At 37.2% G+C, this 115,343-nt stretch carries 125 protein-coding genes (1 of these 125 running past the window's edge); 4 read left to right on the forward strand and 121 right to left on the reverse strand.

Annotated elements, in window-relative coordinates:
* Positions 1-2 precede the first annotated feature (2 nt).
* The 82 genes from LJD61_RS00005 to dprA all read right to left on the reverse strand — a co-directional run bounded on the left by LJD61_RS00005 (position 3) and on the right by dprA (position 77,139).
* The gene (locus tag LJD61_RS00005; protein ID WP_255225449.1) at positions 3-458 is read right to left on the reverse strand and encodes a regulatory protein RecX; all 456 of its coding nucleotides are present in this window, start codon (positions 456-458) and stop codon (positions 3-5) included.
* A gap of 67 nt (positions 459-525) precedes the next feature.
* Entirely contained in the window at positions 526-1,566 is a 1,041-nt protein-coding gene (gene recA / locus LJD61_RS00010; RefSeq protein ID WP_255225450.1) for a recombinase RecA, read from the reverse strand.
* Between the two features lie 159 nt (positions 1,567-1,725).
* Complete coding sequence (locus tag LJD61_RS00015) at positions 1,726-2,970, reverse strand: competence/damage-inducible protein A (protein WP_255225451.1); 1,245 nt, start codon at positions 2,968-2,970, stop codon at positions 1,726-1,728.
* A 12-nt stretch (positions 2,971-2,982) separates the two neighbouring features.
* On the reverse strand, positions 2,983-3,525 hold the full coding sequence (pgsA, locus tag LJD61_RS00020) for a CDP-diacylglycerol--glycerol-3-phosphate 3-phosphatidyltransferase (protein WP_255225452.1): 543 nt from the start codon (positions 3,523-3,525) through the stop codon (positions 2,983-2,985).
* Complete coding sequence (rimO, locus tag LJD61_RS00025; protein WP_255225453.1) at positions 3,509-4,840, reverse strand: 30S ribosomal protein S12 methylthiotransferase RimO; 1,332 nt, start codon at positions 4,838-4,840, stop codon at positions 3,509-3,511. The genes pgsA and rimO overlap by 17 nt, the downstream gene beginning before the upstream one ends.
* A gap of 495 nt (positions 4,841-5,335) precedes the next feature.
* The gene (locus LJD61_RS00030; RefSeq protein WP_255225454.1) at positions 5,336-7,543 is read right to left on the reverse strand and encodes an FtsK/SpoIIIE family DNA translocase; all 2,208 of its coding nucleotides are present in this window, start codon (positions 7,541-7,543) and stop codon (positions 5,336-5,338) included.
* Between the two features lie 98 nt (positions 7,544-7,641).
* On the reverse strand, positions 7,642-8,346 hold the full coding sequence (locus LJD61_RS00035; protein ID WP_255225455.1) for a ClpP family protease: 705 nt from the start codon (positions 8,344-8,346) through the stop codon (positions 7,642-7,644).
* A 111-nt stretch (positions 8,347-8,457) separates the two neighbouring features.
* Entirely contained in the window at positions 8,458-9,687 is a 1,230-nt protein-coding gene (gene dapG, locus LJD61_RS00040) for an aspartate kinase (RefSeq protein WP_255225456.1), read from the reverse strand.
* A gap of 19 nt (positions 9,688-9,706) precedes the next feature.
* Positions 9,707-10,297 carry a dipicolinate synthase subunit B gene (locus LJD61_RS00045; RefSeq protein WP_255225457.1) on the reverse strand — a complete coding sequence of 197 codons (591 nt, stop codon included), beginning with the start codon at positions 10,295-10,297 and terminating at the stop codon, positions 9,707-9,709.
* Positions 10,298-10,333: 36 nt separating this feature from the next.
* On the reverse strand, positions 10,334-11,194 hold the full coding sequence (locus tag LJD61_RS00050) for a dipicolinate synthase subunit DpsA (RefSeq protein WP_255225458.1): 861 nt from the start codon (positions 11,192-11,194) through the stop codon (positions 10,334-10,336).
* A 337-nt stretch (positions 11,195-11,531) separates the two neighbouring features.
* Positions 11,532-11,987 carry an IS200/IS605 family transposase gene (tnpA, locus tag LJD61_RS00055; protein ID WP_255225459.1) on the reverse strand — a complete coding sequence of 152 codons (456 nt, stop codon included), beginning with the start codon at positions 11,985-11,987 and terminating at the stop codon, positions 11,532-11,534.
* Between the two features lie 208 nt (positions 11,988-12,195).
* Entirely contained in the window at positions 12,196-12,444 is a 249-nt protein-coding gene (locus LJD61_RS00060) for a YlmC/YmxH family sporulation protein (protein WP_255225460.1), read from the reverse strand.
* An 80-nt stretch (positions 12,445-12,524) separates the two neighbouring features.
* A complete protein-coding gene (gene dut, locus LJD61_RS00065) occupies positions 12,525-12,980 on the reverse strand; it encodes a dUTP diphosphatase (RefSeq protein ID WP_255225461.1) in 456 nt (151 codons plus the stop codon).
* Between the two features lie 4 nt (positions 12,981-12,984).
* Complete coding sequence (locus tag LJD61_RS00070) at positions 12,985-14,235, reverse strand: M16 family metallopeptidase (RefSeq protein ID WP_255225462.1); 1,251 nt, start codon at positions 14,233-14,235, stop codon at positions 12,985-12,987.
* 135 nt (positions 14,236-14,370) lie between these two features.
* Positions 14,371-15,072 (reverse strand): polysaccharide deacetylase family protein, encoded by a 702-nt coding sequence (locus tag LJD61_RS00075; protein WP_255225463.1) that lies wholly within the window; start codon positions 15,070-15,072, stop codon positions 14,371-14,373.
* A 93-nt stretch (positions 15,073-15,165) separates the two neighbouring features.
* The gene (locus LJD61_RS00080; protein ID WP_255225464.1) at positions 15,166-17,292 is read right to left on the reverse strand and encodes a polyribonucleotide nucleotidyltransferase; all 2,127 of its coding nucleotides are present in this window, start codon (positions 17,290-17,292) and stop codon (positions 15,166-15,168) included.
* Positions 17,293-17,394: 102 nt separating this feature from the next.
* Positions 17,395-17,664 carry a 30S ribosomal protein S15 gene (gene rpsO / locus LJD61_RS00085; RefSeq protein ID WP_255225465.1) on the reverse strand — a complete coding sequence of 90 codons (270 nt, stop codon included), beginning with the start codon at positions 17,662-17,664 and terminating at the stop codon, positions 17,395-17,397.
* A gap of 131 nt (positions 17,665-17,795) precedes the next feature.
* Positions 17,796-18,707, reverse strand: coding sequence for a bifunctional riboflavin kinase/FAD synthetase (locus LJD61_RS00090; protein WP_255225466.1), 912 nt, complete (start codon positions 18,705-18,707; stop codon positions 17,796-17,798).
* A 16-nt stretch (positions 18,708-18,723) separates the two neighbouring features.
* Positions 18,724-19,635 carry a tRNA pseudouridine(55) synthase TruB gene (truB, locus tag LJD61_RS00095; protein WP_255225467.1) on the reverse strand — a complete coding sequence of 304 codons (912 nt, stop codon included), beginning with the start codon at positions 19,633-19,635 and terminating at the stop codon, positions 18,724-18,726.
* Between the two features lie 2 nt (positions 19,636-19,637).
* Positions 19,638-20,597, reverse strand: a complete 960-nt coding sequence (locus LJD61_RS00100; RefSeq protein WP_255225468.1) for a DHH family phosphoesterase — start codon at positions 20,595-20,597, stop codon at positions 19,638-19,640.
* A gap of 2 nt (positions 20,598-20,599) precedes the next feature.
* Positions 20,600-20,953: a 30S ribosome-binding factor RbfA gene (gene rbfA / locus LJD61_RS00105; RefSeq protein WP_255225986.1), complete on the reverse strand. Its 354-nt coding sequence runs from the start codon at positions 20,951-20,953 to the stop codon at positions 20,600-20,602.
* Between the two features lie 26 nt (positions 20,954-20,979).
* Positions 20,980-23,169 (reverse strand): translation initiation factor IF-2, encoded by a 2,190-nt coding sequence (gene infB / locus LJD61_RS00110; RefSeq protein WP_255225469.1) that lies wholly within the window; start codon positions 23,167-23,169, stop codon positions 20,980-20,982.
* A gap of 26 nt (positions 23,170-23,195) precedes the next feature.
* On the reverse strand, positions 23,196-23,507 hold the full coding sequence (locus LJD61_RS00115; protein WP_255225470.1) for a L7Ae/L30e/S12e/Gadd45 family ribosomal protein: 312 nt from the start codon (positions 23,505-23,507) through the stop codon (positions 23,196-23,198).
* Entirely contained in the window at positions 23,494-23,769 is a 276-nt protein-coding gene (gene rnpM, locus LJD61_RS00120) for an RNase P modulator RnpM (RefSeq protein ID WP_255225471.1), read from the reverse strand. Before rnpM ends, LJD61_RS00115 begins: the two co-directional genes overlap by 14 nt.
* Positions 23,770-23,799: 30 nt before the next feature.
* Entirely contained in the window at positions 23,800-24,843 is a 1,044-nt protein-coding gene (gene nusA, locus LJD61_RS00125) for a transcription termination factor NusA (RefSeq protein WP_255225472.1), read from the reverse strand.
* A 12-nt stretch (positions 24,844-24,855) separates the two neighbouring features.
* A complete protein-coding gene (locus LJD61_RS00130) occupies positions 24,856-25,275 on the reverse strand; it encodes a ribosome maturation factor RimP (RefSeq protein WP_408614655.1) in 420 nt (139 codons plus the stop codon).
* 198 nt (positions 25,276-25,473) lie between these two features.
* Complete coding sequence (locus tag LJD61_RS00135) at positions 25,474-29,718, reverse strand: PolC-type DNA polymerase III (protein WP_255225474.1); 4,245 nt, start codon at positions 29,716-29,718, stop codon at positions 25,474-25,476.
* Between the two features lie 31 nt (positions 29,719-29,749).
* Positions 29,750-30,388, reverse strand: coding sequence for a glycosyltransferase family 2 protein (locus tag LJD61_RS00140; RefSeq protein WP_255225475.1), 639 nt, complete (start codon positions 30,386-30,388; stop codon positions 29,750-29,752).
* A gap of 28 nt (positions 30,389-30,416) precedes the next feature.
* Complete coding sequence (gene rseP, locus LJD61_RS00145; RefSeq protein ID WP_255225476.1) at positions 30,417-31,427, reverse strand: RIP metalloprotease RseP; 1,011 nt, start codon at positions 31,425-31,427, stop codon at positions 30,417-30,419.
* Positions 31,428-31,432: 5 nt separating this feature from the next.
* Complete coding sequence (locus LJD61_RS00150; RefSeq protein WP_255225477.1) at positions 31,433-32,590, reverse strand: 1-deoxy-D-xylulose-5-phosphate reductoisomerase; 1,158 nt, start codon at positions 32,588-32,590, stop codon at positions 31,433-31,435.
* Between the two features lie 9 nt (positions 32,591-32,599).
* Positions 32,600-33,406 carry a phosphatidate cytidylyltransferase gene (locus LJD61_RS00155; RefSeq protein ID WP_255225478.1) on the reverse strand — a complete coding sequence of 269 codons (807 nt, stop codon included), beginning with the start codon at positions 33,404-33,406 and terminating at the stop codon, positions 32,600-32,602.
* A gap of 12 nt (positions 33,407-33,418) precedes the next feature.
* A complete protein-coding gene (locus LJD61_RS00160) occupies positions 33,419-34,141 on the reverse strand; it encodes an isoprenyl transferase (RefSeq protein WP_255225479.1) in 723 nt (240 codons plus the stop codon).
* 84 nt (positions 34,142-34,225) lie between these two features.
* Positions 34,226-34,426: a hypothetical protein gene (locus LJD61_RS00165; protein WP_255225480.1), complete on the reverse strand. Its 201-nt coding sequence runs from the start codon at positions 34,424-34,426 to the stop codon at positions 34,226-34,228.
* Positions 34,427-34,432: 6 nt separating this feature from the next.
* Positions 34,433-34,990: a ribosome recycling factor gene (frr, locus tag LJD61_RS00170; RefSeq protein ID WP_255225481.1), complete on the reverse strand. Its 558-nt coding sequence runs from the start codon at positions 34,988-34,990 to the stop codon at positions 34,433-34,435.
* Between the two features lie 3 nt (positions 34,991-34,993).
* Complete coding sequence (gene pyrH / locus LJD61_RS00175) at positions 34,994-35,707, reverse strand: UMP kinase (RefSeq protein WP_255225482.1); 714 nt, start codon at positions 35,705-35,707, stop codon at positions 34,994-34,996.
* A 105-nt stretch (positions 35,708-35,812) separates the two neighbouring features.
* Positions 35,813-36,724, reverse strand: coding sequence for a translation elongation factor Ts (tsf, locus tag LJD61_RS00180; RefSeq protein WP_255225483.1), 912 nt, complete (start codon positions 36,722-36,724; stop codon positions 35,813-35,815).
* Between the two features lie 79 nt (positions 36,725-36,803).
* On the reverse strand, positions 36,804-37,502 hold the full coding sequence (gene rpsB / locus LJD61_RS00185; protein ID WP_255225484.1) for a 30S ribosomal protein S2: 699 nt from the start codon (positions 37,500-37,502) through the stop codon (positions 36,804-36,806).
* Between the two features lie 232 nt (positions 37,503-37,734).
* On the reverse strand, positions 37,735-38,196 hold the full coding sequence (locus LJD61_RS00190) for a hypothetical protein (protein ID WP_255225485.1): 462 nt from the start codon (positions 38,194-38,196) through the stop codon (positions 37,735-37,737).
* Positions 38,183-38,653 (reverse strand): DUF6115 domain-containing protein, encoded by a 471-nt coding sequence (locus LJD61_RS00195; protein WP_255225486.1) that lies wholly within the window; start codon positions 38,651-38,653, stop codon positions 38,183-38,185. Before LJD61_RS00195 ends, LJD61_RS00190 begins: the two co-directional genes overlap by 14 nt.
* Positions 38,654-38,668: 15 nt before the next feature.
* Complete coding sequence (locus LJD61_RS00200) at positions 38,669-38,971, reverse strand: hypothetical protein (protein ID WP_255225487.1); 303 nt, start codon at positions 38,969-38,971, stop codon at positions 38,669-38,671.
* A gap of 12 nt (positions 38,972-38,983) precedes the next feature.
* On the reverse strand, positions 38,984-40,657 hold the full coding sequence (locus LJD61_RS00205; protein WP_255225488.1) for a DUF342 domain-containing protein: 1,674 nt from the start codon (positions 40,655-40,657) through the stop codon (positions 38,984-38,986).
* A gap of 63 nt (positions 40,658-40,720) precedes the next feature.
* Complete coding sequence (locus LJD61_RS00210) at positions 40,721-41,467, reverse strand: sigma-70 family RNA polymerase sigma factor (protein ID WP_255225489.1); 747 nt, start codon at positions 41,465-41,467, stop codon at positions 40,721-40,723.
* A 25-nt stretch (positions 41,468-41,492) separates the two neighbouring features.
* Positions 41,493-41,828, reverse strand: coding sequence for a hypothetical protein (locus LJD61_RS00215; protein WP_255225490.1), 336 nt, complete (start codon positions 41,826-41,828; stop codon positions 41,493-41,495).
* Between the two features lie 12 nt (positions 41,829-41,840).
* The gene (locus LJD61_RS00220; protein ID WP_255225491.1) at positions 41,841-42,326 is read right to left on the reverse strand and encodes a chemotaxis protein CheD; all 486 of its coding nucleotides are present in this window, start codon (positions 42,324-42,326) and stop codon (positions 41,841-41,843) included.
* Between the two features lies 1 nt (position 42,327).
* Positions 42,328-42,942, reverse strand: coding sequence for a chemotaxis protein CheC (locus tag LJD61_RS00225; protein WP_255225492.1), 615 nt, complete (start codon positions 42,940-42,942; stop codon positions 42,328-42,330).
* Between the two features lie 24 nt (positions 42,943-42,966).
* Positions 42,967-43,401, reverse strand: coding sequence for a chemotaxis protein CheW (locus tag LJD61_RS00230; RefSeq protein WP_255225493.1), 435 nt, complete (start codon positions 43,399-43,401; stop codon positions 42,967-42,969).
* A 12-nt stretch (positions 43,402-43,413) separates the two neighbouring features.
* On the reverse strand, positions 43,414-45,417 hold the full coding sequence (locus LJD61_RS00235) for a chemotaxis protein CheA (protein WP_255225494.1): 2,004 nt from the start codon (positions 45,415-45,417) through the stop codon (positions 43,414-43,416).
* Positions 45,418-45,491: 74 nt separating this feature from the next.
* Complete coding sequence (locus LJD61_RS00240; RefSeq protein WP_255225495.1) at positions 45,492-46,169, reverse strand: flagellar brake protein; 678 nt, start codon at positions 46,167-46,169, stop codon at positions 45,492-45,494.
* Between the two features lie 11 nt (positions 46,170-46,180).
* Entirely contained in the window at positions 46,181-47,107 is a 927-nt protein-coding gene (locus tag LJD61_RS00245; RefSeq protein WP_255225496.1) for a MinD/ParA family protein, read from the reverse strand.
* A complete protein-coding gene (flhF, locus tag LJD61_RS00250; protein ID WP_255225497.1) occupies positions 47,088-48,287 on the reverse strand; it encodes a flagellar biosynthesis protein FlhF in 1,200 nt (399 codons plus the stop codon). Before flhF ends, LJD61_RS00245 begins: the two co-directional genes overlap by 20 nt.
* Positions 48,287-50,317 carry a flagellar biosynthesis protein FlhA gene (gene flhA / locus LJD61_RS00255; protein ID WP_255225498.1) on the reverse strand — a complete coding sequence of 677 codons (2,031 nt, stop codon included), beginning with the start codon at positions 50,315-50,317 and terminating at the stop codon, positions 48,287-48,289. The genes flhF and flhA overlap by 1 nt, the downstream gene beginning before the upstream one ends.
* 13 nt (positions 50,318-50,330) lie before the next feature.
* Positions 50,331-51,416, reverse strand: coding sequence for a flagellar biosynthesis protein FlhB (gene flhB / locus LJD61_RS00260; RefSeq protein WP_255225499.1), 1,086 nt, complete (start codon positions 51,414-51,416; stop codon positions 50,331-50,333).
* Positions 51,417-51,421: 5 nt separating this feature from the next.
* Positions 51,422-52,207: a flagellar biosynthetic protein FliR gene (gene fliR, locus LJD61_RS00265; protein ID WP_255225500.1), complete on the reverse strand. Its 786-nt coding sequence runs from the start codon at positions 52,205-52,207 to the stop codon at positions 51,422-51,424.
* Positions 52,208-52,211: 4 nt separating this feature from the next.
* Positions 52,212-52,481: a flagellar biosynthesis protein FliQ gene (fliQ, locus tag LJD61_RS00270; protein WP_255225501.1), complete on the reverse strand. Its 270-nt coding sequence runs from the start codon at positions 52,479-52,481 to the stop codon at positions 52,212-52,214.
* Positions 52,482-52,497: 16 nt separating this feature from the next.
* Complete coding sequence (fliP, locus tag LJD61_RS00275; protein WP_255225502.1) at positions 52,498-53,256, reverse strand: flagellar type III secretion system pore protein FliP; 759 nt, start codon at positions 53,254-53,256, stop codon at positions 52,498-52,500.
* Entirely contained in the window at positions 53,249-53,689 is a 441-nt protein-coding gene (locus tag LJD61_RS00280; RefSeq protein WP_333783028.1) for a flagellar biosynthetic protein FliO, read from the reverse strand. Before LJD61_RS00280 ends, fliP begins: the two co-directional genes overlap by 8 nt.
* 4 nt (positions 53,690-53,693) lie before the next feature.
* On the reverse strand, positions 53,694-54,056 hold the full coding sequence (locus tag LJD61_RS00285) for a response regulator (protein ID WP_255225503.1): 363 nt from the start codon (positions 54,054-54,056) through the stop codon (positions 53,694-53,696).
* Between the two features lie 33 nt (positions 54,057-54,089).
* Positions 54,090-55,175, reverse strand: a complete 1,086-nt coding sequence (gene fliY / locus LJD61_RS00290) for a flagellar motor switch phosphatase FliY (protein WP_255225504.1) — start codon at positions 55,173-55,175, stop codon at positions 54,090-54,092.
* On the reverse strand, positions 55,168-56,163 hold the full coding sequence (gene fliM, locus LJD61_RS00295) for a flagellar motor switch protein FliM (protein ID WP_255225505.1): 996 nt from the start codon (positions 56,161-56,163) through the stop codon (positions 55,168-55,170). The genes fliY and fliM overlap by 8 nt, the downstream gene beginning before the upstream one ends.
* Before the next feature lie 16 nt (positions 56,164-56,179).
* Positions 56,180-56,611, reverse strand: coding sequence for a flagellar basal body-associated FliL family protein (locus LJD61_RS00300; protein ID WP_255225506.1), 432 nt, complete (start codon positions 56,609-56,611; stop codon positions 56,180-56,182).
* A gap of 18 nt (positions 56,612-56,629) precedes the next feature.
* Positions 56,630-57,352, reverse strand: coding sequence for an OmpA family protein (locus LJD61_RS00305; protein ID WP_255225507.1), 723 nt, complete (start codon positions 57,350-57,352; stop codon positions 56,630-56,632).
* Between the two features lie 3 nt (positions 57,353-57,355).
* Positions 57,356-58,147, reverse strand: a complete 792-nt coding sequence (locus LJD61_RS00310) for a motility protein A (RefSeq protein WP_255225508.1) — start codon at positions 58,145-58,147, stop codon at positions 57,356-57,358.
* A gap of 22 nt (positions 58,148-58,169) precedes the next feature.
* Complete coding sequence (locus LJD61_RS00315) at positions 58,170-58,376, reverse strand: flagellar FlbD family protein (protein WP_255225509.1); 207 nt, start codon at positions 58,374-58,376, stop codon at positions 58,170-58,172.
* A 54-nt stretch (positions 58,377-58,430) separates the two neighbouring features.
* On the reverse strand, positions 58,431-59,870 hold the full coding sequence (locus LJD61_RS00320) for a flagellar hook protein FlgE (protein WP_255225510.1): 1,440 nt from the start codon (positions 59,868-59,870) through the stop codon (positions 58,431-58,433).
* An 81-nt stretch (positions 59,871-59,951) separates the two neighbouring features.
* Positions 59,952-60,344, reverse strand: a complete 393-nt coding sequence (locus LJD61_RS00325; RefSeq protein WP_255225511.1) for a TIGR02530 family flagellar biosynthesis protein — start codon at positions 60,342-60,344, stop codon at positions 59,952-59,954.
* A gap of 20 nt (positions 60,345-60,364) precedes the next feature.
* Entirely contained in the window at positions 60,365-60,967 is a 603-nt protein-coding gene (locus tag LJD61_RS00330; protein ID WP_255225512.1) for a flagellar hook capping FlgD N-terminal domain-containing protein, read from the reverse strand.
* Positions 60,968-60,979: 12 nt separating this feature from the next.
* A complete protein-coding gene (locus LJD61_RS00335) occupies positions 60,980-62,392 on the reverse strand; it encodes a flagellar hook-length control protein FliK (protein WP_255225513.1) in 1,413 nt (470 codons plus the stop codon).
* 29 nt (positions 62,393-62,421) lie between these two features.
* A complete protein-coding gene (locus LJD61_RS00340) occupies positions 62,422-63,051 on the reverse strand; it encodes a MotE family protein (RefSeq protein WP_255225514.1) in 630 nt (209 codons plus the stop codon).
* 13 nt (positions 63,052-63,064) lie between these two features.
* Positions 63,065-63,499, reverse strand: coding sequence for a flagellar FliJ family protein (locus LJD61_RS00345; RefSeq protein ID WP_255225515.1), 435 nt, complete (start codon positions 63,497-63,499; stop codon positions 63,065-63,067).
* 15 nt (positions 63,500-63,514) lie between these two features.
* Positions 63,515-64,828 (reverse strand): flagellar protein export ATPase FliI, encoded by a 1,314-nt coding sequence (gene fliI, locus LJD61_RS00350; RefSeq protein WP_255225988.1) that lies wholly within the window; start codon positions 64,826-64,828, stop codon positions 63,515-63,517.
* 2 nt (positions 64,829-64,830) lie between these two features.
* Positions 64,831-65,577 (reverse strand): FliH/SctL family protein, encoded by a 747-nt coding sequence (locus LJD61_RS00355; protein WP_255225516.1) that lies wholly within the window; start codon positions 65,575-65,577, stop codon positions 64,831-64,833.
* Positions 65,570-66,586, reverse strand: a complete 1,017-nt coding sequence (gene fliG, locus LJD61_RS00360; RefSeq protein ID WP_255225517.1) for a flagellar motor switch protein FliG — start codon at positions 66,584-66,586, stop codon at positions 65,570-65,572. The genes LJD61_RS00355 and fliG overlap by 8 nt, the downstream gene beginning before the upstream one ends.
* A gap of 10 nt (positions 66,587-66,596) precedes the next feature.
* Positions 66,597-68,168 carry a flagellar basal-body MS-ring/collar protein FliF gene (gene fliF / locus LJD61_RS00365; protein ID WP_255225518.1) on the reverse strand — a complete coding sequence of 524 codons (1,572 nt, stop codon included), beginning with the start codon at positions 68,166-68,168 and terminating at the stop codon, positions 66,597-66,599.
* A 19-nt stretch (positions 68,169-68,187) separates the two neighbouring features.
* A complete protein-coding gene (gene fliE, locus LJD61_RS00370) occupies positions 68,188-68,481 on the reverse strand; it encodes a flagellar hook-basal body complex protein FliE (RefSeq protein ID WP_255225519.1) in 294 nt (97 codons plus the stop codon).
* Between the two features lie 15 nt (positions 68,482-68,496).
* On the reverse strand, positions 68,497-68,940 hold the full coding sequence (flgC, locus tag LJD61_RS00375; protein WP_255225520.1) for a flagellar basal body rod protein FlgC: 444 nt from the start codon (positions 68,938-68,940) through the stop codon (positions 68,497-68,499).
* Between the two features lie 5 nt (positions 68,941-68,945).
* Positions 68,946-69,353, reverse strand: coding sequence for a flagellar basal body rod protein FlgB (flgB, locus tag LJD61_RS00380; protein WP_255225521.1), 408 nt, complete (start codon positions 69,351-69,353; stop codon positions 68,946-68,948).
* A 395-nt stretch (positions 69,354-69,748) separates the two neighbouring features.
* The gene (gene codY, locus LJD61_RS00385) at positions 69,749-70,525 is read right to left on the reverse strand and encodes a GTP-sensing pleiotropic transcriptional regulator CodY (RefSeq protein ID WP_255225522.1); all 777 of its coding nucleotides are present in this window, start codon (positions 70,523-70,525) and stop codon (positions 69,749-69,751) included.
* A 19-nt stretch (positions 70,526-70,544) separates the two neighbouring features.
* Positions 70,545-71,936 carry an ATP-dependent protease ATPase subunit HslU gene (hslU, locus tag LJD61_RS00390; protein ID WP_255225523.1) on the reverse strand — a complete coding sequence of 464 codons (1,392 nt, stop codon included), beginning with the start codon at positions 71,934-71,936 and terminating at the stop codon, positions 70,545-70,547.
* Between the two features lie 10 nt (positions 71,937-71,946).
* On the reverse strand, positions 71,947-72,477 hold the full coding sequence (gene hslV, locus LJD61_RS00395) for an ATP-dependent protease subunit HslV (protein WP_303740610.1): 531 nt from the start codon (positions 72,475-72,477) through the stop codon (positions 71,947-71,949).
* Between the two features lie 105 nt (positions 72,478-72,582).
* The gene (gene trmFO, locus LJD61_RS00400; protein ID WP_255225990.1) at positions 72,583-73,890 is read right to left on the reverse strand and encodes a methylenetetrahydrofolate--tRNA-(uracil(54)-C(5))-methyltransferase (FADH(2)-oxidizing) TrmFO; all 1,308 of its coding nucleotides are present in this window, start codon (positions 73,888-73,890) and stop codon (positions 72,583-72,585) included.
* A gap of 2 nt (positions 73,891-73,892) precedes the next feature.
* On the reverse strand, positions 73,893-75,983 hold the full coding sequence (topA, locus tag LJD61_RS00405) for a type I DNA topoisomerase (RefSeq protein ID WP_255225524.1): 2,091 nt from the start codon (positions 75,981-75,983) through the stop codon (positions 73,893-73,895).
* Positions 75,984-76,062: 79 nt separating this feature from the next.
* Entirely contained in the window at positions 76,063-77,139 is a 1,077-nt protein-coding gene (gene dprA, locus LJD61_RS00410) for a DNA-processing protein DprA (RefSeq protein ID WP_255225525.1), read from the reverse strand.
* A 188-nt stretch (positions 77,140-77,327) separates the two neighbouring features.
* On the opposite strand from dprA, the gene LJD61_RS00415 reads away from it, so the two are divergent.
* Positions 77,328-78,857 carry a YifB family Mg chelatase-like AAA ATPase gene (locus LJD61_RS00415; RefSeq protein ID WP_255225526.1) on the forward strand — a complete coding sequence of 510 codons (1,530 nt, stop codon included), beginning with the start codon at positions 77,328-77,330 and terminating at the stop codon, positions 78,855-78,857.
* A 7-nt stretch (positions 78,858-78,864) separates the two neighbouring features.
* Here LJD61_RS00415 and LJD61_RS00420 read toward each other — a convergent pair whose 3' ends face one another.
* The 29 genes from LJD61_RS00420 to LJD61_RS00560 form a co-directional block, all read right to left on the reverse strand.
* Complete coding sequence (locus LJD61_RS00420) at positions 78,865-79,428, reverse strand: class I SAM-dependent methyltransferase (RefSeq protein WP_255225527.1); 564 nt, start codon at positions 79,426-79,428, stop codon at positions 78,865-78,867.
* A gap of 29 nt (positions 79,429-79,457) precedes the next feature.
* The gene (locus LJD61_RS00425) at positions 79,458-79,841 is read right to left on the reverse strand and encodes a YraN family protein (protein ID WP_255225528.1); all 384 of its coding nucleotides are present in this window, start codon (positions 79,839-79,841) and stop codon (positions 79,458-79,460) included.
* Positions 79,834-80,118, reverse strand: a complete 285-nt coding sequence (locus tag LJD61_RS00430; RefSeq protein ID WP_255225529.1) for an EscU/YscU/HrcU family type III secretion system export apparatus switch protein — start codon at positions 80,116-80,118, stop codon at positions 79,834-79,836. The genes LJD61_RS00425 and LJD61_RS00430 overlap by 8 nt, the downstream gene beginning before the upstream one ends.
* A gap of 1 nt (position 80,119) precedes the next feature.
* Positions 80,120-81,577: a hypothetical protein gene (locus tag LJD61_RS00435; RefSeq protein ID WP_255225530.1), complete on the reverse strand. Its 1,458-nt coding sequence runs from the start codon at positions 81,575-81,577 to the stop codon at positions 80,120-80,122.
* 11 nt (positions 81,578-81,588) lie between these two features.
* A complete protein-coding gene (locus LJD61_RS00440; protein WP_255225531.1) occupies positions 81,589-82,227 on the reverse strand; it encodes a ribonuclease HII in 639 nt (212 codons plus the stop codon).
* A gap of 9 nt (positions 82,228-82,236) precedes the next feature.
* Positions 82,237-83,094, reverse strand: a complete 858-nt coding sequence (gene ylqF / locus LJD61_RS00445) for a ribosome biogenesis GTPase YlqF (RefSeq protein ID WP_255225532.1) — start codon at positions 83,092-83,094, stop codon at positions 82,237-82,239.
* A gap of 344 nt (positions 83,095-83,438) precedes the next feature.
* The gene (gene rplS / locus LJD61_RS00450) at positions 83,439-83,780 is read right to left on the reverse strand and encodes a 50S ribosomal protein L19 (protein ID WP_255225533.1); all 342 of its coding nucleotides are present in this window, start codon (positions 83,778-83,780) and stop codon (positions 83,439-83,441) included.
* Positions 83,781-83,888: 108 nt separating this feature from the next.
* The gene (trmD, locus tag LJD61_RS00455; protein ID WP_255225534.1) at positions 83,889-84,626 is read right to left on the reverse strand and encodes a tRNA (guanosine(37)-N1)-methyltransferase TrmD; all 738 of its coding nucleotides are present in this window, start codon (positions 84,624-84,626) and stop codon (positions 83,889-83,891) included.
* A complete protein-coding gene (rimM, locus tag LJD61_RS00460; RefSeq protein WP_255225535.1) occupies positions 84,627-85,130 on the reverse strand; it encodes a ribosome maturation factor RimM in 504 nt (167 codons plus the stop codon).
* A gap of 50 nt (positions 85,131-85,180) precedes the next feature.
* Positions 85,181-85,408 (reverse strand): KH domain-containing protein, encoded by a 228-nt coding sequence (locus tag LJD61_RS00465; protein ID WP_255225536.1) that lies wholly within the window; start codon positions 85,406-85,408, stop codon positions 85,181-85,183.
* Positions 85,409-85,429: 21 nt separating this feature from the next.
* Positions 85,430-85,675: a 30S ribosomal protein S16 gene (rpsP, locus tag LJD61_RS00470; protein WP_255225537.1), complete on the reverse strand. Its 246-nt coding sequence runs from the start codon at positions 85,673-85,675 to the stop codon at positions 85,430-85,432.
* A 58-nt stretch (positions 85,676-85,733) separates the two neighbouring features.
* Positions 85,734-87,074 (reverse strand): signal recognition particle protein, encoded by a 1,341-nt coding sequence (ffh, locus tag LJD61_RS00475; RefSeq protein WP_255225538.1) that lies wholly within the window; start codon positions 87,072-87,074, stop codon positions 85,734-85,736.
* Positions 87,075-87,093: 19 nt separating this feature from the next.
* Positions 87,094-87,450, reverse strand: coding sequence for a YlxM family DNA-binding protein (gene ylxM, locus LJD61_RS00480; RefSeq protein WP_255225539.1), 357 nt, complete (start codon positions 87,448-87,450; stop codon positions 87,094-87,096).
* A gap of 83 nt (positions 87,451-87,533) precedes the next feature.
* Complete coding sequence (ftsY, locus tag LJD61_RS00485) at positions 87,534-88,667, reverse strand: signal recognition particle-docking protein FtsY (RefSeq protein WP_255225540.1); 1,134 nt, start codon at positions 88,665-88,667, stop codon at positions 87,534-87,536.
* Between the two features lie 23 nt (positions 88,668-88,690).
* The gene (gene smc / locus LJD61_RS00490; RefSeq protein ID WP_255225541.1) at positions 88,691-92,254 is read right to left on the reverse strand and encodes a chromosome segregation protein SMC; all 3,564 of its coding nucleotides are present in this window, start codon (positions 92,252-92,254) and stop codon (positions 88,691-88,693) included.
* A gap of 240 nt (positions 92,255-92,494) precedes the next feature.
* The gene (locus LJD61_RS00495) at positions 92,495-92,755 is read right to left on the reverse strand and encodes a stage V sporulation protein S (RefSeq protein WP_073026275.1); all 261 of its coding nucleotides are present in this window, start codon (positions 92,753-92,755) and stop codon (positions 92,495-92,497) included.
* Between the two features lie 76 nt (positions 92,756-92,831).
* Positions 92,832-93,908, reverse strand: coding sequence for an elongator complex protein 3 (locus tag LJD61_RS00500; protein WP_255225542.1), 1,077 nt, complete (start codon positions 93,906-93,908; stop codon positions 92,832-92,834).
* On the reverse strand, positions 93,901-94,611 hold the full coding sequence (gene rnc / locus LJD61_RS00505; RefSeq protein ID WP_255225543.1) for a ribonuclease III: 711 nt from the start codon (positions 94,609-94,611) through the stop codon (positions 93,901-93,903). The genes LJD61_RS00500 and rnc overlap by 8 nt, the downstream gene beginning before the upstream one ends.
* A gap of 59 nt (positions 94,612-94,670) precedes the next feature.
* On the reverse strand, positions 94,671-95,912 hold the full coding sequence (gene fabF / locus LJD61_RS00510) for a beta-ketoacyl-ACP synthase II (protein WP_255225544.1): 1,242 nt from the start codon (positions 95,910-95,912) through the stop codon (positions 94,671-94,673).
* Between the two features lie 54 nt (positions 95,913-95,966).
* The gene (gene acpP / locus LJD61_RS00515; RefSeq protein ID WP_255225545.1) at positions 95,967-96,194 is read right to left on the reverse strand and encodes an acyl carrier protein; all 228 of its coding nucleotides are present in this window, start codon (positions 96,192-96,194) and stop codon (positions 95,967-95,969) included.
* Between the two features lie 38 nt (positions 96,195-96,232).
* Complete coding sequence (gene fabG, locus LJD61_RS00520; RefSeq protein WP_255225546.1) at positions 96,233-96,976, reverse strand: 3-oxoacyl-[acyl-carrier-protein] reductase; 744 nt, start codon at positions 96,974-96,976, stop codon at positions 96,233-96,235.
* Positions 96,967-97,914 (reverse strand): ACP S-malonyltransferase, encoded by a 948-nt coding sequence (gene fabD / locus LJD61_RS00525; protein ID WP_408614658.1) that lies wholly within the window; start codon positions 97,912-97,914, stop codon positions 96,967-96,969. Before fabD ends, fabG begins: the two co-directional genes overlap by 10 nt.
* Positions 97,910-98,869: an enoyl-[acyl-carrier-protein] reductase FabK gene (fabK, locus tag LJD61_RS00530; RefSeq protein WP_255225548.1), complete on the reverse strand. Its 960-nt coding sequence runs from the start codon at positions 98,867-98,869 to the stop codon at positions 97,910-97,912. The genes fabD and fabK overlap by 5 nt, the downstream gene beginning before the upstream one ends.
* A 16-nt stretch (positions 98,870-98,885) precedes the next feature.
* A complete protein-coding gene (locus tag LJD61_RS00535) occupies positions 98,886-99,887 on the reverse strand; it encodes a beta-ketoacyl-ACP synthase III (RefSeq protein WP_408614496.1) in 1,002 nt (333 codons plus the stop codon).
* Positions 99,874-100,881 (reverse strand): phosphate acyltransferase PlsX, encoded by a 1,008-nt coding sequence (gene plsX / locus LJD61_RS00540; RefSeq protein WP_255225550.1) that lies wholly within the window; start codon positions 100,879-100,881, stop codon positions 99,874-99,876. Before plsX ends, LJD61_RS00535 begins: the two co-directional genes overlap by 14 nt.
* Before the next feature lie 3 nt (positions 100,882-100,884).
* Entirely contained in the window at positions 100,885-101,454 is a 570-nt protein-coding gene (gene fapR, locus LJD61_RS00545; RefSeq protein WP_255225551.1) for a transcription factor FapR, read from the reverse strand.
* Positions 101,455-101,578: 124 nt separating this feature from the next.
* Positions 101,579-101,761, reverse strand: coding sequence for a 50S ribosomal protein L32 (gene rpmF, locus LJD61_RS00550; RefSeq protein ID WP_255225552.1), 183 nt, complete (start codon positions 101,759-101,761; stop codon positions 101,579-101,581).
* Positions 101,762-101,774: 13 nt separating this feature from the next.
* Positions 101,775-102,281: a YceD family protein gene (locus tag LJD61_RS00555; protein ID WP_255225553.1), complete on the reverse strand. Its 507-nt coding sequence runs from the start codon at positions 102,279-102,281 to the stop codon at positions 101,775-101,777.
* A gap of 235 nt (positions 102,282-102,516) precedes the next feature.
* Complete coding sequence (locus LJD61_RS00560) at positions 102,517-103,713, reverse strand: acetate/propionate family kinase (RefSeq protein WP_255225554.1); 1,197 nt, start codon at positions 103,711-103,713, stop codon at positions 102,517-102,519.
* Between the two features lie 159 nt (positions 103,714-103,872).
* Between LJD61_RS00560 and LJD61_RS00565 the strand changes: the two genes are divergently transcribed.
* Positions 103,873-105,099, forward strand: coding sequence for a nucleotidyltransferase (locus tag LJD61_RS00565; protein WP_255225555.1), 1,227 nt, complete (start codon positions 103,873-103,875; stop codon positions 105,097-105,099).
* Here LJD61_RS00565 and LJD61_RS00570 read toward each other — a convergent pair.
* On the reverse strand, positions 105,063-105,872 hold the full coding sequence (locus LJD61_RS00570; RefSeq protein ID WP_255225556.1) for a patatin-like phospholipase family protein: 810 nt from the start codon (positions 105,870-105,872) through the stop codon (positions 105,063-105,065). The genes LJD61_RS00565 and LJD61_RS00570 overlap by 37 nt on opposite strands.
* Positions 105,873-105,969: 97 nt before the next feature.
* On the opposite strand from LJD61_RS00570, the gene ylbJ reads away from it, so the two are divergent.
* Positions 105,970-107,166: a sporulation integral membrane protein YlbJ gene (gene ylbJ, locus LJD61_RS00575; RefSeq protein WP_255225557.1), complete on the forward strand. Its 1,197-nt coding sequence runs from the start codon at positions 105,970-105,972 to the stop codon at positions 107,164-107,166.
* Positions 107,167-107,181: 15 nt separating this feature from the next.
* Here ylbJ and LJD61_RS00580 read toward each other — a convergent pair whose 3' ends face one another.
* The 6 genes from LJD61_RS00580 to LJD61_RS00605 form a co-directional block, all read right to left on the reverse strand.
* Positions 107,182-107,718: an SPFH domain-containing protein gene (locus tag LJD61_RS00580; RefSeq protein WP_255225558.1), complete on the reverse strand. Its 537-nt coding sequence runs from the start codon at positions 107,716-107,718 to the stop codon at positions 107,182-107,184.
* A gap of 15 nt (positions 107,719-107,733) precedes the next feature.
* A complete protein-coding gene (gene coaD, locus LJD61_RS00585; RefSeq protein ID WP_255225559.1) occupies positions 107,734-108,207 on the reverse strand; it encodes a pantetheine-phosphate adenylyltransferase in 474 nt (157 codons plus the stop codon).
* A 5-nt stretch (positions 108,208-108,212) separates the two neighbouring features.
* Positions 108,213-108,779, reverse strand: a complete 567-nt coding sequence (gene rsmD, locus LJD61_RS00590; RefSeq protein ID WP_255225560.1) for a 16S rRNA (guanine(966)-N(2))-methyltransferase RsmD — start codon at positions 108,777-108,779, stop codon at positions 108,213-108,215.
* Between the two features lie 326 nt (positions 108,780-109,105).
* Positions 109,106-111,172, reverse strand: a complete 2,067-nt coding sequence (gene recG / locus LJD61_RS00595; RefSeq protein WP_255225561.1) for an ATP-dependent DNA helicase RecG — start codon at positions 111,170-111,172, stop codon at positions 109,106-109,108.
* Between the two features lie 79 nt (positions 111,173-111,251).
* The gene (locus LJD61_RS00600; RefSeq protein WP_255225991.1) at positions 111,252-112,829 is read right to left on the reverse strand and encodes a DAK2 domain-containing protein; all 1,578 of its coding nucleotides are present in this window, start codon (positions 112,827-112,829) and stop codon (positions 111,252-111,254) included.
* A gap of 70 nt (positions 112,830-112,899) precedes the next feature.
* Entirely contained in the window at positions 112,900-113,250 is a 351-nt protein-coding gene (locus LJD61_RS00605) for an Asp23/Gls24 family envelope stress response protein (protein ID WP_255225562.1), read from the reverse strand.
* A 190-nt stretch (positions 113,251-113,440) separates the two neighbouring features.
* Here LJD61_RS00605 and rpmB point away from each other — a divergent pair, with 190 nt between their 5' ends.
* Positions 113,441-113,632: a 50S ribosomal protein L28 gene (gene rpmB / locus LJD61_RS00610; protein WP_255225563.1), complete on the forward strand. Its 192-nt coding sequence runs from the start codon at positions 113,441-113,443 to the stop codon at positions 113,630-113,632.
* A gap of 122 nt (positions 113,633-113,754) precedes the next feature.
* On the opposite strand, the gene LJD61_RS00615 is transcribed toward rpmB, so the two are convergent.
* From LJD61_RS00615 to rpe, 3 genes are all read right to left on the reverse strand, one after another.
* Positions 113,755-113,904, reverse strand: a complete 150-nt coding sequence (locus tag LJD61_RS00615) for a hypothetical protein (protein ID WP_255225564.1) — start codon at positions 113,902-113,904, stop codon at positions 113,755-113,757.
* Between the two features lie 239 nt (positions 113,905-114,143).
* Positions 114,144-114,776: a thiamine diphosphokinase gene (locus tag LJD61_RS00620; RefSeq protein WP_255225565.1), complete on the reverse strand. Its 633-nt coding sequence runs from the start codon at positions 114,774-114,776 to the stop codon at positions 114,144-114,146.
* Positions 114,776-115,343: the 3' portion of a ribulose-phosphate 3-epimerase gene (gene rpe / locus LJD61_RS00625; protein WP_255225566.1), read on the reverse strand. The gene runs 92 nt beyond the window's last position; 568 of the gene's 660 nt are visible here — the last part of the coding sequence; the start codon falls outside the window, past its right edge — the gene reads right to left on this strand; it ends in the stop codon at positions 114,776-114,778. Before rpe ends, LJD61_RS00620 begins: the two co-directional genes overlap by 1 nt.

Below are 115,343 nucleotides of genomic sequence, written 5' to 3' on the forward strand. Positions count from 1 at the left end.
ATTTAGTCTTCATGTAACAATTCAGCGATCACCTTATTACAAGTATCGGCACTATATCCTTTGCCTGCGAGATATGAAAAAAGCTTAACCTTATTTGCTTTTGAGTCGCCTTTTAATGATTTAAGCTTTTTTTGTGCAGAGGCCAAAGCGGTATCGTAATCATTTATAGATATCTCACCAAATATATGATCCAAAAGCTCTTTATCCAATCCTTTTTGTATTAATTTGTAGTACATGGATTTCTTGCTCATCCCAGGTTGGCTTGACTTGTCTTTAATCCATCTTTCTGCATATTTCACATCATTAATGTACCCATAATCTTTTAACTTACTTATGATTTCATTGATTACATCGTCTGAATAATTTTTTTGTTTTAATTTTTGCACTATTTGGTGCGAAGTCCTATCTCCGATCGATAGGAGTCTTATACAGTAATTATAGGCTTTGTTAAAGTCCATGATATTCCTCCGCAAAAATAAATTATTAGCGCATTGGCTTTCCCATATGCGCTAATATAATATTTGTTTAATCTTCTGTTGTTGCAGGTTCATCTTCTGAAGAAGATACTTTAATCTTTGTCAATCCCAAGTTATTGGCCTCTCTGACTTTTGCTTCGATTTCTCCAGTAACTTCCGGATTATCCTTCAGATATTGCCTAGCATTTTCCCTGCCTTGGCCGAGTCTGATGTCACCGTAAGAGTACCAAGCGCCGCTTTTCTGAATTATATCATTGTTAACTGCCACATCCAAAATGCTGCCCTCCTTTGAAATGCCTTCTCCATACATGATATCAAATTCTGCTTGTCTAAAGGGAGGTGCAACCTTATTCTTTACCACCTTTACCCGGGTTCTGCTGCCTACCATGTCATTACCCTGTTTGATCGTTTCAACCCTTCTCACATCCATCCTAACAGAGGCATAAAATTTCAGAGCTTTTCCACCGGGTGTAGTTTCCGGGTTTCCAAACATTACTCCAACCTTTTCTCTCAGCTGGTTAATAAAAATTGCCGTTGTCTTGGACTTGTTAATAGCGCCGGCTAATTTTCTTAAAGCCTGTGACATCAATCTGGCCTGCAGACCTACATGTGCATCACCCATATCACCATCAATTTCAGCTTTAGGTACCAATGCGGCAACCGAATCTATTACTACTACATCGATAGCACCGCTTCTAACCAAAGTTTCGCAAATTTCTAAAGCTTGCTCACCTGTATCAGGCTGTGATACTATCAGATTATCTATATCCACACCAAGTTTTTTTGCATAAATAGGATCCAGTGCGTGTTCTGCATCAATAAAGGCCGCATCACCGCCATTCTTTTGGGCTTCAGCTATAATATGCAAAGCTACTGTAGTCTTTCCTGAAGATTCCGGCCCAAATATTTCTACAACTCGCCCCCTTGGCACTCCGCCAATTCCAAGGGCAATATCTAAGTCTAAGGAGCCTGTAGATATGCACTCCAGATTCAGCTTAGTATTTTCTCCTAATTTCATGATTGAACCTTTGCCAAATTGTTTTTCAACTTGACTTATAGCAGCTTCCAGAGCCTTCTTCTTATCATTCATAAGCGATCGCAGGCTAGCCTGCTACACCTCCTTCTATGCGAACATTTGTTCTTATATAATTATATATTAATTTCTAATATAAGTCAATTAATAAGTAACATATTTATGTTATACTGGCTGATAACAATTGCAAAGCTCCGGTTTATCAGTCAGTACAATTTATTTGATATCCAGACCTAATATTGCTCTGCGAAGAATATCCAGGACCTTTGTGCTGGCCTGCCATTTGATCTTCAATCTGTTTCCGCTAAAAATATAAGAATAGCTTTCTACCCCGCTATCAAGAGCAATTCCAATAAAGCACAAACCAACAGGTTTTGTCTCGCTGCCGCCTGCCGGTCCTGCTATTCCTGTTATAGACATACCGATATCGGTATTGGAAATTTTTTTAATTCCTGATGCCATCTCCATTGCCGTCTCCATGCTAACAGCACCATACTTATTTATGGTCTCCCTATTTACACCGAGCATATTAATTTTAGCTTCATTGCTATAAGATACTACTCCATTAAGGAAACTAACCGATGAATCAGGTATGTCGGTAAATCTGCTGGAAATCAGACCTCCTGTGCAAGACTCGGCAAAAGCTATAGTTTTTTTCCTTTCTCGAAGCAATTGATTAACCATTGACTCAAGAGTATCTTCATCGCGTCCATAAATATCTGCACCAAGGATATTACGTATCCGGCTTTCGATGTCTTCTATTTTTTTATCTGCTAAATAAGGGTCCTGTGTTTTCGCAGTTATCCTTATTTGAACCTCTCCGTCTTTTGCATATAGTGCGACTGTTGGGTTTGTTTGTTCTGTTATTATTTTTCCAAGGCATTCCTGAATAGCGGGTTCTCCTATGCCTATTACTTTCAAAGTATGAGATTTAATAATATGATCCGATTTATTTTTTAGAAACGGTACTACCTTTTCTTCGAACATGGGGATCATCTCTTTGGGAGGTCCGGGAAGTGCAATATAAATTTTATTGTCATATTCCCCTATGGTTCCCGGCGCAGTGCCATTGTCGTTTTCTATTGCTTTGCTCCCATCCGGCACATATGCCTGCCTTTCATTTATTATGGGCATAGCAGTTTTATATCTTTTAAACTGCTCCCTGATCCTTTCAAGTGATGGCTTATCCAATCTCATTTCTACTCCTAAAGCTTTTGATAAGCCCAATTTTGTGATATCATCATCCGTAGGCCCTAAACCGCCTGTGGTGATTATAATATCAGACCTGCTTCCTGCCAGCTTTATTGTTTCTATCAATCTTCCTAAATTATCTCCTACAACAACTTGGTAATATACGTCTATTCCTAAATCTGGTAATCTTTGCGATATATATTGGGCATTGGTATTAACAATATCGCCTAACAGCAGTTCAGTGCCTACTGCAATTATTTCACATTTCATTTTTACTACCTCTCACACATTATGTTCCATGGCTTTTATATGCTTTGCAAAATAGTCTGCTCCCGATGCAACAGTAATAAATAAAGAAAGATATATAAAGACTATATCCATAGGGATATTTATAAGGCTAAAGGGATAATTGTTCAAAAATAGCATTACAATAGTAATGATTTGTATTACAGTTTTAAATTTGCCTAAATTACTGGCGGCTATTACAATATTTTTATTGGCAGCTATGCCCCGGAGACCGGTAACAGCAAATTCTCTTGCTAATATTATAAAAACAATCCATGCTTGTATTCTGCCCAATTGAATGAATATAAGAAAAGCACCCGAAACAAGGAGCTTATCGGCTAATGGATCTAAAAACTTTCCTAAATCAGTTATCAAGTTATATTTCCTTGCGTAATACCCGTCCAGTTTGTCTGTAAGTGATGCTATTAAAAAAATAACAAGGGCTATCTCCATGTTATATGGAATATCAATCAGCATAAACAGCATAAAAACCGGTATCAATATTATTCTTAAAACTGTTATTTTATTTGCTATGTTCATATGCGTTCTCCCCTAATAAATCATAGTCAGCAGCATCGGTTATTAATACATCAACAAAGCTACCCATTTTGACATCATTATCCGATGTAAAAAATATCAAGCCATCAATCTCCGGCGCATCCCTATATGACCTGCCTATATATCGGCCATCTTCAAAGCCTTCTACCAGAACTTTAAGTGTTTTTCCTACATAGCTTCTATTCTTCTTCAGCGAAATATCCATTTGCAAAGACATAAGGATATCCTGCCTTTTTTGCTTTATATCTTCCTCAACTTGATAGGGCAAATTATAAGCGGGAGTATCCTCTTCTCTTGAGTAAGTGAAAACTCCCATTTTATCGAATTCTGTACTTTTTATAAAATCAGCTAATTCTTCAAAGCTTTCTTCGTCTTCTCCCGGAAAACCTACAATAAAAGTTGTACGTATAGTTATGTCCGGCATCGCTTTCCTTAATTTAGATATGAGCTCAAGAATTTTCTCCTTAGTTGTGTGCCTTCCCATCAGCTTAAGTATTTTGTTGCTCCCATGCTGAATCGGTATGTCGATATATCTGCATATTTTTTCCTCTTGGGCCATGACCTCAACAAGCTCATCGTTAAATTCATCGGGATATGCATACATCAACCGTATCCATTCCACCCCTTTAATTTTTGCAAGCTCCTTTAGGAGTATCGGCAGCATAAGCTTTCCATATAGATCTTTTCCATAAACGGATGTATCCTGGGCTATTATTATTAATTCCTTGGTTCCGTTTGAAGCAAGTGCTTCAGCTTCATTTATAATTTCTTCAAGCTTCCTGCTCCTATATTTGCCTCTGAGTGACGGTATGATGCAATAAGTACACCTATTGTCGCATCCTTCCGCTATCTTTAAATATGCAGTATGCCTTTCTGTAGAAACATATCTATCCAGTGTATCTATGTCAACTTTTTCTTGATTGCCATGCATGGATATTTTTCTGCCTTTCAATGTTTGTTCAATCACTTCCGATATAGATTTATAATCTCCGGTTCCTATAACAGCATCAAGCTCAGGCATCTCGTCCAATAATTCATCCTTGTATCTTTCAGATAGGCAGCCTGCTGCAATTAGCACCTTGCATTTACCATATTCTTTATATTGACCCATCTGTATTATTGTATCTATAGACTCTTGTTTAGCTTTTTCAATAAAACCACATGTGTTAATGATTATTACATCAGCTAAATCAGGGTCGGCAATAACCTCATATTTATCATTCTTTAAAATATTTATCATCACTTCAGAATCTATCAGATTTTTTGCACAGCCTAATGACACCATCGCAACATACATTTATAAACATCTCTCCTTAATTCAACTATGTAAAGTATAATACAGCAATGATTGTTAGTCAAAATATAATTTGCTGCAAAAACTCATTTCCATCAGTTCTGCTGTATTGATTGATAACGATTGCAGAGCTCCGGGGCTAAGAGTTTGTAAGCTTGCATAGGGTTGCGTCAAAACTAACAAACTCTAAGCCCCTGCACATTGAACGAGACTTCATTCAGTGGGGTTTCAACTCCACTGAATGTTAGTCGAATCCATACTGGACTTAGCCGCCCTTAGGCACACGCCGCTTATAGCGGTGTGGGTCTTAGGGCGAGTTAGTTCAGTGCTGCACTCTTATATCAGTCAATACAACAGTTATTGCGGTGGAATCAAATTTGTTTTAAAAATTTCCCGGGTAATGATTTTGGCGCAAATTAAGGCATATACATCTATTTAATATAATTAACGATATTTTTCTCTCGAGTGATCTTTATTGCGTCAAATATCGACTGATTACTACTGCATATCTCGCCACTGTTCTTTGCTTATAAGTACTTTTCTTGGCTTGCTTCCTTCATATCCTCCTACTATTCGACGTTCCTCCATCTGATCTATTATCCTTGCTGCTCTGCTGTATCCGATTTTTAAGCGCCGCTGAAGCATGAGTATGGATGCCTGGCCGCTCTCGACCACCATGCTTATTGCATCTTTAAGAAGCTCATCCGCATCTCCGTCCTCTTCTTCTTTATCATCATCAAAGTCATTTATTATGCCCTCAACGTAAGCCGGGGCAACTTGTCCCTTGATATAGTCAACTATTGATTCCACTTCTTTATCCGAGATGAATGCACCTTGTACTCTTATAGGCTTTGATTCTCCAACAGGATAATACAGCATATCTCCCTTCCCCAGCAGCTTCTCTGCTCCGCCCATGTCAAGTATGGTTCTGGAGTCTATCTGGGAGGATACTGCAAATGATATCCTTGAAGGGATATTAGCCTTGATAAGCCCTGTTATTACATCTACCGAAGGCCTTTGAGTAGCTACAACGAGATGTATGCCAGCCGCTCTGGCCATTTGCGCAAGTCTGCATATGGCATCTTCTACATCACCGGGAGCCACCATCATCAGATCCGACAGCTCGTCTATTATGATAACAATCTGAGGCAGCTTATCTGCTTCTTCTTGAAATAATCTGTTATAACCATTTATATCCCGCACATTTTTAGATGCAAAGCTCTTATACCTTTCAGTCATTTCGGAAACAGCCCAGTTTAGCGCTCCTGCAGCTTTTTTGGGATCAGTGACAACAGGCACCAGAAGATGCGGTATGCCGTTGTATACGCTTAACTCCACTACCTTAGGGTCTATCAAAAGCATCTTGACCTTATCCGGCGCAGCTTTGAATAATATGCTTGCAATAATGGTGTTGATGCAGACACTCTTGCCTGCGCCTGTAGCTCCTGCTATCAGCAGATGAGGCATCTTTGTTATATCTGCCACAATATTTATTCCTGCTACATCCCTTCCCAATGCAAAAGCGATATTGGATTTGTTGTTCCTGAATTCTTCGGATTCTATTACCTCTCTGATATATACTGTAGTGATCTCCTTGTTAGGAACTTCAATTCCAACAGCTGCCTTGCCCGGAATGGGGGCTTCAATCCTTATGCCCTGTGAGGCCATGCTTAAGGAAATATCATCTGACAGGTTGACAATTTTGCTGACCTTAACCCCGGGGCTAAGCTGGAGCTCATACCTGGTAATAGAAGGCCCAACACTGACTTGTGAAACTGTCGCGTCTACATTAAAGTTCTTTAGTGTTTCATCCAAGGTTTTAATATTATTCATTATCTCCTTTTTCATATTTCCCCCCTTACTTTCTTGAGGAGGGAACAATAAGGTGGCGCTCGGAAGATTGTAATGGGGAAAATGCTGAAGATTGTTTGGTGTCAGTTTTTCCTTTGTACAATCCGGATGGGATTTGACCTCCGCTTCCCTGGGTTTAGGCTGAAAATTATTATCAAATTCTTTGCTGAAATCTATGATCTTTACCTTTTTGGTATCAATAGCCTCTTCTCTATCAGCAGAATCTACAGCCGTCTCTATTACTGCCTTATCTTCTCCAACAACCTGTATAGGTTTTTTGTCAAGTATTTTCTTTGGGTTCAGTGATGAAAATGCTTTCATGATAAAGGATTTCATAAAACTTAATGATGAAGCGGCTGTAATGCCGGTAAACATTATCAATGATATGATAAACAAGCCTACTATTACAATAGAAGTTCCGGTAGTGCCGAAAACTTTAACCATAATATAGCCTAGAGCCGTTCCGATTATTCCGCCGCCTATGCTTTGAGTACCTAATTCATAAGCTGCTATAATGCTTTCTATATAATCAAGAGCTGCCTCTTGAAATAGCTTTATATTGATCAAATATAAAAGCATCAAAAGAGTAATAAATGCCAGACAAAACGAATAGAACTTTATATTCAATTTCATCTTGTCCTTAAGATAGAAAGCCGCGACACCAAAAATGAGTATCAAAAGAGGAAAAAAATATGAGCCTATACCAAATATTCCAAATAATATTTTTTTGATATATCCTCCTGCCAAGCCGGAATTTCTATCAAATATGCATATATAGATATAAACTGCTGCAAGTATAGAGAGAACTCCTGCTATATCAAATTTTAATCTTGTTGTTTTTTTCTTTTTTGCCAATAATATCACCCCAAAATTTAATTCTACATAAATAGTAAAAATCCTTTAGTTTAAAAGTCAAATGCAACTATAAAATATTTTATAATTGCATTTAATCTTTATTTATTTTTTATTATACTCCTCAGCTTTTCCAAAGCGTCCTTCAATCCGCCGACTTCATCGATCAATCCATATTCCACCGCTTCCTTGCCCACTAAGACCGTCCCTACATCATTGGCCAATTCACTTGTTGTAAACATAAGCTTTTTTAGAGTAGGCTTCTTTATATTGCTATGATCTGTTACAAAGCTTATTATCCTTTCTTGCATTTTATTGAAATAATCATAGGTTTGCGGAACTCCGATAATCAGGCCGTTCATTCTTATTGGGTGTATGGTCATAGTTGCCGTAGGAGCTATGTAGGAATAATCGGTTGATACGGCTAAAGGCACTCCTATGCTGTGGCCTCCGCCCAACACTATTGAGACAGTAGGCTTGCTCATGGTGTTTATTAGCTCTGCAATCGCTAAGCCTGCTTCTACATCACCCCCAACCGTATTAAGTATAAGAAGCAATCCTTCTATCTCATTGCTTTCTTCAACTGCAACTATTTGGGGTATGATATGCTCATATTTTGTGGCTTTATTCTGGGGAGGCAGCATTATGTGCCCTTCTATCTGGCCTATTATGGTCATAACGTAGATATTGCTTTTGAATTCAGGTACTTTCACCTCTCCCAGTTCTTTTAATGTTTCAACCGGCTTATTTTCATCCTTCTTTTCATCCTCTTCGGAGTTCTGCCCGTTAAAGTATCCGTTATACAATGCTCTTCACTCCTAAATTTGATGTTTAATATATTTTTGCCATTTAAGCTTTTAGTATGCAAAATCAAAAGTCTTACTGCTCAGTCAATGCAGCAAGACTTTTGCTCATAATCATTTAGTTTTACCCAATTCAAATTTTCTGTGAAGAGCATTTACAGCAGCGCTGGTATTTTCACTCTTTATAAGGCAGGATATGGTTGTATGTGAATCCGAGGTTTGAAGTATATCAATATTGCTTTCACTTAATCCCTCTATCATTTTAGCCATAACCCCCGGCATGCCTCTCATTTTGTTGCCTATTATTGTAACTTTAGTGCAATTTGGTATGGCTGTAAAGCTATATCCTTGAGATTTCAATATATTCTCTAATTTAGGTCCATTTACGCTGTCTACAATAAAGACCTTGAGATCTGAATATATATTTATCATATCTATGCTTATATTTTCAGCTGCGATTATATTAAACAATAAAGTATCCTTTTCATATTGATCAGCGGAGCCATCAAATCTAATCCTAAATTGAGTTCTATTTCCAATTTGAGCTATTGCTGTGATAAGCTGATCGTTTTTATCATATCTATACCTTCTGGATTTATCATAATTAGTTATTAACGTCCCTGTATTTTCTGTCAATGTGCTTTTTATAAGAAGCGGGATATTGCTTCTCATAGCTATCTCGACAGCTCTGGGATGTATAACCTTGGCTCCATACTCAGCCATTTGAAAGATCTCATTGTAAAATACAGTATCCATTACCTTGGCATCTGGTACAATAGCAGGGTCTGCAGTCATAACTCCATCTACATCAGTATATATTTCAATTATTTCTGCATTGATGGCCTCCCCAATTATTGATGCTGTTACATCACTTCCGCCTCTTCCTAAGGTTGTAATGTTACCTTCTTCTGTTATTCCTTGAAACCCAGCGATAATAGGTATAATATTTTTTTCAATGCAATCTAAAATATTTGACGGCTCTACTTTTAAGACTTCTGCATCTCCATAGTTTTCATCAGTTATTATTCCTGCTTGCCCTCCGGTTAGAACTTTGCATTCATAGCCCATCTTTTTTAATGTATTGGCTAAAACAACACAAGATATTACTTCTCCGCAGGACATAAGCAAATCCATTTCTCTGGGGTTGGGCTCTATCCCTACGGATTTTGCTAAATTAATCAGGGTATCAGTTGCATATGGATCTCCGTTTCGTCCTATGGCTGAGACTACTACCACGGGATAATAATCTTTTTTCTTTGCAAATTCGATCTTGTTTACAACCATATTTCTTCTCTCTTGATCTGCAACTGAGGTTCCACCGAATTTTTGTACGATAAGTCTCATAATATCCTCTCACCTTTAACTAAAATATGTTTTGAACTATTAAGGGTTGAATTTGCTTTCCCTCAATCGCCATTTCAACAGTTGGAAGTATCATATCCATTCTGGCAATCAAAGAATTGCATTTTACATAGGGACTGTCTTGTCCGAATGGAACAAAATAATAATACTTGGTATTTAATAAAATCCCTAAATTTTTTGCATTCATCCCTAGTCCATCATTTGTAGATATTCCAATTACAACAGGCTTCATCCCCCTTAGATGAGCCTTGGCAGCCATCAATAGGGGCGTATCAGTTATGGCGTTTGCCAGCTTGGCAATAGTATTACCCGTGCAGGGAGCTATAACAAGTATATCCAAAATGCTATTCGGCCCTATAGGTTCTGCATCTTGTACGGTCAAAATGCTTTTATTGCCTGTAATCTTTTCAATTTTGCCAATCCAATCTTCTGCTTTTCCAAATCTGGTATCCATAGTAGAGGCATTCAGTGAAAAAATTGGAATTACATTTGCCTTTTCATCTATCATCTTCTGTATCTCATCTGTTATTTTGCTAAATGTACAAAACGAGCCTGTGATCCCAAAGCCAATATTCAAACCCTCGACTTTCATGAGTGACCTCCTCTATATTATAAATTAAACCTGCTTTCAGTGCAAAATAAATATGGTATCAAATATAATTTTAGCAGCTGACTTGGGAGATATTTTGCCCGGCAAGCCTAAAGCATGGATGATTTTAATCCCTTTTCCAATAGCATAGCTATGATCTAAGCCACCTGGTTTCGAAGCTAGATCAATAATTAAAGCATCCTTTTTCACTGCATCAACTAACATCTCAGGGATGATTAACGCAGGCACTGTATTTATAATGATGTCCATATCTCTTATGACTTTATCTATCTCATCCGTCTTCAAGCCTTTGCACCCGTTCAGATCAATCCAGGCTACATCTGTACTCTTTCTGGCAGCTACATATAGATCAGGATTAAATGCTTTTAAATAACCGGCCAACACTTTTCCAATGCGTCCATAGCCTATTACTAAGATGCTGCTGTTATAAATAGTTGTATTCCTTTCATTTATTATTATTGATATAGTGCCTTCAGCAGTTGCTGCGGCGTTGAATATTTGAAAGCATTCATCCTTGTTATAGTCTAAATAAGCCAGTTTTTTCTTCTGTGCCAGATCGGTAAAATATAAATCCGGAGCGCCTAATATAAGCTTCTTATCTGGGCTTAAGAGATTTATGAAGCTTTCTGTAAAGGCTGCTTTTCCAGAAAGCTTCATATTTACTTTGTCTCCCCAGTTAAATGGAATAGGGCCTATTATAATGTTGTTTTCTTCTATTCCTTCTTTTATGGTTTCATACTCTCTTACGCCTTCTAATTGCAAATTTTCATGGCCATATGTCGATATTATATAGCCTTCTCTCTGATATAATTTTATTAATTCTTCGATCCTTTCATCACCGCCAAGGATCATTATTTTATCGTTTTTCTCAATAATCACGCCGCTCCCTCCATTAAAAGAACTCAGAGCTCAGAACTCAGAGCTCAAGGTGAATGTATTCCTTTTGGGTCTTAGGGCTACTTTAGTCCATTAATGCACTATTATATCAGTCAGGACAAAAGATTGAATTAAAGCTATTGCAGCAAAATCAACTATTATATATTATGTTTTCTGACTTACATATGTGAATCAATAACTACCCGTAAAACGGGTAGTTTGCTCTGAGGCTATAAGCCTCTGTTACCGGCCAGCGCCTAAAGACGCTGGCTTTCACTTTGTTCAAGCTACTACGCCATTGCCACTTTTGCCGCCCCTAAAGGGACGAACGTACTACTTGCTACCCCTTGAAGGGGTCTTCGTATTCTTTTACACTTAATTTGTCTACCATTATGTCATGTTTCTCCTGCTCTTGTATGTATTTCCTTATTGTTGCTTCATTTAGTCCTACTGTGCTCACATAATAACCTTCTGCCCAGAAGTGTCTATTCCCATACTTATATTTTAAGTTTGCATGTTTATCAAATATCATTAGGGCACTTTTTCCTTTTAGATACCCCATAAAGCTCGATATACTCATTTTCGGTGGTATACTCACTAACATGTGTATATGATCTGGCATAAGGTGTCCTTCTATAATTTCTACTCCCTTATAATTGCATAGCTGCTTTAGAATATCCCGTATACTTTCTTTGTATTGATTATATATTATTTTTCGTCTATACTTGGGAGTGAATACAATATGATATTTACACATCCACTTAGTATGGGCCAAACTATTTTCTTTGTTTGCCATTAAAATCACCTTTCCTTTCGTTATCATAGTAGCTTGAACAACTCTATTATAACGGAAAGGTGATTTTTTTGTATAACTTCTGTCGCGCACCCGCATAGCGGGTGGTTTATTGTTTCGCAGGCTCAACAGACTAAAGTCCATAAGAAAAAACTAATGCGGAATTCCATGGAATCCCGCATTAGTTTCAAATTTGATTGAACACAACAGATCAATTTAATATATCCGCCAAATCTATTATTATCATATCGCTTCCTACTTTTTTTATCCTTTCCCATGGAATTTCCAAATATCTCTTGTCTATAAAAAACGAAAAAAAACCTTTGCTTTCCGGGATTATTAATGATTTAATCTTTCCCGTCTCACTATCTATCAGCATATCACAATCCCCTAAATAACCAAGTCTTTCGCAATCCGGAAGTGTAACAATTTCTTTCCCGTATAGCTTGCTTAACCTCATTATACTCCACCTCTACACATTATTAATCTCAGTTGCTTGTCTTAATTATTATATGATTATTGTGCAGCAATATATTCCTCTTATTTGCCGGTAGAGCCAAATCCACCTGGTCCTCTCATAGTATCTTCCAATACATCGGCCATTACAAAGTGAGCAGTATAAATCGGCATGAAAACGATCTGCGCAATCCTGTCACCGGGGTTTACTATATAATCCTTTGAACTATGATTAATAATGGGGCATATTATCTCTCCGGTGTAATCAGAGTCAATAACACCAACAGAGTTGATCAGGGAGATACCATGCTTTGCAGCTAAGCCGCTCCTCGGAAAAACAAAGCCACCTACGCTTTTATCGGCTATATGTATGGCTATCCCTGTCGGAATGCTCTTTATACTATTTGATTCAATTACAACAGGTTCCTTAATACAAGCGCGTAAATCCATACCGGCCGAACCGGTTGTAGCATAATCGGGCAAAATAAAATCCCAAGCAAAATCTTTTTCTATTCTTTTGATTTTTATTTCTATATCCATATCATTACCTGCCCTGCCTCACCGTGTTGTTCTTATTCGGTCCGATAATTGCAACACCCATTTCATCAGTATTGAAAATAAGGTCTATAACATGGTTAATATCATCCATTGTCACAGCATCAATAAAATCTGTGATCTCCTTTGGAGAATATATTTTATCAAGGAGCAGCTCGGATTTTCCGATAGAAATCATCCTGCCGCTTGTACTTTCAAGTCCGAGAATATAGCTTCCTTTTATTTGCTCTTTTGAATCATATAACTCATCTTCGGTAATGCCGTTCTTTTTGATTTCTTTAATTTCTTCCTGGATGAGCTCCATAACATAATCCAGCTGATTAGGCTTCATACCTGCATATATGGATAGTATCCCGCAATCCGTATAGGATGAAGGATAAGAAAATACCGAATAAGCCAGGCCCTTTTCTTCACGGATTTTTTGAAAAAGCCTTGAACTCATCGCTCCCCCAAAGATATTGTTCATAACCAGCAGAGGATATGTATATTTATTTCCCAGCTCTATACCATTAAAGCCCATGCAAAGATGTGCCTGCTCCGTATCCTTTTTTTTATGATTATGCTTAGGTGCAAATACCGGTTTCGGAGCATTCTCCCTGGCTGTCTTCGCTGGGTTATAACCAGAAAAAACTCTCTCTATTTGTTGTATCACATACTTTTCTTCAAAATTGCCAACAACCGAAATAACCAGATTTTCAGGTGTATAATTTTTGTCAAAATAATTGATTATGTCATTCCTTCCGAGTCCCTTCAAAGTATCCTCGGTTCCAAGTATAGGCATCCCTAAAGGATTATCACTCCAGACAGATTGGGTAAATATATCATGTACTAAATCTTCAGGAGAATCCTCATACATGCTTATTTCTTCTAAAACCACGCCTTTTTCTTTTTCAATTTCCTTTTCTGAAAAAGCCGAATTAAAAAACATATCTGAGAGTATATCCAAGGCTATATCAAAATGAGTATCCAAAACTTTGGCATAGAAACAAGTGCATTCTTTAGCGGTAAAAGCATTCAACTGGCCGCCTATCTTATCTATTGCACTGGCTATTTCCTTCGCATTCCTGGTTTTGGTACCTTTGAACAGCATATGCTCAATAAAATGAGATACACCATTGTTGTTAATATTCTCATTCCTTGAACCGGCTTTAACCCAGATGCCCAAAGAAACAGAGTTAACATATTTGATTTCTTCCGCTACAATTCTAACGCCGTTATTTAAATTATGCCTTATGTACATTTTTTACCTCCTATGTGAATAATTCATTTCATTATAAGTAAGGCTTCCATTGGAAGCATTTTAGCATTCATTATATTAAAAAATTTATACTTTCCTATGCATTATAAAGGATATCTCAAAAATTTTCAATTGGCATTAGTTTAATACTTCGCTTACGGTTACAATCTCATAATTCCTATTCTTTAGATTATTTATCATTATTGGAAGAGCTTTTACCGTAGATTCAGTAGGGTGCATCAATATTATTGCCCCATTATGAACCTTCTTATCTACCCTTTCCAACACTTGAGTGTAATCCTTAGTATTCCAATCAATGGTGTCCACGCTCCACATTACGACCTTGTAATCAAGACTCTCTGCTATTTGTGCAACCTTCTTGTTTAAATCCCCGTAAGGAGGAGCAAACAGCTTTGTTTTTGCTCCGGTTATATTATTGATAACTTCTTCAGTTTTTATTATTTCTTCTTTATTTTTTTCTTCACTTATCTGAGTATGCTTTAAATGGTTATAACCATGATTTCCTATCTCATGGTTATCCTCATAAATTCTCATAAGCAATTCCTTGTTTTTATCGGCCCAATCTCCGCCGATGAAGAACGAAATTTTAATATTATTCTTTTTAAATTCACTGAGCATATCCGGCAAATATTCATTTCCCCAGACCACATTGCATGCAAAAGCTACTTTTCTTTCGCTTTCATTTCCTTTGTATATGGGCTCAAAGAGCTTAAATGTATTCACACTTATCCGGTTCATATAAACAAGCAGAAGGCATAATAAAATAAGAATAATCCCCGTTATCATTATAGTTTTCCTTTTTAGCATTATTATCCTCATAAAAACCCTCCTAGAATATCTTTAATTATTAATATTCTATAGAGAGGCATAAAATACGAAAAAAAGAAACATAAACCATGGTTTATGTTTCTTCTATTTATTTTCAGAAGATGGGCTTTTTTCTTCGTCATCAGTTATTGCATCTTTGCGTGAAAGGTTTATTCTGCCTTGCTTATCTATTTCAGTGACCTTTACAAGTATTTCGTCACCTACACTTACAACATCCTCTACCTTTTCTACCCGCTTTTTATCCAGCTTAGAGATATGAACTAATCCTTCCTTGCCCGGAAGTATTTCAACAAAAGCTCCGAATGTCATTATTCTTACGACTTTGCCTAAATATATTTCACCTTCTGTGACTTCTTTTGTTAAGCCTTCAATTATCTTTAACGCCATCTGGCCATCCTTGGCATCGATTGCGGATATATAGACCTTGCCATCATCTTCAATGTCTATTTTGACATTTGTTTCAGCAATGATTTTGTTGATCGTCTTTCCTCCAGGTCCAATTATATCTCTGATCTTATCAGGATCGACTCTGGTGATGATTATTTTAGGCGCATAGGGTGACAATTCAGGTCTTGGTGTGCTGATCACACTAATCATTTTGTCTAATATAAACAGCCTTCCTAACCTGGCCTGTTCAAGTGCTTTTTCCAGGATAGACCTATCTATGCCTGCAATTTTTATATCCATTTGTATAGCAGTAATGCCATCCTTTGTTCCGGCAACTTTAAAGTCCATATCTCCAAGAAAATCTTCCAGCCCTTGAATGTCAGTCAAAATTGATACTTCTTCATCTTCTTTTATCAAGCCCATGGCTACGCCTGCGACAGGCTTCTTAATGGGCACTCCTGCATCCAAAAGCGCCAAAGTGCTTCCGCATACGCTTGCTTGGGAGGTCGAGCCGTTTGAGCTCAATACTTCAGATACCAACCTTATGGTATAAGGGAAGTCATCGATAGAGGGAATCATTGGTTCCAATGCTCTTTCAGCCAAAGCACCATGACCTATCTCTCTCCTTCCCGGCCCCCTCAAAAATCTGGTTTCGCCAACACTAAAGGGAGGGAAGTTATAATGGTGCATGTATCTTTTGGACTCTTCGTCACCAAGACCGTCTAAAACCTGTACATCTCCTAAAGCTCCTAAGGTGGCAACTGTTAATACCTGAGTCTGACCTCTTGTAAAAAGGCCTGAGCCATGAACTCTGGGCAATATTCCTACTTCTACTGATATAGGTCTGATTTCATCCAATTTCCTATCATCAGGTCGTACTTTATGGTTTACGATAAGGTTTCGGACCTGCTCTTTGGTTATATTGTATAGAACAGCTTCAACATCTTTTATATTTTCCTCATATTTCTCGGCAAAATATAAAAGAGTATCTTCGTTCACCTCATCCATATTTGTTTGTCTTTCCTGTTTATCGACGGTCCTGATAGCATCCAGCATTTTTTCTTCAGCGAATTCCCTTACTTCCTTTTCCAGTTCTTCATCAATAGTTGCGAGAATTACCTCTTTCTTTTCTTTTCCTACCTTGACGACAATCTCTTCAATAAACGCTACTATTTTTTTAATATTGTCATGAGCGAACATAATAGCTTCCAGCATAACATCTTCAGGGACTTCATTACAGCCTGCCTCCACCATCATAACTGCATCCTTGGTTCCAGAAACGACCAGATGCATATCACTCTTTTCCCTCTGCTCGGCAGTAGGATTCAAAATAAATTTGCCGTCTATCAGCCCAACCAATACCGAACCCGTAGGTCCCATAAATGGGATGGTAGAGATTGACAATGCGGCGGATGAACCTATCATCGCTGCAATTTCCGGCAAATTATCCTGGTCTACGGATAAAACAGTTGCTATTACCTGAACGTCATTTCTATACCCCTTGGGGAATAAAGGCCTGATCGGTCTGTCAATCAATCTTGAGGATAAAACTGCTTTTTCTGTAGGTTTGCCCTCTCTCTTTATGAATCCTCCGGGTATTTTGCCTACGGCATATAGTCTTTCTTCATAGTCTACACTTAAAGGGAAAAAATCAATTCCTTCTTTTGGCTTATCAGAGGCGCATGCAGTTACAAGCACCATAGTATCACCGTATCTTACAACCACCGCTCCGTCAGCCAGCTGGGCAACTCTGCCAATTTCTATGGACAGATTTCTGCCTCCCAGCTCCATATTGAATGTTTCCAATTTATTACCTCCTTTCATGAAATGAATACTTCTATATGTAATGTATTATTTCCTTCTTTAGATTTTAAAAACACAAATAATGAGCGGATTTACCGCTCATTATTTAAGAACTAACAAATGCTATCTTCTTATATCAAGCTTACCGATTATAGTCCTGTACCTCTCAATATCCTTAGACATTAAATAATTGAGCAAGCCTCTTCTTTGACCTACCATCTTTAGAAGTCCTCTTCTTGAGTGGTGATCCTTTTTGTTTACCTTTAAATGCTCATTTAGTGTATTTATTCTTTCGGTAAGCAAAGCGATCTGAACCTCCGGAGATCCTGTATCTCCATCTTTTAGCTGATACTTCTTTATTATATCATCTTTAAGCTCTTTTGATAATGCCATATTTTCACCTCCTATATTTTACGCCATTTGCTAAGCACACCGTTGGTGAATCGGAACACCTGGCAAATGGTCTAATCTTTAACACATAAATTTTATCACAGCTATCGCCGTATGTAAAGAGAATTTCATCATTACAGCTCCAGCCTGTTCTTTATGTCATCCATAATTTGAGCTTTTAATTCTGTTGTACTGCCAAAAGCCCTTTCTTCTCTCTTCCTTTTTAAGAATACTACTTCTATTTTACTTCCATATAAATCTCCGTGGAAATCAATAATATGTGTTTCTATGTTTACACCTTTGCCGTTAAAAGTAGGGTTGGATCCGATATTGGTCACACTCTTATATGTCCTATTATCAACAATAGTATCAGTCAAATATACGCCTGATTTAGGAAGCACCATATCATGATTGACCTCTAGATTTGCTGTTCTGATGCCTATTTTCTCTCCATTCTTCCTGCCATGTATTACATTGCCGTCGATACTGAAATGGCGGCCAAGATAATCCTTTACATCATCCACAATGCCGTTTTTTATCCGTTCTCTAATAAGACTGCTGGAAACTACATCTCCTTTTACAGTTACAGCATCTACTATAAACACCTCAAATCCATAGCGTTTCCCATACTCTTTCAAACTGTCTGCATTTCCGTACTTTTTTTGGCCAAAGCTGAAGTTATATCCGGCAACAGCACATTTGACATGAAATTCAGATACCAAAATATTTTTTATAAATGCTTCCGCATCCATTTTCATTACATTTTGAAATCTTTCGAAATAAACAGCGTCAAGACCTAAGCTCTTCATTACCTCAACTCTTCGACCGTTTTCAGTAATCATTTCAGGAGAGTAATCAGGTACCAGTATTTTTTTCGGATGCTCAAGAAAGGTATAAACCATGCTTTTGCAATCTAATTCATTGCTTTTATTTGCTACGGTTTCAATCAGTTTTTGATGTCCTAAATGCACTCCGTCGAAACTGCCGAGAGCTATACAATATGGAGCATTTTCTCTTGCTTTTTTATAATCTGTATAAACTAACATGCACATCTCCTCTTAGTTAGGTAAATAAGGTTTTGATTTTAATAAAATTTCTATCATTAGTATCATCATGTGCTATTATGCCCAGAGCAATAAACTTACCCTCTATATATAACCTGATCATAGATCCGGCTTTGTATATATCAATATCATCTTCTACTCCTGCAGAGAATATCGGATTACCGTTTATCGCAGATTTCTCCGCTGACTTCTTGATAGTAATTTTGTTTAAATCAGAAAAAAGGAAGTCAGGTGCGCACAGCAAATTCTGAAAGGCATTGTTATTCGCTGCAAGCTGGATGTCTTCAAGTGTGACGGAATCTTCTATGCAAAACGGCGATGATTCTAGCCTTATCAGTTGTGCCATATGGGCTCCATAGCCTGATTTTTCTCCAATATCATTGCACAAGGTTCTAATATAAGTTCCTTTTGAACAAGACACATCTAATATAAACTCATCCCTGTCTGTTTTATCAACAAGACTGATATCGAATATTTCTATTGGCCTGCTTTTTACCTCTACCGTCTCGCCTTCCAAAGCGTATTGGTACAACTTTTTGCCTTTATATTTTATAGCAGAATACATAGGGGGAGTTTGCAGAATTTTGCCTTTAAAGCCGTCAATCAATCCGTTTACAGTCATCACATCTATATCCGGCACGGATACTTGCTCAATTATTTTGCCATATTTATCTTGAGTTTCTGTAGTGATGCCAAATTTGATACTTGTCCGATATTTCTTATTTCTTTCGGAAAGATATTGGACAACTTTTGTTGATTTACCGATGCAAATAGGTAAAACTCCCGCCGCCTCCGGATCCAAAGTTCCCGTGTGGCCAACTTTTTTAATCCCTGTTACTCTTCTAATAAAATAAACCACATCATGAGAAGTCATCCCTGGGGGTTTAAGAACATTAATAATGCCATTCATATCTACACCACCGAAAAGGCTTTTATCACCGATTCAATAACTTTTTCTTTTATGTTTTCCACCGCTCCGGCGACTGTAGCGCCTGCTGCTCTTTTGTGTCCGCCGCCGCCAAATTCCTGAGCGATCTCGCTTACATTTATGAAATCCTTTGATCTAAAACCGATTTTCACCCTGCCATCCTCAGCCTCTTTGAATAATAAAGCCACTTCTACTCCATTTATATCCCTTGCAAAATTTATAATCCCATCTGCATCTTCGTCTTTTGCTCCAATTAATTGAAAAACTTCTTTTCTGATGATCATAGAGGCAATCTTGCTTTGAAAATGAAATTCTAAGCTGTTGATTGCTTCACCTATAAGCCTCATTTTAGGCTTTGAATTGTTTTGATATATGGCTCTGTACAGCTTCCAAGGCTCAGCACCGTACCTTACCAGGTCTGCCGCTATTTCATGTGTTAAATCGGTAGTATTGCTATATTGAAATTGACCCGTATCAGTAACAATACCGGTATATATACATTCACATATATCCTTGTCCAAAGCAATCTCAAGCCGGTTGATGAGCCTATATATTATTTCACCGGTTGCAGCCGCATTTGTATCAACAATGTTATAAAGACCGAAATTGGAGTTGCTCAAATGATGATCTATATTGATCACCTTTGTCCCTTCCAGATACCTTGAACTTCTGCCAAGCCTTCCTGCATCACCGCAGTCCAATACAATCACCAGATCAAATTTATGATCATTATCGGGCTTTTCAATTTTTTTAGAGCCTTTAAGAAATTTATAGACTTCGGGCACATCATCATCCAATATGAACACCGCATTTTTGCCTATTTTGCTAAGGGCATTGTATAATGCAAGGGAAGAGCCTATATTGTCTCCATCAGGCATTATGTGGGATAGTATCGCAATATTTCTGCTATCCCCAATAAGCTTTATTACTGCAGGATTTATCAACTCTACTCTCCTTCTTCCTTCTTATTAATCTCATTAAGAATTTGAGCTATTCTAGCCCCATGCTCTATAGATTCATCCAAAGCAAAATGTATCTCAGGCAGATATCTTATCTTTATCGCATCACCCAATTTCTTTCTTATAAAGCCGCTTGCATTTTTTAATCCCTTTAGGGTGTTTTCCTTCTCCTCATTATTTCCAAATATGCTTACATATACTTTAGCGTATTTTAAATCAGGAGTGGTTTCCACGGAAACAATACTGCACATGGCTGAAATTCTAGGGTCCTTGAGCTCATTCATAATAATACGGCTTATTTCCTTTTTCAGTTCCTCGGAAATTCGATTTAATCTTTGCACAGACATATATGAATCACCTGCTTTATCTATTTTCTTGGCACAGCTTCCATTGTAAAGCTTTCTATGACATCGCCTTCTTTTATGTCATTAAACTTATCCAAGCTTATTCCGCACTCGAATCCAGTGTTTACTTCCTTGGCATCATCCTTAAATCTTTTTAGTGAAGAAATTTTACCTTCATGGATTACTACTCCATCCCTTACTACCCTGACTTCATTATTCCTGTTTATTTTTCCGTCAGTTACATAACAGCCTGCTATGGTTCCTATGCTTGACGCCTTAAAAATTGCTCTGACTTCGGCGTGTCCCAGTACAACTTCCTTGTATTCAGGCTCTAGCATTCCTTTCATAGCAGATTCTATATCTTCGATAGCATCATATATAACCCTGTAAAGCCTTATATCAACTTTGTCTTTCTCAGATAAAGTAACTGCAGCGGCTTGAGGCCTTACATTGAAGCCGATGATTATTGCATTAGAAGCGGAAGCAAACATTACATCTGTCTCCGTAATGGCTCCAACTCCACCATGTATAGCCTTTATTTTGACTTCGTCATTGCTCAATCTTTCCAAGGACTGTTTCAAAGCTTCCACAGAACCTTGAACATCTGCCTTTACTATAAGATTAAGCTCCTTGACCTTACCTGCCTGGATTTGGCTGAATAAGTCATCCAAAGAGATCCTCTGGTTGCTTTGCAAATGCTCCTGTCTATATTTTTCTTTTCTCTTATCTGATATTTGCCTTGCTACTTTCTCATCAGCAACTATTATAAATATGTCACCTGCATCAGGCACTTCCGATAAGCCGGTTATTTCCACAGGTGTTGACGGCCCGGCCTTTTTTACTGCCTTGCCCTTGTCATCGGTCATAGTTCTTACTTTACCGTAAGTAGTGCCCACTATGAAGAAGTCACCAACATTTAGCGTACCATTTTGCACAAGAACTGTGGCAATTGGGCCTCTGCTTTTATCCAGTTTTGCCTCTATAACTGTTCCCTTTGCTTTTCTATTGGGGTTAGCTTTTAGCTCTTGCATTTCTGCAACCAATAAAACCATCTCTAAAAGATTTTCTATCCCTATTTTCTTTTTTGCAGAAACAGGAACACAGATTGTATCTCCACCCCAGTCTTCTGCTAGCAGGCCGTGTTCAGTAAGTTCCTGTTTCACTCGGTCTGGGTTTGCTCCTGGTTTATCGATTTTATTTATGGCTACTATGATTGTTACGTTGGCAGCCTTAGCATGGTTTATAGCTTCGATTGTTTGGGGCATGACCCCATCATCCGCCGCAACCACTAATATAGCAATATCCGTGACCTTAGCTCCTCTGGCTCTCATAGCTGTAAAAGCTTCATGGCCTGGTGTATCCAAGAAAGCTATCTTTTTACCTTCGATATTTACAGTATAGGCACCGATATGCTGTGTGATACCTCCTGCCTCAGTGGCTATTACATTAGTCTGTCTTACAGCATCTAGTAGAGAGGTTTTCCCATGATCTACATGACCCATTATAGTCACGACAGGCGGTCTAGGCTTTAAGTCTTCTTCTTTATCTTCAGTATCATTTAAAAGCAGTTCTTCATCATCTTTATCCACGGCCTTTTCTATGGAGATTCCAAATTCACCGGCTATAAGAGCAGCTGTATCGTAATCTAATTCTTGATTTATTGTGGCTACAATTCCAAGAAGCAATAATTTTTTAATTATCTCAGCAACAGTTTTACCTGTTTTTTCGCTTAAATCTTTAACGGATATACTATTTCCTACCTTTATGGGTTTTTTAGGTCCTGAAGGCTCTTCTTTAACAGGTTGGGATGGCATTGGCCTTCCCCTTTTTCTATCGTTTCTAAAATTGCCTCTTTTCACTGGTTTATCAGGTTTTTTAGCAGGCACTGCTTTTTTAATCTTTTTTGATTCTTCTTTTTTATTGAAATCACCATCGTAATCTTCAATAGCAGTATCCTTGTTCTGCTCCTTGGATATTAAAGAAGATTTATTTAATGCTGTTTTTTGTTTGTTATCAACCGTCACATTCACTTTGTTATCAGTTTTTTTGTCGTTTTTCTTAATAAATAATTCTCTAATAGCTTTTTCCTCATCGCTTTCTATATTACTCATATGATTGTTAATATTAATATTTGCTTCTCTTGCTTTGTTTATTAGCTCTTTACTCGATAATCCCAATTCCTTGGCTAATTCGTACAATCTTTTCTTACTCAAACAGTTCACCCCCAGCTATATTATTACTAATCCTTATTCAGCAGGCTAATTAAGTAATCTGAAAATCCCTTGTCTGTTATACCGGCTATAGATCTGATTTTTTGACCTAAACTTGTGCTTAGTTCCTCTTTGGTCATATAAATAAAATATGGAATATGGTAATAAACTGCAGAATTAATAAACCGCTTTTTTGTATTCTCGGAAGCATCCTCCGCTATTATCAGGAGTTTGATATTATTCTTCTTTAAGGCGAATCTCACCGGATCTTCGCCAGAAATAACTCTGCCTGCTTTATATGCCATCCCTATCATTGATTGTACTTTTTTACGGTTTTCCATTCTCCTGTATCTGCTCCCTCAGAACATAAATTAATTCATCATTCATCTTTGTCTCCAATGCACTTTCTATCCGTTTTGTTTTTATCGCACTGTCCAGGCATTCTATGTTAGGGCATATATAGCAGCCCCGCCCTGATGCTTTCCCCTTCAGATCCATATTTATATTTCCTTCCGGGCTTCTAACTATACGAATCATCTCTTTCTTTGGCTTCATCTCGTTGCAGCCTAAGCATTTTCTCATAGGAATTTTCTTTTTCAGCATTAAATCACCTCTATTCAATTATTGAACGGGTTAGTTCAGTGATAAGGCTTGTGATTCACTTTTAATATCAATCTTACAGCCAGTAAGCTTTGCAGCCAGCCTTGCATTCTGCCCCTCTTTGCCAATGGCCAAAGAAAGCTGTGAATCGCTTACAACAACATTAGCCGTATTCTCTTCTTTATTAATGCTCACTTTTATAACCTTAGCAGGGCTTAATGCGCTGGCTACAAAAATGGTTAAATCATTGCTCCATTCAATTATGTCTATCTTTTCTCCTCTAAGCTCATCCACTATCACTTGTACGCGCTGACCTCTTTGACCCACACAAGCTCCGACAGCATCAATGTTTTCATCATGAGAAAATACTGCCATCTTAGTTCTCGATCCAGCTTCTCTCGATATGCTTTTTATCTCTACTATACCATCCTTTATTTCCGGAACCTCCAATTCAAACAATCTCTTCACCAGTCCCGGATGGGTTCTGGAAAGCATAACCTGCGGCCCCTTGGTGGTCTTTTTCACCTCGACCACATAAGTTTTCAATCTGTCCCCTAAATTATATGCTTCACCAGGTGTTTGCTCGTTTGGTCCTAGTACGGCTTCAGTTTTTCCTAAATCAATAAAAACATTGTTTTTTTCTTTTCTTTGAACCAATCCATTCACAATCTCGTCTTCTTTATTGATGAATTCTTCATAAACATTGCTTCGTTCAGCCTCTCTTATCCTTTGTACAACTACTTGCTTGGCAGTCTGAGCAGCTATCCTTCCAAAATTTTTTGGAGTAACTTTAATCTCAATAATATCACCAATCTCATAATTCCTATTTATACTTTTTGCATCTTCTATACTGATCTCTAAAAGTTCATCTTCCAGGGCTTCCACCACGGTTTTTTTAGCATACACTTCTACATCACCGGTTTCACGGCTTATAGCCACCTTTACGTTCTGGGATGTCCCGTAGTTTTTCTTATATGCAGTTACTAAAGCCGCATCAATGGCCTCAAACAGTATCTCTTGTTTTATACCCTTTTCCCTTGCAATTTGCTCAATCGCCTGGAGAAATTCCCCATTCATTTATTACCCTCCTTAAAACTTAATCAAAGGCTTCATAATCGCTATAATGTCTTTTTTAATTTCAATATTTTCCCCATTATAATCAAGAATAACTTTTTTTTCATCAAAATCTACTAATATGGCTTCGATCACTTTTTTCCCTTCATAGGGTTCGTAAAATTTTATTTCTAATTCCTTATTTAAATTCCGTTTATAATCCCTTTCTGTTTTAAGAGGCCTTTCAATGCCGGGAGAAGACACCTCGAATATGTAAGCATGTTCAATAGGATCAACTTCATCCAGCATGTCACTTAGAGCTTCGCTTACCAGCTGACAGTCATCTACAGTAATTCCTCCGTCTTTGTCTATGAATAGCCTTAAGTACCACTGTCCACCTTCCTTCTTATACTCAATGTCAACAAACTCAAACTTGTATTTGTTTAAAATGGGCATGCTCAGATCATATAATATGTCTTCTACTTTTCTCTTCAAGGCAATTCCTCCCTATAGTTAGTTCAATTAGATCCCACTGAAAAAAAAGCCCTATAACATCTGTTTATAATAGGAAAGAGTGGGAAAGCCCCACTCTAATTGAAAATAATAAGTTTATGTCCAGAATGATTATAACATTGTTTATATGTTCATGCAAGTTTAAAATAAGCTCAATTGATTATTTTCAGGCAAGCCTTCTAAACATCCGTGACTCCTCATTATTTCAATAACAGTCTTAGATATCTTTGTTCTCTCACGTAAGTCCTGAGCGGAAATGAAAGGACATTTTTCCCTTTCCTTAATTATACTTAAAGCAGCATTGGCTCCCAATCCTTGCAAAGTCCTTAGCGGCGGTCTTATACCTTCTTCGGTAATTATAAATCTATCTGCCTCCGACTTGTATAAATCCACAGGCAATAGCTTGATATCCCTGCAATACATTTCATATACCACTTCTACCAGCGTCATAAGATTTTTTTCTTTTGTAGTTGCATTATTCCCTAATTTGTCTAATTCAATCCATTTTGCCTTAACCAAATTTTTCCCGCCGGTAAATATATCGGCATCAAAATCATCTAATCTCACAGTAAAATAAGTGGCATAAAAGGCTTCCGGATAATAGACCTTGTAGTATGCAATTCTGAAAGACATCATTACGTAAGCAGCTGCATGAGCCTTTGGGAAAAGATAATTAATAGTTTTGCAGGAATTTATATACCAATCCGGCACATCTTTCTCCCGCATGGCATTTTCAAATTCCTCATTTAATCCCTTTCCTTTTCTGACACTCTCTGCGATCTTGAAGGCTGTCTTAGGCTTCACACCCTTATGAATAAGATACAGCATTATATCATCTCTTGTCGATATAACATCCTTTAAGGTAGCTGTACCGCTTCTTATGATATCCTGAGCATTATTGAGCCAAACATCTGTGCCATGGGATAAACCCGCTATTCTGACCAATTCGGCAAAGGTGCTTGGCTTGGTATCCATCAGCATTTGCCGAACAAATTTAGTTCCAAATTCTGGAATCCCCAGGCTGCCCACTTGGCAATCTATTTCATCCAGGCTGATATTCAGCGCTTCAGGCGAAGTAAATAAGCTCATGGTCTTCTTATCATCAAATTTTATATTTTGTGCTGAAAAACCGGTTATATCCTCCAGCATTCGTATAATGGTAGGCACATCGTGCCCCAGGATATCTAATTTCAATAATCTCCCGCTTATTGAGTGGTAGTCGAAATGGGTAGTTATAATAGAAGAATCCGTGTCATCTGCAGGATGCTGTATTGGAGTGAATTCATAAATCTCCTTATCAGACGGCACTATCATTACACCGCCGGGATGCTGGCCCGTTGTTCTTTTTATTCCTGTACATCCGGCAATGAGCCGCTTCGCTTCTGCATTATTCAATTTTTTCCCTTTATCTTCATAATATTTTTTAACAAAGCCATAAGCAGTCTTTTCGGCAATAGTGCCAATGGTTCCGGCTCTAAAAACATGGCCTTTCCCAAAGAGCTCTTCGGTATATTTATGAGCAACAGGCTGATATTCTCCTGCAAAGTTTAAATCTATATCCGGTTCTTTATCCCCATCAAAGCCGAGAAAAATCTCAAAGGGAATATCATGGCCTTCTTTAATCAAGCTTTGGCCGCATTCCGGGCAATCCTTATCAGGCAAATCCGCACCTGAACCGATACTCCCATCGGTAAAGAAATAAGAATATTTGCAGTCTGGACATATGTAATGAGGAAGAAGAGGATTGACCTCGGTTATATCGCACATTGTAGCCACAAGAGAGGATCCGACGGAGCCTCTTGAGCCGACCAGATAACCGTCTTTCAGTGATTTGCTTACTAATTTTTGAGCAATTACGTACATTACGGCATATCCATTATTTATTATAGAATTCAGTTCTTTATCCAATCTATCCTTCACTATTTGAGGCAATTCATCGCCGTAAATGCTATGAGCTTTGCGCAATGTCATATCTTTGATTTGTTCTTCCGCACCATCTATTTTCGGAGGAAAGGTTTCTTCCGGTATTGGTATGATATCCTCAATCATACCTGCAATTTTCGTCGGATTTTCAATGACAATTTCATGAGCAGATTCCTTATCAAAGTAATTAAAATCCTCAAGCATTTCCCCCGTTGTTTTGAAATACAGAGGGGCTTGCTCATCGGCATCACTATAGCCTTGACCTGCCATCAATATTCTTCTGAAAACTTCATCTTCAGGATCTATAAAATGCACGTCTCCGGTTGCTACAACCGGCTTGTTAAGCTTTCGGCCCAGAGCATATATTTTTTTATTTATTTCAATCAGTCTGCTTTTATCAAGAGTTCCGTTGTTTATAAGAAATTGATTATTAGCCAGAGGCTGTATTTCAAAATAATCATACAGCTTTGCCTTATCCAATAAAATGCTCTCATCAACATTATTCATAACGGTTCTGTATATCTCTCCCGCCTCACAAGCAGAGCCTATGATCAATCCATCTCTATAATTCAATAGAATGCTTTTTAATATCCTTGGCTTCTTATAGAAATAATCAAGATGAGAAATTGAAATCAATTTATATAGGTTTATCAAGCCCGTAAAATTCTTGACTAAAATAATAATATGAAAAGATTCTGCAGATTTTATATTTGCAGAGCCTTGGGTCATGTTATTGATATCAGACAGGCAATGAATATTCCTATCCTCAAGAATTTTAAACAATTCAATCAGTATTAAAGCAGCCGCTTCTGCATCATCAGAGGCTCTATGATGATTATCAAGCTTAATGCCGAAATGATCACATAAATTGTTAAGCTTATGCCTTTTAATCGATAAAAGGTTTCTTGACAGCTGCAATGTATCCAGAATAGGATTATCGATCTTAATACCCAGCGCCGAAGCTTTATTTTTTATGAACCCAACATCAAACATGGCATTGTGAGCTACTAAAGGCCTATTTCCTGCGAAGCTCAAAAATTCCGGCAGCACTTTTTCTATTTTCGGGGCATTTGCAACCATGGCATCCGTTATACCTGTCAAAGCCTGTATCTTTTCAGGTATTGGTATTTCAGGATTGATCAGAGAATTGAATTTGGATACTACTTTCCTATTTTTTATTAGAACAGCTCCTATTTCGGTTATTTTGTCATTGGAGCTGGATAGCCCTGTTGTCTCAATATCAAATACTATATATTCATCATCAAAGCCGTAAGCAATCTCATTATAAACTACAGGAGTTCCATCGTTGACCAGATATCCTTCAACACCATACAATACTTTTATCCCATATTTTTTTGAAGCCTCATAAGCTTCAGGAAAGGCTTGTACTACTCCATGATCTGTTATGGCTATTGCTTTATGACCCCATTCCTTGGCTCTTTTTATCAGCAATGTTGCGGAAGATAAGCCGTCCATAGAACTCATAGAGGTATGTGCATGAAGCTCTACCCTTTTGTCAGGAGAAGAATCTGTTCTCTTATTGTTTTCTGCACTCACAATGCCTATTGGATACAGCACAATTTCCTTAGAGTAAGGATCCAACTGGACATCGCCCTTTATCTTCACATTAGATCCTATTTTTAATTTTTTTTCCATGTCTCCTAAATCCTGATCTTCCTTTAAAAACAATTTGCAGGTTATAGAGCCCTTATAATCAGTTATATAAAAGCTTAGAATCTTTTTGCCATTATTCAATGTTTTGCTTTCTTGATAAAATATATCGCCTTTGATAAGGACCCTTCCCGATTCCTCATTTAGATCATCAATGGAAACTGGCGTTTCCGCCCCGGAAATCGATCTTCCAAAAATAACTTGGTCTTTTTTGATATCCTGAACATTTTTCCCTGGATTCTTGCTTTCATGCTGTTTTAATGTTTCAGTAATTATTCTTTCCTCTTCTTTTACTAATAAATCTATGTATCTTTCTTCATCAATGCTTTCTTCTTTGTATTTCAAATTTACATTTATCTGGATTCCATATAAATCTGAAGCGATATTTTCCATTATGTCATCTAATTTTTTTTGCTTCATTAAATCACAAGAAATCTTCGAGTTTAATGTAATTTCCATGATATTCGCATCATGACATTCTATATTGCTGTCCTTTAAGAAACCTACGAATCCGGGGTTTTCTGCAAAAACCTTATTGATTATATCATCTTTATATTTTTTAATATCCTTCTCAGAGTTTAGCTCACCTGAAATAAGTCTTACATGTGACAAGCCGTATTTTTCGGCAAGCTTTACTTCGATAGCCTCTAATTCCTTTATTTCAATAGCTTTCTTTGTCCTTATATATAATTCCCAGGATCTTTTGTTGGGATATACCTTTATTTTTTGAACATCAAAAATATGTTTATATACATCAATATAATTATTTTCTAATTTTGTCTTATTTTGCATTTTATCACCAGGTACTCTTCAATATTTCCGCTTAATGTTTAACGGATTTGCCTAAAACCTTTAAAATATCCTTATACATTTTTAATCTTGAAGTAAAGCCAGGAATAAAGCCCAGCTTTTCTTCCTTAGTCAGATGAGTTATATCTTCCAAGTCTATTTCTTCAACTCTATATGAGTTTTTATTCGTATGGATTGTCAGCGCAACCTCTATCCCATATCTTACAAAATCCAAGTCTTCGATTTCATCTATAATATATTTTTTAATCACCCTTTGTCCTGAAAGATTGGGGGCAATTTTTTGTGCAATATCAGTAACGGCTCTTCCATGCTTAAATATACCTACAGTCATGTCCGCTTTATTCAAAATCACAGGATAAATCAAGTCATGCAAATGCTCCCTTTTCAACCCAATCAGATCTGCATCCAACAATAAAACATTCTCTGATTTACACTCTTTTAATCCTGCTTTTATTGCTCCACCTTTACCGATATTATCTTTTAGTTCTATTACCTTCACTCCATAACTCTTTGCTAAATTGACTGTTCCATCACTGGAACCGTCGCTTATCACAATGACCTCATCTATTATTGGGACATCGCATACTATATCTAAAACGTCCCCTATGGTTTTTTCCTCATTATATGCAGGAATAATTGCTGCAACAGACATATTTATTCCTCCTATTCTTTCGCTATCTCTACCTGAAAAAATTCAATAAATTGAATTTGATCAAATCTTTGTATGCAATCACAACTGCCAGTATCATAAGCGCCACAAAGCCAATAAAATTAATGAATCCTTCTTTTTCTGCTTCTATCGGTTTGCGCCTGATCATTTCTATAAACAGAAACATTAAACGTCCGCCATCTAAAGCAGGTATTGGAAGCAAGTTTATTATACATAGATTCAAGCTAAGGAAAGCGGTTAGATTCAATAAATACAAGAAACCCACCTTTGCAGCCTCATTGATAAAGATTATAATCCCGACAGGGCCTGACACTTCGTCAGATGATGCCTTACCGGTAAAAAGCTTCAGCAGAAATTCCAGCATTGATCTTGATACTTCAATGGCAGTAGCAAAACCCTCTTTAATTGACAAACCGCTTATCTTAAGCGAAGGAGTTATTCCAATAATTGCTCCCTCTGCTTCGTTTTCAATAACCGGCGTGACTACGATACTCTTTTCCTGACTTTTTCTTTGTATGGTTATATTAAGGGGAATACCATTGCTTTCTGAAATATTCTTCTTTATATCATCCCAGTTTTCTATTTTTTTGCCGTTTATTTCAACAATCCGATCTCCTTTTATTAAACCTGCATTGTATGCAGGCTTCCCTGCAATGACTTCATTGATTATCGGTGTTTGTGTAATGACTAATGAAAAGATCAATAGAGCCAATAAGAAATTCATCAACGGGCCAAAAAATATTACTCCCATTCTCGCAATAAGCGGCTTATTATTAAAAGCCTTAGCATCTAAAGATGCTTCATCTTCACCTGTAAGCTTGCAAAAACCGCCTAAAGGTATGGCTCTTAAGGAATAAAGAGTTTCCCCTTTTTGCCTGCCGAATATTTTAGGCCCCATACCTATAGCAAATTCTTCAACCCTTATCCCCGATAATTTAGCTATAATAAAATGACCAAATTCATGTACAACCACTATCGCAACAAAAACAAGCATAGCTAATATAAAATTACCAAAAGTCATATAGTTCACCTCTTCTTATACAATTCCAGTGCAACATTCCTTGACCAATTATCAACTTGAAATACATCATCCAAGCTATTGATATTTATTTTTGAATGACCTTCCAAAACCTTTGCAACCATATCATAGATTTCCGTAAATCCGATTTTCCCTTGCAAGAACAAGCTGACTGCAACTTCATTAGCCCCGTTCAATGCTATACAACTGCTGTCACCATCCAGCAAAGCATCGTAAGCAAGCTTAAGGCATGGAAATCTATCAGTATCCGGCTCTCCAAAGCTGAGAGAATTATGCTTTGAAAAATCTAATTTGCTGTCTGACGCAACGATTCTTTCAGGATAAGTCAGCGAATATTGTATAGGTATCTTCATATCCGGCACTCCCAGCTGGGCCAGAACTGCTCCATCAATAAATTCTACCATAGAATGTATGATGCTTTCCGGATGTATATAAACTTGTATATTCTGCGCTGCCATATCAAACAGCCATCTGGCCTCTATAACTTCTAAGCCTTTATTCATCAAAGTTGCAGAGTCTATTGTAATCTTCTTGCCCATATTCCAGTTGGGGTGCTGCAGTGCATCTGATAAGGTGACATCTTTAAGCTCTTGAGCAGTTTTTTTTCTAAAAGGCCCGCCGGATGCTGTAAGTATAATTTTTGATATAAATTCTCTGTTTCTATCAATGCACTGAAAAATTGCTGAGTGCTCACTGTCAACCGGTATGATAAAAGCATTTTTTTCCTTTGCCGTATTTGTTACTATCCGGCCTGCAGTCACAAGGGTCTCTTTATTTGCCAATGCAACTGTTTTACCTTTTTCTACTGCACTATAGGTAGGCTTCAACCCTGCTATGCCTACTAAGGCCGACATTACTATATCTGTTTTTTCATAGGTTGCAGCGCAGTTCAGCCCGTCTTCGCCATGCAATATTTCTATATGCTTATTATAAGAGGCGATGCTAGACTTAAATTCCTTGTATTTCTCATAATCTGCCACTACTACTATATCAGGATCAAATTCCAGCACTTGCTTATATAAAATATCTATGTTGGAATTCGCAGTTAATGCACATACATTAAATTCATCCCTATTATTTCTGATCACATCCAAGGTTTGGCATCCTATAGAACCGGTAGAGCCCAGTATTGATATATTCTTCATCTCTTCTCCTTATAATAATTCTTTCATTATAGTTATATATGTATATACAGTGGGTGCGGTAAATAATATACTATCGAATCTGTCAAGCACTCCTCCATGACCTGGTATAATGTTTCCAAAATCCTTAATCTTGCAGAATCTCTTGATTGAAGATGCTGATAAGTCCCCAAGTATCGAGGTAATGCCGCATAGCAATCCGATAAACAAATAATGAATAATATTTATTTGATATCCCATCCTGATAAATATAAAACCTGCTAAAGTGCTGATTGCGGCACTGCCTATTATACCTCCCACAGCACCTTCAATAGTTTTTTTAGGGCTCACTGATGGGCAAAGCTTATTCTTGCCAAAGCAGCTGCCTATAAAATATGCACCGGTATCAGAAAACCAGGCGGTTAAAAACGGCAGCCAAACGAGGATATTGCCGCTTGTTTTATTATATATGAATATAAGGTTGCTGAATAAATATGATACATAAATTACTCCCAGGACAGTAACAGCGACATTTAATATATTATATCCCTTTTTTATGGTATCCAAAAAAGTTAATAGTAAAGCTATAAAAATTAATATTGAAAGAGTAATGAAGGAATTATAGCTGATTGAGATTAAAAAATAATACATTATTGTTACTGAATATCCAATCCACGGTGTTGGTTTATAATCCGTATTAGAGAATGCTCTGTAGTATTCGTACAATCCTACTGCGGAAAGCAAAAAAACAAATAGGTAAAAAAATTTGCCGCCAATTATTAAAGTGCTTATCATGAGCGGTAAACCGATAACTGCACTGATAATCCTTGTCTTAAGCATACACATCCTCCATCACTTTACTCCGCCAAAGCGCCTGTCTCTTTTTTCATATTCATCAATAGCTTCAATAAGATTTTCTTTTTTAAAATCCGGCCACAGAACCTCTGAGAAATACAGCTCGCTATAAGCTCCCTGCCACAGCAAAAAATTGCTTATCCTCTTTTCTCCGCTGGTCCGTATAATCAGATCAGGGTCCTTATCACCTGAAGTATAAAGATAACCTGAAAGCAGATCTTCATCTATATCACTTTCGTCAATCTCACCGGATAACGTCATCCTGGCAATCTTCTTTACTGCATCAATTATTTCATTTCTTCCCCCATAATTCAATGCGATATTAAATTGCAGGCCGGTGTTATGCTTTGTTTTTTCAATCGACTCATATATCTGTTTTTTTGTAGAAGAAGGAAGTTCCTCGACATCGCCTAATATTTTAATTCTAACATTATTTCTGTTCAATTCATCAATTTCTTTTTTCATAAACTCAACCAATAAAATATTGATTAAATAATCCACCTCTTCCGCCGGCCTGGCCCAGTTCTCAGTAGAAAAGGCAAAGACAGTCAGTATTTTTATTCCTATGTCACTGCAATATGTCACGATTTCCCTCAATGCTTCTACACCGGCTTTATGTCCGAAAGATCTCGGCAAGCCTCTTTGCTTTGCCCATCTTCCATTTCCGTCCATTATAAGGGCAACGTGCTCAGGCAGCTTTTTTACCCTTTGCGTATTCATATCTATATGCCTCCGAAAAATATACTTACCTATATTTTACACAAATATATGTCTAAAAAAAACCCCTCAAAATGAGGGGTATTTTTATCTAAAATAACTTACAGTTAAAACAACCCTTTTTTCACTTTCATTGTGTTTTACAACAACAGGATTTGAGTAAACAGAATCGTTGCATCCATCCTTTGATGGAGCCTTTGTTACTTCAACAATTATTTCTTTATCATGAGGCAACCTTAGCAATGCCTCATCCAATTTATAGCCAATAAGTAAAACACCTTCGGGCAATATTGATTAAACCTCCATAATTTCTTTTTCTTTAGCCTCAAGGATTTTATCTATATCTTTTATTGCTTTATCCGTAGATTTCTGTACTTCCTCTTCAGCTTTCTTCAGTTCATCTTCAGTTATTTTAACATCTTTTTTTAATTTTTTCAAACTTTCGATCGCATCTCTTCTTGTATTTCTTACTGCAATCTTTGATTCTTCACCCATTTTCTTAATTACTTTTACTAAGTCCTTTCTTCGCTCCTCTGTCAATTGCGGAACTACAAGCCTGATAATTTTCCCATCATTTGATGGATTAATTCCAAGATCTGATTTTAATATTGCTTTTTCGATCAAGGGAACCGACTTAGAGTCCCAAGGTTGTATAGTCATGACCCTTGGTTCCGGGGCAGCTATGTTTGCGAGCTGAGTCAGCGGTGTTTCTACACCATAGTATTCTACACTGATTCTATCCAGCATAGCTGGATTAGCGCGTCCTGCTTTTAAAGAAGCCAAATCCTTTTTTAAGATAGCTATAGTTTTGGCCATCTTTTCTTCTGCTGTTCTTTGAATCTCCTTAATCATGAATTAATCCTCCTTTACTATTGTACCAATTGTTTCACCTTTTATAACCTTAATAATGTTATCCGGGTTATTTAAATTAAATACTATAATAGGTATCTTATTATCCATGCAAAGGGAAGCAGCCGTTGAATCCATAACCCCTAAACCCTTATTTATAACATCTATATATGAAAGAACTTCATATTTTTTAGCATTTTTGTTTTCTACCGGGTCGCAATCATATACCCCATCAACTTTCTTAGCCAGGAGAATTACTTCTGCCTCGATTTCTGCAGCCCTTAATGCAGCAGTTGTATCAGTTGAAAAATATGGATTTCCAATGCCTGATGCAAAGATTACCACTCTTCCTTTTTCTAAATGCCTTATGGCTTTTCGTCTGATATAAGGTTCAGCAATTTGCCTCATTTCTATAGCAGTTTGCACTCTGGTAGCAATATTTATTCTTTCCATCGCATCCTGCAAAGCCAGGGCATTTATTACAGTTGCGAGCATTCCCATATTGTCCGCAGTTGTTCTGTCCATTCCTTTCCCGCTTCTGCCCCTCCAGAAATTGCCTCCTCCCACTACTATGGCAACTTCAACTCCCATAGCGGCTAATTCTTTAACCTTTTCGGCTATGCTTTCAATGGTATCTTGATCCAATCCAAAATCTTTTACACCGGCTAGAGCCTCACCACTTAATTTCAGAATTATTCTTTTATATTTTATTGATTGCATAAGATTATACCTCCGATTAAGCTAAAATTTCTACACTAAGCATAAAAATCCTTCTGGTTTTAGAAAAAAAGAGAACACAGAGTGTTCTCTATTTTCAATTGTAATTTATTTATTTTTCATCTGGCTCATTACTTCTTCTGCAAAATTATCTTCTCTTTTTTGTATGCCTTCGCCTTTTTCGAATCTAACAAATCTGGAAATTGAAATATCAGCACCAATTTCCTTTGATTTATCGGCTAAAAGCTTTGCAACAGTTTTTTCCCCATCTTTTACAAACAGTTGATCCAATAAGCAAATTTCTTTCAGCTGCTTTTTGAGCCTTCCTTCGATCATTTTTTCAACTACTGCAGGATTTTTACCCTCATTTATTGCTTGAACCTTTAATATTTCTTTCTCTTTTCCTATATAATCGCCAGGCACATCAGATTCGCTAATATATAAGGGGTTCATTGCTGCAACTTGCATTGCAATATCTTTACCTAATTCTATCAATGTATCATTAACTATTGAACTGTCTAATTGAACTAATGTTCCTATTCTTCCACCGCCATGTATATAGGATACAACAGCACCGTTATCTGCAGAAAACTTCTCAAACCTTCTTATTGCCATGTTCTCGCCAATTTTTGCAATCAAGGAGCTAAGCGCTTCGCTAACTTTCATTCCGTTATAATCTGATTCGCTCAATTGCTCCAGGCTGCTCAATTCTTTATCTACAACAATTTTAGCCATGGAATTCACAAAATCAATGAAATCTTGGTTCTTGGCAACAAAATCTGTCTCGCAATTGACTTCAACAATTGCACCTATTTTATTTTCATCGTTGATGTATGTACCAACCAAACCTTCTGCCGCTATTCTGCCTGCCTTTTTGGCAGCAGCAGCCAACCCTTTTTCCCTTAAAAACTCTATTGCCTTTTCCATATCGCCATCAGTTTGAACCAGAGCTTTTTTACAATCCATCATCCCTGCTCCGGTTCTTTCCCTAAGTTCTTTCACAGTTGAAGCATCAACCATATTAATCTCCTCCTAAACATTATTAAAGGTAAGGGCTGGAGATAGAAAAACTAGAACTCCGGCCCTTACCGCATTATCATTATTCTGCTAGCTGTTCGCCTTGTCTTGCTTCTATTACAGCATCTGCAATCTTAGAAGTTAAAAGCTTGACTGCTCTTATTGCGTCATCATTACCCGGTATAGGATAGTCAACTTCTTCTGGGTCGCAGTTTGTATCAACAATTGCAACAACCGGAATTCCTAATATGTGGGCTTCCTGAATAGCTATTTTTTCTTTTCTTGGGTCAACGATAAATATTGCTCCCGGCAGTTCATCCATGCTTTTTATACCGTTAAGGTTTTTTTCCAGCTTTTCTTTTTCTGCTCTAAGCTTGATAACTTCTTTCTTCGGTAAAACTTCAAAAGTGCCGTCATTTTCCATCCTGTCAAGCTCATTCAATCTTTCGATTCTCTTTTTGATTGTTTTGAAGTTGGTCAACATACCGCCTAACCATCTCTGATTTACATAGTACATATCACTTCTTATTGCCTCGGATTCAATTGACTCTTGAGCTTGTTTTTTAGTCCCAACAAAAAGTATACTCTTTCCTGAAGCGGCAACCTCTTTAATAAATTCATAGGCTTCTTCAACTTTTTTAACAGTTTTCTGAAGGTCTATGATATAAATGCCATTTCTTTCAGTAAAGATAAACTCAGCCATTTTAGGGTTCCATCGTCTTGTCTGATGCCCGAAATGAACACCAGCCTCTAATAATTGTTTCATAGAAATTACTGACATTATATGTCACCTCCTGCGGTTTTTTCCTCCATAGCCGTCCTCTTGCCTAAAAGCATTTCTGCACCCTTTAGGCAATCAAGCTATGTGTGATTTTTCACATATTGTAGTATAGCATATATAGCCTTTATTGGCAATAAAATTATTGTGCCAAATATCTTCTTTTTTAATGCATATCAACAGAAACCTTTTTTAGGTTTGCCACTTTAAAACATTTTATTCATTCCCAATACGTCTATTGCTTTTTAGGCTTAGTGATCACATCGATTATATCATCATAGCTCATACCCTTTTTTAATATGAAGCTCCCATACTGAATCTTATCATCTTTTCCTCTTTTATATAATCTATCCATAAATCCGCTTTTGTCATCGATCAATCCATGTTCTGCGAGAACATCTGCCGTTTTGTAAGAATCATACCCTTTGAAAATCTTAATCTCTACTTCTTCGATTTCTTCCGTTTCATCTGATTGTTCATTCATTTTCTCGCCCTCATATGTACTGTTTTTTTCACTTATTTGGCCCTTATCGATTAAATCTTTAGGATTGACTATCATAAAACCTCTTTTAGAAGCCTCAGCTTTTATAAAATCATCAGTCAAAGCCCTGCTATTAATATTTATATTTATGATTGATGACAGCACCAACCCTATTCCGATACCTAAAATTATGCCTTTTATATCATATGATTTCATTATTCTTAACCCCACTGTTTAAAGACAATATTAATGATACTTCTCCCTTGCCTATCTGAAGCTTTTTAGCTATGTCATCAGCATTCATGCCCTTGCTGAATAAATCTAATATATCTTTCTCTTTTTTTGTCTTTGGCGGAGCGGGAACATCCTTGTTCGACTTTCTGCTCTCGTCTATATTAGCAGCTGGCTTGTTTATTTCTTTTTCATTGTTACTATAAGATTGTTTGATGCTGCTGATATGCTCTTCAATGTCATTAATGACAACCTCAGAAGTATATACCAATTCGCCGACTATTTCTTCAGCATCCGCTATGGCCTTTTTTATTTCCTGTTCTTTCATATATAAATCATAGTAAATTCCTTCTCCTCTGATTTTGTCAGAAGCTATTAAGAACAAGGATATGATTATCATGCCTATTCCAACAATTGTTAATAAATAATTAATATAATTCATCATATCACACACCATTTATATTAAAATGTCAATTCTTGACCCTGTGGGACTTTTACTTCTTTTATCTTTTTTATCTTCTTTTTCACTATTTCCATCACCGCTTTTGGATCTGCCGTTTTTTCCATCCTTATCGATCCTGGCTTTGTATGCTTTATCTGCTTTGTTGATCTGCTTTAATTCCTTGGTTTTTTTGTTTGAGTCCTCAATGATATTAATATGTTGATTAACCCTTTGATTCTCATTTTCTACATGCCTCATTTTCTGAATCTCGGGAGCCTTCGGTATAAGAATCTGAAAGTCTACGGATCTTATTGACATAATATTACCACCTTATGGCTCAAAAGAGCCTATTTTTATTTCTCCAGCCGATCTATAAAAAGTCACATGCTGTATCTGATCCCTTACAAACATGGAATTGCTGCCAATCGTAATTTTTGTACCCGGATATACTATGTTCTCCACTTTGATTCTTCCGTTGGAAATATCCTCAATATAGGTTTCTACTTCCTGTATTTCTCTTTTTAACCCTTCTATCGTATTTTGCGTTTGTAATTTAAGAACGATTGATTTATTCATCATAGTCCTTTTGTCATCGTCCAGCTCCCCTTTTTTGCTCATCTTCGTAAGCAAATCAACAACTTGAGAGAGTTTTGTATAATTCTCAGCATTCTTAGCATGCTCAGCTTTTAAGCTTTCATATTTCTTTCTTACATCAGGGTTCATGCCGACCTCTACTTCCGTAACGGTTGCCATAGGAGAACCTATAATTTTCGCCTTAATTTCGTCGGATACCCTTATTTCTCCGCCTACAAGAAGGCCCTTTTTCCCTTTAACTTCAAGCTTTTTACCGCAATAAACGATGCTATGCATTATTGCATCTGTCTGAATATTTCCCTTTGCATATACTTTACTGTTCTCAATAAACTTTGCAATCAGATCCCCTTCGCATACAAGCTCTCCTTTATTCATGCCTTGGATACCTCTATGCAAAACTATATTGCCTTTGGAACATATCTTGGCGCCCTCTACTACCCCGAACACTTCAATATCTTCATCCGCTTCTATGGTAAACCCGGTTATCACATTTCCCTTTACGATCACTTTGCCTAAAAATCTAATATTTCCTGTGGAATTATCAACATTTCCATCTACTGTATACACTTGAAAAACATTTACTTTTCCTTCTACAATCTTAACCTCTCCGTTAATCATAGAGATAAGCTTTAATCCGTCTTCGCTCAAGGTCACATTTTTTCCTTTAGGCATATTTATTGTTTTCCCATCTATTGCCTTAACTTCATTGCCATATACATCTTCACCGTTTATACCTTTTGAAGCAGGTGTCATTGTAACAAGAAGATCGCCTTCATTTACATTTTTTATTAAGGATAATTCTTTATAATCTATTCTTCCGTCATCTGTTATGAACATCTTTTTATCCTTTGAAATATCAAAATGATATTCTAAGCTTGCATTGTTGCCTGGTATAGGAGGTTTTCCTTTAGCAATCATAACTGAATTATTATATATTTTATGGTCAGCAAGGTTTTCTACCTCATTATGTAATATTCCGCTTTTAATATTGCTTGCTTCTAATGCTTGATAAAGACTTTTTTTATCGAGCTCTTTGCCGCCCCCAACGGGAGGGTATATCTTTATATGTGCCTCCATACCATCTGAGGAAACTGAAATTTCATACTCACAATCAGCTTTTTTTTCGTTCTCTTCAATCAATATGCCTTCACTCCCTGAACCTGCAGAGGCAGCATCGGCATTAGAAACCATCAGTTTTTCTTCTATATTGCTTATTAGCCTTTCCAAGTCTTTCAATTCAGTATTATGCTCATATGAGGCTCTGATTTTGTAGTAACTGCCGAAAAGAGATTTTTTTTCTTCTACAATCTCAACCTTTATAAAATCCTTATCAACATTAAAATGTTCTTCTGCTTCCGATATAAGCTTTGCCAGGTTTTTACCTTCTAGAACTACTGAATTGTCAGTCACAATATCAACTCCTTACTAAATTTAATTCACAACAAGCTCTAATAAAATTTTCTAAGCATTTAATTAAATCTGAGAAAAATATGACTCCAGCTTTACTTTTAATTTAAATATCGCTTTTGTATGTAATTGAGACACTCTTGATTCAGAAATTTGAAGTATTCTTCCTATTTCTTTATATGTAAGCTCTTCAAAATAGTAAAGTGTTATTATTTTCTTTTCTTTCTCGGGCAAAGCATTGATTATTCCCGCCAAACTCTTTCTAAATTCTTCGGCCTCAAGTCTATCGGTGGGATTGCTGCCGTTATCATTGTCAGCATCTGCAAACTCTTCTCTATATTGATCCAGGTATTCATCAAGAGATACAACGCTATAAGATGCCAGGCTTTGCATCCTTTTTTGCAGTTCAGCTTCAGATATTCCAAGCTTCTGGGCTATATCCTTATCGGTAGCATTGCTGCCCTTCTCCACTTCTACTTCAGAATAAGCCTTTTCCAGTTCCTTGGCCTTTTGTCTTACAGAACGCGGAATCCAATCGATTTCTCTCAAATAATCAATAATTGCACCTCTTATTCTCAGGTGAGCATATGTATCAAATTTAACACCACGGCTCAATTCGAACTTGTCTATTGCATCAATCAGCCCAAACATACCATAGCTAACCAAATCATCATATTCAACAGCATTATTGTAGCTGGTATAAAGCCTTCCGGCTATGTATTTAACCAGATATACATAATGCAATATAAGTTCTTCTCTTACTGCCTGGTCTTTATTTTTTGAATACTTTTCCCATAGGACATTTATCTCCATCTCATACCTCCGCAAGGAAGTTTATTTATACAGTATTTTTCTTATATAAAGCAGCAGGATTCATTTCTTGAAATTCTTCATCTTCATCATTCAGACTTTTATATTCATCCTGAGTAATTGAAGGAATATGCGCTTCAAATACAGAAGGCTGCGTTTTAGCATTTTCATCTTTTCTGCGTTTATTGCCATTTCCTTTCAGTACATTAGATATAGAAATACCACAAGCTGACAGGCTTATTATCAAGATTATGCTTTTGACCATCAGAACAATAAAATTAGTTTTATATACCAAACCGAATATTATATTTATAAGCAATCCTATAATTACAAGTAAAATAGGGAGTATTTCAACAATATTCATATTTAACTCCAATCATATCTGCTTTATTCCGTGTCCAATTGTCTTGACCAAAAGGAGTCCTGTATCGGAAGAGAATTCTATAGTCCTTCCGTAACTCCCGCCTGTATCTTCAGCTAATATAGGTATATTAAAATTTTTCAAGGTTTCTTTTACTGCCACTACATTTCTTGCACCAATTCTCATTATGTCGCTGGTATCATTGAAGTTGAACATTTGTGCTCCGCCTGCTACTTTACTCACGATTTTGGATCTTTTGGCCCCCATTTTCAGCATATCATCCAACAGTTTAGCAATACCTGTATCAGCGAATTTAGCTAGATTGCTGTTATTTTTTATTTGATGGCTATACGGAAGCATTATATGAACCATACCCGATATCTTGGTTTCCCTGTCATGAAGGCAAATACCCACGCATGAACCTAACCCAAGGGTGATGAGAGCATCCGGAGGATAGACACAATTTAAATCGGCCATTCCAACTTTAATAACTTCCGCCATATCATATTACTCCTAGACTCTTAAGCAAAATTTCAAAAGATTGTTCATCCGGTATTAGAAAAAAGTTACCCTTTACCCGATTTATTCCTTCGATAAAATCAGTCTCAATTAAAAGAACATGGTCGCCTACCTGTCCAAACAGAATAACAGGCACGCTCATTATTGCGCCGGCCATGTCTATGGCAAGCGAAGGGATCGAAACTGTCATAGAAAGCCCCGTCAAGGTGGATAGAGACGATAGATACGAGCCTGCTAATATATTGCCTACTTCTTTTAATGCAGAAAGCTCAATTTCATCCAGATCCGCATTGGTTTCATCTTTGCCCATGAGCCAATTAATTAAAGTGCGTGAAGAATCATTATCAATGAGGAACATGATGCTGCCTGTAATATCACCGCTAACTTTAAAATAAATTCCTGAAACCAACATTTCCGGCCCGCCTACCAGCTCTGCTACTTCTTTAAATTCAACTATATTCACTATAGGAACTTTCATGTCTATGCGTTTAGATACCATCTTTGACAGTGCTGTAACTGCATTGCCAGCGCCTATATTACCAATTTCTTTTAATACATCAATCTGCTGACTGTTCAAATCGGCAATACTAATTGACATAAGCTCATCCCCCAAACCAATAATCTAAACATTAAGCAATTTTTTTACATCCAACAAAGTGATTATTTTGTCATCCAGTTTTCCTATACCATATATGTTATTTTGCTCAGTATTTCCTAAGGATTCCGGAGGCAATTCGACCATATCATTGCTTATTTCGATGACCTTTGAAGCCGAATCAACGATTAATCCTACATTTATATCGTCAACATATACGATGATAATTCTTGTATTTTCGCTTTCTTCTTTTTTATCTAAATTAAATTTCTCACGCAAATCAATGATTGGGACTATCTCGCCTCTTAAATTTATCACACCTTTAATATATGATGCAGTTTTAGGCACTCTTGTTATATTGCTCATTTTTTCTATAGTCTTCACTCGCAGTATATCTATTCCATACTCTTCATTGTCTAATTCAAATACAACAAATTGATTGTTTTTATCGGTATAATTCATATGGCTCCCCCCTTAAATCATCGAATTTGAATCAATAATAAGCGCTACTTGTCCATCTCCTAATATTGTTGCACCTGCAATATTCCTTATACCCGCTAAATACTTTCCTAAAGATTTGATCACTATTTCTTGCTGACCAATCAAGCTGTCTACTATAAAGCCGGAGCTTTTCTCTCCTTTTTTTACTATTACTACAGTCAATTCGTTTGAATCCTTTTCATCATCTTTTACATCAAGAACATGGGACAGCCTTACAATAGGGAGAACTCCATTTCTATACAGTATCACTTCTTGTCCTTGTACAATTCTTATGCTATTTTTTTCAATTGAAGTGATCTCCTTTATTGAATTTAAAGGTATAGCATATTTCTCGCTTCCTATGGTTACCAAAAGCGCTTGAATTATAGCTAAGGTCAAAGGCAGTCTTATTATAAATTTGCTGCCTGCATTGGCTGAAGTTTCTACTTCTACAGTTCCTCCTAATGATTCTATTTTTGTTTTCACTACATCCAGTCCTACACCTCGGCCGGAAACATCTGATACTACATCGGCAGTGCTGAAGCCTGGCCTGAAAAGTAGATCGACTGCTTCCTTTTCATTCAATGCACCAGCTTCCGCCTGGCTGATCAACTTATTCTCAACAGCTTTTTTCTTGACTTTACTAACATTAATGCCTTTACCATCGTCTTCAACTTCAATAACCACACTATTGCCGTCTTGAAATGCTCTCAGCGCAACACTTCCCGCCGGAACTTTCTTATTGTTTATTCTCTCCTGCTTATCTTCAATACCATGGTCAATGGCATTCCTTATTAAATGTATGAGAGGATCTCCAATCTCGTCTATGACCGTCCTGTCTAATTCAGTTTCTTCCCCGCTGATATGCAGGTTAACCTCTTTTCCAAGCTCTCTTGACAAATCTCTTACCATTCTCGGAAATCTGTTAAATACCCTTTCAATGGGTACCATTCTTACCTTCATTACAGCATCATGAAGGTTTGTTGTAATTCTCTCCAAATATTCAACAGCTTCAGTCATATTTTGATCTCTCGTGTCGGAATCAACGCCTTCCAGCCTAGTTTTGATGATTATCAGTTCGCTCACCAGGTTCATGAGATTGTCCAATCTATTAATATCTACTCTGACCGTTTTGCCTATTTTATTCTTCTTTGCATGAGCTTCTTCTGAATCTTCCTTGTTCTCTTCAACTTGCTCAGCCTCTGCAACTGCAACCTCTTTTGAGGAAGCTTCGAAGGCTTTCGTCACTTCCTTCAGTTCCTCAATCACAATCTCATCTATCTCAGATATAGACATAAGGTCATCCTTTACTTTGTCTTTGCCTTCACTGGTGATCACTGCCAACTTAAAATTGTTATCAAACTTTTCATCTTCTATATCTTCTACTGAAGGGAAGGACTTAAAGACTTCAGCATATTTTTCCAAGCTTTTAAATACAAGAAAAGCTCTGGCGGATTTAAGCATACAATCTTTTGATAAAATAACCTCAATTTTAAATACCTTCATTCCCTGAGCTAAGGCTTGTACAATTATATTTTCATCATACTGATTTAACGCGAAATTAGATATAGCAACGCTGTTATCGGCATCCTGCCTTTCATGGGCCGGCAAGTCCTTATTATAAATAATATTGTTCAACTTATTCTTCAGAGGATCAATATTTTTATCCATCTCTTTGCCGGTTTCTGATATGCAGTTGACAGATCCTTCTAAAAAGTCTAAACACTCAAACAAAACATCCAGTATTCCCGAATTGATCGTCAATCTTCCATTTCTAACTTCATCCAGTATATTCTCCATCTCATGGGTAAGATTCATTATAGCATTAAATCCCATTGTACCTGCCATACCCTTCAAAGTATGAGCTGATCTGAATATTTCATTTAGAAGATTATTATCGTTTGGATTGTTTTCAAGTCCTAAAAGATTTTGATTTAGATTTTGCAAGTGCTCTTGAGCTTCTTCTATGAAAATTTCCAGATACTGATTAATATCCATTTGTCATACCTCCATATATAGTAAGTTTTGTGTTACCAGGCAATTTAATAGTAATGCATGGTGAATAGCACGGATTATATCAATCCTTTTTTTAGCAGCTTCCTCTGTTCCTGAAAAATAAACTTTGTAAGTACCTTACTATCTGCTTTTCCCAGATCCTTAAACCTTGCTCCATATTCATATAAATGAGATTTTTCTATATTGTACTGCTTCCGCACTATTACAGCTCTGAGCTTCATCGTGGTATCAGATTCAAAATCCATCTCCAATTCCAGCAAATTATTTATATCCATCTCTTTTCTGGCATAGAACATAATGCCGCCTTCACTTATATCTGTTAAAATTCCTTCGTCGTACTCAGGGATTTCTTCATCGCTGTCTATTTGAGAAACAACTCTATATTTAATAGGTTTTACTATTTTTAGCCTATAGAAATTTCTTCTTTGAACTCTTTTAGGTTCAGATGTTATCTTGAGCTTTAAAACCGGTATGCTTTCATAATTTTTGTCAATAACAACTGCTGAGAACTCAAGAACAGCATCTTGCTTATTTATTATTAGCTCTATTCTTTCTCCGTTCAAAATATATATGGTATTCCTTTTATACATAGGAAAAAGTATTTCTATGATATCATCATTTTCAATATTTGCTACCTGGCTTGCATATGAATAAGAATTTTCCTTACCTATTGTTTTTACTTGCACTTTATCTCCAATACTAAAGAATTTATTCAATGATACCGTAAGAACCACCACCCCTCTTATCAGCTAAAAAACCACTTTAGCTTATTTACAAATAATCTGATGCCGTATCCTTTATCATGTTTATTAGTTTTAATATCAACTAGAGCTTCTGCAATTAAAGAAATATCGATAGAGGCTTCAGATCCCTCAAATGATATAACAAAAGGCTGCTGCATTTTTACTGCTTTTGGTATATTGACATCGTTGGACACATATCCCAATTTTTTAACCGATAGTCCTAAAAATCTTGAGCATACATCGCATAAATTGTCTAAAATATTGGCTGCCTCCCTAGAATTTTCTGCCCTATTCAATAATAGCTTTACATCTTTAGTTTTATCCTTTTGAGATATAATTTTTATCAAAGCATAAGCATCAGTGATGGAAGTAGGTTCTGAAGTCGTCACTACTATAACCTCTTTAGCCGCATAAATAAAACTCAGCACTTGATCAGATACGCCGGCGCCAGTATCAATAAAAATTATATCTGCCTCTTCATCCAGCTTCCCGAGTTCAACGAGAAGATGGGCTAATTGCTCATTTGTAATTTTTATCAGATCCCGTAAACCTGAACCGCCAGAAATAAATCTTACGCCATTAGGACCTTCCTCTAAAACATCATAAATACCTTTTCTATAATTTATAACATCTGAAAGATTGTATTTAGGGATAATCCCTAAAGCAACATCAACATTTGACAGACCTAAGTCTGCATCAATTATTATCACTCTAAGCCCTAACTGAGACAATTTTATCGCAAGGTTTATTGTTATATTGGTTTTTCCTACTCCGCCCTTACCGCTGGTAATAGTTATTACTCTGGCATTTTTTTTAGATTTATCTATAAAATCCTTTGATATATCAGAATCATCAAAAGAGTTATTAAGACCTCCCTTACTATTAAGCTTTTCAACAATATCCCGTAATTTACCTGCTTGATCCTTCATATAATTTATCACCTAACAAAGAATTGATTATTTTGCTTTTATCTGCAACTTCTATATCATCAGGCACACTTTGACCATATGTCAAATATGATAAAGGCTTTTTTGTCATATAAGAGAGATTTACTATTGCTCCATAGCTGGAGGTTTCATCGAGTTTTGTAAAGAGCAATTTATAATCTTCAAGGAAGCTATAACTGTTCAGTATATCCCGGCAATCCGACATTTTTGTTCCAGCGCTGATCACTAAATATACCTGACTTTCTATATCGGAATCTAAAAGATGCTTTAATTCCATTAACTGATACTTATCCTTATGACTTCTTCCTGCAGTATCTACCATTATGATATCCTCTTCCTTATAATTTTCAACCGCAGATGCAAATTCCTGCGGTGAGTATACAACAGTCAATGGAATTCCTATTATATCGCTATAAGTTCTTAACTGTTCAACTGCAGCGATCCTATATGTATCAGAAGTAATAAAACCGACCTTTTTCTTTTTCGTCAATGTATATAGCGCCGCAAGCTTTGCCATTGTCGTGGTTTTCCCTACACCGGTAGGCCCTATGAAAACAGCAACCTTTTTGGGTTCTGTGTCAACATTCTCATTTTCTAAAGTAATAAGGTCCAATAATGTATTATGGATAAAATTTCTTATAAAGTCTTCGCTGCTTTGTAAATCCATTGTCAATTTTTCAATTTTATCCTTAAGCTTTTCTATAATTTCTTCATCGACTTCTGCATTTCTTAATCTCAGGATATATTGCTTAGCAATATCTGATATACTGTCTTCATCCAGCTTTATTACCTTATATACCTTGTTCAACATGCTCTTTATTTCATTAAACTCTTGCTCCATGCTCTTGGTTTCATTGCTATTGTTTAAATATGAATTCTTTATGCTGTTCATGCTTTCTTTAAAAGATTCCGGCTTGTTCACCAAGCTCTCACTTCTTATGCCTGAGCTGTATTCCTTAATATCCTTTCTTTCGTTCGGGCTGCTTCTTTCATAATCATCAACCGCTGCAACCACTTCAATAATAGGTTTGGAGAATAGGCCTTTAAGCCCTCTTTTTTTTATTTTCCTGGTGTTGATAATAACAGCATCTTTGCCCAATTCAGTTCTCACTTTTTGCAGAGCTTCTTGTACCGTATCTCCAATATATCTTTTAACTTTCATTAAATACTCACCATCCCAATAGATTGAACTTCAATTGAAGGATCTATTTCATTATAAGATAATACTATAAGGCCTGGAGCAACTCCTTCGGCTATCCTTTTAAAATACATCCTCACCATTGGTGACGTCAATATCAATGGCTGCTCACCTATCGACATAAATTTTTGTATTTCCTTCATAAGACTTGCTGCAATGCTTTGTGTTGCTTGAGGATCAATAGATATATATGAACCATAATCCGTCTGCTGAACAGAGTCAACAATAGTCTGTTCCAATTCCTGAGCCAGGGTTATAACTTTTACTTTCTTGTTATTTATAAACCTTTTTGTTATTGCCCTGCTCATAGATTGCCTTACATATTCTGTAAGCATATCTGTATCTTTTGTCAGAACTCCATAATCCGCCAAAGCTTCCATTATAGTAACCAAATCTCTTATCGATATATTCTCCTTCAGTAAATTGGTCAGCACTTTATGAATTTCTCCAAGGCTCAGTATCTTAGGCAGTACCTCATCTACCAAAGCCGGATAAGATTCTTTTATATTATCTAAAAGCTTTTGCACATCCTGTCTTCCCAACAATTCTGCCGAATGAGCTTTAATCACCTCTGTTAAATGGGTAGCAATGATCGATGGAGGATCCACAACGGTATAACCCATCATTTCCGCCTTTTCCCTTTGGCTTTCGTTAATCCATACGGCGGGCAAACCAAAAGCAGGCTCCACTGTCTTTATGCCGTCTAAATCGCCTTCAGCAGTGCCGGGATTCATAGCTAGATAGTTGTCAAACATTATTTCTCCATTTGCTACGTCTGTACCCTTTATTTTTATTACATATTCGTTTGGCTTCAATTGAATGTTATCTCTAAGTCTTATGATCGGAACCACTATTCCCAGGTCTAAAGCACATTGCCTTCTTATCATAACGAGCCTATCGAGCAAATCACCGCCTTGGTTTGCATCGACAAGAGGCAATATGCCGTATCCAAATTCCAGTTCAATCGGATCTACCTGCAACAGTGACATTACATTTTCAGGCTTTCTGATTTCATCTGCTTCGTTGCCCTGATCCCTTATTTCCTGCTCCATCTCAGCTTCTTTTATAGTTTTCTGCAGGGTGTAGGCCATAAAAGACAACAATCCGGAAAGAATTATATTAGGTAAAGGCGGCAAGCCTGTAAAAGCTAATATAATCAATACTCCGCTGGCGATATAGAGCGCTCTTGGCTGGGAAAACAACTGCTTGATCATCTCATTTCCAAGATTTGACTCTGATGCGGCTCTTGTAACGATTATACCTGTGGCTGTAGAAATCAAAAGAGCAGGTATCTGGCTGACCAAACCATCACCAACAGTAAGATTGGTATAGATTGCTGCCGCCTCTGTCATTTCCATGCCTTTTTGAAGTATACCGATTGCAAAGCCGGCAGAAATATTGATTATAGTAATGATTATACCTGCTATTGCGTCTCCCTTTACAAATTTGCTCGCTCCATCCATGGCACCATAGAAATCCGCTTCTCTTTGAACTTTCTTTCTTCTATCTTTAGCTTCTCCCTCACTGATCAACCCGGAATTCAGATCCGCATCTATTGCCATCTGTTTTCCGGGCATAGCATCCAGGGTAAACCTGGCTGATACTTCAGCAACCCTTTCAGCACCCTTTGTTATTACCATAAACTGAATAACTACAATAATAAGGTATATTATTATACCAACGATGGAGTTGCTTCCTATAACAAAATTACCAAAAGCTTCAATAACATTCCCTGCATCAGCATTTCCCAGAATCAGTCTGGTTGAAGAAATATTTAATGACAACCTAAACAAGGTCGTTATTAAGAGCAATGAAGGAAAAATAGAAAATTGCAGAGGTTCCTTTATATACATCGCTATTATTAAAATTATAAGAGACAAAGAAATATTTATTGTCAGCAATAAATCCATCAAAAAAGTAGGTATGGGAATGATAATCAATAATACTATCGCAATCACTGCTATGGCAACTATTATATCTCCAAATTTAAACAAAGCTGTTTTCCTCCTACTTATTTTTTAAACTATATACGAATGCCAATAGCTCAGCAACGGCCTGATACATCTCAACAGGTACTTGCTGGCCAATCTCTGTTGTCTTATATAATGCTTGAGCTAAAGGCTTATTTTCAACAACAGGCACATTGGACTGCTTAGCCGCATCCTTTATTCTATGTGCAATTAAATCTTTTCCCTTAGCTATAACAATAGGGGCATCAGAAATTTCTGAATCATATCTTATTGCTATTGCATAATGAGTGGGGTTTGTGATTATCACATCCGCTTTAGGTATCTCTGCCATCATTCTTCTTAATGATAATTGCCTTTGCTTTTCTTTTATCTTTGATTTGACTTGAGGATTACCTTCAACCTGCTTGTATTCTTCCTTAATTTCTTGTTTTGACATTTTAAGGTTCTTCTCAAAATCCCATAATTGATAACCATAATCAAACACTGCTAAGACCAACAAGACTGCGGATGCTCTCATTCCTATGGTAATTATTGCATTTCCTATAAAGCTTACAGAAGAATTTATATCCATATATATCAATTTAGAAATCATCAGATAATTATCTCTTAAAAAGTCATATATGAAATAACCAATCAGCAATATTTTCAAAGATGCTTTAATCAATTCTACCAGAGAGTTTTTAGAAAACACTCTCTTAATCCCCTCTAAAGGGTTGAGCTTATTAAAATTTGGTGTCAGCGGTTTAAAAGAAAAAATAAAACCAACCTGTAAATAATTCGCTATAAGCGATGCCAATGCAGCTACTCCTAAGATAGGAAAGATGATTACCATAAACGCCCACACCGATTGAATAAAAATATTATGCAAATTTTTTGCTTCATACAGCCCATCAACATTGCTGAATATAGTAAGGAATTTATTCATGATAAAAGCTAAATTATCATATATAAATCCTGATAGTGTTTTAATACACCAAAACATTAACAATAACAAAACAGCTGAAACTACTTCTCTGCTTTTAGCTACTTGCCCTTTTTCCCGTGCTTCTCTTCTCCTCTTAGGCGTGGCTTTCTCAGTTTTTTCCTCCGAGAAAAGAGTAAGGTTTATAACAAATCTGCGCAAATCAATCATCCTTTAGCCATGCTCTGGATAATAATGCTAATGTAAGCAAACATACGCTCAAACAAATAATCTAAAGTGTTGGAAAAGCCAGGCATAATAAGCAATAATGCTAAAAGTCCCAAAGCAATTTTCATAGGCAAACCAACTATGAATACATTCATTTGAGGAACAGTTCTAGATAATATACCTAGAGCAACCTCAGAGATCAAAACAGCTGCAATAATTGGAAATCCAATCTTTAAAGCAATGGAAAATGTTTCAACAAACACTGTAACAAGATTATTTACAAGGCTTTCGGTAAGTAAAAAACTGTTTATTGGCACAACATTATAGCTTTTAACCAGAGCAGAAAATAAAATATGATGTCCGTCAACAAGCAAAAACACTAAGATGGCAAATATATATAAGAAATTTCCTACAAGAGGAACTTGAATATTGCTCTGGGGGTCCAGCACATTGACCATCCCAAATCCAATTTGCGCATCAATCATCTGTCCTGCAACAAACATGGCTGCAAATACCATATAGCTGACAAATCCAATAATAACCCCCACAAGAAACTCCTTAAAAACAATGATGCTGAAATCAATAAGGCTGGTGTATTCTATCGCAACGTTTCCAAATAGGGGAGCGATCGTAAAAGTAGAAAATACAGCCAGTCCGACTTTTAAATAAGAAGGCATATTTTGCCTTCCGAATACTGGACTTATTACAAATAATGAAGTCATCCTCACAAGCACCAAAAGATATATGATAAACTTATTTATAAATAACTCTGTTATTTCACTCATATTTCTACCTTATAAAAGTATGGATATTTTCAAATAGGCTTATGGTAAACTCTGTTATCATATTTCCCATCCAGGGGCCAAATATAATGAGTGTGATAAAAATAGTGATCAGCTTTGGTATAAAGGATAACGTCGGTTCTTGTATTTGTGTGGTAGCTTGTATAATGCTGATCAACAGTCCTACTATTAAACCTAAGCCTAAAATTGGTGCGGATATCATTATTGCCACAGTAATAGCTCTTTGTGCTACATCCATTACGATGCTTTGTTCCATAAAAACACCTCTTTAGCTAAAAACCTAATAACAAAGATTTTACTATCAAATTCCATCCGTCTACCATAATAAACAGCAATATTTTAAACGGCATGGAGATCATAACAGGGGGCAACATCATCATACCCATTGACATAAGCGTACTGGCAACAACCATATCGATGATTAAAAAAGGTATATATAGAAAAAAGCCGATCTGGAAGGCTGTCTTTAATTCACTTATAATAAAAGAAGGAATCAATACTTTAGTTGGTATGTCCTCCAGCTTCATTGAACTGTCCATTTGCCCAAGCTTTAAAAACAAGGCCAGATCCTTTTCTCTAGTATACTTAAACATAAAATTCCTTACAGGCTCTACAGCATTCTTAATAGCAACTTCTTGGCTTATCTTCTCTTCTGTAAATGGCTTTATAGCGGTTTCATTGATCTCTGTAATAACGGGAGACATGATAAAAAATGTAAGGAACAGCGCAAGTCCTATCAATACCTGGTTAGGCGGCATTTGCTGAGTTCCTATTGCACTTCTCGTAAAGGACAATACAATGATTATCCTGGTAAAAGAAGTCACCATTATCAACAGAGAAGGAGCCAATGATAAAACTGTAAGAATGAATAATATCTGCAAGCTTAAAGCTACTTCTTGGGGTGATTCCGCTGCCTTTACATTAAAATCAATGTTAGGTATAGGGAAAGTAGGCTCAGCATATATGCTGCTGCTTATAAGCAATAAAGTTATAATTAAAAATATTATTTTCTTAAAATCTTTTCTATTCATCAGTTTTATTCCTTTTGGCAATGTTTTTAAGCTTCTCAAGGTTTTGCTTAATACTATACCTATTTTTGTATACGTCAATATTCTCATAGCTATCATCTAAGCAACTGTCAAAATCAATAGGCTCCGAATTCCGGTTCATATCAAAGGATGAATCCTTCAATAAATCACTTGATAATTTCTCCAATAAGCATACGCCCCGCTGAGAGCTTGATATTAAATAAAATTCGCCGCAAATCTGTACAATGTGCAGGTTTTTATCATTTCCAAAGGAGAGTGTCTCAATATGCTTCATCAGCCTATTCTTACCAGTAAACTTTTTCCCAATAAATTTGGTAAAATAATAGCTTAAACCCAAAATCATCAAGAAAATTATTAAAATAAAAATTAGCTTAAAAAAACCCATAAACACACTTGTTTCATTATAGGCATTCATAATTCTAACCCAATACCTTCTTCACCGCTTCAATTATTCTTTCCGCCTGGAAAGGCTTAACAATGAAATCCTTTGCACCGGCTTGAATGGCCTCTATGACCATAGCCTGCTGGCCCATAGCCGAACACATTATAATTTTCGCTGAGGGATTTATATTTTTTATCTCTTTCACAGCTTGAATCCCGTCTACTTCGGGCATTGTAATATCCATGATTACCAGTTCCGGGTTGCATTCCTTATATTTTTCTACGGCCCTGGCACCGTTTTCGGCCTCCCCGGCTATTAAAAACCCATTCTTAGACAAAACATCCTTTATCATCATTCTCATAAATGCAGCATCATCTACAATTAATATCCCATTCGCCATTTTAAATCCTCCTAGTTAATGCTAATATAGTTTTTATGATTTCTTCAGCCTTTTGTTAGGACTGATAATATCGGTTATTCGTACTCCAAAGCTTTCATCGATAACTACTACTTCTGCTTTTGCAATAAACTTTCCATTCACAATAACATCTACCGGTTCTCCAGCAAGCCTGTCAAGCTCGACAACTGTTCCCGGACCAAATTCCAAGATATCCTTTATCAGCCTTTTTGTTCGGCCTAATTCGACAGTAATTTCAAGGGGAACATCCATTATTAAATCAATATTTTCTTTATCACTAATATTGTTATCTTGATCAAAAGCTTCAAATTGAACAGGCTGAACATTTATTGAATTTTTATCAGGTTTATTCCCACTCACCTCATGCATCACATCCTGGGGAATACTTTTATCTACTATTCGACTTTCATCTGGTATTTCCTTCTTTTTAGTCTTTTTTTCCTGTGGTTCATTGGACGATGGATGCAGAAGCTCTTTAACCATCTGCTTTGCAAAATCAACAGGGATCAATTGCATTATCTCACTATTTAGAATACCTTCCACTTCCATTTTAAAAGCCACTCTTACAATGGAATCATTAAAGCTGAAATTCATCGGTTTTGAATCCTTAAAGCTCATTGAGAATGCTTTTGGAGGAGAAATATTAATGCTCTTATTGAACATGCTGGATAATGAGGTTGAGGATGAACCTATCATCTGATTCATAGCCTCACCAATGGCGCTCAAGTGCAGATCGTTAATCTCTCCGCCTATGTTATGTCCGTCACCGCCCATCATAAGGTCAGTAATGGTTTTAACATCATCTTCTTTCAATATCAGCAGATTAGTACCCCTGAAGCCTTCAGTGTACTTAACCTCTACTCCTACGTAAGGGAGCGGGTATTGCCTCACTAATTCCTCCCAAGTCATCACGCTTACCTTTGGAGTAGTAATAGTAACTTTATTATTTAATAGAGTGAATAAAGTTGTTGCCGAAGTGCCCATACTGATATTGCCTATTTCCCCTAAAGCATCGATTTCCTCCGGTGTAAGAGGGGAATTATCTTCATTGTTTCCTTTTAATAACGCATCTATTTCTTCTTGTGAAAGCATATCACTCATCTGCCTCATCCCCCTTTTTTTCAATTCTTGTAATCTTTACTGCAACTTTATTCTTTTTCAAACCCGGATAACAATAATATTTCAATCTGTTTCCAACAAAGACTTCCAGTTCTTCATTTGAAGATTTATCCAGCAGAATGACATCCCCGATTTGCAAATTTAAAACATCCTTAACATTCAAAAAAGACTTTCCTAACACGACATTCAGGGGCAAGAATGTATTTTCAATCCTTCGCTCCAGATTATGTATTTCATTGACTGAAATATCCTTTGTCACTCCTGAAAACCAAAATTTTGTACTTAACTTTTCGATTATAGGCTCTATTACAATATGCGGTATGCATATATGCATAGCTCCTTCAACAGCTCCTATTTTTACATTTAATGTTATTAAAGCTATTGTTTCATTTGGCGACATTACCTGGGCGAATTGCGTATTGGTCTCAATTTTCTTTAGTTTAGGCTTTATCTCAGATACATTCTTCCATGGCTCCTTATACAAATTTAAAATCTGATTTATAATCTTTTCCATAAGAGTAAGCTCTATTTCAGTAAAAACTCGATTTTTCTCATAGGCCTGCCCGGTTCCTCCAAGTATCCTTTCTATCATAGCAAATGTGACACTCGGACTGATCTCCATTAATATTGAACCACTCAGGGGGAGGAAATCAACTATACCCAGCGTAGAAGGATTCGGCATAGAATTGCTAAACTCATAATAGGTAAGCTGATCTACTGATACAACCTCTATCTGAACTAAAGATCTTAAATAACCGGATAAATATGTCTGTAAAAGCCTGGAAAAGTTATCATGTATCATCTGTAAGGTTCTAAACTGATCCTTGGCAAATTTATTAGGTATTTTAAAATCATATGGTCTTACTTTTTTTTCTTCCTTCTCGTCTGAAATCTCCATTACGTCTAGTTCTCCGGTTTTTAACGCATTTAGCAGAGCATCAATTTCACCTTGAGACAATACCTCAGTCAAATGCTGTCACCTCCTGCTAATTAATTATGAATTCGTCAAAATATACATTTAATATTTTCTCTGTCTTGAGTAGCTTTCTTAAAGCCTCTAATATCTCCGTCTGAAGCTTGAGCTGGCCTTCCGATCCACTCAAATCTTCTTCGTTTTTCTCCCGAAGTATCAAATTTATTTCATTTCTTATCTCCGGGTTTCTAGCCGTAATAATATCTTCTATTTTTGAATTTGCAAGCTCTACCTTTATGGTAATTTTCAATATCCTTTTACTATCTTTTACATTGCTTATAAATGAATCTTCAAAAGAATACATTATAATCTTTTTATCAACCTTTAGAAGATCTTCTTTTTCTGCGTTACTATTAATGATAAAATATAACCCGAACCCAGAAGCAATAATGATAAATATCAATAAAGCTATAACTATTATGAGCAGCGTTTTTTTGTTTTCCAACTTCAACCCTCCATTCTGTTATTGGTCAGGTCCTATGCCATTCGTTTCTGTTTTTAATATCATGATGTCTACTCTTCTATTTTTTTGTCTGCCATCTACTGCATCATTTGTGTCGATGGGATGATACTCTCCATATCCCACGGCCGATAGCCTCCAAGGCTCTATATCCTTCAGTTCTATCAAGTATTTAAGCACATTGACGGCTCTCGCTGTAGAGAGCTCCCAATTTGAAGGATATTTACCGGTATTAATGGGAACATTATCCGTATGTCCCTCGATCCTAATGCTCTTGCCGCTTTCCTTTATCACATCCGATATCTTCTCTATAATATATTTTGCTTCATCCTTGATCTCGGCCTTGCCTGAATCAAATAACGTAGCATCCAATAATCTTATCAGAAGGCCCCTTTCATCAAGTACAAGAGTAACACTTTTTTCCAGATTGTTTTCTCTGATAAAGTCATTCACCTGTTCATTTATTTTTTTAAATTCTTCTTCTTCATCATTTGTATCTCCGGGAAAGGTGTTGATCAAAGGCTCCATTTTGACAACAGTACCGGAATCCAAAACTCCCAATGAGCCTTGCATAGACTGTATAATAGCTTTAAACTTGTTATTATCAATGGTTGAAAAAGAAAATAGCAGAACAAAAAAACATAGCAGTAAAGTTACCAGATCTCCATACGTGGACATCCATTCCGGAGCACCTTTTTTAATATCCTCTGTTTTTCTTCTTGCCATATTTTATTCTACTCCTTCATTTTGCTCTTTCGTATCCTTCAGATTCTTTCTTATTCTCGGAGATAAAAAGGCCTTCAGTTTTTCTTCTATTATCCTTGGATTCTCACCGGCCTGAATAGAAAGCATGCCTTCAAGCATGACTTCTTTTATGAGAATTTCTTGTGAGCTTCGAATTTTTAATTTATTTGTTACCGGAGTGCAAAATAAATTAGCTATCATAGATCCATAGAAAGTGGTAACAATCGCTACTGCCATATTAGGTCCGACTGAAGAAGGATCCTTGAGATTTGCCAGCATATTGATCAAACCTATCAATGTTCCGATCATTCCGAAGCCCGGTCCTAAGGCTCCCATGGTTTCAAAAACACTTTGGTTTCCTTTATGCCTGTCCTCAATAAAAGCTAATTCAGTCTCCAGGATGTTCCTTACCAATTCGGGATCTGTACCATCTACAATAAGCATAATGCCTTTTTGCAAGAATTCATCCTTCAGCTGCATAGCAGCTTCCTCCAAAGCAAGCAAACCTTCTTTTCTTGCTATATTTGCTAAATCGATTATGGATTTTATTATGTCATCTGAATCTTTTTGCTTATAAATAAAAACGTACTTTACCGATTTCATGGCTTCCATAAGGCTATCGAAGGGAAAGGCAAAAACTACAGCGGCGAATGTACCGCCAAAGGTTATTATTACAGAATCAAAATCTATGTACCCCATTAGATTTCCACTGCCAAGTATTGAAAATACTATACAAAATAGTCCCAGACCCAAACCGGCAAAGGATGCTATGTCCAATAGTCTGCACCTCTTTTCAAGCTTAATCTTTTATTAATATATTTTCATTTGTAAATACTTTTCTTTTGAAGTCAATAATTCTGTGTATGATCTCTTCGGCATTTTCAAGAACTACATATTTTTTTCCGTCTCTCAAAGTCATTACCGTATCTGGCGTTTCTTCTATGGTTTCAATTAGATCATAATTTATATAGTACTCTTTTCCATTTAATCTTGTCACTTTAATCATTTATTCACATCCTTTTTATATAGTCCCTGGGCAAAGCCCAGGGACTATACCGCATCATCTCTTCATGTTTACTAACTCCTGAAGCATTTCATCGGACGTAGTAATAATTCGTGAATTGGCCTGGAAGCCTCTTTGCGTACTGATCATTTCCGTAAATTCCCTTGATATATCAACATTAGACATTTCCAAGGTGCCTGGGTTCAAAGCCCCTAAGCCGCCGCTGCCGGGGAGCCCGTATATAGCTTCGCCGGAGTTGGAGGAAACCTGGTACATATTTTCCGCGATTTTTTCTAAGCCGGCAGGATTTTTGAATCCCGCAAGAGCAACTTGTCCTATTATCCTGCTTTGTCCGTTTGTAAAAATTCCGGTTATTTCGCCTGATGGCCCGATGCTGAAGGTATCCAGATAGCCTTGCTTATATCCGCTTTTGTTGGTTATTGAAGCGGTTGATTCATTGGCAAACTGGGTCAAGCCTTCGAAATTTACATCTACATCAAAAGGTCCTGCACCATTCTTGCCTGCCATTTTAAGATTGAGCTCGTGAATTGTGTCAGCGCCACCTATTAATAGCTCTCCATCCGGCTTAAATTTAATTGGTAGCATAATATCTGGCAATACCGTAGGATCATATGGTGAAGGAATAACCACTGGATTTCCGTCCTTATCAAAGAAGCTTTTGTCTTCAAGATTTTGTACTATAACAACCCAATCGTTATCACCAGCTTCGGTTCCATCATTTTTCACACCGCGCACAAAAGTAAACTTAACCTTATGCTCTCCGCCTAAGCTGTCATAAAATACAGAGGTAGTCTCTCTAGGCTTCACTCCGCCTTTAAAGACTAAACTTTTATCTGCATCATCTACTTCTATAAAGTCGGCAGGATCAGTTATAGTTGTACCATCATCTTCAAACCTTGGCACTCTTTTCAGGTTATTATCCAGATTGCCCGCCATGGTTGCCTTATCTGTTGCCTTAGCAGCGAAGGACTTGGACTTGGATATTACCAGGCCTTCCATAACTCCCCTCAATACCGTAGAGCCGTCGGGGGCAGGGTTTTTGCCTTCATCTTCCATATAGCCCAATACTCTGTAGCCATTTGAAGCAACCAAATTACCGTCCTCATCCAGAGTAAAATTGCCTGCTCTGGTATAGGTCCTGCTTAAAAAGTCACTGCTGTTTGACAATATAAAGAATCCGTCTCCGTTAATAGCCAGATCGCTTGGATTGTCCGTTCTCATAGCAGACCCTCTGATATGGAAGGTATCAATGGATGAAAGAGAAATACCCAAGCCTACTTGCTGCGGATTTGTACCGCCTCTTCCCAGCTGGGGAGAGCTTGCGCCTTTGATGGTCTGGCTGAATACCTCCTGGAAGGTAGCCCTTTGTCCTTTAAATCCAACGGTATTGACATTGGCAATGTTATTGCCTATAACGTCCATTTTCAGTTGATGGGCTCTAAGACCCGATACACCTGAAAACATTGATCTCATCATAGTATAATCGACCTCCTATTTATGCTTTCTTCCCCTTCGTCTGTCATTCAGAAGGGATAAGCCTCCTTTAAAAGGTCCGGCTTATATGATTATAGCTCCATCAATATTGGTAAATATATTATCCTTTAAAGTATCCTCCGTTGCCGCCGTTATTATTGTCTTGCTCCGCACATTGGCTATCAATGCGGTATTGCCAAGGAGTATTAAGGTATCCTTTATACCTTTTCTTGCAGCTTTCTCTACTGCCTTATCTATATTAGCTATGTCTTCCTGAGTCAATTCCACATTTCGTGCAATCAATCTCTCCTGGGCATGCTTTGAAAATTTAATGCTTTCTTGTTGCTTGATCTGTCCCTCAAGTATTGTTCCAAAGCTGCTGTTTCCGTGAGTCCTTGGCTTGTCCTGAATATTGATCCTATTAGTCTTTGGAATAGCTATAATATTCTGGTTTATATTTACCTTAAAATCGTTCATAGTATCACCTCAACAGGTTTTTATCTGACCTCGTATATTTCTTCCAAAGATAATTCATATTCGCCGACGATCAGTTTAATGCTTCCGTTTACGCTCTTTAGGCCTTCTACTTTGCCTTCAATTTCAACTTTGTCCTGCTTGGCTTTAATATTTTTTCCAAGCATGCTATAAGCCATACTAAAGCGAATATTTTGAAGCATCAGCTGATTTTGCTCAATAGAGGTAATGACATCTGTAACCTCATTGACAGACTCATAAGGAACTTCTTTTGAATCTACCACCAAATAAGCCTCATTGCCCTTGACTCTCACACTATCAACAATCCCCGCGATATCTTTCAAATTTCCCGTCTCATCACTTATAGTTGCAGTAATAATTTTTCCAACCATATTATAGGCTGAATTTAATTTTGTAATTTTGTTTGTGTTCTGAGCCTGCTCAAGGCTTGAAAATTGGGCCATTTGTGATATAAATTCCTTATCATCCATCGGCTCCAACGGGTTTTGGTATCTCAGCTGGGTAACCAGCAAATTTAAGAAGGCATCTTTATTCAATGAATCATTAAATTCTTTTACTTTGCTATTAGCTGTCCCCGCTATATTGGTTACACCGTTTACTCCCATTTGTTCCACCTCCTAAACCTTTATATCTACAAGTCCGTCGCTTACGTTATAAGGATTGTCATAGTCTAAAACGCTTGCTGCCGCCTCCAAGTCACTGCTTTCAATGTATTGGCTTCTTTTTATATTATTTTTCCATGCTTTAAAATTCTGATTTTCATACTGCCATTTACCCTGCTGTCCTACTGATACACTGAGGTTTTGAATATTGATGCCTTTTTGACTCAGAGCATCCCTCAGTTCAGAGAAATTAGACTCAATAACTTCCTTTACACTGTGATTGTCTGCAATAAACTTTGCTGTCATTTCTCCTTTTTCCATTATTAAACGGATGGTCAGCTTTCCTAAGGAATCAGGCTTCAATTGGATTCTTATTTCTGATGCATCTTGAGTATGAACCACTTTATATTTTTCAGCAATTTGACTTAAGAGCTCTTCTTTACTTATGCTTTGCGGCCTTCCCAGATATTCAAGGTTCTTCGCAGCAGGCTTTATATCATCTGCGATCTTATGATTTTTCTCATCAGCCCCAATATATTCAATACCCAAAGCTGCATTTGTTTTGTTTTTCGAACTGAGTATTTCTACAAATTCAGGCCTTTTTATCACTCGGTCCGCAATAATTTTTGGCTCCTCATGGCTGCTCCTATCTTTTTGCTCATGATTATCAACTTTATCACTTGCACCGCCATTATCCGTCACCTCGGTAGCCAGCAAGGGCTCTTTTGCTTCTGCTTTTGCAGATGCCGGAACTTTAGAAGCCCGGACTGGCGAATCAGTCGATGTTAACTTATGTATCTCTTTGCCCTCGGTCAATCCATCAATCTTTTTTAATTGGGGCTTGTCCGGGTCTGATTCTTCCATCGCATTTTGGGCTGCAATAAACTTATGCTTCCCGATTTCCAGCTGTCCAATTGCATTTTCTATTTCGTCTTTGCTCAGCATAGTATTTTCTTGAAGAAGATTACGAATGTCGTCTATCGCTGAAGCCTTAAAGGTTTTACCGCTTTCAGCACCGCTTAATGAATCTCTCAGAATATGCCCAATATTTTCTATATCCTGCGTACTAAGGTTTAACATCCCTGAAAGCATTGCTAATAGAGATTCTGCTTCACTTTTTTCTACATCCTCATTTCCATCTTCCAGCAAGCTTTCTAACGGTACTGCATCTTTCAAGTTTTCAGGCTTGATGCCTTCCTCATCGACCGTCCGCTGGTTCACCACAGTTTCTTTGCTCATTGATTTGAAATCAAGCTGGCTTTTAGGTTTATCCATGTCTTTGAGCACTTCTTTATTCTCTCTCCGCATGATGGCTTTCTCCATGATTCGACCGTAGCCAGAGCTGCCAGAGGTTGAATTAGGCTTTAAATCTGTCTTAAAACCATTGAGCCCGCCCTTAGTAAAACTCATCAATTCTACGTAATTCAATATTATCACCTCCTTTCGTATTATATAAATCAATCATTCAATATGTCAGAGGTCTCCGGTTTAGCTATTTCTTCTAATATTTGAGCCGCTTGCAGAGGGTCCATCAGCATCAATATAGAGCTGCTCTTTTCTTTCTTCATATTTCTTAGTATCTGGACTACTGTACTTCTGCTTTCCATGTTGGATAATATCTGCATAGCCTTTGATGATTCCATTTTCTCTAAATATTCAACCTGTTCCATGATGCTGCTCAAACTGGTATTTAATTTATCCAGTCTATCATTTAATTGAGCTTCTTTTTCAGCCAGCAGCTCTTCTTTGGTTTCTATGGCTTTTTCTCTTTCTTCAAGGGCTTTTCCCTTCTCATCGAGCTGTTTAACTCTGATATCTATATCATTTTTCTTGGCCTCCAATAGCTCCAACTCAATCTCTTGCGGAGTTTTATTTTCAGCAATGGGCTTTATTACATTTCCAAGCAAAGGCAATGCCGAAAGCTTCCTCAATAACATGGGTTTTGCGCCCCCGATATCAAAAAATAATATCCCTCCGATAACGATTACCGCAGTCAGAAAAATTATTATTAATATAAGAAAGAAGTTTTGCAGCCTCGAATTTTTGCTTGTACTCTTCAGATTCTTTTTTGTCTCAGCCTGCTGCATTTCCTTACCTCCGTTATTTATCACATTCTTTAAAGGATATGATTTCTTCTATATGCTTTTCAAATTTACGCTGCTCATCGTATTGATACTCATCGTAATATATTTCTTTTAATCTCTCCATAGTCTTCTTATTCTGCATAGCTTTCATCAATTCGTATCTGCCTTGTTTTATATCTTCCTCTGCTTTGATGAGCACTTTTGTTTTATTCCTTATGCCTTCTCTATAATATTTCTGTTCCTCATGCATGCTTCTCAATTCATTAATGCTTACACCGCTGTTTACATGCTGCTCCAGCATATCATTGCTGTACTGCAAGCTGTGATTTAAGTTGTCTAGATCTTCTTTGGCATTTAAATATCTCTTATTATAAAGACTCAATGTATTTTTCTTTTGATCTTCTATACTTTTACGATACTCCAAAACCTTCTGAAACTTAAATTTATACATAGACTATATCATCACCTAACATATAATACTCTCCATCATATCAATAGAAGTTTCAAATCCTACATTTTCTTGTGTAGGCTGAATCAAGAACTGGTTTATACCATCAATTTTTTCTATGGCATGATCAATTTTTTTATTGCTCCCCTTCTGATATGCCCCTATATTTATTAAGTCTTCCGAATCTTTATATATAGATAGTATCCTTTTAACTTCACTTGCTAATTCTTTATGGCGATCTGATATTATATTTGGCATCAATCTGCTGATGCTTCCTAATACATCAATAGAAGGATAATGATTTTTACTTGCAAGAGCCCTGGACAGCACAATATGACCATCTAATATTCCGCGTACTGTGTCTGTTATTGGTTCATTCATGTCATCTCCGTCAACTAACACGCTATAAAAAGCCGTAATCGAGCCTTTGCTTGAAGTTCCTGTCCTCTCCAAAAGCTTAGGAAGCACTGAAAATACAGATGGAGTAAAGCCCCTGGATACGGGAGGTTCTCCTATAGATAGTCCGACTTCCCTTTGAGCCATAGCAAACCTTGTCAAGGAGTCCATCATAAGCATAACATCTTTGCCTTGATTTCTGAAATATTCAGCTATAGTAGTTGCAACATAGGCTGCTTTCAATCTTATTAAGGCAGGCTGATCGGAAGTAGCAACAACAACTACGGATCTTTGCAGTCCGTCTTTTTGCAGATCGTTTTCAATGAATTCATTGACCTCTCTGCCCCTTTCACCGATCAAGCAAATTACATTAATGTCGGCAGTCGTATTTCTTGCAAGCATACCAACGAGAGTACTTTTTCCTACACCGCTTCCGGCAAATATCCCTACCCTTTGCCCTTTTCCAATAGTTAATAATCCATCTATTGCTTTTATGCCGGAAGCCAAAGGAGTTTTAATCATTTTCCTTTGCAGGGGATCCGGCGGGTCATTGTATATGGGGTATAATGTACTGGTTCCAATAGTACCTTTCCCATCTATGGGTTGCCCTAATCCATCAAGAATCCGTCCTAATAAACCATTGCCGACAGGAACATGCATGCTTTTTCCCGTTGCTACAACCTGGCTTCCGGGTCCTATTCCATCCAAGGATCCCAAAGGCATCAAACTTACAATATTTCCTTTAAAACCTACAACCTCCGCCAAAACAGGGCAGTTATCTTTTATATTGATTATTTCGCAAAGTTCATTTAAATTTACGGCAGGTCCTATTGACTCAATGGTAAGTCCTATGACCTGGGATACTCTTCCGCTATATCTTACAAAGTCTTTTGTTTCAATAATTTTTTTGTATTTTGATAAATCAAGCTTGGTCAAATCTACCACTCATTCCTCAGCGCAAATTCAAAGGCTTTTTTTAATTGTTCAAGCTGTAGATCTATGCTGGAGTTAACTTCTCCAGACGGCGTGTCTACTAAGCAATCACCTTTCTTTAAAAACTTATCTTCAATAATTTCTACCTCTGAGACACCCTCAACTAATGATTCAATAACGCCTTTATTTACAAGTACATTTGGGTAATCTTCACTGCTTACCTTGATTGTGGCCTTGTTTTTATATGTGCATTTTTCTAATGCCAGCCTAATTTGAGATATGATCAAATCCTTATTTTGCTGTATTTCATCGCCAATTATCTTTCTTGATAAGTCCAATATTATTTGAACGACTTCTTGCTCTGCTTCTCTATATATATAGCCTTTTCTCTCATCAAGATAGTCCCTTATAATTTTTGCTTCTTCAATAACAGCCTGAGTTTCCTCTTTCGCTTCTTTATAGCCTTTATCAAAACCTTGCCCGTATGCGTCTTCTAATGCTTCTTTTTTAAGTTCTTCTATCTCAGCATAGCCTTGTTCAACAATTTTTTTTGCTTCGTTATTGGCATCTTCAATTATGCTTGCGTACATTTGCCGGGCGTTCCTTATAATATTATCGTACTCATCACTTGGATTTGTATCATTGGTAATCATATTTTCCTTAATAGGGTTGATATATATATCATCACTCTTGTTTACCAGCGGCTTTGGCGTGCCGATGCTGACTTTTTCAGATTTGTATATCCTATACAATTATTTCATCGCCTCCGCCTCTTGATATTACAATTTCTCCTGTGTCCTCAAGCTTTCTGATAATATTTACAATCTTTTGCTGTGCTTCCTCTACATCTCTCAACCTAACAGGGCCCATAAATTCCATGTCTTCCTTTATCATCTCTGCCAATCGTTTTGACATATTGGAGAAAACTGTCCTCGATACTTCCTCGCTGGAACTCTTTAATGCAAGAGCCCAATCTCCATTCTCAACTTCCCTGATAACCCTTTGAATTGATCTGTTATCCAAGGTGATGATATCTTCAAATACAAACATTCTCTTTTTGATTTGCTCGGCTAAATCTACATCCTGAAGCTCCAATGTCTCCATAATATTCTTTTCTGTCCCTCTATCCACTGAATTCAGTATGTCAACAACAGACTGTATTCCTCCAGCTACGGTATAATCCTGGCTTATCATAGAAGATAATTTTTTCTCCAAAACCATTTCTATCTCTTTTATTATTTCAGGAGAAGTTCTATCCATCATAGCAATCCTTCTGGTCACATCGGCTTGTTTTTCCTGTGGAAGGGCAGATAATATTGCAGATGCTTGCTGCGGTTTTAAATAAGATAAAATCAATGCAATAGTCTGCGGGTGCTCACCTTGTATAAAATTCAGAAGTTGAGCCGGATCTGCCTTTCTTACAAAATCAAAAGGCCTTACCTGCAGAGAAGCAGTCAATCTGTTTATCACATCCAAGGCTTTCTGATTTCCCAATGCTCTTTCCAATATTTCTTTTGCATAAGATATTCCGCCCTCTGATATATATTCCTGAGCTAAGCATATTTGATAAAACTCTTCTAAAACAGCCTCTTTATCATCAGGAGCGACAGTTCTCATATTGGCAATTTCAAGAGTCAGCTGCTCTATATCTTCTTCTTTTAAATGCTTAAACACTTGGGCAGATTTATCCGGACCTATTGCTATGAGCAAAATAGCGGCTTTTTGTAAACCATTATATTGTCCTTTGCTTGTCCTGCTCATGCTATCACTCCTACTCTTCATTTAGCCAGGTCTTCAACAACTGTGCTACTTGTTCTGGCTTCTGCATAACAAATTTCTCAACCTTTTTCTTTAATTCATTCTTATCCTCTATTTCAATATCGCTGATTTCCGATGCTTCTTCTATTTTGCTAAGAGCGATTCCAATATCTTCTTCTCTTTTAGCATCCTTGCGTCTTTTTAGCAAAACAATCAAAGCAGAAGCAAATATGAGTAAAGCTGCCACAGCAGAACCGAGCATAATAAGCATTTGATTTCTCTTTTGTTTTGCCTCTTCCATCATAGCGTTCTCAACTTGATCTTTTAATGTTGTATCAAAATCCATTATCTGAATATGTATATTCTCATCAATAGGTGAGACCTGCATACTTAGCCCCTGAGTCGCAAACTTTACCAAATCTTTTACTTCATTTTTTAGCTCATCAAGATTAGCTAGTGAATCGCCCTTAAGAGTGCCTTTATTGATCAAAACAGATATTGAAAAAGTTTCAATGTTTCCTTGCTCTTTAACAATTTGTTTTTGAGTTTCATTGATTTCATAATTTACAATATTGCTTGCTTCGCTATAGTTTGATTTGGAATCATCAACCTGAGGGTAAGTATTGATTTCTATATTGCTGTCGGTACCCGGTACACCCCCGGCCCCTCCGTTAACCCATTCCTTTTTAATATCTTCCATGTTTCTGACAATTCCCGTGTTATTCTCTTTATTAACAGGTTCAAATATTTTCTTATTTTCTACCTCATTATTGAAGTTCAGCTTTACAGTAGTCATCACATTCACATTGTTTATTCCAAAAACTGATTCTAGAAATTTCTTTACGCTATTTTGGATGCTGAGCCTTGTGGCTTCCTGCATTTCCATCTGCGTATTTACCTGAGCGTTGAAGCTTTCTCCCTCAGACTTCAATGCTCTGCCTGTTTCATCAATAATGGATATGTTATCTTCCTTTAAACCTTTAACGCTTTTTGATATGTATTGAACAATTCCATTCACCTGAACTTGATCCAGGCTTTGAAAGCCCGGCTTCATTTTAACTATGACACTGGCACTGGAATCCAATCTATTGCTTTCTAAAACAAACACATTATCTTCAGGTATAAATATATTTACTTGCGCCCACTCAACACCATCCAATGATTTAATTCCATTAGCAATAAGATTTTGCATATAAATAACATATTTCTGTTTTTTATCTTCTGAAGTATCATTAAAAGAAGATTTTAATATTTCTGGGAATATGAAATCATTTTTAGGCAAACCACCCATAGCAAGAGTAATCCTGGCTTCATCAACTTTATCTTTAGGCACCAGTATGGTCGTTCCATCAATTTTCACAGGTATTTTCATTTCTTTAAGTTTTTCTCTTATCTCTCCTGCATCCTTAGCATCAAGATTCGGATACAATACCTGATACCTCGGTATGGCTGAAAGTACCCCTATACTTACTATCAGTATAATTGATAATGCTGATATGACTGCGATTCTTGTTTTCTGACCTTTATCAAGTCCTTGCCAAAATTCATTCAGGTTATCTCGAATTTTCTTGATTGCTTCACCCATTTAGTCAATCACCCCTCAATTAAATAGGCATCCGCATAATTTCGTTATATGCGTCTAAAATTTTATTGCGTATTTGTATAGTAAATTGAAGGGCCAACTCGGCTTTTTGTGACGCAGCTATAACCTGATGAACATTGTCTATTTCTCCTGTGACCAACTGGTTATTTAAATTTTGGTATTCCAATTGTAATTGATTAACCTTCTCAATATTATCTTCTAAAATCTTGCTAAAAGATATATCATTCTCTTTATTATTCCGATTAAAGGCATCTGGTGTTCTCAAATTATTGATGTTTGAAAAGTCTATCTTCAATGTTCTCTCCTCCTACTATATCTTCCCTATGTCAAGAGCCTTCATCACCATATTTTTAGTAGAATTTATAGATGTAACATTTGCTTCATATGCTCTTGTAGCGGAGATCATGTTTACCATCTCTACCATAACATCTACGTTAGGCATCTTTATGTATCCCTTCTCATCTGCATCAGGGTGGCCTGGGCTGTAAACCAGCTTAAATTCAGATTCATCTTCTACAATGGAACTGACCTTTACACCAGACTTTTCAAACTTGTTCTGAGCTTTTGTTAAAAAGCTGCTAAAAGGCTGACCTATGCCGGCTTCTTCAAATATGACCAGTTGTCTTCTGTATGGAGTGCCATTAGAAGTTCTTGTAGTATTAGCGTTAGCAATGTTTTTTGAAATAATGTCCATTCTAAGTCTTTCTGCAGTCAATCCTGAAGCACTAATATTAATTGAGTCTAAAAAACCCAAGTTATTTACCTCCCTCCGTTAATTGCTTGTTTTAACAAGCTCAGTTCTTTAGCAAGTTGGTTTGATACAACATTGTATTTTATAGAATTCTTTGTGAGCTCAGCATTTTCTTCATCAATGTCAACATTGTTTCCGTCTTTTCTCATTGAAGTGCTATGATCTCTTGTTATTGTCATCTCTTTTAACAATGGTCTGTCCTTTCCTATAGGGAGAAATTTCGGATTTTTGTCAATGGAAGAAATAGAAAACTTCTCTCGCTCTTCATTAAGCAAGGTTTCAAAATTAACTCTGAACTTTTTATATCCCGGGGTTTCAAAGTTTGCAATATTACTGGAAATTACTTCATTTCTGATCCAGTATGCGTCAAGAGCCCTTTCCATTAAAGCAGTTTGTTTGTTTATTCTATCTATCATAAAACATCTTCTCCTCTTATTTCCTAAAATAGCTATTTCGACACTAAATATGTAATTCCTCTTATTTTAAAAGTATATTGACATATTTCTTATGTTATTTCTGTGTTAAGACAATATTAACATGATGATAAAATAAGCCATTTTTTGATAAATTTCAACCTAAAAACAATTATAAATTTTTTTTTGAATACAGTAAATGGATACAAAGTTCTATTTATTATACAAAATTCACATATTTTTCAATTCTGCCAATAAAATAAAAAAACTTCCATTGAAGCATTATTTAAAAATAAGGAAGATTTTTGTCCTATTCTAATGCAAATTTATACTTTCTATGGACTATAAAAAAAGTAAGAAAGTCTTTTCACTTTCCTACTTTTTTACCGCTATCAATTTTATCCCAGCTTTTTAAGCTCATCAATAAGCTTATCATTTAAAATCTTTATATGTGTCCCTTTCATTCCAAGAGACCTGGATTCGATTACTCCTGCACTTTCAAACTTTCTCAATGCATTAACGATCACCGATCTGGTTATTCCAACTTTATCGGCTATCTTACTGGCCACCAGCAACCCTTCATTGCCATCAAGCTCTTTAAATATATGTTCTACAGCTTCAAGCTCAGAATATGATAAGGTACCAATTGCCATCTGAACAACAGCTTTCTTTCTTGCTTCCTCCTCTATTTCCTCTTGTTTAGATCGAAGTATTTCCATGCCTACTACAGTAGCCGAATACTCTAATAAAACTAAGTCTTCTTCTTTGAATTCATCTTCAAATTTGCCAAGCATCATTGTCCCCAGTCTCTCTCCACTTCCATAAACAGGCACGATAGTAGAGTACTTAAAGTCCATAGTACAAGTTTTACTGCTGTCCACTACACAAAGATTATCATTTTTTAGAATATTAGCCTGAGTTTCTGTAATGTTTAACAGGGAGTTATTATAATCCTCCGGAAACCTTTTATCTACCAATACTTCTTTGCTGATCACAGTGCATTCCATAGGTCTGCATAGGCCATAACCTAGAACTCGGCCTTTTCTGCTTATAATATATACATTTGCATTAAGAACCTCGCTTATAATGCTGCATAGTTCATTGAAAGGCACTGGTTGATGACCTGTCATCTGCAGTACTTTGTTTACTTTTCTTACTTTTTCCAATAGTGTCATGCTATAGATTCCTCCTACTTTATATGATGTATCTGCTTGTATCTTTTTCTTTGATGTTACTAGATAATATTTTCTCTACATATTCTTTGGTTATAGTAAATTTCTTGTCTGTCATTTCTGAAGCATTATAAGACAACTCTTCAAACAGTTTTTCCATAACAGTGTAAAGTCGTCTTGCTCCAATATCTTCTGATTCTTCATTCATAATAGCTGCTATTTCTGCGATCTCATTTACTGCCTCCTCTTCAAAATCTACTTCCAGTCCCTCCGTATGCAATAATGCTTTATACTGCTTTATTAAAGCATTATTCGGCTTGGTCAATATTTCCCGGAAATTTTCTTTAGTCAAGCTGGTCAATTCAACCCTGACAGGAAACCTTCCCTGCAGTTCCGGAATTAAATCAGATACCTTTGAAACATGGAAAGCTCCGGCTCCAATAAACAGCATATAATCAGTCTTTACAGGACCATATTTTGTCATTACCGTACTGCCTTCCACAATAGGCAATATATCCCTCTGAACCCCTTCCCTCGAAACATCAGGGCCGGCAGAATATCCTTTGCCTGCTATCTTATCAATCTCATCAATAAATATGATGCCTCTTTCCTCTGCCCTCATAATGGCTTCATCAATAACACTATCCATATCGATAAGCTTTTGGGCTTCTTGCTGAGTCAGTATTTTTATTGCATCTTTTACAAGCATCTTTTTTTTCTTTAGCTTTGGGGGAAATATGCTTCCAAGCATATCTTGAAAGTTTATGCTCATCTGCTCAATACCAACTCCGGAAAACATATCTATTGTTGAAGATGAATTATCTTCCACCTCTATTTCAACGATTTGATCGCTTAATTCCCCTTTTCTTATCTTTTCTTTAATATAAAATCTATTCATCGTTATGTTTTCATCTTCTTCCGGGTCTGCTGCTTCAGCTTCCCTCGATGAATAATTAAATAATGCTTCAAAAGGATTGTTATCCTTTTTATTTTTTCCCGGTGAAGGAAGCAGAACTTTTCCAATTTGCTCTAAAGCGAGCTCATAAGCCCTCTCTTGAACCTCCTGGCTTCTTTCTGCTTTAACCATCCAGATTGAAGTTTCAATTATATCTCGGACTATAGAATCCACATCACGCCCTACATATCCTACTTCAGTAAACTTAGTCGCCTCGACCTTGATAAAAGGAGCATTAACAAGCTTTGCAAGCCTTCTGGCTATCTCGGTCTTCCCAACTCCTGTAGGACCTATCATCAAAATGTTTTTGGGAGTGATCTCATTCTTTATTTCATCCGGAAGCAAATTTCTCCTGAATCTGTTTCTAAGTGCTACTGCAACAGATTTTTTTGCGCCTTCCTGGCCGATTACATACTTATCTAATTCTTCTACAATCTGCTTTGGAGTTAGTTCAACCATAAAAAACCTCCTAGATGACTTCAACAATTATATTATTATTAGTATAGACACATATGGATGCAGCTATCTCAAGAGATTTCCGGACTATTTCTTCCGCATTCAAATTTGTATTATGATATAATGCTTTCGCTGCAGCTAATGCATAGTTTCCTCCTGATCCGATAGCTATGACGCCTTCATCAGGTTCAATCACCTCTCCGCTGCCGGACACAACCAGAAGGGTTTCTTTATCCCCGGCTATCAGCATAGCTTCAAGATTTCTAAGCACCTTGTCTTTTCTCCATTCTTTAGCCAATTCAACAGCAGCTCGTTTTAGATTTCCTCCATACTGCTCCAGTTTTTCATCAAATTTTTCTGATAGCGTAAACGCATCCGATACAGATCCGGCAAAACCAACTAAAACTTTTCCATTATATAATCTGCGTATCTTTTTTGCAGTAGATTTTATAATAGTATTTTGTCCGAAGGTCACTTGTCCATCGCCGGCAATTGCGCATTTTCCATCTTTTAAAACCCCAGCTATGGTTGTCCCGTTAAACATAAAAATCCTCCACATGATTTTTTAGCAAATATTTGAAATATTCTTATAAATCTAAAACTTTTTCAAAGTAAATACTAACATAATAAGTATCTATAATCAACATTTTTAGAAACTTTTTATTATATCATCCAGTTCTTCCAATGCAATCTTGGAATACTCCCGATTTTTTTCCTGCTTATTTCTATATTTGATTTTTAAAGGCTCAAATATACCAAAGTTTACATTCATAGGTTGAAAGCTTTTGATCGTCCTATCCGTTATATAACTGCATAGGCTTCCGTGTGCCGTAGTTTTGGGAAATTCTATAGCATCTTTGCCTTGTATAATTCTGCTCATATTGATTCCGGCAACCATGCCTGAAGAAGTAGATTCTACATAGCCCTCAACCCCGGTTATCTGACCTGCAAACATGAGCTTTGGATTCCTTATTGTTTGCAAGGTGTTTTTAAGTATTCTCGGAGAATTAATAAAAGTATTTCTGTGCATAACCCCATATCGAACAAATTCAGCATTTTCGAGGCCCGGAATCAAAGAGAAAACTCTTTTTTGCTCCGGCCATTTTAAATGAGTTTGAAAGCCTACTATATTATACAGTGTACCCTCTTGATTATCTTGCCTTAATTGAACTACAGCATAGGGCTGTTCCCCAGTCCTTGGATCGAGCAGACCAACAGGCTTTAAAGGTCCAAAAAGCAAGGTCATAGGACCCCTTAAAGCCATTACCTCCACAGGCATGCAGCCCTCAAACACAGTTTCTTTTTCAAAATATTTCAATTCTGCGGTTTCGGCACTGATCAACTCTTTATAGAAGTTTTCATATTCAGCCTTATCCATAGGGCAATTTATATAATCATCTTCTCCCTTTCCATATCGTGATGCCTTATATGCTTTGTCCATATCTATGGAGTCATATGCAACGATTGGTGCTGCAGCATCATAGAAATATAAGTAATCTTCTCCCAGGTATTCTCTTATACTTTTTGATAAATTGTCAGAAGTCAAAGGACCGGTGGCGATTATAGTATATTCATCCTCTGGTATAAACGTTACTTCCTCATTAATTATTTCAATATTGGGATGAGATTTTATCTTATCACTTATATAAATTGAAAATTTATCCCTATCAACAGCTAGAGCCCCGCCTGCAGGCACCATATTCTTATCCGCACTTTCAATAATCAAAGATTTAAGCATCCTCAGCTCTTCTTTCAACAAGCCAACAGCATTTTCCAGCTGATTCGATCTTAACGAATTGCTGCACACCAGCTCCGCAAATATGCCTGTGTGATGAGCCGGTGTCATTTTCTTAGGCCTCATTTCATACAGCTGAACCTTAATGCCTGAATTTGCAATTTGCCATGCGGCTTCACAGCCTGCCAGGCCTCCGCCTATAACTTTAACTTTTGTCAAGATAGTCACACCTTTTTTTCAATTTTGTTCTCATAATCACAATTTGGATTCATACATTTGTACATTATCTGTTTACCGTTCAGTTTTTTTGCCAGATGACTTTTGCACTTTGGGCAAATTTCCTTTGTGGGTTCATCCCAGGTAGTGAAATCACAATTCGGATAATTGCTGCAGCCATAAAATTTTCTGCCTTTTCTTGTTTTCCTTGCGATCAATTCTCCGTCACATTTTGGGCAGCTGACTCCCGTGCTTTCAACAATAGGCTTTGTATTCCTGCACTCGGGGAATCCGGGGCATGCAAGAAATTTCCCGTATCTCCCCATTTTATATACCATATTCCTTCCGCAAAGCTCGCATATTTCATCGCTTACTTCATCCGGAATATCTATTTTGCCTATGGTTTCTTCTGCCAATTCCAATACCTTTTTAAAGGGTAAATAGAACTTCTTTATAACCTCTACCCATTGTTGGTCTCCATCAGCAATATTGTCCAGATCCTTTTCCATATTTGCCGTGAATTCTATATTAACTATATCCTTAAAGTTGTCAATTAAAAGCTTGGTCACTGTTTCCCCTAATTCAGTGGTGACAAGATATTTCTTATCCTTTATCACATAGCCTCTGGCCAATATAGTGGATATTATAGGCGCATAAGTGCTGGGCCTTCCAATGCCCTTCTCTTCCAAAACCTTTACCAGAGTTGCCTCTGTGTATCTCTGGGGCGGCTCTGTGAAATGCTGCTTGGGTTCCAGCTTTTTTAATTTCACTATCTGCCCTTCAGACAATTCGGGCAATATTATATCTTTGTCTTCTTCCTTGTCATCCTTGCCTTCTGTATATACCAGCATAAAACCTAAAAATCTTATATTGCTGCCTGTAGCCTTAAACAAGTAATCCCCTGCGTTTATATCTATTGTCACAGTATCATATATTGCCGGCTCCATTTGACTGGCAATAAATCTGTTCCATATCAAATTATACAGCTTGAATTGATCCTTATCTAAGGAATCTTTGATCATATTTGGTTCTCTGAAGGCAGAGGTCGGCCTTATGCCTTCATGAGCATCCTGAACTTTTTTATCCGTTTTGGCTTGCGCACTATTTTTTTTATAGTATTTTTCTCCATATCTATCCAGAATAAAGTCCTTGGCATCCTTCTTGGCTTCTTCAGACAGCCTTGTAGAATCTGTTCTTATATAGCTCACTAAGCCAATTGTACCCTCAGCTTTAATGTCAATGCCTTCATATAATTGCTGAGCGACAATCATTGTTTTTTTCGTTGAAAAGCCTAATCTTCTATAGGCCTCCTGCTGCAAGCTGCTAGTGGTAAAGGGCAGAGGGGCATTTCTTCTCTTTTCGCCTTTTTTTATCTTTGATACTATATAATCTTCTCCCTCTAATCTTTTCAGCAGCTCTTTCATTTCAGCTTCAGAACCAATCTCTATTTTGCTTTCATTATTACCGTAAAATTTCGCATCTATAGTTTTTTTGGATTTGTTATCAAGAAGCTTTGCATTCAAATCCCAATACTCTTTTGAAACGAAAGCTCTTATCTCTTCTTCACGATCATATATCAATCTTACTGCCACCGACTGAACCCGGCCGGCGCTCAATCCCTTTTTTACCTTTTTCCAAAGCAAAGGGCTAATTTTATATCCTACCAGCCTATCCAGAACTCTTCTAGCCTGTTGAGCATCTACCAAATCCATATTTATGCTTCTAGGCTTCTTTATAGCAGTTTGAACAGCAGTTTTTGTAATTTCATTAAATTCTATTCTGCAATTATCTTTGGGGTCAATATCCAAAATTTTAGATAAATGCCATGATATTGCTTCTCCTTCTCTATCCGGGTCAGTAGCTAAATATATTTTATCGCAACCCTTGGCTTCCTTCTTTAATCTGTCAAGAGTCTGTCCTTTACCTCTTATAGTTATATATTTAGGTTCAAAACCTTTTTCTATATCTATGCCAAGCTGACTTTTGGGCAAATCTCTTATATGTCCCATAGTAGCCTCAACTTTGTAACCTGAACTTAAAAATTTCTTTATAGTTTTAACTTTTGCCGGTGATTCGACAATAACTAATGATGTTTTCAACACTTTTCACTCCATTTAAAAAATCAATATTGATTATATCAGAACTCAAATATATAATCAAAGCCTACATAATTATACACTAACAGCCATAATAAATTCCATCTATTTCTTTAATCCTTCCTTTTATCTCCAGTTGAACGGTTTTGGATAATATCAATCCGGTTTCCGACCCCAGATGTTCAATGATTTCGTCCATACTTCTGCCTGATCCGCTAATAAAAGTTAATATGCTTTGTTCTATTTCATCAAAAGCTTCACTACTCGCAGAAGTTTTAAAATCAATTGTTTGTATTCCATACTCCTCCAATATGTCATCAATGCAGGAAACCAACTTTGCTCCGTTCTTGATAAGTTCATTGGTACCTCTGCTATTTGGAGCACCTATATTGCCTGGTACGGCGAATACGTCCCTGCCTTGTTCAAGGGCAAAATCTGCTGTGATCAGAGAGCCGCTCTTTTCATTTGCTTCTACTATCACAACACCCTTTGACATGCCGCTTATTATTCTGTTTCTTGCAGGAAAGTTCTGGGGAGCCGCCGCTATACCAAGAGGGTATTCGGAAATAATTGCTCCGTGCTTAATTATCTTCTTAGCTAAATTATAGTTGCCTTTGGGGTATACATAATTCAAGCCGCATGCGAATACCGCTATTGTTCTTCCGCCTGCCTTTAATGCACCCCTATGTGCTGCAGAATCAATTCCTAAAGCCATTCCGCTTATTACTGTTATGCCTGCCTCTGCAAGCTCCATTCCTAATCTTTCTCCGGTTTTTAGCCCGTAATCCGAAGCTTTTCTTGAGCCCACTACGGCTATCGCACACTCATCGCCGCTTTCAATGTTTCCTCTCACATATAGCACAGGAGGTGGATCATAAATATTTTTTAAATTTTGCGGATAACTTTCTTCGTCTATAGTATAGACTTTTATATCATTTTCTTTCACTTTTTTTAAATATCTATCAATTTTGTCAATATCTCTTTTCGATATTATCAAGTCAATTAATTTTCCGTTTAGTATGCCGGATTCAAACAATTCATTTCTGCTGCTTTCAAAAACTCTTTTGGCACTACCAAAATATTTTATGAGTGCAGTATACCTTCTTGATCCTATTTGCGGCAATCCCGATAACCAAAGGCTATATTTTTTATCCTCCATTTCTACCTCCGTAATAAATAATGATTATGAGAAAATTATACCTCATCACAAAAAGTTATCAATAATATAATAATACTGTAAATTTTGCAAATATCCAAATATTCTTCATTATGCGGCAATTATTTTGCAGGTAATTTGATTCTTTTATGGAATATGTAAGTAGCAACAGATTAGATTGGAGCGATTTGATGATACATAAAGTTAATTCCTGTTCAATTTATGGTATTAATGGATATATTGTTGAAGTAGAGGTGGATTTGTCAAATGGCCTTCCCGGTTTTGATATTGTGGGATTGCCTGATGCTACGGTTAAAGAATCCAAAGAAAGGGTAAGAGCAGCAATAAAAAATTCTGAGCTGCAATTCCCTCAAAAAAGAATAACTATCAACCTTGCTCCTGCAAACATTAAAAAAGAGGGATCTGTATTTGATTTGGCTATTGCCGCAGGATTATTGGTATCTTCCATGTATTTTCCGGAGGCAGAGGTAAACAGCACTGTATTTCTGGGTGAGCTTTCACTGGATGGCACAGTAAAAGGCGTAAAGGGAATTTTACCTATGTGTATGGAAGCTAAAAGGCAAGGATTTACAAGGATCATAACCTCCAATGAAAGCTCTCAGGAGGCTGCATTAGTAAGCGGTATAGATGTTATTGGAGTTAATAATCTGATAGAAATAGTAGACTTTCTTAATGGCTCTCTATCTATCGAACCAACTGTATCCTCATTAGAGCAGCAACTGCTTACTAAATTTGATGATTGGGACTTCAAAGATGTCAAAGGTCAGCACACTGTAAAAAGAGCATTGGAAATTGCAGCTGCCGGATCCCATAATGTCCTGATGATTGGGCCTCCCGGTTCAGGAAAGACCATGCTTGCCAGAAGGCTTCCATCCATATTGCCTGATATGAGCTTTGAAGAAAGTCTTGAAGTTACCAAGATTTATAGCGTGGCAGGCCTTCTTAAGGAAAATGAGAGCATGATATTTAAAAGGCCCTTCCGTTCTCCCCATCATACAATCTCGGCCGCCTCATTGGTGGGAGGGGGACGAATTCCCAAGCCCGGAGAAGTATCTCTGTCTCATTTTGGGGTTTTATTTCTTGATGAAATGCCCGAATTCCCCAAGCATGTTCTGGAAGTTCTGCGCCAGCCTTTAGAAGATGAATGCGTCACTATATCCAGGGTAAACGGAACTATCACTTACCCTGCAAAATTTATGCTTATAGCCTCAGTAAACCCATGTCCGTGCGGATATTTTGGTGATGAAAGCAACAGGTGCAGCTGCAGCGCATCTCAAATCAAAAATTATATCGGAAAAATATCAGGACCATTGATGGATAGAATTGACTTGCACGTTGAAGTTAAACCTGTAAAGTTTAATGATTTGAGCGATGAAATCAAAAGCGAAAGCTCCTCATCGATAAAAGCAAGAATCAACAAGGCCAGGGAAATCCAGATGAAAAGATATTCTAAAGACGGCATATATTTCAACTCCCAATTAAAGCCCAGACAGATCAATTTATATTGCAAAATTGGAGCGGAAGAAAAAGCGATACTCAAAACTGCTTTTGAAAAATTTAATCTGAGCGCCAGGGCATTCAACAGGATATTAAAAGTAGCCAGAACTATTGCAGACTTGGAGGGCTCTGAAAACATCAATACCGGTCATATCGCCGAGGCTATACAGCATAGGAGCCTGGATAAAAAATATATGCTTTGACAGCTTATCAACTACATTTTTCTATGCAGATTGCAATTGGAGGGCAGTTAATCTGATTTACGAATTCATGAACAAGGACAACTGCTTTTTTATAGTCTATTGATTTAACGTATTCCATGATAGCTTCCTTCTCATCGAAGCCGCTATCGCCGCCGTAATAAACCGCTATCATGATTACCCCGCCCGGTTCCAGCAAGGCCAGAGACTTCTCTATTGCTTTTATTGTGCTGGCTGCTTTTGTTCCGACAGAATGGTCGCCTCCGGGCAAGTAGCCCAGGTTAAACATAACTGCCTTAATCCCCTTTGGCACATGCATATCCATGTTTTCATGGCTGTCTTTTATCAGAATTACTGACTTGTCCGCATCATCGTCTGCCAGCCTTTTTCTGGTATTTTCTAAAGCCATATCCTGTATATCGAAAGCAAATACTTTTCCCTCAAGGCCTACAAGCTTCGCAAGAAACAGTGTATCATTGCCGTTTCCTGCAGTAGCATCCACAACAGCATCTCCTTTTGCAACGATCATTTCAATAATTCTATGTGATATATCAAGAGCATTTTTTAAAAACATATACCTACTCCTTCTGAATGAAGTCTCGTTCAATAACCGTATTTTCCGCTATATTCAAAGGCATTTTTTATCAAATTTATATTGATCACATTTCCAGAATCATCTGCTATGACTTCCACAACATCAAAACGGCACATCCAATCATATAGCTTTTTATTGCTAATAAAGGCTAAGGCTGTTTTTACTATTTTTCTCTGCTTATGATGGTTAACAGCTTCTCCTGGTTGGCCAAACAGCTCAGAGCTTCTTGTCTTAACCTCGATGAATGCGATCACATCGTTATCTGAAGCTATGATATCTATTTCTCCCAATTTACATCTGAAATTTTTCTCTATTATATTATAGCCCTGGCTTTCCAAGTACTGAACTGCTGCAATTTCACCAATGTCTCCCAGAGTTTTCTTGTTAAGCATTCTTGTCTCCCCTTGATCTATCTATATATGACACGAAGGCTAGAACCTCAGCAACAACGACGTATAGCTCCGGAGGGATATTGCTTCCTAATTCAAAGCCTAAAAGACTATCTACCAGATTTTTGTCCTGGAATATTGGTACTTTATTTTTTTCAGCAGCTTTTATTATATTCTCAGCTATTATCCCTTTGCCTGCGGCGGTGATCTTGGGAGCAATATCCCCTTTATTATAAGACAAGGCTGCGGCCTTTTTAATCGGCTTCGTACTATTTTTCATATCATACCCTCACATCAATGCTATATCTGGGAACTTCTTTCGGATTTAATATTTCCTCCACATGGGCAAGGCCAATGGGTTCATCTTTTTTTTCAACGGCATGGATACTTATGCTGTAGCCTTTTGACCTCAATGCATCTATCAATACTTCTTTATGATTATTTATTGTATCTGAGGCCGACTTGTTATCTAGTTTGAAAATAACATTGATATTCTTATCTCTTATCTCAATATAGCCTTCGACATATCCTATATTATCAGTGCTTAAGCAAATTGCAATGCTGGTATTTGAAACATCAATCTTTTTATTTCTTTTACCCCGCTCATAAATAAAAATTTTGACATCCGTCTGTTTGTTATTGACTATTATCGGAATATGTATATAGTTCATATTGCTGTTTATTGATTTTATAATATTGACGAAATTTCGCAAATTCATCAGGGCATCTCTTATCTCATAATTATTTTTATCATCGTCACCTATAGAAGACTCCAACTGTATCAATAGATTCAGCAGCTTTTTAAACTCTGGCTTTACATTATTCTCATCTAATTCTTCCGGCTTTAAAAATACTTCATTCAGCTTGGTTAAAATCAGTTGCGCTTTTGGATCCTCAGAATCCATGAGATGCTTTAGCACTTTACCTATATATTCAGATATGACTTCTCTCTTTGAATTTATTTCATTATATATATATAAGTTTTCTGCCGTGATCTCGATATTTTTTGATAGCATAGACACAAGCAATCCTATGTCTGTCTTTTTTATCGAATCTGCCGTCTTCATCGCTACGCTTACAAGCTGTTCAAGCTTTATGAGACAGGTTTCATCCAATTCACTGTTTTCTGAAATCGCCTTTATAATATCTTCCATAGGCCCTTGGGTAAAATCCTTTTCTAAACCATCGGCAACAATCACAGAGCTCGTATCCAGAGAAGGAGTCAAATCAACTAATTTATAAACCGGGGTATTTAAAATATCCTTTTCAGCAAATATTAAATTTAGAATATCCTTTATATCATTTCTTTTATAAAGCTCTGCGGTTTTGATTATAAAATTAACATATTCTATAACTTCTTTATTGACCGGCTGCCTATGGGCAATGAGGGCTTTAAAAACATCTGTATTGAGCTCTGTGTCAGCAACTCCAATGCTTTTCAAAATATTTAACACTTCATTTTTAGATGTTTCTTCACAGCAGCTTTGTTCGATAACTTGTGCGTAAATCTTATCATCAGTTACTTTATTGATGATTATTTCAATTATTGCATCCTTTTCTATAGGCATATCTGCTAAAACCACAGCGTTAATAGTCTGCTCTGCGGATATTTTTAACATAATCCTGCCTTCACCGGTTCCGACAACTCTTCCCTTTATCACATCGCCTATTTTTAATGATCTTGCAAATCGTTCACCGCTTTGAGACTGGATATCATTATATATAGATGTAATACGCATTTGATCACCAACTAAAAATTCTTTGTAAAACTTCTTCTATGTATTGGCAGCAGTCCGAATTTCCTTATGCAATCCATATGCTGCTTTGTCCCATAACCTTTATGCTTTCCAAAGCCATATTCAGGGTATTCTTTATCATAGCTGGTCAAAATTCTATCCCTTTCAACCTTTGCGATTATTGAAGCTGCGCTGATCGAAATGCTTAAGCTATCGCCTTTGACTATGGCAAGCTGGGGTATTTTTACATAATTTATCCGCTCTGCATCAACCAGGAGATAATCAGGCTTTATACTCAAATTTTCTATCGCAATTCTCATAGCCATCAGAGTAGCTTGCAGAATATTTATTTCGTCTATGGTTTTCTCATCAACTATACCCAGACCTACCGATACAGCCTTGTCCTTTATCTCATCATAAAGGTATTCTCTCTTGGCTTCAGAAAGCTTTTTTGAATCATTGATTCCAGGTATCACAACATTCCTATTCAGTATGACGGCAGCAGCCACTACTGGCCCCGCCAAAGGGCCCCGGCCCGCTTCATCAAGCCCTGCTATCAGTTTAAAGCCATTATCGCAGCATATACGCTCATACTCCCACATTTTTTCCAACCTGGCTTTTTCTTTTTCATCATATTTAAATTTAACAGTCATGTTTTGCTTTTAGAAGATATCCTCTGGCTTTTCCAAGGTTATTAAACCGATTCTGCCGCTTCTGAAATCATCTAAAATCAACGAAGCAGTTCTGTTTATATCAACCTCATCGCCAGGCAGGAGACATCCTCTTTTCCTCCCAATAATATTCATGATCGATTCTACATCGGCATCTTGATCAAGCTCTATATTATACCTCTTATACAATTTATCGGGAAATTCATTCAATGCCTTTACTATAAATTTTTTTGACAGCCCTTCAATATTCAGTATTTCGTCCTTAATGGCCCCTGTGAGAGCAAGATGCAGGCCGACTGTTTCATCGTCAAATTTAGGCCATAATATGCCCGGGGTATCCAAAAGCTCAAAATCATTATTGATCCTGATCCATTGCTTTGCTTTGGTTATACCCGGCTTGTCACCGGTTTGAGCGATGCTTCTGTTAGCTAATTTGTTTATCAGGGTAGATTTGCCTACATTAGGTATGCCTATGACAAGAGCTCTGATAGTTTTATGAAGCAAGCCTTTTTTTCTTAGCTTTTCAAGCTCATCCTTCATAAGTTTTTTACTCTCGCTCAGTATATCTTTAAGTCCTGTTCCCTTATTGGAATTTGCCAATATTGCTGTAATTCCTATTCGAGCAAAGTGCTTCTTCCACATGTTATTAATCTCAGGATCAGCCATATCGCTTTTATTAAGTACTATTATTCTTTTTTTATTTCCTACAATGTTATCTACTTCGGGATTTCTGCTGCTTATAGGTATTCTGGCATCTATAAGCTCAATGACTATATCGACCAATTTTAATTCTTCCGCAATCTTTCTTCGAGCTTTAGCCATATGACCCGGGTACCATTGAATATTCATAAAAATCACCTTCCAAGTTGTAAATCGTTTGCCCTATGCAATTCACCTTAGTTGTGTTTGCTGATAAAAGAGTACATTGTGAAGGAGCTTAGAGTTTGTTAGCGAAGTATAGGAACAGTTGCGTCAACTGTTTGAGCCTAAATATAGGCAAATCAGAAAACCACATAATTTACTTGAGTTTTAACAGTAATGACAAACGCTACATGCGAGTTTTGACGCAACCCTATGCAAGCTTACAAAGTCTTAGCTTCGGAGCTCTGCAATCGTTATCAGCAAACACAACAAAGCAGTAAAGTTACTATTGGGACAAAAAATAAAGGCTGATATATCAATCAGCCACTTTATTACAAAACTTCCTTAATTTTTGCTGCCTTACCTACTCTTTGTCTCATATAATTAAGCTTGGCTCTTCTAACTTTACCTCTTCTTACAACTTCAATTCTATCAATTCTAGGCGAGTGAATCGGGAAAGTTCTTTCAACGCCTACTCCATAAGCAACCCTTCTTACGGTGAAGTTTTCTGTCAAGCCTCCGCCCTGTTTCTTCAGCACAAAGCCTTCAAAAGCCTGTAATCTTTCACGTGAGCCTTCTACAACCTTAACGAAAACTCTAACGGTATCACCAACATTAAAGTCAGGTATATTTTGTTTCATTTGTTCGCTTTCAATCAATTTTATCAAATCCATGGTGTCCCTCCTTCCCTCATAGACGTTCATATACTCAGATAGCGGACCGCCCGTTATAACATTGAAATTATATCATATAGATAGGTTATATGCAACAAAATTAAAGATTTATTTTTCTTCCTCAATGATCTGATCCAACATCTTTTTTTCTTCTTTGGTTAAAGCAGATACATTTAACATATCTGGCCTTTTAATATAAGTATCCTTTATTGAATGATATTTTCTCCATTTTTCTATGTTTTCATGGTGTCCGGAAAGGAGTACATCCGGGACCTTCATCTCTTTATACTCTACAGGCCTGGTGTATTGCGGATACTCCAGCAGTCCATTGCTAAAAGTCTCAATATTGTATGAATCCTCTTCTTTTAATACTCCCGGCAATAATCTGGCAGTAGCATCTATAACAGCCATAGCCGCTATCTCTCCACCTGTTAATATGAAATCCCCTATAGAAATTTCTTCATCTACCAAGCCTTGAACAACTCTTTCATCTATACCTTCATAATGGCCGCATATGATAATTATGTTATCATGCTGCAGAAGCTCTTTGGCCTTATTTTGGGAAAATGTCCTTCCTTTTGGACTCATAAGCAATATATGAGGACTGCCCTTCAGCATTTTGCTTATTTCCTCCACTGCTGAAAATATGGGCTGGCATTGCATCACCATCCCAAGTCCGCCTCCATAAGGATAATCATCTACCCTTTTATGCTTATCTTGAGAATAATCCCTTAAATTATGAAAATTTAAGTCTACCGCACCATTCTTTCTAGCTCTGCCTATTATACTGGTTCCTAAAACGGCTTCGAACATTTCTGGAAAGAGGGTGATCACATCAAATCTCATCTATACCAAACCTTCCGGCAATTCAACAATTATCTTTTTACTTTCAAAGTCTATGTTTTTAAATATACTTTTCAAGCCTGGTATCAAAACCTCTTTGTCTTCAGATCTCACAACAAACACATCATTGCTGCCGGTCTGTATTATATCTGCTACATTTCCAAGATAAACACCAGCTGCTGTAAATACCTGAAGCCCGATTAAATCACAAATCAAAAACGTATCCTCAGGCAGCTTCACAGCATCTTTTCTATGAACTTTGATATATCTGTTCCTCAATTTTTCTGCAGATTCAGCATCATCGATATTTTCAAACTTGATTATAACCATGTTCTTCAAATATTTTACATCGGTTACATCAAGAGCTATTAAATCATTATTTTCTTCAATATATACCGAATCTATCCTGTCAAACCTCCGGATGTCATCCGTCAGCGGATAAACCTTCACTTCACCTCTGAGGCCATGGGTGTTTACAATTTGACCAATGCTTATATATTCTAACATAATCTCACCTGTAATAGATTATAATATGGAGGTTGCAATTAGCCCCCATATTATAATATTTCTACTATCACTTTTTTATCCGTTTTGGCTGCTGCTGATTTTACAACAGTCCTTATAGCCTTTGCTATTCTGCCTTGCTTTCCAATCACTTTTCCCATATCTTCGGGAGCAACTGTCAACTCTATAATGATTGATCTGTCCCCTTCGATCTCTTTAACCTTAACTTCTTCAGGTTTATCGACCAAGGCCTTTGCGATTACTTCAATCAAATCTTTCAAGCTCAACACTCCCAATTGATTTTATTCTATTATTCCTGTTTTCTTCAACAGTGTTTTTACAGTGTCTGAGGGCTGTGCTCCGGTTGCTAACCATTTTTTAGCTTTTTCAGCATCGATCTTTATCACAGATGGTTCTGTTATTGGGTTATAGTAACCTATCTCTTCAATAAACTTGCCATCTCTTGGAGATCTTGAGTCAGCGACTACAACTCTGTAAAAAGGTGCCTTTTTGGCTCCCATTCTTCTAAGTCTTATTTTTACTGCCATTTTTTCACCTCCTTTTAAGTATGTATTGTGCTAATTGATAACGATTGCCTAAAATTTTTTACTTAAAGAAAGGAAGTTTCTTTTTACCCTTCTTAATATCTTTTTCCATGTCAGCAAATTGCTTCATCATCTTTCGCGTTTGCTCAAAATTCTTGATCACCTTGTTCACATCCTGGATGCTGGTACCGCTTCCCAGGGCGATCCTCTTTCTTCTGCTGCCATTTATTATAGATGGTTCAAGCCGTTCTTTTCTGGTCATAGATTTTATAATTGCTTCCACTCTTACAAGCTCTTTATCATCAACTTCCATTCCCTTTAACTTGCCTGCATTCATCCCTGGTATCATATCCACCAATTGGCTTAGCGGCCCCATCTTTTTCATCTGCTGAAGCTGATCTAAAAAATCCTCAAAGCTAAATTGCTGGCTTCTGATTTTCTTCTCTAATTCCAGGGCTTTCTTCTCATCTATATTTGACTGGGCTTTTTCAATAAGGCTCAGCACATCACCCATGCCCAGTATTCTGGATGCCATTCGGTCCGGATGAAAAGGTTCCAGATCAGACATCTTCTCGCCCATTCCAGCATATTTTATGGGCTTGCCTGTAACGGCTTTTATGGATAAAGCGGCTCCACCTCTAGTGTCTCCATCAAGCTTGGTAAGTATGATCCCATCCAACCCAAGTTTTTGGTTAAAGCTTTCCGCTACGTTTACCGCATCCTGACCTGTCATAGAATCGACCACAAGCATAATTTCCGTTGGCCTTATATTATTCTTTATCTCCAGCAGCTCATCCATGAGCTCTTCATTGATATGAAGTCTTCCCGCAGTATCTATTATTAACACATCATTGCCCGATTTAGATGCGTGCTCTATAGCAGCTTTGCATATATCAACCGGCTTTGTTTTATCTCCAAGAGAAAATACATCCGCCTCCACCTGCCCTGCCACTACATGAAGCTGTTTTATCGCGGCCGGCCTATAAATATCACATGCCACAAGCAGAGGTTTTTTACCTTGTTTTTTCAGGTTTAAAGCAAGCTTGCCGCAGGTAGTTGTTTTGCCGGCTCCCTGTAACCCTGTCATCATTATGATGGTAGGCGGCTTTGGGGAAAAAATTATTTTGCTTTGAGTACTTCCCATAAGCTGAGTAAGTTCATCATTGACAATCTTGATCACCTGCTGCCCGGGAGTAAGGCTTTCCATCACCTCATGGCCTACAGCCCGCTCAGTTACTCTTGAAACAAAGTCCTTTACAACCTTAAAGTTTACGTCGGCTTCCAAGAGAGCCATCTTAACTTCTCGCATAGCTTCTTTTACATCTTTTTCATTTAATTTACCGCTGCCTCTAAGTTTTTTTAGGGTTTCTTGCAGTTTATTAGCCAAACCTTCAAAAGCCATTTAATCGCCTCCCGGAAGTTTATTCCAGCCTCTCAATAAAGCTTTTAATATTTCTTATCCTATCCTTTATTTTCGATATATCGTCTTGCTCTGCGCCTATTATTTCGTCCAGCATTAAGCTCACTTTTGCTAATATAAATTTTTGCTGGAGGAATTTCTCCACCAATCTTAATCTGGTCTCATACTCTTCCAAAGTTGTCTCTGCCCTTTTTAACGCATCATACACACCCTGCCTGCTGATGCCTATTTGCTCTGATATCTCACTTAAAGAAAGATCATTCGAATAGTACATCTCTACAATATCTCTTTGTTTATCCGTCAATAATTGACCATAAAAATCAAACAGCAATGTTTTTTGTACTATATCCTCTATCATTCTATACACCTCAAAATACCAATGTAAAGGTTAAAGCCTTTACATTGGTATTTTAAATCAAATAAGCCCCTGTGTCAACAAAATTATTCGGAAAATAAGGCATTCGCAAAATCCACCGGATCAAAGTCCTGCAAATCATCTATTTTTTCTCCGACGCCTACAAGCCTTACAGGGATATTGAGTTCCGATTTAATCGCGATAACTATGCCTCCCTTTGCAGTTCCATCTAACTTTGTCAATACAATTCCGGTAATATCCGCGGCCTCTTTAAATACTTTTGCCTGTACAATAGCATTTTGGCCTGTTGTAGCATCCAGCACCAGGTACACTTCTCTATGTGCCTCCGGATATTCCCTGTCAATAATTCTAAATATCTTTTTTAGTTCTTCCATAAGATTCTTTTTATTATGCAATCTTCCTGCAGTATCGCATATTATCACATCTGTTTTCCTCGATTTTGCAGCGCTTATAGCATCATATATTATTGCTGCGGGGTCCGCACCCTCCTGATGCTTTATAATATCAACGCCTACCCTGTTGCTCCATACTTCAAGCTGCTCTATAGCCGCTGCTCTAAAGGTGTCTGCAGCTGCTATCAATACTTTTTTGCCTGCCTTCTTATACCTGTTGGCAATTTTCCCTACTGAAGTAGTCTTTCCAACCCCGTTTACACCTATAACGACTATTATCTGGGGGTACTCAGCGCTCAACAGCTGAGCATTTTCTGACATAAGCTTAAGAACCTCCTGCTTAAGCAATTCAATCACTGCTTTAGGATCATTTACTTTTTCCTCTTTTACCTTTTTTCTGATCCCATCCAGCAGCTTCATGGTGGTTTCCACACCTACATCAGAAGTAATCAATATTTCCTCCAGCTCATCAAATAAATCCTCATCGATGGTCTTAAAGCTGTTTACGACAGAATTCAACCTGTCTGTAATATTTTTTCTTGTTTTAAATAAGCCGTCCTTTAATTTTTTGAAAAAAGAAGCGTTATTTTTAGCATCACTTATTTCAGCAGAATTATCACCATTCAGCTCTTCATCATTTTTGGCCGATTCTTCTTCAGCCTCTCCCATATCTTCAATAATCATTTTTTCAATTTCTTCATCGCTCAAGTATTCCTCATCTTCCGATATCTCAACTTCAGCTTCGTTTATGCCATCCTTCTTTGTATCTTTATCTTTCTTAAAAAGCTTTTTAAAAAAATCTGCCATGCTGAATCCCTCCTAAATAATATCTAGCTAACTTTATCCTCAAATTTTACCGATAAGAGCTTGGAAGTACCTGTATCTTCCATTGTCACTCCATATAGGCAATCTGCTGCTTCCATGCTGCCTTTTCTATGAGTGATTATTATAAATTGAGTGGAAAACTCCTTCAAAAACGCTGCATATCTGTCTACATTGGCATCATCCAATGCTGAGTCTATTTCATCCAACACGCAAAAGGGTGCAGGCTTCATCTTGAGTATTGCAAATAACAGGGCAATTGCTGTCAATGCTCTCTCTCCGCCAGACAAAAGCATGAGATTTTGCAGCTTTTTATTTGGAGGCTTGGCAACTATTTCAATGTCTGAACCCAGCACATCTTCACCATCTGTCAAAACCACCTCTGCCATACCGCCGCCAAACAATTTGATAAACACTTCATTGAAATTAATATTAATTTTATTGAATTCTTCGATAAATTGCTTCTTCATGTACTGTGTTATATCATCTATTACATCTATCAGGGAGTCCTTCGCCCTTATCAAGTCTTCCAATTGCTTTTTCAGAAAGCCATGCCTTTCGCTTAAATTCTCATATTCTTCAACCGCGTTTACATTTATTGTGCCGAGAGCTCGTATTTCCTCCTTCAGTTCATCACATTTTTTAGCAGCCTTACTAAGATTTATACCCTCTATTTTAAGCTCAAGTGCTTTTCTATAGCTCATTTCATACACATCCAGCAGTCTGAACTCCAAGCTTTCTATGTCCATCTCAACTTTAACTTTCTGCATTTCAATCCTGTGCATGCTATTTTGAATATTATTCAAATCTTGCTGTAGCTGTTTTAGATTTGTTTCCATATCATCAAAGTCTTTAACTTTACTGTTTTTAACCTTTTCAAGGACTTCCAGCTCATTTTGCTTGTTGATATGCTTTGCAGCAGCTTCTTCAATATTCCGCTTGTTATCATCGCTCTTTGTGCTTAAGGCTGTTAGATCATTTTTGGCATTATCAATTTCATTAAATATTTCCTTGATTTTTAAATCGTATTCTTCCAAGGTCTTATCGTTTCTATATATATTTTGTTCAAAGGAAGAGATTTGTTGTTTTAACTCAGCTTCCTTGATTTTTAAAGAAGTAATATAATCATAAAAGTCTTGGCCTTGCTCTTTTTTAACTTTTAAGTCTTCCTGCAATATTACTATTTCTTTTTCAAGGCCGGATATTTCATTCTTGATATGCTCCAATTCCTGTTCCAAAGTTTTCTGGTTTTCTGATACTTTTATCTTTTCTGCTTCCAGCTCCCCCATCTCTTTTTCATTTATTGAAATTTTACTTTTTATGATATCCAAATCGTTGTTCAGCATTGTGAGTTTATTTTTCTTATTGTTTATTTCCAGTTCAAAGCTGTGAAGACTTTCTGTGAGATGGTTTATTTCATTTTCATATATAGTCAGTTCATCTTTGTTCTTTTCAACTTTTCTTCCAGTGCCATCTAATTCCTGGAGAATTTTTGAGTAACCTGCTTTAAGATCAACGATTTGACTTTTTCTTGTCAGAATATTAGATGCATAAGATCCTACGCTGCCGCCGGTAATAGCACCTCCCGGGCTTATTAATTCACCCTCCAGAGTGACAATCCTGAATTCATAATTAGAGGCTTTAGCCAATTTTATAGCAGTATTCATATCATCTACTATAACAATTCTGCCTAAAAGATGATATATTATATTCTTGTATTCTTCTTCGTATTTGACCATATCGGCAGCGATTCCCAAAACCCCTGGCATTTCCAGTTTTTTCTTTTCATACTGATTAAAGCTTCTTCCCTTGATTGAACTGATTGGCAAAAAAGTAGCTCTCCCAAGCTTGTTCTTTTTTAAAAATTCGATGAGCAGCTTTGCATCTTCTTCCTTTTCAGTAATAATATTTTGCACCGATGAGCCTAATGCAATTTCAATGGCTACTGAATAATCTGCATTTACCGATATAATCTCACCGATTACTCCTCGAAAGCCGGATATTCTCTTCTTAATATCCTCATGCTGCATCAAAATAGTCTTTATAGTTTTATTATATCCCCCATAATCCCTTTCCATTTCTTCTAAAAGCTTTAGCCTGGATATAATATTATCTTTTTTGGACCTGATCTCCGCATAATTTTCTTCAAGCTCTTTAAGCATGCAAAACTTATCTTCTTTTTTATCCGCCAATTCTCTTCTTTTTTCAATGGTAGCTGTTATATTGCTTTGTATCTCGGATATCTCAAGGTTGTTTTTATCCAAGATTGAAAGCTTATCCTCATATTGACCGGCGAGCAATGCATTATCAATGTTTAACTGATTTAATCTGCTCTCTATGCTGTTTTTTATAGATGTCAGGCTATTTGCGCTGCTTTTTTTATCAGAAAAATTGTTTAGCAGCTTAATGTGAACACCTTTAACTTCTTCAATTTTATTTTCCGAATCATCTATTGAGGAATATTTGCTTTTGTATTCTTCCTCTTTTGAATTTATTTCTTGTCTCAATTCCTCTGCTTGTTTCTTTATAGATTCAAGCAGAGCCTTATTTTTTTCTAATTCCAGTATCGTATTTTCTTTTTGAATCCCCAGGCTATCCGTATCCTTATTAAGCTTATCCAAGGTAACATTAATAAATGATGCCTTTTCTGACAGCAGCCTTCCTTCACCTTCGTATTTTTCTTTTAGATTCATCAAACCGTATATCTCTTCATTTATGGCTTGAATTTTAGATTCAGCATCCTTGATCAACAGCTTAAGTGCATCTTTATCTTGATTATGCCTGCTTATCTCTGCCTCTTTGTCAGCTTGTGATTTTCCCAATTGCTCCAGTTCAGTAATATAGTCTCTTTGCTTGTCCTTATTTCTTTCTATACTATTTACTATTAGATTTATTTCCAGAGCCTTCAGCTCCTCCATAAGCTTAATATACTTCTTGGCTACTGCGGCCTGATGCCCCAATGGCTCCAATTGATTGCTTATTTCATTTATGATATCTTCCAGCCGGATAATATTCTTTTCTGTTTGCTCAAGCTTCTTTTCTGATTCTGCCTTTCTGTGCTTATATTTGGTTATGCCAGCGGCTTCTTCAAAAATAATTCTTCTTCCATCAGATCTGTTGCTTAAAATATCATCTATTCTTCCTTGTCCGATAATCGAATAGCCCTCTTTTCCCATTCCTGTATCCATAAGCATTTCAACAATATCCTTGAGCCTGCATTGGGTTTTATTGATATAATATTCACTTTCTCCGGAACGATACATCCTTCTGGTTATACTGATATCATTGAAATCCATGTCTATTTCTCTGCAAGAATTATCCAGTACAAGGGTTACTTCTGCAAAACCTGAAGCCTTCTTTCTATCGCTGCCTGCAAAAATAACATCTTCCATCTTGCTTCCCCTCAAAATCTTTACGCTTTGTTCACCAATTACCCACCTGATAGCATCTGCAATATTGCTTTTACCGCTTCCATTCGGCCCAACAATAGCGTTTATACCTTTGGTCAAATTCAGCTGAATTCTATCTGAAAAAGATTTAAAACCATTGATCTCCAGTTCTTTAAGATACATATCAACACTCCGTTGCAGTAAAATTAATCTGTTGTAATAGCTGATAACGAATACAGAGCTCCGAAGCTAAGACTTTGTAAGCTCCTTCACATTGAACGAGACTTCATTCAGTGCTGTACTCTTTTGTCAGCTATCATAACAAGTAAAATTAATATCCTTATTCTAACATATGTTCTAATAGTTGAAAAGCTAAAGCCTATTGCAATTTTGCAACAGGCTTTAGCTTTTATAGCTCATGGGTTATCTCGGTTCTATAATAAACTTTATTGCTGTCCTATCTTCACCGTCAATTTGTATTTCAGAAAAGGCAGGTATTACAACCAGATCAATGCCATTTGGTGCTACAAAGCCTCTAGTAATTGCAATTGCCTTAACTGCTTGATTTACAGCTCCTGCTCCAACGGCTTGAACCTCAGCTGTGGCTCTTTCTCTAAGCACTGCCGCCAAAGCACCTGCAACAGATTTAGGTTGTGATTGAGCAGATACCTTTAGTACTTCCATAATCAGATACCCCCTGTAAATAAACATTGAAAATATTGCGATTGATTATATATTCTATATTTGGTTGATAATTCCTTCAAAATTCCAACCCATGATAAAAAGTATTTTTGGACAATATTACCGTTTTTTCGCCACTTATCGTCATTATGGAACCAATATCAAGGTCGGTATCCTCTTTAAAGGCCACTGCTTTGTGTCTATATAATTTTTTTACGTATTCATAATTTGCTCTTTTCTGCCCCATAACCGTTGAAAGATCTCTGGGGTTACAAAAGATCTGTATCTGATCCATGGTATCTGCTTTAGTGTGATTCAATAAATGAAGAATCATATCTTTAAATATTTCCGCTTCTACAAGTTGTCTCATTGAAGGATGATAGGGGCCTGCGACTACATTATCTCCCATTTTCAAATCATCCGTCGGCTGAAGCCCTATTCTAATAACCTTTATACCTGATCTTTCAAGATAGATGAGCATTTTTTTTGAAAGATTTATTGCTTCATCTAAGGTTAGAGGCTCATATGAGCCTTGCTTATACATTTCTTCCATATAAGTATCCTTTATAACCAGAGCAGGATAAATTCTGGCTATATGGGGTTTCAATTCCACAATTTTTCTTACAGTCTCTATAGCCTTGTATTCAGTGTCACATGGCAATCCAATCATCAATTGGGCGCCTACAACAAAGCCTTCTTTCTTCAATAACTTTATAGCATTTATGGCATCTTCAGCAGTATGGCCTCTTTGGGCCGTGCTCAAAACTTCACTGTCCATAGACTGAATGCCAAGCTCTACTATATCTGCTCCATATTTTTTTAAATTATCAAGAATATCTTTATTAATATAGTCAGGTCTGGTAGAAAGCCTTATCGAATGAATCTTGCCTTCGGTGAGGTATTTATTTGCCAGAGATAAGAATTTATCCTGATCGTCTCTCGGTATGGCGGTAAAGCTGCCGCCAAAAAAAGCTACTTCTACGATTGCTTTATCGGAGTCTATTGTTTTAAGATATTCTTCAATGATCGCCTCTGCATCCTTATCTGTCATATCATTCAATTGGCCGGTAATCTTTTTCTGATTGCAGAAAATACAGTCATGGGGGCATCCGCGGTGAGGTATAAAGATAGGAATTATATAATGCTTCTTACTCATTCTTTATACCCAGAGAGCTCATCGCAGCCTTTGCTGCGGACTGCTGAGCATCCTTCTTGCTCTTTCCTACCCCTTGGCCTACAGGCTTATCGTCCAAATATAAAGCTATTTGAAACTCTTTAGAGTGATCCGGACCTTTTTCAGACAACAGCCTATATTCAATTGTCCCCAAATTATTCTTTTGTACATGCTCTTGAAGAAAGGATTTATAGTCATTGAAAATCCTATTTTTTATGGATGATTCTATAATATCTTTCATAAAATATAAAACAAATGCTTCAGCTCTTTGTATGCCTCCATCTAAATAAATTGCCGCTATTAAAGCTTCTACTGCATCAGCCAATATGGAAGCCCTTTTCCTGCCGCCGGTATTCTCTTCTCCCTTACTAAGAAAAATATATTCACCTATCTTTATATTTCTAGCAGTAATAAAAAGAGATTTTTCGCATACGATATTTGCTCTTATTCTAGTCATTTGGCCTTCAGACATATCCTTTAAATTATTAAAAAGATAAAAGCTTATTATCATGGAGAGGACTGAATCTCCCAGAAATTCCAATCTCTCATTATACTGGTAATTGCTGTCGTGGCCGTGTACATAAGAACTGTGTGTAAGGGCGGTATTTAAAAGCTTTATATCTGAAAACTTATACCTTATGATATCTTCGAACTCATAAAGAGATCTTAAACGCTTATCATCCATAATATTTGCTCGTGTCCTTTCAAAACCTTTTATTAATTTATCCGATTATAGTATAGCACCTATTCATATTTTTTCAATATAACTGAAGCATTATGCCCTCCAAAGCCAAGGGAATTCGACATGGCATATTTTATTTCAGCAGTTATGGCTTGATTTGGCACATAATTCAAATCACAATTTTCGTCTTTTGTTTCATAGTTTATTGTAGGAGGAATTACTCCTTCATTTATCGCCATCAGGCATGCTATTGCCTCTACACCTCCGGCAGCGCCCAATAGATGGCCGGTCATGGATTTTGTTGAGCTGATAAGCACTTTATATGCGTAATCCCCCATGAGTCTTTTTATTGCCATGGTTTCAAATCTATCATTTAGTTCTGTTGATGTGCCATGAGCATTTATATAATCGATTTTATCAGGGCTTATCCCCGCATCCTGAGCAGCCTTTTTCATAGCTTTATAGGCACCTTCCCCTTCCGGTGCAGGTGCGGTTATATGATATGCATCTGCTGTAGAGGCATAGCCGGCTACTTCCCCGTATATTCTGGCACTCCTTCTTAATGCATGCTCTAAATCCTCCAGAATGAGTATTCCCGCACCTTCGCCCATAACAAATCCGTCTCTGTCTTTATCGAAAGGCCTTGAAGCTCGTTTTGGCTCTTCATTTCTCTCGGACAAAGCTTTCATAGAACAAAATCCTGCAATCGCCATAGGAGTTATGGAGGCTTCGGTTCCTCCTGTGATCATGATATCAGCATCATCTCTTTGAATGATCTTAAAAGCTTCGCCGATGGCATTCGTTGCAGATGCGCAAGCCGTAACAACAGTCATATTCGGCCCCTTAGCATTAAAGGTCATGGATATATATCCTGCACCGATGTTAGATATCATCATGGGAATAAAAAAAGGGCTGACCCTGCCCGGTCCTTTCTCCATCATGATCTTATACTGATTTTCCAGCGTTTCTAAACCGCCTATGCCCGAGCCTATGCAGACTCCAAATCTATCAACATCTATTGCATTTAAATCCAAGGAAGCATCATCAACAGCCATTTTTGAAGCAGCAACTGCAAATTGGGTGTATCGGTCCATTCTTTTAGCTTCCTTTTTATCAATAAACTCTACAGGATCAAAATCTTTAACTTCTGCAGCAATTTTTGTCGATAATCCTTCGGTATCAAATTTGGTTATCAGATCAACACCGGATTGTCCTTCTTTTAAGCTCGTAAAAAAATTATCTTTGCCGATACCTATTGGAGAAATTACTCCTATACCCGTTATTACAACTCTTTTTTTATTCAATGCTTTCCTCTCCTTATCAAAAAAAAGAAGTCCCGAATTTCGGGACAAACTTTATTATTGGTTGTTCTTTATGTAGTCAACTACGTCGCCTACTGTAACAAGCTTTTCTGCTTCCTCATCAGGTATCTCTATATCAAATTCTTCTTCAAGAGCCATAAGCAATTCAACTATATCAAGTGAATCAGCCCCTAAATCTTCAATGAAGGAAGACTCCATTGCTATATCTTCAGAATCTATGCTGAGCTGTTCAGCAATCTTTTCTTGTACTTTCTCAAAAATCATAAGTCTCACCTCCCTTCAGAGATTATATTATGATAATATTACATAACCATTCCACCGTCAATATTTATTACTTGACCAGTAATATAATTCGAATATTCAGATGCCAGAAACACTGCCGCATTGGCAACATCTTCAGCTTTACCTGCCCTTTTCAATGGTATTGAAGCAAGAAATTGTTCTTTTATTTTATCTGAAAGCACTGCCGTCATGTCGGTTTCTATAAAGCCCGGAGCTATTGCATTTACAGTAATGCCCCTAGAACCGAGTTCTTTGGCAATAGATTTTGTAAGGCCTATCATACCTGCTTTTGCTGCAGCATAATTGGATTGTCCCGAATTACCTATTATACCTACAACTGAAGATATGTTTATGATCTTACCGTGCCTTTGCTTTACCATGACTTTGCAGACTTCTTTAGTGAAATTAAACGCACCTTTCAGATTTATACTCAAAACCTTGTCAAAATCATCCTCAGACATTCTAAGAAGCAGGTTATCTTTGGTTATTCCAGCATTATTCACTAATATATCTATGCTGTCAAAATTATTTAATACTTTTTTCACTAAATTTTCTACTTCTTCAGGATTTGATACATCCGCTTTAATGGCTTTTGCCCTTATACCAAAACTCATAGCTTCATCTGCAACTTTCTGGGCCGCCTTTTCATTGCCGGAATAGTTTATAATAACATTGGCACCGGCTTTTGCAAAGGATAAAGCTATTGCTTTCCCAATGCCTCGAGAAGCTCCGGTAATAATAGCGCTCTTTCCTTTTAGACACATTCTAATCTCTCCCTGATACTTTCTATAGTCTTATCTAAAGACTCCAAATCTTCAACATTATATACGCAAACACTCTTGTCTATTTTTTTAACAAAAGCTGATAAGGATTTTCCAGGGCCTACCTCAATGAAAGTATCAACACCTTTTTCTATCATATTCCTTATGCTATCCTCCCATAAGACTGAGGTGCTCACCTGCTCTATGAGCAGCTTCTTTATCTCATATTTATCCTTGATGACCTGCGCATTTACATTTGATACCACAGGTATATCCATTTCATTAAACACAACCTTGCTCAATTCTTCCGATAGCCTTTCTCCCGCTGCCTTTAACAGGCTTGAGTGAAAGGGAGCGCTGACAGGCAGAATAGCAACTTTTCTTGCACCTTTTTCCTTAAGTATGCCGCATGCTTTTTCTATAGCTTTAGTATGCCCGGCTATCACGACCTGGCCGGGGCAGTTAAAATTTGCAGGCTCCACAACCCCATAACCAGATGCCATCTTTAGACACTGAACCACTTCGCCTTTATCCATCCCCATAATCGCCGCCATAGTTCCTTCCCCTGCCGGCACCGCTTCCTGCATGAATTGGCCTCGTTTTCTTACGACCGCAACTGCATCTTCGAAAGATATAGCGTTTGAGGCTACCAATGCAGAATATTCTCCCAGGCTAAGCCCGGCAGTGATGGCAGGTCTGATGCCTCTCAACTTCAGAACCTCCAGCAGGGCAATGCTTGTAGTCAATATTGAAGGCTGCGTATTTTCAGTCTTCTTCAGTTCTTCTTCATCGCCTTCAAAGCATAGCTTTTTCATATCAATACCTAGTTTCTCACTTGCTCTGTCAAAAATATTCATAGCTGCTTTATAATTTTCCGCGATTTCTTTACCCATCCCCATATATTGAGCACCTTGCCCCGGAAATATGCATGCCACCTTAATCAAGCATTTCACCTCTGATCGAATTATTTAAGCCTTCCAGCACCATATCACATTCTTTGATTATGCTATCTATTATTTCTTTGACCGGTTTTATTTCTTTTATCAAGCCGCTGATTTGGCCCGCCATTACAGAACCCATATCTGCATCTCCATCCACGCAGGCAAGCTTAAGCTTACCTGTGCCCAGCCTTTCAATCTCTGCTGCTGACGCTCCCGACTTTTCAAGCTTTTCAAATTCTCTGTAAAGCTTGTTCTTTATTATTCTCACTGGATGTCCGCTGCTTCTTCCCGTTACCACAGTTCCCCTGTCTCCAGCTTTAATTATTGCATTTTTGTAATTTTCATGAACCATGCATTCTTTAGAACATGCGAATACAGTTCCAAGCTGCACACCCTGTGCACCTAAGCTCAATGCAGACACGACTCCCCTTCCGTCTCCTATACCGCCTGCAGCGATTACAGGTATTTTCACCGCATCCGCTACTTGAGGCACCAAAACCATGGTAGTTAATTCCCCTATATGTCCTCCTGCTTCGGTCCCTTCTGCTATTACAGCATCAGCTCCGACGGCTTCCATTTTTTTTGCTAAAGCAACAGATGGAACAACAGGTATGACCTTCATCCCTTGTTCTTTTAATTTTGATATATACTTCCCGGGATTGCCTGCTCCTGTTGTTATCACAGGAACCTTTTCTCTATATACCAATTCGATTATTTCTTCGGCAAAAGGGGACAGGAGCATCACATTTACTCCATAGGGCTTGTCAGTCAAAGCTTTTGCTTTTTCGATCTCCTTTTCAATTACGGCAGCCGGAGCATTGCCTGACCCTATTATGCCAAGTCCTCCTGCATTTGAAACTGCCGCTGCAAGCTCTGCTGTTGCTACCCAGGCCATTCCGCCTTGAAATATTGGATAGTTTATCCCTAATAAGCTGCAAATCTTTGTTCTTATCATAATCACTCCTCCAATATCAGGACCATTTAATGACTGCAGACCCCCAAGTCAATCCGCCGCCAAAAGCGACGAGAACTACAAGCTCGCCTTTGTTCAGCTTATTTGTTCTCTTGGCTTCATCCAGCGCTACAGCAACAGAAGCCGCAGACATATTGCCATATTTTTCTACATTTATAAATACTTTGTCTTTATCAATCTTCAATCTTTTAGTAGCAGACTCAATTATCCTTATGTTTGCCTGATGAGGTATCAAGTAATCAATATCCTCTTTCCTCATCCCGCAAAGGCTGAGAGCCTTTTCTGCTGCTTCCCCCATGATCTTAATGGCAAACTTGAATACCTCTGAACCGTCCATTTTTATAAAGTGCAGCGAATTAGCTATGGTCTCTTCAGAGGCAGGAAGCCTGGAGCCTCCCGCAGGAAGCTTCAACAGTTCTCCTCCCCTGCCGTCCGAGCCCATATAAGTAGACAATATTCCAAAGCCCTCCTCAACGCTGGAAATAACAGCAGCCCCTGCTCCGTCCCCGAACAGCACACATGTATTTCTATCGTTATAGTCAGTTATCTTTGACAATGTTTCTGCTCCAATCAATAGAATATTTTTCATACTGCCGTATTTAATAAATTGGGATGCAATACTAAGCCCATAGATAAAGCCTGAGCATGCCGCGCTTATATCCAGCGCAGCAGCATTTTCAGCCCCAATATTTTTTTGTACTATGCATGCCGTAGAAGGAAAGGCCATATCCGGAGTTACAGTAGCCACAATGATCATATCCAGATCCTCAGGCTTCAGCTTGGCATCCTCTATAGCCTTTAACGCCGCATATGTGGCTATATCTGAAGTGGCTATATCAGGCCTAACCCTTCTTCTTTCTTTGATGCCGGTCCTTGATACTATCCATTGGTCATCGGTATCAAGCCTTTCTTCAAAGTAACTGTTTTTCAGCACTGCTTCAGGCACATAACTTCCTGTCCCGATAATACCCGCCGACCATGAACCATTACTCAATATCATTCACTCCTGTGTCTTTCAAATCCGTTATTATCCTCTCAATGCAGTTGTTGTCATATAACAATTTAGCTTGCCGTATGGCATTTTTTATTGCTCTTCCATCAGAACTGCCATGTGCCTTTATCATGATTCCGTTGATTCCTAAAAAAGGAGCTCCTCCATACTCTTTATAATCAAAGCGCTTCTTAAAGCTTCTAAAGCTGTTTTTTAGAAGCAATGCTCCAAATTTAGATATTGTAGTTTTCATCAATTCTTCTTTCAGCAAAGTCATTATAGTTGATGCGAGGCCCTCTGTGTTTTTAAGCACCACATTGCCTGCAAAGCCGTCACACACGCAAACATCACAAATACCGGAATATATATCTCTTGCCTCTATATTTCCGATAAAATTCAAATTGCTTTTTTTCAATAGTTCAAAGCTTTGCTTTGTCAGTTCATTTCCTTTGGTCTCCTCTGCGCCTACATTAAGCAGGCCCACTCTTGGGGATGATATGCCTTCGACCTTCTCCATATATATTGAACCCATGATAGCAAATTGAATCAGGTTTTTAGGCTTGCAGTCCATGTTAGCTCCTGCATCTATCAGCATGCATCCTCCCTTTACCGTAGGGAGCAAAGGTGCCAAAGCAGGCCTGTCTATGCCTTTTATCCTCCCTACCTTTAACAAGGATCCTGCTAAAAAAGCTCCGGTATTTCCTGCAGACAGAAAGGCGTGGCACTGTTCATCCTTTACCATCTTCAGGCCTACAACCATCGAGGAATCTTTTTTTTGCTTTATTCCCTGAACCGGTGCATCCTCATTAGTTATTATTTCTTCTGCATGAAGGATATGTATTTTCCCTTTTTTAGTTGTTACACCATCTAAATATCTTTCAATCTCATTCTTTATGCCCACCAGATATATTTCTATTTCATATTCATTCGCAGCATCAATGCATCCTTCTACTACGGCCTTAGGTGCGTTATCGCCGCCCATAGCATCTATAGCTATTTTCATCAGTTACTCCTCCCTGCCATTAAAAGATACTAATATAAATTTTCCTCTAAACACTTCAACACTTTTCACCTTTATGAATACCCAAACAAAATACTTATTGCCTCTCATCCTCATCACTTCAGCTTTTGCAATCAGCTTATCTCCGGCAAAAACAGGGTTCTTGTATTTTATATTGGCTACACCGATCAAAGCAACATTAGCATCGATCACAGCAATTGCAAGAGATTCTGCCTGAGCGAAAATATGGCTTCCTCTAACTACATTTGTTTTTTCAAAGGCCATAGAGTAATCTGTTTCAAGAATAGACATGCCATTCTTCCCCAGATTTAAATCCAATAGCTCTCCAATTATTTCCTTGTCAGCTATTGACTTTACTTTAAGATGGTTTTTCTCTGCAACATTTTTGATTCTCTCCCTCAGTTCAGGTATTCCCAATTCAAGTCGATCCAATCTAACGGTTTGAATGCTCACGCAAAAATTTTCCGACAGCTCTTCATCAGTTAAAAAGGGATCCTTTTGAATTATAGATAGAAGAGCTTTTTGTCTTTCCTTTTTTCCCAGCCCTTTTTTCATATGGTACCTCCTTATACTATCTATGTATAGTACCTGATACTAATATCAAGTATACATCATATTATTATATAAAAGCAATAATAAATTTTAAAAAAATATAACAGCGGGTACTCCGCTGTTATATTTATTGTTCGCCTACTTTTATAACCGTTCTATTTTTATAATACCCGCAGGATTTGCATACTCTATGGGGTAATTTTGGCTCGTGGCATTGAGGACATGCAACAAGTCCCGGTATATCAAGCTTCCAGTTAGCTCTTCTTTTATCTCTTCTGGATTTAGAGTGTCTTCTTTTCGGTAAACCCAATCTCAGCACCTCCTTAATTTTTCTCAAGAAAGCTGCTCAATATTTGCAGCCTGGGATCAATTTCATCAAGTACACAACCGCATTCATCAATATTTTTATTTTTACCGCACTTGGGACACAGCCCTTTACAGTCTGGTTTACAAAGTGGTTTCATGGTCATCTGGGAAGCAATTTCATCAATCACTATTTCATCCAATGATATTGTATCCCCTTTAAGCAGGTATGCATCTTCTTTTGAGTTCTCAAGGCTTTTAACAAAAACATAATCAGCATCGAAGTCAATCTTTTCATAATAATAAGTAAGACATCTGGAGCAAGTTCTCTCTATCTCAGTGCTTATGTTCATATCCAGCCGAATCTTGCCTTCATAATTAATCGCATAGCCTTTAATTTCTACAGGTTTAATGATGTTTATTTTTTCTCCATAAAATTCAATGCTGTTGCCTTGCATAGTTTCAAAAAAAGAAAACTGTTTTTTTACACCTTCATTTTTTAAAATATCCATTATATTTAGTTCCATTGAACCACCTCAGCTTAATTGACAAATTTTATTATACAAATCAAAGCATGTTTTGTCAAGAAAAAACGCTTTACAAATATAAACAGGCTTTTACTAAAGAATCTTTATCCATGAGGAAGCCAGCTCTCTCAGCATTTAAATAATGGCAGGTTCCCCTGCCATTATTTTAGCACTATAAAAAAGTATATATACCCTTTATTACTATCTTTAAGCAATAGACCGCTAAGACAAATTTTTATTCAGCTATAAGACTTTTTGTATCCCTTGCAATCATAAGCTCTTCATTGGTAGGTATCAGCAGAACCTTCACTTTTGAATTTGCTTTTGATACCTCGGCTTCTTTTCCTCTTACATTATTTTTCTCATTATCAATTTCAACTCCTAAAAATTCCAGCCCTTCGCAGACAGAAGCTCTCATCGAAGCTGAATTTTCTCCCAGTCCGGCAGTAAATACGATAGCATCTATTCCGCCCATAGCTGCAGCATAAGCTCCGATATATTTTCTTACCTTATATGCGAAAACCTTAAGGGCAAGATCAGCTCTCATATTTCCTTTTTCAGCCGCTTCTTCAATATCCCTGAAGTCACTGCTGACACCGGATATTCCTAAAACTCCTGATTTTTTATTCATAAGATTGTCTATGCCTGCTAAATCCAAATTTTCTTTTTCCATGACAAATTTAACAATAGCAGGGTCAATGTCACCGCATCTGGTTCCCATCGCTAAGCCCTCTAATGGAGTAAAGCCCATGCTTGTATCAACAGATTTGCCTTGCTTTACAGCAGCAACGCTGGCACCGTTTCCAAGGTGGCAAGTCACTATCTTGAGATCTTCAATATTTTTATTCAACATTGAAGCTGCTCTCTGAGCTACATACTTATGAGATGTGCCATGGAAACCATATCTTCTCACACCATATTTCTCATATAGCTCATAGGGCAATGCATAAATAAATGCCTCCTTCGGCATGGTCTGATGGAATGCAGTATCAAATACTCCCACCATTGGTACTCCAGGCATCAACTGCTGGCATGCCTCTATACCGATGATGTTTGGAGGATTATGCAAAGGTGCTAAATCTATACACCCTTTAAGAGCATTAACAACCTCTTCATTTATAACTACTGAAAAGGCAAATTTCTCGCCTGCATGGACTACTCTATGTCCAACAGCATTTATTTCATTCATATTCTTTATAACACCGTAATTCTCATCCATAAGGGCATCGATTACATGCTTTAATGCCTCTTTATGAGTCGGCATATATTCTTCAATTACAACTTTTTCTCCATTTGCCGGCTGGTGCTTCAATACCGATCCGGGTATCCCTATCCTTTCTACAAGACCTTTTGCTTCAACTTCTTCATTCTTCATATTAATCAACTGATATTTCAGCGAAGAGCTACCGCAGTTGACAACGAATATTTTCATTTTAAAACCTCCTACTTATTATGCTTAGCCTATATTCTTTTCTATATAAAACAATAATATCCTTCTTTTAGACAATAATAATTTTTAAATATGCAATTTTTGTGATAATATGTATATGTATTTTACCATATTTAGATTTTTTATCCGGGGAGAGGTACTATGAAGGTTGTCGGTATAGTTTCAGAGTATAACCCTTTTCATAATGGCCATAAATACCATTTAGATTTGTCAAAAAAAATATGCAGCGCAGAATACGCTGTCGCTGTTATGAGCGGAAATTTTCTTCAAAGAGGAGAGCCTGCTATTTTTGATAAATGGTCCAGGGCAAAAATGGCGGTTTTAGGCGGAGTTGATCTGGTCATAGAACTTCCTGTTGTATATTCATGTCAAACTGCGGAAATATTTGCTTTTGGTGCAATAAAAATTTTAAACTCACTGGGCATAATAGACTGCTTATGCTTTGGAAGTGAAAATGGTGATGTAGGAAAACTGTCTGAAATTGCGGTTGTACTGATGAATGAACCGAAAGAAATAAGAAATAAAATAAAGGATAATATGGCAAAGGGTATGACCTATCCAAAAGCTATGGGAGAAGCATACGAAGCAGCTTATGGAGATCTATTGTCTTACCCCAATAATGTGCTTGGTATAGAATATATTAAATCTCTGATAGGTTTAAATAGCTCAATAAAGCCCGTCACGGTAAAAAGAATAAGAAATAATTATAATGATACGGCTTTTACAGGTGCTATCTCCAGTGCCACAGCTATCAGAGAAGAATTGAGAGCAAGCGGTCTGACAGATCAAATACGATCATCAACGCCAAAAGCTTCATATGATATAATGCAGCAAAATCTGGGATACGGAAAAGGGCCTGTATTTTGGGAAGACTTTTCCAATATTTTATTGTATGAATTGAGGAAATCAAATCTTGAATATATCAAGGCCTTGCCTGAAATCAAAGAAGGTATTGAATACAGGTTAAAAAAAGCAGGCAGATCCTCTATAGATTTCGAGGATATTATTTCGGCTTTGAAGACAAAGCGTTATACAAGAACCTCTTTGCAAAGAACTCTCTGCCATATGCTTTTAAGCATAAAAAAAGAAGATGTAAGCTGTGCAAAGTCATCCGAAGCACCAATCTATATCAAAGTGCTGGCTTTCAATAAAAAAGGGAGAGAGCTGCTGAGGGAGATAAAAAGGCTATCCATATATCCAATAATAATCAAAGCGGCGGATTTTATACCTCAATCTCAGCATTTAAAAAGAATGTTCAGCCTGGATATGATGGCAACGGATATATACAGCCTGGCGTATAAGAATAAAAGCTGCAAAGAGGCCGGTGAAGATTATAAAACTTCTCCTTTGTATATTGAAGAATCATAGTATTTTTCTATAGCCTTATTTATCCGGGGGATAGCTTCTAATGCAGCTTTTTCTCCTTCCTCTATGCATAAATCGACTCTTGTAAAATCTAATGGATTGATATCTTTGATAATTGGATTAATAATAATATAATCAGCTTCCAATTTGTTCTCGACTATTGTATTCTCCATTGTCTCTATGCTCTGCATAATTATTTCAAACAAATTCCTGGGCTTTATATTGCTCTGGCCTTTGCCGACATCAACAGCAATTACTATGTCTGCGCCCATTTCTTTTGCCAGGGCTGCGGGCACTCTCTCTATTACTCCGCCATCTACAAGGATCATTTCGTCCATTTCAACCGGGCAAAATATTCCCGGTATGGATATGCTGGCTCTGACAGCCCTCCACAAAGGGCCTTGAGTAAAAACATGCCTTTTAGAATTTGTTAAGTCTGTCGCCACAATGCTTACGGGTTTTCCCAGTTCTTCAATATTCTTGTTTCTTGTCAAGATTTTAATGAATTCTTCTGCTTTTTTACCGGCTAATATTCCCTTTCTTGATACTGCAGGGTCCATCCATATATCAGCTTTCATATTTTTAGCCAGCTTTATCAATAAATCCAAATCAATATCACAAAGGTACAAAGCTCCTATCAAAGCACCTATGCTGCATCCTGCAATATAATCCGGCTTAATGCCATAGCTGTCCAAGGTCTTCAATACGCCTATATGAGCCAGACCTCTTGATGCTCCTGAGCCCAATGCCAAACCGATTTTAGGTTTTACAGTCATTCAAAATCAACTCCCGAACATTTCTATAAAATAATGAGTATAGTTATATTTTCCACTAATATAATATATTATCTTGTATAATATTTTAGGTGATTTTATGATCAAAAAATACTTATCTCTTTTTATAAATGCTTTGATATTTCTTTTCATCATATTCAGCATAATGATATTTCCGGAAGAAAGCTTCAAAGCGTCGCTGGAAGGTCTTAATCTATGGCTTAATATAGTTTGCCCTGCCCTTTTGCCCTTTTTTATATGTGTGGAGATATTGATCGGTTTAGGAGTGGTCAGCTTCATTGGCAGCATATTTAAGCCTCTGATGAGCATTGCATTCAATGTACCCGGAGAAGGAGCCTTTGCATTTGTGATGAGCATTGCTTCCGGGTACCCTGTAGGAGCAAAGATCATCGCCAGCCTGAGAATGAGTGATCAGTGCAGCAAAACGGAGGCTCAAAGAATGATAAGCCTATGCAGCACCTCAGGACCTCTATTTATAATAGGTGCTGTGTCCGTGGGCATCCTTAAAAGGCCGCAAGACGCTGCTTTATTATTGATCGCACATTATTTATCTGCAATAAGCTGTGGGTTTATGATGAGATTTTATAAAAAAAGTGAAAAGTCTAAAAAGGCTCTTCATATGACAAATCCCTTTAGAGAGTTGGTAAACTATAGAAAAACAGACAAAAGAAGCATAGGACAGTTGATGGGCGATTCCGTTAAGAACGGAGTAAATCTGATCTTGCTGGTGGGCGGCTATATAATTATTTTTTCTGTGATATCAAAAATAATAAAGGTTACAGGCATCTTAACCCTCATATCCGGGATTATCGATCTGATTCCTTTGATCGGCATAGACGGCAATCAGTATATACCGGTTGTGATTTCGGGGCTTTTAGAATTGACCAACGGAATAAAAGAATGTGCTCAGGCCTGTATGCCTGACCTGGCCAGAATTATTATGATCAGCTTTTTTATAGGCTTTGGAGGGCTTTCTGTCAATGCTCAGGTTTCAGGCATAATACAGGATACCGATATAAATTTTTTTATATACTTTTTAATGAAAATTCTTCAAGGAGTTCTGGCCGCCATTTATAGCCTTTTTCTAAGCAAGTTAGGCAATTTACCCGTATTCGGCGCACATTCACTATACTCAGGCTATAATTCGTTGACCTGGTATAATATAATAATTTTATCTATCAAAGCATTATCCTTTCTATCCCTGTTTATGGCTTTAATTTCATTTACAATATATATGATTGGATATTCCAGCAAATTAAAAAATAAGCTGAATTGACAGCTTATCTTTTAATCAGCTTTTATAATTCTTCAATTCTTCTCTATTAGCGCTAATAGTAGATAATACCTTCTCAACCTTAAGTGACAGCTCTGCCAGTATATCATCTGCATAGGCCCTTGCACCCAATCTGATTTTTTTAGCATCCTGCTGCGCAGCGTTTATGATGTCTTTTGCCTGTTCATTTGCGCGTTTTGTTACTTCGCTTTCATCTATCATGCTTTTTATCCTTCGGTCAGCTTCCTGTCTTAAAATCTCTGATTCTTTTTCTGCTTCTGCAAGAATTCTTTGTCTTTCTTCCTTGATCTTCTGAAGCCTCTCGTCACACTCTTTTCTAATACCTTCTGCTTCTTTTTTGGCTTCTATCAGTATTTTTTGCCTTTCTTCTTTAATCCATTGAGCCTGCTTCATCTCATCAGGAAGTTTGATCCTTATATCTTTTATTATCTCCAGCAGCTCTTCTTTATTAATCATTGCTTTTGAGGATAACGGCAAATTTGATGCCTTTTCAATTATGTCCTCCAAAGCATCTAATAAAAGTAAAACCTCCATAATACAACCCCCTACTTACAATTTTTTATGTAATTCCTTTTCTACAACCTCCGGTATCAAACCTCTCACACAGCCACCAAATTTAGCAACTTCCTTGATGAGACTTGAGCTTAGATATGAGTATTTGCTGCTCGTCATCATAAAAATTGTTTCTATCTCAGGATTAAGCTTTCTGTTCATCAATGCCATCTGAAATTCATATTCAAAATCCGATATGGCTCTTAATCCCTTTACTATGGTCTTGGCATCCTTTTCTTTCATAAATTCTATCAACAGCCCGCTGAAAGAATGTACTTCTACATTAGGGATGCCTTTGCAGCTAACCTCAATGAATTCCAATCTCTTTTCCACAGAAAACAATGATTTTTTATTATTATTGACGCCTACACCCACTATCAGTTTGTCAAACAGCTTAGATGCCCTTTCTATTATATCCAAGTGTCCATTTGTAACAGGGTCAAAACTTCCGGGATACACTCCTATCTTCATGTTTATTACTCTCCATTCTCCTTTTTTGCAACATATAGTGACAAACGAACATTACCATATTTTTTTTCCTTAAACATGCTAAATATACCTTCCGCCTCAGGCATTAATTCCTTAGCTTCATGTTCAATAACAATGATTCCATCCTTCTTAAGCAAATCCCCCGCCTGAATTTTTCTTACTGCTTCCAAGGCTATGCCTGCTTTATAGGGAGGATCGATAAATATGATGTCAAATTTTCTTCCTTGATTGGAAAGCTTGTCAATAGCCAAAGCGTAATCATTGCATATGACTTCAGTTTCTCCTATTATATCGGTCTTTTTAAGGTTATTTTTCAATACTTTTATACTCTCGGAATCTACATCAACAAAAACAACTTCCTTTGCGCCTCTGCTGTAAGCTTCTATACCGACACCACCGCTCCCGGAAAATAAATCTAAAAAGCTGGAATCAATGACCATATCTCCTAAGATGCTGAACAATGCTTCCCTTACCCTGTCCGAAGTAGGTCTTATGGAACCGGTATCTATCCTATCCAATTTTCTTCCTTTCAGCTCTCCAGCTATTATCCTCAATAATAAACCTCCTAACTAAACGACAATTATATTTTAACACAAAGCCTATTTTTAGACAAAATATGATTTTATTATCTGTATAAAAAATATTATAATGCAAAATCTATAGCTAGGGATATTAGTAAAACACTATATTTCCCCATAGAGCTCTTCCTTCAATTTCTCCTCTCCCTATACTGGTGATTTATCACCAGTATTTTATTTTAATTTAATCTGTTGTGCTACTCTGAAAACTTTGCTCTCCCTAGTCACTGAGTAAAGTTTTCAGAGTAGCACAACGAGTTAATTTGCTTAAATGTAAATCTAAAAGGAACCTTTTCAACTAGTCAATTCAATGCAATCTTTTCAATTATTTTATCAAACTCATCGTTTAAATATTTGACCAACTTATGGTATATAGCTTCTTTAATCCCATTATCCTTATATAAATATTCTATGGCTTCCTTTGAGGCCTTTATAATATCATAATCTTTTGATAAATCTACCAGGCGAAACTCTTCTAAACCATGCTGCCTGGTACCCAGAATTTCACCGCTGCCTCTTGTTTCCAGATCTTTTTTTGCGATTAAAAAACCGTCATTAGTTTTAGTCATAAAGCTAAGCCTGTCTCTGACAGCCTCACTATTTGAATCTGATATCAATATGCAATAAGATTGATGCTCTCCCCTGCCAACTCTTCCTCTAAGCTGATGAAGCTGGGCAAGGCCAAATCTTTCTGCATTTTCTATCAACATTATTGTAGCATTAGGCACATTTATCCCAACCTCAATAACAGTCGTTGAAACGATGATCTGCGTTTTACCATTTTTAAAGCTAAGCATTGCTCTATCCTTTTCTTCGTTCTTCATTTTACCATAGACCAATCCTATATTGTACTCCTTGAAATAGCTATTTTTAATATTCTCACAGTACTCCTTTGCCGAATTTAATTCCAGCTTTTCCGACTCTTCTACCAAGGGGCATACTATATATGCCTGGCGGCCTTCTCCAATAAGCTTTTTTACAAAATTATAAAGCCTGTCTCTCTTATCCGAGCTTATAAAATAGGTTTCTATCTTTTTTCTGTTTGGAGGAAGCTCGTCTATCACAGAAATATCAAGATCTCCGTAAAGAACAAGAGAAAGGGTTCTGGGTATGGGAGTGGCGCTCATGACCAGCATATCAGGATTTGAGCCTTTTGACTGCAATATAGCTCTTTGTCTTACACCAAATCTATGCTGTTCATCGGTTATAACTAAGCCTAGCTTATTAAAATCCACACCTTCACTTAATACGGCATGTGTGCCGATTATTATATCTATCTTTCCTTCCTTGATATTCTCTAAAACTTCTTTTTTACAGGCTGATCTCATACTGCCCGTTATGAGCTCTATTTTTATATTTTCGCCCCCGGGGCTGATATAATCTCTTATGGTTTCAAAATGCTGCACTGCCAGAATCTCTGTAGGTGCCATCAAAACTCCCTGGTAGCCGCTTTTAACACAATTAAGCAATGCTAAGAAGGCAATAACCGTCTTGCCGGAACCCACATCCCCCTGAATCAGCCTATTCATGGCTGAAGGTTTTCCCATGTCCGCCAGCACTTCTTCCAGTACCCTGCTTTGGGCTGAAGTAAGTGAATAAGGAAGCTTTGATTCAAAGGCCTTGGCGTCTTCTTTAGCTTTAAACTCAATGCCTTCCTCCCCAATAGCCGTTCTGTTTCTCATTCTTAGAAGGTATGACTGGAAAAAGAACACTTCCTGAAATTTTAATCTGCGCTGAGCCATTTCAAGGCTTTTCAATGAATCAGGAAAATGGATATTCCTTATTGAAAAATTTATCTCCGACAGCTTGAATCTTTTTCTAAATTCTGCCGGGAACACCTCTTCCATCTTATTATCCACCAGCTCCAAAGCTCCATAAACAGCTTTTCTGATTTCCTTTTGGCTCAAGCCTTCAGTAAGGCCGTATTCCGGCACTATCCTGAGAGTATTTATATTATTTCCAACAGACTTTTCATACTCCGGACACTCCATCGATACCATGTTATTTATTAAGCTTGTTCTCCCTGAAAAGACAGCTTTATCACCTTGCTTAAACATATTTTTAGCAAAGCGGTTATTATAGAATACGATCGCAAGGGAGCCTGTACCATCCGAAACAATGAATCTTGTTATCAAAAGCCCCCGCTTGCTTCTGGATTCAGAAGCTCTTGATTCTACTATACCCGTTACATTGAAATAACCTCCGGGCGCCGCATCCTTTATTCTGGTAATTATGCTCTTATCTTTGTATCCCTTAGGGAAATAGTATATCAGATCCTGGATCATGTTTATTCCCAACCGCGACAACATCCTTGCTTTAGAGCTTCCTATTCCCTTTAGTACCTGAACGCTCTCATTCAATACATCCATCTCGACACCTCGTCATATGTCTTCAATTCATATAAAATGCGTAAATCTTCTTCAATTTACGCATTTTATAATCAAATATTTATTCCACCGATAAAATATAATAATACAATGGCTGTCCCCCATAGTGCATTTCCACATCGCAATCAGGATAACGCTGCATCAATTCCTGTTCCAGCTTTGATGCAGCCTCTTCTCCAATATCATTTCCATAGTAAAGCGTTATCAAAGAAGCATCTTCATCTACCATAGCATCCATTACTTTATATATTACTTCAATGAGCTCTTCACCAACGGCACCTATCTTCCCTTCCATTATGCCCAGGAAGTTGCCTTCTTCAATATCCACTCCATCAAAATTTGAGTCTCTGACTGCATAAGTAATAAGACCTGTTTTTACATCACCTATAGCTTTAGATATCTTTTTTTCATTGTCCTCAGGAGATTTTTCCTGATCCAATGTCATCAAAGCGCTTATCCCTTGAGGGATAGATTTTGTCGGTGCTACTATTATATTTTTATTTGACAGTGATTTAGCTTGATTTGCAGCCAATATTATATTTCCGTTATTAGGTAATATTATTATATTTTCTGCCCTTATTCTATCAACGCTTTTCAATATATCTTCCGTACTGGGGTTCATTGTTTGTCCGCCTTCAATTATTTCATTTGCTCCAAGGTCTCTAAAAATGCTTGATATGCCGGAGCCCATTGCTACAGCAACTACCCCATATTTTTTTATCTCCTGATTTTCCTCTCTGTCTTCTTCACTTATCAACAGTTCCTCATGCTGTTCCCGCATGTTATCAATCTTTATTTTTGATAAAAAGCCAAGTTGAAGTGCTTTCTCAATTATAACTCCTGGATTATTTGTATGAATATGAACCTTGATCAGATTTTCATCTCCTACCACTACAATTGAATCTCCGATCTCAGTAATTTTCTTCTTGAATTCTTCCGGATCCAAATCCTTGCCCTTTATAAAAAACTCAGTGCAATAACCATATATAATATCATCATATACAGGTTTAGCAGCCTGTTCCGGTTCTTCTTCCATAGCTTCTGAGAGCTGAATAATATTTTCTGAAATAAGATATTGATGCATACCCTTTAAAATATATACTAATCCCTTTCCTCCCGCATCAACAACACCCGCCTGCTTCAGTATAGGAAGCATATCTGGAGTGCGGTTTAAGGTCTCATCAGCCTTTTCTATCACTTTACCAAGAAAATCAGTAGCATTGGGCGTATTTTTTGCTATTTTTATGCCGTATTCTGCACTTTCTCTTATCACTGTCAGTATAGTCCCTTCTGTCGGTTTCATAACTGCCTTATAAGCCGTATTTGAGCCCTCCGTAAGCGCATTAGCTAAAGCTGACGCATCTATCTCATTGACGTTTTTTAAAGCTTTTGCAAATCCTCTGAATATTTGAGACAATATTACTCCTGAATTGCCTCTTGCTCCCATCAAAGACCCGTTGGCAACAGAATCGGCTATGGCACTGACTTCCAATTCTTTGGACTTATTGATTTCCTTTACCGCCGAGTTCATCGTTAAAGACATATTTGTACCGGTGTCTCCATCCGGCACGGGAAAAACATTCAGTGAATTTACCAAGCTTTTATTGTTTTCAAGGTTATTAGCACCTGATATTATCATATTTCTAAGATGCAAGCCTTGAATTAAATCTATATGTATATCTGACAAAATTCGAACCTCCTTAATAGAGCTATACTCTAACTCCCTGCACATTAATATTGACTCGTTTTACTTTTAAGCCTGTTAGATTTTCCAGAGAATATTTTACTTTGCTGATAATGTTATCTGCTACAACCGATATTCTAGTCCCAAATTCAACAATAATATATAAATCTATAATTATTTCCTCTCCATCAGAGGAAACCTTAACTCCCTTGCTTAGGTTTTCTCTTTTCAGCAGTTCTACTATGCCGTCTTTAGCACTTTTCGAAGCCATGCCGACTATTCCGTAGCATTCAGTAGTAGCTAATCCTGCTAAGGACGCCAAAACATCGTCAGATATATTTATTTCACCAAAATCTGTTTTCATTTTACCTGGCATTATATCGCCTCCCACTTTTTAAGTATATTTTATATTATATAATTATATTCTTCAACAAATAATATGTTAATAACAAATAACCGGCTTTCGAAGCAAATATTTTATTCATATTATTGCCTTTAGTATAACATATGTGTTAAAATAATAGTGTTTTATTTGAAAGTTAATCTGCCGAAGGAGGTGTGCATATATGGCAAGACAATGTGAAGTTTGTGGAAAGGGTATGCTGTCAGGTAATCAAATAAGCCACTCAAACAGACACAGCAGAAGAGTTTGGCTTCCTAACATTAGAACTGTAAGGGCTTTGGTAAACGGTGTTCCAAAGAGGATTCAAGTTTGTACAAGATGCTTAAGATCCGGTAAAGTGAATAGAGCTATATAGCACAAAAGCGCGGCATCGCGCTTTTTAAAATGCATAGAAAAGTCTAAATTCCCTCAATATACACTTTCCTGTGCATTTCAAGAAAGGCTTCATCAGTTCAAAGCATCGGATGGAAGCCTTTCTTAATTTTTATACAGGTAAATCCCGACATAAATCAATGCGATAGCAGAAAGCATTATCCAACCTATAAGGGGCATTGTTACAGCCAGCAAAACTCCAAGACCTATAGAAAAAATCAAGAGTCCTATCACTTTCTTTTTCTTATAGCTCAAAACATTGTCCCTCCTCATCTACCCAAAAAGAGAATTATACACTAAGTAACATATTGAGGCAATAAGTACTGTAATAACCGTGTACCAGGCCCAAGAAGGCAATACCCTGATCAAAATCGTTCCTGCTAATACAATGCACATGACGCCTGCAAATTTCCTATAGGAATATCCCATATTGACTCCCCCAAAAAAATAACCTCTATACTTATATAATACTCGTATAGAGGTCCGATTGTTACTCAATCTTTTGATTTTATAACCAATAAATAGCCTTTTTCTATTTTTATTTCTACGCTTTCTTGACCAAATACATTGCTCGTTCCATATGGATCACCAATCTCCATAACAGCTTCATCCAATTCATACCTGGCCCCGCAAACCTTTATACCTTCTACCCGCGGTGTTAGCGGAAGAAGGGAAAACAGCTCTCCGGGCTTACCTCTTATAGTTATTTTGTCATTTATCAAGTAAATTTCGTTCTGCTTATCTGCAATATACATCTTTATATTCTTATCCAGTCCCAGCTTTAGCAAGGAAATATTGGCCAGAGTATGATCCAGCCTGCTGCCGGTTACGCCTAACAGCACAATCTCACTGGAAAAATCAAGGGCTTTCAGAATACATATATGGCTATCTGTTTTATCTTTATCCCTCGGATATTCCTGTATCTTAACTCCCATTTTCTTATAATGCTCTAGATAAAAGCCATTTGTGGAATCAAAATCTCCAATGATCAGATCCGGGCATATGCCCATTTTATATGCGTGTCTTGTGCCGCCATCGGCACATATTATATAATCCGCATCTTTAATAATATCCATGCTATATTCATAATCTGTGACTTGTCCATTACAGATTATTGCGGTCTTCATTATTCAACCTCATCTGCCTTTTTCATGAGCCAAATTGTCTCTTTTATACTATCCGAATTAAATATTGCTGAGCCCGAAACTATAATTTCAGCTCCGCAATCGCACACTTTTTTAATATTGTCCAGCCCAATTCCTCCGTCCACTTGGATGGGTATATGTCTATTCTTTTCACTAAGATATTTTCTTGTCAAGGAAATTTTATCGTAAATGGCCGGAATAAACTTTTGCCCCCCGAAGCCTGGGTTGACCGACATAATCAATACCATGTCCAGATCATCCAAAAGATGCTCAAGAACTGAAATCGGTGTTGCTGGATTTAAAGCTAAGCCGGTCTTCACTCCCTCATTTCTTATCATCTGAAGCAGCCTGTGCAAATGCTTCGATGCTTCAGCATGTACGGTTATTATCTGAACTCCGGCCAATGCAAAATCTTTTATATACTGTTCCGGATTGTCAATCATCAAATGCACATCAAAAACCAGATCAGTCACTTTTCGCAGACTTTTAACAACGGGTGCTCCTATAGTTATGTTAGGGACAAAATGACCATCCATAACATCGATATGA

This window comes from Lutispora saccharofermentans (assembly GCF_024363565.1).
Lineage (GTDB): Bacteria > Bacillota > Clostridia > Lutisporales > Lutisporaceae > Lutispora > Lutispora saccharofermentans.

Coding starts and splice junctions, on each gene's coding strand:
- LJD61_RS00140 (WP_255225475.1), bottom strand. CDS start 30,388: ATGTCTGTTGCAGCAATTATTCCTGCATATAATGAGGAAAAAACCATA.
- fabG (WP_255225546.1), bottom strand. CDS start 96,976: ATGTGTCTAAAAGGAAAGAGCGCTATTATTACCGGAGCTTCTCGAGGC.
- recG (WP_255225561.1), bottom strand. CDS start 111,172: ATGGATGTATTGAATGAGAGCGTTCAGGTACTAAAGGGAATAGGAAGC.
- LJD61_RS00005 (WP_255225449.1), bottom strand. CDS start 458: ATGGACTTTAACAAAGCCTATAATTACTGTATAAGACTCCTATCGATC.
- dprA (WP_255225525.1), bottom strand. CDS start 77,139: ATGGAGGATAAAAAATATAGCCTTTGGTTATCGGGATTGCCGCAAATA.
- coaD (WP_255225559.1), bottom strand. CDS start 108,207: ATGAAGATAGGAGTGTATCCCGGAAGTTTTGACCCTGTTACAAATGGA.
- hslV (WP_303740610.1), bottom strand. CDS start 72,477: ATGTTTAACGGGACAACCATAGCTGGGGTTTTAAAAGATGGAAAATGC.
- LJD61_RS00320 (WP_255225510.1), bottom strand. CDS start 59,870: ATGATGAGATCAATGTTTTCAGGTGTATCGGGTCTTAGAGCCCATCAA.
- flgB (WP_255225521.1), bottom strand. CDS start 69,353: ATGATAGATAGAATAAACAAACAAACTGCTTTAATGGAAAGGGCTCTT.
- LJD61_RS00495 (WP_073026275.1), bottom strand. CDS start 92,755: ATGGAAGTACTAAAGGTATCTGCTCAATCACAACCTAAATCTGTTGCA.
- plsX (WP_255225550.1), bottom strand. CDS start 100,881: ATGAAAATAGCTATAGATGCTATGGGCGGCGATAACGCACCTAAGGCC.
- truB (WP_255225467.1), bottom strand. CDS start 19,635: ATGAATGGCATTATTAATGTTCTTAAACCCCCAGGGATGACTTCTCAT.
- LJD61_RS00305 (WP_255225507.1), bottom strand. CDS start 57,352: ATGGCAAGAAGAAAAACAGAGGATATTAAAAAAGGTGCTCCGGAATGG.
- fliQ (WP_255225501.1), bottom strand. CDS start 52,481: ATGGAACAAAGCATCGTAATGGATGTAGCACAAAGAGCTATTACTGTG.
- LJD61_RS00600 (WP_255225991.1), bottom strand. CDS start 112,829: ATGATAATATCAGGTGCTAATAACCTTGAAAACAATAAAAGCTTGGTA.
- LJD61_RS00045 (WP_255225457.1), bottom strand. CDS start 10,297: ATGAAAGTCGAGGGTTTGAATATTGGCTTTGGGATCACAGGCTCGTTT.
- ylqF (WP_255225532.1), bottom strand. CDS start 83,094: ATGAATATTCAATGGTACCCGGGTCATATGGCTAAAGCTCGAAGAAAG.
- LJD61_RS00555 (WP_255225553.1), bottom strand. CDS start 102,281: ATGGAACTAAATATAATGGATATTTTAAAAAATGAAGGTGTAAAAAAA.
- LJD61_RS00230 (WP_255225493.1), bottom strand. CDS start 43,401: ATGAATTATACCGATAAAAACAATCAATTTGTTGTATTTGAATTAGAC.
- LJD61_RS00565 (WP_255225555.1), top strand. CDS start 103,873: ATGAAGGTTGTCGGTATAGTTTCAGAGTATAACCCTTTTCATAATGGC.
- rimM (WP_255225535.1), bottom strand. CDS start 85,130: ATGTTAGAATATATAAGCATTGGTCAAATTGTAAACACCCATGGCCTC.
- LJD61_RS00570 (WP_255225556.1), bottom strand. CDS start 105,872: ATGACTGTAAAACCTAAAATCGGTTTGGCATTGGGCTCAGGAGCATCA.
- recA (WP_255225450.1), bottom strand. CDS start 1,566: ATGAATGATAAGAAGAAGGCTCTGGAAGCTGCTATAAGTCAAGTTGAA.
- LJD61_RS00345 (WP_255225515.1), bottom strand. CDS start 63,499: ATGTATAAATTTAAGTTTCAGAAGGTTTTGGAGTATCGTAAAAGTATA.
- LJD61_RS00195 (WP_255225486.1), bottom strand. CDS start 38,653: ATGAATTATATTAATTATTTATTAACAATTGTTGGAATAGGCATGATA.
- LJD61_RS00340 (WP_255225514.1), bottom strand. CDS start 63,051: ATGCAGCAGGCTGAGACAAAAAAGAATCTGAAGAGTACAAGCAAAAAT.
- LJD61_RS00115 (WP_255225470.1), bottom strand. CDS start 23,507: ATGGAAAACCGTAAAAAAGTACAATCAATGATAGGGATGGCATATAAA.
- LJD61_RS00330 (WP_255225512.1), bottom strand. CDS start 60,967: ATGGGAGTAAACGGTGTAACCAATATAGCGGGGACAGCTAATAGCAAA.
- LJD61_RS00245 (WP_255225496.1), bottom strand. CDS start 47,107: ATGAAGGATCAAGCAGGTAAATTACGGGATATTGTTGAAAAGCTTAAT.
- LJD61_RS00430 (WP_255225529.1), bottom strand. CDS start 80,118: ATGAAAAATAGTACGAAGCCGATTAAAAAGGCCGCAGCCTTGTCTTAT.
- dut (WP_255225461.1), bottom strand. CDS start 12,980: ATGGATATAGAAATAAAAATCAAAAGAATAGAAAAAGATTTTGCTTGG.
- LJD61_RS00325 (WP_255225511.1), bottom strand. CDS start 60,344: ATGAACGATTTTAAGGTAAATATAAACCAGAATATTATAGCTATTCCA.
- LJD61_RS00580 (WP_255225558.1), bottom strand. CDS start 107,718: ATGGAGGTTTTACTTTTATTAGATGCTTTGGAGGACATAATTGAAAAG.
- LJD61_RS00535 (WP_408614496.1), bottom strand. CDS start 99,887: ATGATATTGAGTAATGGTTCATGGTCGGCGGGTATTATCGGGACAGGA.
- flhF (WP_255225497.1), bottom strand. CDS start 48,287: ATGAAAGTTAAAAGATATATTGGAGATACGGTACAAGAAGCTCTGCAA.
- LJD61_RS00605 (WP_255225562.1), bottom strand. CDS start 113,250: ATGCCAGGTAAAATGAAAACAGATTTTGGTGAAATAAATATATCTGAC.
- fliG (WP_255225517.1), bottom strand. CDS start 66,586: ATGAGCAGGACAAGCAAAGGACAATATAATGGTTTACAAAAAGCCGCT.
- LJD61_RS00215 (WP_255225490.1), bottom strand. CDS start 41,828: ATGAATATTGTTGAAATACTCCCTATTTTACTTGTAATTATAGGATTG.
- pgsA (WP_255225452.1), bottom strand. CDS start 3,525: ATGAACATAGCAAATAAAATAACAGTTTTAAGAATAATATTGATACCG.
- LJD61_RS00235 (WP_255225494.1), bottom strand. CDS start 45,417: ATGGATATTAATCAGTATCTGGAAATTTTCATAGAAGAAGCTCAAGAG.
- LJD61_RS00620 (WP_255225565.1), bottom strand. CDS start 114,776: ATGAAGACCGCAATAATCTGTAATGGACAAGTCACAGATTATGAATAT.
- LJD61_RS00225 (WP_255225492.1), bottom strand. CDS start 42,942: ATGTCAATTAGTATTGCCGATTTGAACAGTCAGCAGATTGATGTATTA.
- fliP (WP_255225502.1), bottom strand. CDS start 53,256: ATGAATAGAAAAGATTTTAAGAAAATAATATTTTTAATTATAACTTTA.
- ylxM (WP_255225539.1), bottom strand. CDS start 87,450: ATGATAGAGGATATAGTACAAAAAACATTGCTGTTTGATTTTTATGGT.
- LJD61_RS00435 (WP_255225530.1), bottom strand. CDS start 81,577: ATGCGTATTACATCTATATATAATGATATCCAGTCTCAAAGCGGTGAA.
- fliR (WP_255225500.1), bottom strand. CDS start 52,207: ATGAGTGAAATAACAGAGTTATTTATAAATAAGTTTATCATATATCTT.
- LJD61_RS00560 (WP_255225554.1), bottom strand. CDS start 103,713: ATGAAAATATTCGTTGTCAACTGCGGTAGCTCTTCGCTGAAATATCAG.
- trmD (WP_255225534.1), bottom strand. CDS start 84,626: ATGAGATTTGATGTGATCACCCTCTTTCCAGAAATGTTCGAAGCCGTT.
- rimO (WP_255225453.1), bottom strand. CDS start 4,840: ATGTATGTTGCGATGGTGTCATTAGGCTGTGCAAAAAATCTGATAGAT.
- LJD61_RS00160 (WP_255225479.1), bottom strand. CDS start 34,141: ATGAATACGCAAAGGGTAAAAAAGCTGCCTGAGCACGTTGCCCTTATA.
- rplS (WP_255225533.1), bottom strand. CDS start 83,780: ATGGATTTGATAAAATTGATTGAAAGCGAACAAATGAAACAAAATATA.
- LJD61_RS00190 (WP_255225485.1), bottom strand. CDS start 38,196: ATGAAATCATATGATATAAAAGGCATAATTTTAGGTATCGGAATAGGG.
- codY (WP_255225522.1), bottom strand. CDS start 70,525: ATGACACTATTGGAAAAAGTAAGAAAAGTAAACAAAGTACTGCAGATG.
- LJD61_RS00150 (WP_255225477.1), bottom strand. CDS start 32,590: ATGAAGAATATATCAATACTGGGCTCTACCGGTTCTATAGGATGCCAA.
- LJD61_RS00060 (WP_255225460.1), bottom strand. CDS start 12,444: ATGAGGTTAAGCAAGCTATACGGGAAAGAAATTGTTACACTTCCGGAT.
- nusA (WP_255225472.1), bottom strand. CDS start 24,843: ATGAATGGGGAATTTCTCCAGGCGATTGAGCAAATTGCAAGGGAAAAG.
- fliF (WP_255225518.1), bottom strand. CDS start 68,168: ATGGGTGAAGCAATCAAGAAAATTCGAGATAACCTGAATGAATTTTGG.
- LJD61_RS00425 (WP_255225528.1), bottom strand. CDS start 79,841: ATGCTTAACAAGAAAACTCTGGGAGACATTGGTGAAATTGCAGCAGTT.
- ylbJ (WP_255225557.1), top strand. CDS start 105,970: ATGATCAAAAAATACTTATCTCTTTTTATAAATGCTTTGATATTTCTT.
- fabK (WP_255225548.1), bottom strand. CDS start 98,869: ATGATAAGAACAAAGATTTGCAGCTTATTAGGGATAAACTATCCAATA.
- rseP (WP_255225476.1), bottom strand. CDS start 31,427: ATGACTTTTGGTAATTTTATATTAGCTATGCTTGTTTTTGTTGCGATA.
- LJD61_RS00080 (WP_255225464.1), bottom strand. CDS start 17,292: ATGAAAGGAGGTAATAAATTGGAAACATTCAATATGGAGCTGGGAGGC.
- rpsO (WP_255225465.1), bottom strand. CDS start 17,664: ATGGCATTATCAAAAGAGCTTAAAGATGATATAATAAAGAAGTATCAG.
- LJD61_RS00280 (WP_333783028.1), bottom strand. CDS start 53,689: ATGAATGCCTATAATGAAACAAGTGTGTTTATGGGTTTTTTTAAGCTA.
- rpmB (WP_255225563.1), top strand. CDS start 113,441: ATGGCAAGACAATGTGAAGTTTGTGGAAAGGGTATGCTGTCAGGTAAT.
- smc (WP_255225541.1), bottom strand. CDS start 92,254: ATGTATCTTAAAGAACTGGAGATCAATGGTTTTAAATCTTTTTCAGAT.
- tnpA (WP_255225459.1), bottom strand. CDS start 11,987: ATGGCAAACAAAGAAAATAGTTTGGCCCATACTAAGTGGATGTGTAAA.
- LJD61_RS00285 (WP_255225503.1), bottom strand. CDS start 54,056: ATGGCGAATGGGATATTAATTGTAGATGATGCTGCATTTATGAGAATG.
- LJD61_RS00210 (WP_255225489.1), bottom strand. CDS start 41,467: ATGGAGATAAATGTCCTATGGGAAAAGTATTCAAAAAATAAAGACCAG.
- LJD61_RS00075 (WP_255225463.1), bottom strand. CDS start 15,072: ATGAGGATAATAATGCTAAAAAGGAAAACTATAATGATAACGGGGATT.
- tsf (WP_255225483.1), bottom strand. CDS start 36,724: ATGGTTGATGCTTCAACTGTGAAAGAACTTAGGGAAAGAACCGGAGCA.
- frr (WP_255225481.1), bottom strand. CDS start 34,990: ATGATTAAGGAGATTCAAAGAACAGCAGAAGAAAAGATGGCCAAAACT.
- LJD61_RS00155 (WP_255225478.1), bottom strand. CDS start 33,406: ATGCTTAAGACAAGGATTATCAGTGCAGTTATCGGTTTACCGCTCATG.
- fliY (WP_255225504.1), bottom strand. CDS start 55,175: ATGAGTGATATGCTTTCACAAGAAGAAATAGATGCGTTATTAAAAGGA.
- acpP (WP_255225545.1), bottom strand. CDS start 96,194: ATGATTTTTGAGAAAGTACAAGAAAAGATTGCTGAACAGCTCAGCATA.
- LJD61_RS00070 (WP_255225462.1), bottom strand. CDS start 14,235: ATGTACATAAGGCATAATTTAAATAACGGCGTTAGAATTGTAGCGGAA.
- LJD61_RS00220 (WP_255225491.1), bottom strand. CDS start 42,326: ATGGCGGAAGTTATTAAAGTTGGAATGGCCGATTTAAATTGTGTCTAT.
- LJD61_RS00420 (WP_255225527.1), bottom strand. CDS start 79,428: ATGTTTTTAAAAAATGCTCTTGATATATCACATAGAATTATTGAAATG.
- LJD61_RS00415 (WP_255225526.1), top strand. CDS start 77,328: ATGATACATAAAGTTAATTCCTGTTCAATTTATGGTATTAATGGATAT.
- LJD61_RS00200 (WP_255225487.1), bottom strand. CDS start 38,971: ATGTCAATAAGATCCGTAGACTTTCAGATTCTTATACCGAAGGCTCCC.
- pyrH (WP_255225482.1), bottom strand. CDS start 35,707: ATGCAATCAATAAAATATAAAAGAATAATTCTGAAATTAAGTGGTGAG.
- ffh (WP_255225538.1), bottom strand. CDS start 87,074: ATGGCTTTTGAAGGTTTGGCTAATAAACTGCAAGAAACCCTAAAAAAA.
- LJD61_RS00130 (WP_408614655.1), bottom strand. CDS start 25,275: ATGCCCATTTTAAACAAATACAAGTTTGAGTTTGTTGACATTGAGTAT.
- LJD61_RS00015 (WP_255225451.1), bottom strand. CDS start 2,970: ATGAAATGTGAAATAATTGCAGTAGGCACTGAACTGCTGTTAGGCGAT.
- hslU (WP_255225523.1), bottom strand. CDS start 71,936: ATGGTTGAACTAACTCCAAAGCAGATTGTAGAAGAATTAGATAAGTAT.
- LJD61_RS00440 (WP_255225531.1), bottom strand. CDS start 82,227: ATGACTGTTAAATTTAAATATGATGAAAAAGAAAAAGCCAGGTTGGAA.
- rnpM (WP_255225471.1), bottom strand. CDS start 23,769: ATGCTGAAAAAGAAAATTCCTATGAGAAAATGCTTAGGCTGCAACGAG.
- dapG (WP_255225456.1), bottom strand. CDS start 9,687: ATGAGACTTATCGTACAAAAATTCGGTGGAACCTCAGTTGCAGATCAA.
- fapR (WP_255225551.1), bottom strand. CDS start 101,454: ATGAAAAAAGGGCTGGGAAAAAAGGAAAGACAAAAAGCTCTTCTATCT.
- rnc (WP_255225543.1), bottom strand. CDS start 94,611: ATGGATGATAAGCGTTTAAGATCTCTTTATGAGTTCGAAGATATCATA.
- LJD61_RS00315 (WP_255225509.1), bottom strand. CDS start 58,376: ATGATTAAAGTGACAAGATTAAATGGAAAAGAGTACTATATAAATTAT.
- LJD61_RS00090 (WP_255225466.1), bottom strand. CDS start 18,707: ATGTTAGTTTATACAGATTATAAAAAAGCAAGAGAAAATGCTCCATAT.
- ftsY (WP_255225540.1), bottom strand. CDS start 88,667: ATGGCAGATTTTTTTAAAAAGCTTTTTAAGAAAGATAAAGATACAAAG.
- LJD61_RS00500 (WP_255225542.1), bottom strand. CDS start 93,908: ATGAGTAAGAAGCATTATATAATTCCTATCTTTATACCTCACCGCGGA.
- rpsP (WP_255225537.1), bottom strand. CDS start 85,675: ATGGCAGTAAAAATAAGACTTAGAAGAATGGGAGCCAAAAAGGCACCT.
- LJD61_RS00135 (WP_255225474.1), bottom strand. CDS start 29,718: ATGCAAAATAAGACAAAATTAGAAAATAATTATATTGATGTATATAAA.
- rpsB (WP_255225484.1), bottom strand. CDS start 37,502: ATGTCAGTAATTTCTATGAAACAATTATTAGAGGCTGGTGTTCATTTC.